This is a genomic window from Nocardiopsis suaedae (assembly GCF_027706745.1).
Taxonomy (GTDB): Bacteria; Actinomycetota; Actinomycetes; order Streptosporangiales; family Streptosporangiaceae; genus Nocardiopsis_A; species Nocardiopsis_A suaedae.
Genome location: NZ_JAQFWP010000006.1, coordinates 56,124 through 149,604, shown reverse-complemented (window position 1 = coordinate 149,604; position 93,481 = coordinate 56,124). Strand labels below are relative to the sequence as shown.

Below are 93,481 nucleotides of genomic sequence, written 5' to 3'. Positions count from 1 at the left end.
CCGCCTGAAAGGCACCCGCGACACCGTGCGTCCCACAGACAACGGCGACCGCCCCCGCCGCCTGACCGCCGGCACCAACACCCGCCACCCCGCCGGAATCCGCATCGTCGCCGCCGTCCTGGCCGTGGCCGCCCTGGTTCTGGGCCCATTCGGCTACGTCAACGGCGTATCGGCCGACACCGACTCGGCCTCGGAGTGGTACACCCTGGGCTTCGCCGCCTCGGCCGGACTGCCCCTGCTGGCCGCCGCCATCACCACCGTGGCCGGCGACCGCCGCGCCGCCCTGTGGTGCCTGGCCCTGCTGGCCTGGCCGCCCGTCTTCATCGCCGCCGTCCACCTGGCACCCGGCGCCTGAGCGCCCGGCCACCGCCTAGGCTGGGCGCCGACCCGCACACGACCACCGGCACCCGGGGGAGGGGACGTGTCGCCCAAGAAGAAGCACAAGAACAAACGCAATACGGCCGCCGCCCCCGCCGCGCCCGGCCCCGCCCCGGCGGGCGGCACCCGCACGGCCGAGGCCCCCTCGCGCCGCCGCACCCCGGTCCGCCTCGACGAGCCCAAGCCCCGCTGGCCCATCGCCCTGTGGACCCTGCTCACCCTGGCCTGGCTCGGCGGCACCGCCCTGTTCTTCCTGCTCATCCTGGCCGAAGGCCTGGCCATGATGGACCCCCAGCGGTCCGCCGAACCCTCCCTGCGCGCCACCGCCTGGTACCTGGTCGGCATGGTCACCTGCGCCCTGGCCGTCCCCGCCGCCGGCGCCGCCACCGCCGCCCTGCTGCGCCGCAAGATCGCCGCGGGCCTGTTCACCCTGGCCACCGCCGCCTCGGCCATCGCCGTGTTCACCCTCGCCGGCCCCGCCCAGATCATCGACGCCCTGCGCGGCGGCCTGTCCGCCTGACCCCCGCCCCCGCGGCGCGCCCGTACCGCCCGCCGCCCCGAATACGCCATCATGGACCACCGTGGGCGCAACGACACCAGACCACCACCGGCACACGGACCCCGCCCCCGGCGGCGGCCCCGGCCCCACCGGCCCGGCCGGCCCCGACGACGGCACCGGCCGCCCCGAGGACGAACACACCGAACACCCCGACGCCGCCGACGCGCTCCCCGTCCCCGCCGAGGTCCGCGCCCGCCTCCGCCACGTCGACCACAGCGTCCTGGTCGACGAACGCGCCCTGGACCAGGTCCGCCGCCGCTTCGACGCCGACCAGGCCGGCGCCCTGGCCCGCTACCTCACCTCCGCCCAATCGCCCAACACCCTGCGCGCCTACCGCACCGACTGGGTCGCCTTCACCGCCTGGTGCCTGGCCGAACACCGCACCAGCCTGCCCGCCGACCCCGTCGACGTCGCCGTCTACCTCGCCGCCGCCGCCGACACCGTCCGCGCCGACGACCCCGACCGCTGGGCCCTGTCCCCCTCCACCCTGGAGCGCAAGGCCGCCGCCATCGCCGCCGTCCACGGCGCCCACGGCCTGCCCTCGCCCACCCGCGCCGACGTCGTACGCCTCACCCTGCGCGGCATCCGCCGACGGCGCCGCACCGCCCCCCGCCGCAAACGCCCCGTCCTCCTGCACACCCTGACCACCCTGCTCGACCACCGCCCCGAACCCGGCCACCCCACCGGCGCCGCCCGCGCCCGCGACACCCTCCTGCTGCTCACCGGATTCGCCGGCGCCCTGCGCCGCAGCGAACTGGCCGCCCTCACCTTCGACGACACCGCCGTGGGCACCGACCCCCGCACCGGCGACCCCCTGCTCGTGCTTCGCCTGCACGCCACCAAGACCGACCAGGAGGCCCGCCACGACCACCAGGTCGCCCTGCCCCGCGGCCGCCACCGCCCCACCTGCCCGGTGTGCGCCTTCGCCGACTGGGCCGACCTGCGCACCGCCCTGCGCGACGGCGGAACCCGCGCCCTGCGCACCGCCCTGGCCGAATCCGCCGAACGCGAACACGACCCCCGCACCCCCCACCGCTGCCACACCTGGACCGGCACCGACTTGGCCGACGGCACCGCCCGCCCCCTCTTCCCGCCCGTCGACCGGCACGGCCGCATCGGCGACCGCCCCGTCTCCGGACGCGCCGTCGCCGAACTCGTCAAGCGCTACGCCCACCGCGCCGGACTCGACCCCGACGCCTTCGGCGGCCACTCCCTGCGCGCCGGATTCGCCACCCAGGCCGCCCTGTCCGGCGCCGCCGACCGCGAGATCATGCGCCAGGGCCGCTGGACCAACCCCCGCACCGTCCACACCTACATCCGCACCGCGAATCCGCTGGAAGACAACGCCGTGACCCGCCTCGGGCTGTGATCCGACCGTGTCCGATATGTGCGACCATTTGCGGGTGATCGATGAGTTTCGCGCGGCATTCCAGGAGCTGATCGACGCTTCCGTCGCCTCGGACACCGAACGCTTCCCCGAAGCGGTGCACCGCGTCTACAACCTGGCCCACCACGTCCCCGCCGAAGAGCGGGAACTGGCGCTGGAGGCCCTGGGCACCCTGCTGTCCGGCGGCCACACCGGACCCGGGATCACCGCCGACCTGTGCGTGGTGGCCGGAGCGCTGGTGGAGTCGGGCGCCATACCCGGGGAGACCGGCACCACCGTCGTGCGCCTGCTGCGCACCATGGGCCAGGGCGCCGCCGTCTTCCTGCACGCCTGGAACGCCGCAGGCGCCGGAGACGTCCCCGACCCCGACGAGGTCACCGCCCAGGCCGAACAGACCGTCGCCGAGGACCTGGGCGAGACCGCCGCCACCGCCACCATCTGCTGGTGGACCATCCGCCGCCACGCCCTGGCCGCGGCCACCATGCTCGCCGACCACCGCGTACGCGCCGCCGTGCGCGCCGACACCGCCCTGGGCGCCGAGCTGATCGCCATCTCCAACCAGCTCTCCGCCGCCTTGGAGGAGTTCACCGAGATGCGCGCCCTGCTGCGCATGACCGGCGCCACCTCCGCACTGGTCCTGGACCGGGCCACCGGCCGCGCCTTCCGCGTGTTCTTCGAGGGCATCGGCGACAACTTCCAGCTGCACACCCTGCTCGCCGACGCCCTGGTGGGCGAGCAGGGCCAGGGCCTGCCCGGGCACCGCCCCGACGAGCGCTGGACCGCCGCCTTCCGCGACGCCGAGCCCGACCCGGCGGCCGGCCCGGTCAAGGGCTGGTGGAACCTGGTGGCGCTGGACGGCTCGTGGGTGTGGAACGAGGGCGTGCCCGCCGACATCCCCACCCACGACGGCGAGCACGTGCTGGTACTGGACGCCCAGCCCTTCCCGCGCTCGTGGAGCGCCCGCAGGCGCCACCCCCAGGTGAACGGCTGGCTGGAGGTCGACACCGAGCTCGGCACCGAGGAGGCCGAGCAGTGGTGGGCCCGCGCGTCCGCGCCCGCCGACACCGCCTCGGGCACCTTCTCGGCCTTCGAGCGCCCGGCGGCCGCGGCGGCACCCCCGCCGCCCGCCCCCTCCGCGGGCGGGGAGGGCGCCGCGGCCCCCGGGTGGGACCGCGCCCCCGAACCCGCCGCCGGGCTCACGGCCGCCGCCGAACCCGCCGCCGACACCGCCGGACCGGCCGCGGCCGGCCAGGGCAGTGCCGATCCGCCCGTGGAAACGCCCCCGGCCCCCGCCGCCGACGCCCCTGCCGACGGCGGCGCCCGCTCCGATGCCGACTCCGGCCCCTGGCCCTCCGCCGAGGTCACGCTGCCGGGGAGCGGCCCCATCGAGTCGGGGCTGGGCCCCTGGCCCGGCTACGGCCATGGCCCGCGGGAGGATCCGGCGGCCCCCGAGTGGGACCGCGCCCCCGACCCGGTGCCGGTGCCCTCCCTGTCCGGCCACGCCGATGCCCGCGAGGACGAGGGCGGGGAGCCGCCGGAGGAGCCGGACGCACCGGCCCCCGAGTCCGAACCCGATCCTGAGTCCGCTCCCGAGCCCCAGGCCGCGGCGACCGAGCAGATCCCTGTGCTGACCGAGGAGATGCTGCGCGCCTACGACCAGGAGCGCGCCTCCCAGGCCGAGGAGGAGCCCGACCAGGGGCCGCCCGGCAAACGCATCCTGCCGCCGCTGCCGCCGGGGGTCTCCAAGAGGTCCGGCTGGGGCCCCACCTGGCGGTGAGGTTCCGGCCGACGGGGATCCACGGCGCGGTGTCCGGCCTGTGAGGTGTGGGGGCGGGCCCACGCCCGTCCCCACACCTCGCAGGCCGGTGGAGGCGCTGTGCCTTGCCGTCGGGCGTCGGCCGCCGGGGCGGGGTCCCGGTCTCTGGGCACACGGGCCGCCGGGCGGTCTTGGAGCAGGTCCAGGCGTACCGGGGCGCCGCAGGCGCCCCGGAGGCATCGTGCCCGACCCCCGCACCCGGGCCGTGTCGCCCGGACCAGGGCCGTCGCGAACGGCGTCCAGGCGCCTCCCTCGCACGGCCGCTGCGTCTCCCGGAGGTGGGGGGCGGCGCGCCCGCGCCGCCGAGCGGCGAGAACGCGGCGTGGGGCACGCGATGCCCCCCGGAGCACCCACGGACGGCGGCAGGGGCCAGGGGCGGCGCCGGAGCGCGGCGCCCGCTCCCCACAACGGCGCGGGCAGACCGCTCCGCCGAACCGTCCCGGCCCACACGGTCCGGGGGAGCGGTGCGGGCCGGCCGGTGCCCCACGCGATCCCGCACGGCTCCCGTCGCCCGGGCAGGCGTCCCGGACGGACAGGGACGGGCCTCACCCGCCCGTCGGCCCGGCCTGCGCCGGCTCCGGGGCGCGGCACCGCACCGCCGCCGCCCGTCCTTCTCAGGCCGCGTGGCGGCGCCGGGAGCGGGGCGAGTCCCCGTCGTCCCCGTCGTCCTCGTAGTCCTCGTCGTAGAGCCCGTCGAAGTACTCGTCCGGGCTCACGCCGCCCGGCTCCTCGCGCACCCAGCGCGAGGGCACCAGCATGGGCGCCACCATCAGCACCGCCAGCGGCAGGAACACCCCCAGCCCCAGCAGCTGCACCGCCCCCTCCTGGCCCGGCACCCACGCGGGGACCCGGTCGGCCAGCCCCGGCCGCAGGACCGCCACGGCGCTGGCGGCCATCAGGGTCAGCCCGGCGATCCCGGGCAGCATGGGCGTCAGCCGGGGCCCGACCAGCGTCACCGCGACGACCAGGGCCACGCCCCCCAGACCGGCGACGGTGACCGCGCCCGCGGTGTCGGCGAAGGTCCCCCCGGCCCCGTTGAGCGCGGCCAGGCGGGGCTGGGCCCACCCGACGCCGAGCACGACCACGGGGGCGAGGAGGAGACCGACGAAGAATCCGACGACGTGTCGCACCGAACAGCTCCTCTCGAAGTCGAGCCTGCACCATAGCGACAATTGCCGCCACCTGGGCATCTCGGACACCCGGAGTGATCGGCGCACCCGGCCTCCGCGCCCCCGCGCCCACCCCCGATCGCCCGCTGGGCCGCCGCTGACGCCCACGGCCCCACCCCCGGGAAAAACACGCACAGTAGCCGCCGCCGGGGGTCCGGCCCCCTGGAGCGAACGCACGCCCTCCGCACCCCGCGACCACCGCACCACCCGCCCGCGCACGAAAGAATCCCAGCTCACAACAGGGGAGGGCGGCCGGTCCGCGCCGCGCCCGCCACCCGGCCCACGCACGGCGGCCGGACCGGGGCCACAAGTCCCCACTTCGGCCGCCGAAGGTCCCGACCCGGACGCCGGTGCCCCCGGGACCGGCCCGACCACCCCGCGCGCGCCCAGGCGCCGTCTCGGCGGCGCCTGGGCCGTGCCATAACTCCCGCCCCACCGGGAGTGACCCGACGACGCCGCCCCTGACCGATCTCCGCACGCCGCACACGACCGAGTGCGCGTCGTCGCGGCCGACGGGAATGCCGCCGGCCGACCACGGCCCGGACACGCCGGGGGACCCCGCACGCCGCACGCGGCCGGCGCCCGCGCCCGGATGCGCATCGCGGTCGCCGAACGAGAAGACCGCCGAAGCGCCCCACCGCAACACCCGCCTCCGGGCGGCACCGCCCTGCACCACCCGACACGGCCGACCCGCTCCCGGCCGCGCCCACCAGGCACCCGCCCCCGGCGCCTTTAGGCTGGTGGGCGTGAGCGACGACCAGCAGCGGACCGGCCCGGACCCCGCCGAGGACCCTGACGTGATCGAACTGGCCACCCGCGTGTTCAACTTCGCGCGCACCGGCGACAGCGGAGCCCTGTGCGCCTACCTGGACGCGGGCGTACCGGTGGACCTGACCAACGACAAGGGCGACACCCTGGTGATGCTGGCCGCCTACCACGGCCACCCTGAGGCGGTGCAGGCCCTGTGCGAGAGGGGCGCCGACCCTGACAGCCTCAACGACCGCGGCCAGTCGCCCCTGGCCGGAGCGGTCTTCAAGGGCGAGGACCAGGTCGTGCGGATCCTGGTCCGCCACGGCGCCGACCCCGCCGCGGGCACCCCCTCGGCCGTCGAGGCGGCGCGCATGTTCGACAAGCAGGAGTTCCTGGACCTGTTCGGCAAGGGCGCCCAGGACTAGGGCGAGTTCCTCCGATCGTTTTCGGCCCGCGACCACGCCAGCGCTCGCCGCTCACCGGCCGGCGCGCGGCCCTGTCGGCGCGCACCGCCCCGAACACCCGGCGCACGAACGCGCGCACGCGCTCGTCATGGCGCACCCGCACCATCCGGATCCCGGAGAACGCGCTGTCCAGCCCCCGGTGCCCGCCCCGGCTCAACCGCACCCGCCCACGCCGACGCCGCGCCGCGGGCGAACGGCGAAGGGGAGGTGCGGAGACCGCCCCCGCCGGACGCGGCTCCCGGCGGGGGAGAGGGGCCCCGACGGCCCACCCTCCCTCCCGAAACGACGAACGGGGGCGGCGCCCGGCGCCGCCCCCGCGAACCCGGCCAGGTGGCCGGCAGGCTCCTCTACTCGGCCGACCGGCCGCCCGGCGCCTCCTCGCCGCCCCGGCCACCGTCACCGACCCCGTCACCGGGCGCGCCGCCGCCACCGGAGGCCGCGCCGCGCCCGTCGGCCCGGGTGTACAGCGGCTCCGAACTCACCGGAGCCGCCCCCCACCTCCGGCGCGCCTCGTAGGCCACCAGCACCACCGCCACCGACACCAGCGTCGCCACCAGGGGAGTGCGCTGGTCCGGCAGCACCGCCATCGCCCCCAGCACCGCCACCAGCGCCACCAGCACCGCCCACGACAGGTACGGGAACCCCCACATGCGGAAACGCAGCCGCTCGGGCTCCTCACGCCGCAGCCGCGCCCCCATCACCAGCTGGGAGGCCACGATCACCAGGAACAGCACCAGCAGGATCGCGCCGATCGAGGCCACCAGGAACCCGAACACCGCATCGCCCCACAGGTAGTTGCCCACCACCGAGGCGTACCCCACGCACGTGCCCAGCAGGATCGCCCGCGCCGGGACCCCGCGCCGCGTCACCGACGCCAGCGCCCGCGGGGCGTCCCCCTGCCGGGTCAGAACGTGCAGCATCCGCGAGGAGGTGTACAGCGCGGCGTTCAGCACGCTCAGCACCGCGATGAAGACCACCACCTCCATCACCAGCGGCGCCGCGGGCACCCCCACCGTCTCCATCACCGACACGAAGGGGCTCTTGAGCAGCTCGGCGGTGTCCCAGGGCACCACCGCCACCACCACCAGGATCGAGGCGATGTAGAACAGCGCGATCCGCCACAGCACGTTCGTCGTGGCCCGCGCCACCCCCTGCTCGGGCTCGTCGCTCTCCCCGGCGGCGATCGTCACGATCTCCACGCCCCCGAAGGAGAACAGCACCACCACCACGGCGGCCAGCACCGCCGCCCACCCGTTGGGCGCGAAACCGCCGTGCGCCCACAGGTTGGACAGCGTCATCCCCGCGCCGCCGGGCCACAGCCCCAGCGCGTACAGCCCGCCCAGCACCAGGAACCCGACGATCGTGGCCACCTTCACCAGGGAGAACAGCGACTCGGTCTCGCCGAACACCCGCACCGAGATCAGGTTGGCCCCGGTCATCACCACCAGCAGCAGCAGCGACAGCAGCCACCCCTGCAAGGGGATCCACCCCGAGAGCATCGCCGCGCCGGCCACCGCCTCGGCCGCCACCAGCACCGAGTACATCCACCAGTACAGCCACCCGATGGCGAACCCGGCGCGCGGCCCCAGGGCCAGGCGCGCGTAGTCGGAGAAGGAGCCCGAGGCCGGCCGCGCCACCACCATCTCGCCCAGCGCGCGCAGCGTCAGCAGCACCAGCGCACCGGCGATGGCATAGGAGACCACGGCCGCCGGCCCGGCGGCGTGGATCACCGCGCCCGAGCCGATGAACAGGCCCGCGCCCACCGAACCGCCGATGGCGATCATCGCCATGTGGCGGCGGCGCAGCGTGTGCGCCAGGCCCGGCCTGCCCTTGCCGTCAGCGGAAGAGGTCGTCGTCGCCCCCCGGTCGGGGGATTCATCGTGCGAGGTCACAGCCCACGAGGCTACGCCGTGCAGCCGCCCGGGCACCGCACCGGGGCCCCGAAGCGGCCGCGCCCGCCCCCGGAAGTGAGCAAGGTCATCCCCGGGAGCCGCCCCGCGGTGGGCCCGCCCTCACCCCGCCGCGCCCTCGGCCCCCTCGCCGTCCGGCCGCAGCGGCCGCAGCGCGTGCTCGGCCTCCTCCTCGGTCAGCAGCCCGCTGCGCGCCGCCGTGCGCAGCGTCTCCTTGGCCAGCAGGATGTGCTGGCGCGACCTGCCGCCCGGCCGCGTGATGCGCCCGTCCCGCCACAGCGGCTTGAGCGCCAGGTAGGCGTGGGCGTCGCTCAACCACCCCTGGTCCAAAGCCGACAGAAGATCCTCGCGTGCGCTCAAGGCCTCATCACCGCCCCGTCGTCACCGACAGCGTCCCGGCGGAGCGCGGACGCACCGTGCCCCCGCCAGAACCGAAAGTAGCGACCCTGGGCCCCTCTCCGGGGCCGTTTCGGCCAATCCCGGCGACTTTTCCACGCCCGGGACCTCAGGGTTCACCCCCGTGACGCCCGAGCGTCCCCGGCCGGGCACCCCCGCAGCGGCCCCTCGCGCGAAAGGACGGGGCCGGAGAGCGCCCTCTCCGGCCCCACCTCGCCCCCCGGCCCCTGGTCGCCGGGCGCCGCCCGCTAGGGCACCACCTCGATCGGGGTACCGGGCAGCCGCGTCTTCCACGCCTCGGCCCCATGGGACACCACCACCGGCCACCCCTCGTAGCCGGCACTCGCCCAGATCACATGGGCATCGGCGGTGGACAACCGCTCACGCTCCCAACGGGCGGTCAGGCGCGCGACCCCCTCGGCCACGCCGCGCCCCACCTCGCCGAAGGTGAACACCGGCGCGTCCAGACGCGCCGCGACCGCCTCCAAGCGCCGCTCCGACAGCGCGTCCAGCGCCTGGACCAGCGCCAGCGTGGGCACGTGCAGGGGGATCACCTTGCGCTTGGCCACGCCCACGAGCGCCGCCATGTACACCGAGCCGTCGAACCACGACGACAGCGCCGAGGCCGTCAGGATCTTGCCTCCGATCACGCCGCCGCCTCGCCGTCCGCGCCCTCGCCCTCGCGCTCGGGCAGGGGACCGCCGGTGACCTCCAGCGCCCACTCCATGGCGCGCTCGAACTCCTCGGGGTCGCGCCGACGCGCCTCCTGCATGTCCTCCTCGATGAGGATGCCCGCGTTCGCCTGCCTGCGCACCTTGTCGGCCATCGCATCGTTGACCACGGCCGACACCGACCGCGCCTCTCCCGACTCCACGAGCCGCTCGGCCCACGCCAGCAGCTCGGGGTCCAACGTCACCGTCACGCGCTTCTTCACCTCGCTCATACTTTCATCATACTCACGGGTCCGCCCAGCACAGGGGGAATCCAGCAGGACGGACGACGTGAAACTACAGCCCCGCCCCCTCCGCCACAGGAAAACCACCGACACCACCGCCAAGGCACCAAAAAAGAGGCGGCCCGAAAGCCGCCCCTCACCACGCGAACACCCCGCGCACCTCACCCCGGCGCAGGCCCCTCCAGCACACGCGCCTGCTCCCCACCGCCCTCCACCGCACGGCGCGCCTCCCGCACATCCACCACATCGGCCGCATCGGCCACCAGCCGCGAGAAGTTCACCGGCTGGTCCAGACTCACCATGTGCCCCGCCCGCGGCACGTTCACCAGCCGCCCCTCCGCACACGCGTCCATGAACCGCTTCTCATGGATCCGGAAATGGTCCCGCGCACCGTTCACCAACCACACCGGCCCCGGATACGCCCCCAGCGCCCCCAGCACGTCCATGTCCGCGATCTCATCGATCACCGACCGCGCCGCCTCCATCGCCAGACCGCCGTCCAACACCGCATCGGCCCCCTCATCGGGCAGCGTCAACCGGTGGAACCGCTCGTTCACCGACAACCCCTTGTCCGGCAGCACCTCCAACAACGCCGCCGGAATCCGGTACACCTGCGCCAACGACTGCGCCGGACGCGCCGTACAGCTCGCCGCCACCAGCCCGGCCACCCGCCCCGGACTCGCCGCCGCCGCCGCGATCGACACGAACCCGCCCAGGCTCAACCCCACCAGCAGGCAACGCCCGCCGACCCCGTCGACCGCGTCCAGCACCGCGTCCACCGCACGCCCCAGCGAGAAGTCCTCACCCCGCCGCTCACCGTGCCCCGGCAGATCCGGCGCCACCACCTCGCGCCCCTGCTCCCGCAGGAACTCCACCTGCGCACGCCACATGCTCCCCGACACCCGCAACCCGTGCACCAGCACGACCGGAACACCCATGACCGACAACCCACCCCTTCACACGGCCCGAACCGACACCAGCACCATCACGAATACGCCACCGTCACCGGCGCATGGTCCGACCAGCGCCCATCATGCGAGGCCGCCCGCTCCACACGCGCCGACACCGCCCGCGCCGCCAGCCCCGGAGTGGCCACCTGGTAGTCGATCCGCCACCCCGCATCGTTGTCGAAGGCCCGGCCCCGGTAGGACCACCACGAATACGGACCCGCCTGATCCGGATGCAAAGCCCTCACCACATCCACATACCCCGCCTCGTCGAACACCCGCGACAACCACGCCCGCTCCTCGGGAAGGAACCCCGAACTGCGCCGGTTGCCCCGCCAGTTCTTCAGATCCCCCTCCCGGTGCGCGATGTTCCAGTCCCCGCACACCACCAGGTCCCGACCGGCCGCCTCCACCTCGGCCCGCCGCCGCACCAGATAGGGCAGGAACGCCCCCATGAACCGCTCCTTCTCCTCCTGCCGCGCCGTGCCCACCTCACCCGAGGGCAGGTACAGGCTCGCCACCGTCACCGCCCCCAGGTCCACCTCCACATACCGGCCCGACCCCGCGAACTCCTCGGCGCCGAACCCCACCCGCACCCCGTCCGGGTCCGCACGCGAATACACCGCCACCCCCGCACGCCCCTTCACAGCGCCCGGGACCACCACCGCATGCCACCCCGGCGGCGCGGCCACCTCCCGCGGCAGCTGCTCGGGCACCGCCCGCACCTCCTGCAGGCACACCGCATCGGCCCCCGTGGACGCCAACCACTCCACGAACCCCTTGCGCGCCGCCGCCCGCAACCCGTTCACGTTCACCGTCGAGATCTCCATAGGCACAGGCCCACACCCTAGTGCGCCCCCGCCCCGCCGCCGCCGACACCCGCCCCGGCCTCCGGGCCCGGCACCGCCCCGCCACCGCCCCCGTCCTCCCCGGACCCCTCCGACAGCCGGCGCAGCACCCCATAGGTCCGGTTCGACCGCGCCGCCTCCCGCTGCGCCGACGCCGTCACATCGATGTAGGACTGCGACGACGTCAACGACGTATGCCCCAGCAGCCGCATGATCTCGGTGACCGACGCCCCGTCCTCGGCCAGCCGCGTGGCGAAGGTGTGCCGCAGCGCGTGCACCAGCGTCCCCCGCGCCACCCGGTCGTGCACCCCCGCGTGCTTGTAGCACTGCCGCACCAGGTACTGCAGACCGCCCCGCCGCAGCCCCTCGCCCCGGTTGTCCACCAGCAGCGGGTCCCCGCCCCGCACCCGCACCCCGAACCGCGCCTCCCGCGACCGCAGATACGCCTCCACCAGCGCCTCCAACGGCGGCTCGATCGGCAGCGACCGCGTCCGGCCCCCCTTGCCGACCACCCGCACCCGCCGCTCACCCGGCCGACCGCTCACCGAGTCCACCCGCAGCCCCAGCATCTCCGCCGACCGCAGCCCCGTCAGCAGCGCCAGCGCCATCACCGCCAGATCCCGCTCGGGCCAGGGGTCCCGCGCCCGCCGGCACCCCGCCGCCAACGCCTCCAGCAGCCGCTCCGGCGTGTCCTCGCCCATCAACGGCTTGGGCTCGCCCTGCCGCAGCCGCGGACGCCCCACCGCCTGCATCGGATTGCCCGCCAGAGCCCCCTCGGCCACCCAGAACCCGAAGAACCCGTTCCACGTCGACCAGGCCCGCAGCACACTGGACGGCGCCCGCTCGGCCGCGAAGTCCGCGAACGCCCGGCGCATCACCTGCGCGTCCAGCTCGGCCAGCCCCACCCGGCCCGGCTCCCGGCCCAGCGGCCGCGCCGCGCACGCCACGACCCCGCGCAGGTCGCGCCGGTAGGCCGCCACCGTGTGCGGCGACGGCTTGGCCGCCATCCGCGCCACCAGGTAGTCCTCCACCGCGTCCAGGGCCCGGCGCCCCTCCGGGGCCCCCTCCCGCGCCCCGCCGCCGGGGGAGGGGACCGGATCCGGACCGGGGCCCGGGGCGGCCGACCGCACGGAACCTCCATCGAACTCCGCAGTGCTCATGCCCCCAACCCTCCCCGATCCCGCCCCCTGCCACCACATCGGCCCCGGGCGTTTTCGAACAACCCGCCCACCGCTGTTCGACCGCCCCCGCACAACCGCTCCACCGCACCCCGCAGGCCGGGGCAGGGGAGCGGGGCGCACCCGCCCACGACGCACGAGGGGCGGGACGCCACGCGCCCCGCCCCGCCGCCCACGACCACCGGCCCGGCCGCGCACCTCACGGAATACGCTTGGCCGCCCACATCGACACCACGTGCAGCGGCCCCTCCAGCGGACCGCGCCGCACCAGCAGCCGCCACACCGTCGCGAACACCAGCGCCCCCACCAGCACCGTCAGGTCCAGCCGGTCCGAGACGAACCCCAGCGGCGTCCCGTCCACCAGCCCCGACTCGGCCAGCCGGATCACCAGCACATGCCCCACGTACGTGGTCAGCGCCAGCGCCCCCACCGCCGCCAGCGGGTACACCGCCCACCGCAGGTAGGGGGCCACGATCAGGCACAGCCCCAGCACCGCGATCGCGATCCCCCCGGCACCGAACACCTCGAACGGCGTCCCGCTGTGCCCCGCCGACACCAGCAGCCACGCCCAGTCGTTCACCGGCACCGTCCCCGGGAACCCCACCCGCAGCGCCTCGGCCACGCTGGAGGCCCCGCCGTGGCCCGCCACGGCCTCCGCGTCGAACGACGCCTCCAGCCGCGCGCGCCCGCCCAGCGCCAGCGCCGCCCAGGACGCCGTGTAGGCCACCGCCGCAAGCCCCGCGCCAACGCCCACCAGCGACCACTGCACGGCCCGGCGGCGCAGCCGCAGCCGCCCGATCGCCATCCCGGCGAACACGAACGGCATCCAGGTGATGGCCGGGTAGGCGCCGGTCAGCAGGAAGTTCACCACCCCGTCGTCGGCCAGCGCCACCAGCGGGTCATAGGAGTTCACCGCCGCCACCGGCCCCCGCAGCGGTCCGCCCTCGGCCATCAGCCCCCGCACGTAGAACGAGACGACCGGGCCCAGCACGCCCAGCACCGCCGCCGTGCCGGCCACGATCTTCCACCGCTCGCTCATCAGCGGCGCCGCCAGCACGAAGAACACCGCGTAGTAGGCCAGGATCACCGACACCGGGGTGCCGGTCATCGTCAGCAGGGTGCCCACCGGCAGCATGATGAGCCCGCGGATGACCACCCGCCACAGCGCCACCCCCATGTCGTGGCCGGCCCTGGGGGTGGGCCCACCCGACAGCAGCGCGATCGACACCCCGGCCAGCAGGGCGAACAGTGCGGCCGAGCGGCCCGACACCAGCCCGTACAGGGCGTTGCTGCCGTCGGCCAGCGTCCAGCCCACCCCCACGTGCACCACGAACATGCCCAGCACGGCCAGGCCGCGGGCCACGTCGATGCCCACCAGGCGGTCGGCGGCCTTCTTCGCGGCCCCCGCGCCCTCGGAGCGCTCGCCGGGGCCCGGGCCGCCGGAGCGCTCGGCGGCGGGGGAGGGCTGCGCGTCCGCCCGCCCGGACGGGGCGGCGGGCGCGGACGGGGCGGTCCCGGCGGCGGAGGCGCCGCGGGCGCTGTCGATCGGGTCGGCGGCGGTCTCGGCCGCGCCGTCGCGAGGGGAGGGGCTGATGCTGTTCGACACCCTTCGAGCATCGCGCGCCGGGGAGCGGAATGCAGGGGGATGGGCGGGTTGTGACCGCTTGTGGCCGGGAGGCACCGCAGCGGCGCCGCGGGGACAACGCGGAGGCGGGGCGGCGCGTCCTACCGCTGGCGGTGGGCCCGGCCGGACGGCCGACGTGCCGGATTTGAGCCCTTTAGGCACTAAGTCAAGATTGCCCCAGTTTCGTGCATAACGCACTTTATGCATGAAACACGGATCACTCCCCGACGGGACGGAACCGGGGCACCGGCGGCGATCCCGGCCCTTGGAGCCCTGTTTACCCGCGCACACGGCGCCCGTCGGCACCCTCGGAGGGGAGTTCGGCCGAGGCGGCAGCCCGCAGGGCGGGGGCGTGCGACCGGGACGGAGCCCCGGGGAGGCCGAACAGGCGGGAACCGGCAGGTGAGCCGGGAGCACAGAACCGCCGTGACCTGCACAGACATCACCCCGAAGGCGTCGCGCCCACTCTGCGGCGATCTCGGCGAAGGCGCCTCGACGCCGAGGGCCGCCGACCGGCCCGGACGGTCCACCCGGGACGCGGCCATCCGGCCGCGTCCTCCGCCGAGCGCCCGAGCGCCCGCAGTCTCAGGGGCGCGTCCGCTGGACGGGCCGACCTGGCCCGCTGCAAGCGCCCTGGCGCCGGCCCGCCCGTCGACGGACGGCCAGAGGCCGAAGCGGGACGGCGGCCACAGCCGACAGCACACCCGCGCACAGGCCGCCGGCCGCCCGGGAAACCCCTCTTCCGGCCCGGCCCCCGAAGCGCCGATAATCAGCATTATGTCAAGTAGAGTTCTGGAGCCCCCTCCCCGCGCCGACGGCGCCCACTCGTCACACGAGCGCACGCGCCCCTCTCCGCCCCGCCCCCACACGCGGCCACGGTCACCTCGTCCCCGCACCCCGCCCACGACCGCGACATCACTCGGACGCGTCCCAGCGCTACGGCCCGTCCCCGGTGTGAACATCGGACAGACAGGCACCCACGGCCCGCACCCGCGTACGGACGATGAACAGCACGCTCACCGAGCACGCCCACTGCCTGTACGGCGACGAGTACCGCCCCACACCCCCCTGCACGCTGGAACACCGCGAGCACTACCTCGTCGAGCGGATGGCCTTCGCCGACGCCCTCCTGTCCCCGGTGCGCGAGCCGTGCCCGAACATCGCCGACGGGCACCTGCCGGTGCGCATCCGGAACCTGGCCTACCGTCTCGCCCTCCCCAGCGCCCCGACGACCCCGCACTGATGCGCGAGGCCGCCGACCTCGACCGGCGCGCCGACGCCCTCGAGACCACGAGCGCCTGACCGCCCTCAGCGGCCGAGCACGCACCTACCCGCCCGCCCCGGTGGGCGCCGTCGGCGCCTGTAGGACGAAGAAGAGGAAGCCGATCCGGGCCACCACGTCGCCGACCCCCGCGGGCAACAGCTCATGGTCTGTCGGGTCGGGCCGTTGCTCGCTGATCGCGGTGATGCCGAACCCCGCGGCGGTGAAGGCGTCGGTCATCGCGTGCAGCGGCCTGCGCCAGAACCTCATCGGGACCTTCCGCCCGCCCACCGTGAACTCGTCGTCGTAGCTGCTCGTCGCGAAGTAGTCGGGCCGGGGCTCCTGCAGCAGGTAGTCCACGAGCGGGTGGTGCACCGAGGTGATCAGTCGGCCGCCGGGCCTGAGCACGCGCCGCATCTCGGCCAGTGTCGGCCCCCAGTCCCGCAGGTAGTGCAGCACCAGTGAGGCGACGACGTCGTCGAAGGAGCCGTCGTCGAACGGCAGCGGGTCGCTCAGGTCGGCCAGGCGCAGATCCGTGCCGGTGCCGAGGCGCCGCCGGGCCAGGGCCAGCATCCCGGCGCTGGCGTCGATGCCGGTGACGTGGGCGCCGCGGTCGCGAAGGGCGGCGGCCAGAGGGCCCGCGCCGCAGCCGGCGTCCAGGATCCGGCGTCCGGCGACATCCCCGGCAAGGGCGAGCACCGCGGGCCGCTCGTAGCGCGCGTTCATCAGGTTGTTCTCGTTCTCGGCCGCGTAGGCCTCGGCGAAACCGTCGTAGTCGTTGACCCGGGCGGAGGTCTCGGGGGTCTCGGTTCGGCGTTCCATCGCCCGAGCCTAGTGTTGACGCGCCCCCTGGCCGCCGCGCTCGGTCGGCTTCGGCCGCCCCCGAGCCCGCCATGACACTGTCGGCCTCCCGCGGATCATGGCCCCGGCGTCGTTCGCCCGGGCGACGGACGCAATCAGCCTGAGGCCGCTGAGACACCGCACCGCGCCAGGGGACGCGGCCAGGGCACTCCCCTCCCCTGGCGTGTGTGGAGCGCCGCGCCCGTCGGCTCAGTCAACGATCCGGTGGTGGCGGGCGGCCTGCCCTGTCGCCTCCCCGAGCTGCCGGGCCATCTCCGACACGATCGACTCGGCCGTCCCAGGCTCCGCAGCGCCCTCGATGTGCACGGACCAGACACCGGCGAGCTCCCAGGACGCCGTGACCAGGGCGCCGCTCGCGCGGAACACGTGGTCGCCCTGCGCCCCGCCTCCATCCTCGTCCTCGTCTGGTTCGACTGCCGCGCACTCCAGCGAACGGGGATGGAGGACGGCTTCGAAGTCCCCCCGGTGCACGACCGGCCAGTCGGAGCCGTCCGCCGTGGTGATCATGTATCCAGGCATGACGGCATCCTCGCAGCGCGGCGGCGCCCTGCCCGCACGGCGGCGAATCCGCAGGTCATCGGCAGGGTGATTCCCCTCACTCCTGCCCTGCCCCGTTGGGGCCGCGCCGGTCGCGGAACCGCGGTGGTGCGCCGTGTCCCGACGCCTCTCCCCCGGCGGCCCGGCCCGGTCAGCGCCTTCCCCTCCCCTGCGGGGCCGCCTACCCTTGACGGCGGCATGACGCGCCCTTTGCCGTTTCCGTGCCGTCCGTGCCGCCCTGTCCCGCGCTCCACGGGCCCCGCCCCGCTCCCCGCTCGAACGCCCCGGCCTGCCCCGCACGGCCAGGAAGGCCCGCGCTTGACCACCGCCGTCACCTCCCCCGCCCCTGCCTCGGCCGCTCCCGCATCCGCCCGCAGCGCCGCACCCCGCAGGCTCCACGGGCTCGACCTGGCGCGCGCTCTGGCAGTCCTGGCGATGTTCACCGTCCACCTGGGCGCCCCCTTCACCCCCGAACCCCTCCAAGAGGCCGTACGCGTCGCCTCCCACGGCCGCTCCTCCGCCCTGTTCGCGCTGCTGGCCGGGGTCGCGCTGGCGATGATGAGCGGCCGCGCGCAGATCCCCTCGGGCGCCCCGCTGGCGGCGGCCCGGCGCCGCATCGCCGTGCGCGCCGGGTGCCTGGCCGCCATCGGGCTGGCGCTGATCCGGCTGGACACCCCGGTGGCGATCATCATCGCCCACTACGGCGGTTTCCTGCTGCTGGCGCTGCCCTTCCTCGGCATGGCCCCGCGCCGCCTGTTCACCGTGGCCGCGGTGTGGGCGCTGGCCGGGCCGCAGGTGTCCTACCTGGCCCGCTCGGGCCTGGAAGGGCTCTCCGGCGACGGGTGGGCCCACACGGCGCTGTTCTCCACCGGCGCGGCCCCCTTCCTGCTGACGGGCATGTTCCCCGCGGTGTCGTTCCTGCCCTACGTGCTCGCCGGGGTGGCGCTGGGCCGCCTGGACCTGGCCGACGGGCGGGTGCGGGCGCGCATGGCCGCCTGGGGCGCGGCGCTGGCGGCCGCCGGGTACGGCGGGGCCCAGGCGGCGCTGTGGGCGCTGGCCTCCCCCGGCGTGGCGGCGCGGGTGGGGGCGCACTCCTACTTCCACGGCGCGGTCCCGCTGGAGGGCCCCGCCTGGCTGCTGACGAGCGTCCCGCACAGCGGGACCACCTTCGAGATCGCCGGGTCGGCAGGGGTGGGCATGGCCGTCGTGGCGCTGTGCCTGGAGGCGGCCGACCGGGCCCCGCGCGCGCTGGCACCCATGGCCGCCGTGGGCGCGATGTCGCTGACGGTGTACGTGGCGCACGTCCTGGGCATCTGGGGGGTGCGCGCGGCCGGGTGGGGCCAGGCGCCGCTGCTGGCCGAGGCGTTCGCCGTCGCGGCGGTGGCCGGGGCCTGGGCGTGGCGGCGCCGGTTCGGCAAGGGGCCGCTGGAGCGGGCGGTGGCCGCGGCCGCCCGGAGCGGCGGCGCGCCGGCCCAGGGCCTGGGCGCCCGGCGCGGCCCAGGGTAGGGCGCGGGTTGACGGCCGGGGTTGGCCATTGCCGGTCGCGTGCCGATCGCGGCGGATCCGGTGCGGGCGCGGTCCCCCGCCCCTAGGGTGGGTCCATGGTCTGGCAGCGCGATGTCGATCTGGTGGTGCCGCTGTGGCAGGGCGGCGATGACGTGCGGGTGGCGCCGGGGTCGGCGGCGCTGGCGCGCCAGGTGCCCTCGGGCGGCAGTCGGCTGCACATCTCGGTGACCGACGGCCCCCGTCAGGTGGCCGGCGGTGTGCTGAACCTGGAGACGGTGGCCGAGACACAGCGCCGGATCCGGGACCGGCTGGTGCGGCGGGACCCGGCGCGGATCCTGACGCTGGGGGGCGACTGCGCCTCGGACCTGGCGGCGGTGCAGCACTTGGCGGCCCGGTACCCCGGGATGTCGTGCTACTGGGTGGACGCCCACCCGGATCTGAACACCCCGGAGTCCTCGCCGTCGGGGCGGGCGCACGGGATGGTGCTGCGGGCGCTGCTGGGCGAGGGCCACGAGCGGCTGACGGGCGGCGGTGCGGCGCTGGCGGCGCGGGACGTGACGCTGGTGGGGACGCGCTCCTTCGACCCGGCCGAGGCGCAGGTGGTGCGGGAGCGGGGGCTGGCGGTGGCCGGTACCGAGGCGGTGGTGGCCGACCCGGAGGGTGTGGCGTCCCGGCGCACGGCCGGGAGCCCGGCGTACGTGCACCTGGACGTGGACGTGTGCGACCCGGCGGAGGTCCCGGCGGTGGCGTGCCCGGAGCAGGGCGGGCCGCCGGTGGAGGCGGTGGCCCGGGTGCTGTCGGCGCTGGCGCGGCACCACACGGTGGTGGGGATCGGGGTGTGCGAGTACGTCCCGGTGATCGAGCACGATCCCAAGCGGTTGAACGTGCTGTTGTCGGCTCTGGGGCTGTGCGATCCGGCGGTGTGAGCGGGACGCGCCGGGCCCGCCCCGGCGCCCGGCGCACATCGGGGCGGCCGCGGTCGTCTCCTGCGGTGTCCTGGTCGCCGCCTATGCGCCGGTGCAGTGGTCCGGGCCGCGGGCTATGGGGTGGGGGCGGCGGCCCTGATGGTGTGGTCCTGTATCGCGGGCGTGCAGTACGCGCAGCGCAGGAAGGCTGTGCAGCGCGGCCCCTGGACGAGTGGATCCGATTGACCGCGCTGTAGGTGAAGATCGACGACGAGGTCGGAGAAACCCGATGCCTCGGCAGGCCGCCGCTGCTCAGCGCCTTCCGCTCTGAGGCTCGCTGGCTGCGCTACGCGGACACTTCACCGGGTCGGCATGCCTCCGTGCGGACTATTGACCACCAACGGCACAGACCCTTCCGCGAGGTAGAAGTGCCCGGGGTGGTAGTCGATGTGGAGGTGGCCTCCGCCCTCGGCTGAGGCCATGTCGCGTACATTGTCCGCGAGCACCGCCCTTCCTGCGGCGTCACCGCTGATCACAAGGATGTGCCGCTCGGAATCAAGGTGGATGAGGACCCCGGGGCCGGGCGTCTTCTTGACCTCGACCCCCGCGAGGGCGTCAGCGGCCGGCGCCGTGGAGCTGAGCAGCCCTTCACCCTTGGCCACCGCATCTGCCAGACGGTTCAGCTCTTCCGCCGACGCCGTGATGCCCACTTCGACGCACACGGTGTCACAACAGTTGAGTATCACTGGCAGTTCTCCCTCAAGGTTGGACTCCCATGATGCCTGCCAGCTGGCGAACCCATCGGGCACTTCGGATCTACGCGTCTTGCGGCTCGTGGTCCTGCTAGCGCCCCACCGCCCGACAGGCTCCGGTGTCACTCGGGCAGGTCCAGCCACCCCGTGCGCACATGCCAGTGCCCCCCGGCCGCCACATGGTCGGCGGTGACGCGGTGCAGCCGGGTGGCGCGGCAGGCGCGCCCGGGGTCGGTGTCAGGGCGGTTGTGCACGAAGCGGAACACGTCCGCATCACCGGGGGCAGGCGCCTCCACCAGCGTGAACAGCTCCTGGAACCGGGCGATGTTGCCGCCGCCCAGCTCCTGCAGCAGCTGCGGGTCCAGCAGCCACGACGAGCACGTGGCCACCGGGTAGTCCTCCCCCAGAACACCCCGGAAGAAGGGGCGGGCGCGCTTGAGCGAGCCCCGCACCGCCTCGGCCTCCAAAGGCGGCCCCGTCGGGATGTGGATGCGCAGGCACGGCCGCCCCGGGTACAGGTCCGCGCGCCCCAGCGCGCGGGCGTGGTCATCGTCGAACCAGCGCACCGAGGCCTGGTTGGCCAGCCGGTTGGGCTCGTACTGGAGCCGCCCCAGCTCGTACAGGCCCGACCGGAACTGCACGCCCACCCACCCGGCGGCCTCCAGGCCGACGCCGCCGAACATGCGGCGGTTGGCCGCCACCTGGCGCCCCACGTCGCGCAGGGTGGCGAAGGTGACCTCGTCGGGCACCCCCAGGGACCGCTGCCGCCGCAGGTACCAGGGCAGCGACACCGCGAAGGCGACGATGGGCGCGCACCGGGCCCGCACGTCCCCGGCGCCCTGCAGCGCCGGCCAGTCCCGCCACTCAGGGGCCGTGCCCGCATCGGCGGCCGCGCGCGCCGCCATGCGCTCGACCAGGTACAGCAGCCCGGGCGGCCAGGCGGCGTCCGGCCAGGCGGCGAGCACCTCGGCGCGGTCGTCGGCGTCGAGGGCGAAGGGCTCCAGCAGCGGCCCGGGGTCGGCGGTCAGGGGGTCGGCGGCGCCCTTGCCCGAGGGGTGCGGCAGACGGGCCGCGGCCTCCAACCACCGGGCGGTGCCGGCGTCCAGGCCGTGGCGTTCGCACAGGGCGCCGGTGTCGGGCGTCGGGTGGTCGTGCATCGGGCCTGTCCCCTCCCCGGGCTCGGGCGTGGGCCCCCGTGGATGAGGGCACCATCACACACCAAGGCATACTCTTATACCGAACGCCACCAACATCCCAATCCCGTAGAAATCGAGGACGCCCACCGATGCCCACCCCGGCGCAGCAGGTACACGACTGGCTGGCCACGTACGACGCCCCGACCGCATCGGTGGCCCACCTGCTCTGCGACCGGCACCCGGGCTCGGCCGTCGCCGTCACCGAGATCGGCGAGGACCTGGAGCCCGCGGTGCACACCTTCGCCGACCTGGCCCGGCGGTCGGGCCGCCTGGCCGCGGGCATGGCGCGTCTGGGCATCGGCCGCGGCGACCGGGTGGCCACCCTGCTGGACCGCGGCTTCGACCTGGCGGCCACCGCCATGGCCGCATGGCGGCTGGGCGCCGTGCACGTCCCGCTGCTCACCGCGCTGGCACCCGCGGCGATCGGCACCCGCCTGGCCGGAGCGCGCGCCCGCCTGGTGGTGTGCGAGGAGCGCGTCCGCCACAAGCTGCAGGACGCGGGCCCCTGGCGGGTGGCCGTGGCCGGCCCCGGCGGCCTGGCCGGGGACCTGACCCTGGACGGGCTCGCCGCGGGCGCCGGGCCCGTGCCCCGGGCCGAGGCCGTGGGGGGATCGGCGCCGTTCCTGCACCTGTACTCCCCCGGCCCCGGCGGCGTGCCCCGCGGGTTCGAGGTGCCGGTGCGGGCCCTGGCCGCCTTCCACTCCCATTTCCGGTACGGCCTGGACGTCGCCGAGGACGACGTGTACTGGAACACCCACGACCCCAGCTGGCACTACGGGCTGTACTTCGGGTTGGTGGCCCCCCTGCTGGCCGGGCACGCCGGGCTGCAGCTGCGCGCCGGCGCCGACCCGGAGCTGGTGCTGGACGTGCTGGCCGAACAGCGGGTCACCAACCTGGTGGCGGCCCCGACCCTGTACCGGACGCTGCGCTCGACCGTCAAGACACTGCCGCCGGAGGTGGCGGTGCGCCGACTGTCGAGCGCGGGCGAACCGCTGCCCGAGGGGGTGGTGGACTGGGCCGGAGACGTGTTCGGCGCGCCGGTGCGCGACCACTACGGGCAGGCCGAGCTGGGGGTGTGCGTGGGCCAGCACCAGCACCCGGACGCGGCCGTGGAGGTGCCGCCGGGGTCCCAGGGCACGAGCCTTCCGGGGTGGTCGGTGGCGGTGCTCGACCCCTTCGACGACGTGGAGGCCGCACCGGGGGTTCTGGGTCGGGTGGCCGTGGACGCCCGGGAGAGCGCGGCGTACTGGTTCGGCGGGTACGCAGGCGACCCCAAGGCGCGCCTGACGCCGGACGGGCGCTGGTTCGTCACCGCGGACACGGCGGTGCGCGACCGGGAGGGGTGCTTCTTCTTCTCCTCGCGCGACGAGGAGGCCATCCTGGCCTCGGGGTACCGGATCGTTCCAGGGGATGTGGAGACGGCGCTGCTGGAGCACCCGGACGTGGTGGAGGCGGCGGTCTACGGCGCCCCGGACGGGACGGGCGGCCAGACGGTGGCGGCCACCGTGGTGCTGGCCGACGGGGCCCAGGCGGGCCCGGAGCTGGCCGAGAAGCTGCGGGAGCTGGTGCGGGGGCGGTTCGCCGAGCACGCCTACCCGCGCACGATCGACTTCGTGGAGGAGCTGCCCAAGTCCCCTTCGGGCAAGATCCGCCGCTCGCGCCTGGGGCCGCGCAGCCGGGGGTAGGGGTGGCCGGGGCGGGTGTGTGGTCGTCCGCGCCCCTCGGCGATGATCTCGACAATGGTGCTGTCAAAACCGCCGGAATGACAGCACTCCTGTCGAGATCATCGCCGAGAAGGGCGCACCGGGGCGGCGGCCGCCACGAGCGCGGGTGACCATGCGCCCACCCGGCGGCCCGGCGCCCGGCCGGGGCCCTGAAGCGGGGTACCCGCTCACCCGCCCGCCCTCGCAGGGAGGGCCCGGAGCTCGAGAACGCCCGCCACGCCCCGGGGTCCCCGCGATCACTGATCCGAGGCGCTCAGCCGCCCTCGGGCCCCTCGCCTCTCCCCCCGCGCGGCTGGGCGTCGGCGATCAGCTCGTCCATCCGGGCCGCCAGCGCGAAGTCCGCCTCCGTCACCCCGCCCGCCGCGTGCGTCGTCTGGTGCAGCGTCAGCCGGTTGTACCGGATGTCCATGTCCGGGTGGTGCCCGGCCTGCTCCGCCGCGTGCGCGATGCCCTCCACCAGATGGACCACCGACATGAAGTCCGGCATCACCACCGTCCGGCGGATCTCGGCGTCCTCGGGGTGCCACTCCCACCCCTCCAGCAGCTCCAGCCCGTCGGTGATCTGCTTCTCGTCCAGTACTGCCATCGCCCATCGCCTCCGAGGCCGCACGGCAGGGCCCTCCCCCGCCGCCCGGCCCGATCTCGTCGCCGCTGCGGTCCTGACTGTCCGGCGCGCTCCCGCGCGCTCGTGGGTGTCCTACCTCGCCGGGCGCCCCGCCAATCAGGGCCCGGCCGCCCGCCGGGCGCGGCCGCGCCCCGCGCGCTCAGGCCGGGTCGCGCCAGCGCGCGAACCCGCCCTCGCTGTTGAGGACCTGCCCGGTGATCCAGCGCGACTCGTCGGTGGCCAGCCACGCGATCAGCCGGGCCGGGTCATCGGGCCGGCCCAGGCGCCCCATGGGCAGCTTGTGCATGAGGGCGCGCTCGGCCTCCCGGGGGATGTACCCCGTCTGCACCGGCCCGGGGTTGACCGTGTTGACGGTGATGCCGCGTTCGGCCAGCTCGTCGGCGACGGTCAGGGTGATGGCCGCCAGCGCGCCCTTGGCGGCGGCGTAGGCGACCTCACCGGGCATGGGGCCCTGCCCCTGCCCGGAGGTCATGAACACGATCCTGCCCCCGGGGCGGCCGTCGTGCGCGGTGGCGAAAGCCTGGGCCAGCAGCAGCGGCGAACGCGCGTCCACGGCCCAGTGGCCGTCAAGCATGGCCTCGCTGACCCCGGCCAGGTCGGCGTCGCCGCCCGAGCGGGCGTGGTTGCACACCAGGACGTCGACGTGCCCCAGCGACGCGTGTGCGGCCTCGAACAGCTCATGCGGGGCCCCGGGGGCGGCCAGGTCGGCTCCGGCGCCCTCGACGCGGGCCTGGGGGTCGGTGCGGGCGTCGCGCACCCCTTGCAGGACGGCGTCGGTGTCGTCGGAGCCCCAGGGCTGCTCGGTGTCGTGGGGGCGGTGGTGGTGGCAGAAGACCGAGGCGCCGTAGGAGGCGAGGCGGCGGGCGACGGCGTATCCGATGCCGTCGTGCCTGCTGACTCCGGTGACCAGGGCGGTGCGGCCCTGCAGGGGGCGCACCGGGCGTTCGGGGACGGGGTCGTGGGGGTGGGTGGGGTGTTCGTCCACGGTGCGCTCCTGCCTGCTGTGCGTCTTGTCCGCCCGGTGGTGTGCGCGGGCGGTCGGGGACGCTACCGGCGGGAGCGGCAGTGCTCCACCGGTTTTTCGGGTCGCCCCGTCGAGGCGCCTCTGGGGCGCTGTGGGGTGGTCCGTGCGGACACGGGCACGCCGTCGGCGGATGGTCGGAGACCGCCCGCCGACGGGCGGCTCAGAGTTCGGCGATGCGGCGGCGGAGCTCCTCGCGGATCGAATCGGCGTCGCTGTCCATGCCCACCGTGCGGTCCATGAACAGGAGCTGCTGGACCGTCTTCTCCTGCTGCCGCTCCCACTCGGCCACCGCGTCGAGGCGGCCCGAGGACTCCAGTTCCTTGGCGCGGGTCGCCATCAGGTCGATCATCTCGCCGCGTTTCTCCTGCCACTTGGCCATGGAGCGTTCGTCCTCGCGCGCCTTCTCGGCATCGCGGCGCTCGGTCTGGGCGCGGTCGAGGGCCTCGCGCGCCTTCTGCTTGGCGTCGTGGGCGCGGCCGTCCTCGATGAGGCCCAGAAGGTCGCCGCGCAGCGTCTCAAGGGCGGTGGACTGCCCGGTGCGGGCGTCGACCTCGACCAGGTCCAGTAGCAGGCCGTCGTGTTGCTCGGACCAGTCCACGCCCAGGCGCCCGGCCCGGTGGGCGATGGTCTTGACGAGTTCGGCCCGCTCGTATTCGGCCTCGGCCAGCAGGCAGCGCAGGTCGGTGCCTCCGTTCTGCCGGGCTTCGGCCGCGCGTTGGCGGTGGCGGTGCAACTCCGGTTGCAGGGAGGCCAGACGGGACTCGAAGTCGCGCGGTCGCCCCCACGCCGCAGGGTTCAGCCACTTTCCCAGACTCATGGGACGCAGATCCTTCCATAGCGGGTAACGCACCCGCCCTCTTTGCACTGGATGATCTTTGGACGGTTGGTGCGGCGAAGCCGCTCCGCTGTGTTTGTGAAGCGGTGGAACACGACACTCCTGGCTTTATGACGTAGATCTATGGCAGGGGATTCATAGAGCGCTGACGGGACCCGCCGCACCTTCGCCGCAAGCGCGCTGGGACGCAGACGCCGCGCCCCCCCTCAAGGGAGCTACCGCACCGCTTCCCTGGGCTCACTCCTCCGCGCCCCCGGTGCCCTCCCCACGGCCGCCGCGGCCGCAAGGACCACCGCCCCCACCGCCCCGGTCGCCAACCCCACCGCGGGCTCGGCCCACTCCCCCGCCGACCGCAGCACCACATCGCACACCAGGACCGTGCACGCCCCCACCGGCACGGCCGCCGCCACCGACCGCGCCGGGCGCCCCCGGCCGATCCAGGCCCCCGCCACGGCCCCAGGCAGCCCCGCCAGCAGCAGCGGTCCCGCCAGCGCCGTCCCCAGCCCGCACAGCACCGCCGCCGGCACCACGGCCGCCCACGGCCCGCCACCCGGCCCGCCCGGGGCCGACAGCACCAGCACCGCCGCCACCGCCCCCGCGCACAGCACCCCCAGCACCAGCACCTGCTCCAAAGCCCCCGACAGCGTCCCGACCGCCACCCAGGCAAGACCCGGCCAGGCCGCCTCCCACCCCCCGGCCGCGCGCACCGCGGCCGCCACCGCGGCAGCGGTCAGCACCGCATCCGCCGACGCGCCCGCCACCGCCCGCCGCCCCGGGCCCCACCCGGCGCCCGCACGCCGCAGCACCACCGTCACCAGGGCCCCGGCCGCCAGCGCCCCCGCCACCGCCGCGGCCGCGCGCTCCCCGGGACCCGCCTGCCCCACCGGCCCGGCCAGCACCGCCCCCAGCACCGCTCCCCCGCCCATGCCCAGCAGGCGCACGTCCAGGGCGCGGCTCCCCCAGGCCCCCTGCAGCAGCACCGCCGCCGCGGCGAAAACCGCCCCCGCGGCCGCCCCGGCCACCAGGCGCGGCACCCGCAGCTCCCACACGATGAACCCCACCGACCCCGGCTGCCCGCCCGGGGCGGCCAGCGCCCGCGCCAGCTCGCGCCAGGCGACCGGGTACTCGCCCACCATCAGGGCCGCCGCCGACGACGCGGCCAGCAGCGCGGCGGTCGCACCTGCGGCGGCCGCCCGGGCCGGGGAACGGCCGCCGAGCATCACGCCCCCTTCCCCACCGAACGGGGCCCAGCCGCCCACGGCCGGGTGCGCGCCCCGCGGATGCGGCAGACGCTAGCCCGGCGCCCCCGGCGCGGAAAGGGCCCCTGGCCGCGCACGGACCAAGGTCCCCGGAACGGCGGGGGCGCAGTGCCCGGTCAGGTCAGGGTCTGGGGGTCCTGCGGCAGGGTGGACAGGTCGTCGTCGTCCAGCGGCGCCTCGGGCACGTCCGAGGAGGGGTCCTCCGACGGCGAGGAGGTGGGCCCCTCGCTCGGCCCGTCCCCCTCCCCCGACTCCGACGGCGAGGGGGACGGCGACGGCGAAGGGGACCCGCTCGGGCTGGACGAGGGCGAGGGCGACGGCTCGGCCTGCGCCCCGGCCTGCTGGGACAGCAGCGACAGCCAGAAGTACAGCAGCACCGCCAACAGCACGGCCAGCAGCAGCAACAGCACCATGCCCACCACCACCGCACGGTTGGCGCGCGGGGCCGCCGCCTGCCCGCCGCCGCCCGGCAGCGGCCAGAACCACCGCCCCGACGCCGGGGCCGTGCGCGCCGACCAGTGCGGCTGCAGCGACGGCGCGGCGCCCGAGCGCACCCGCCCCGCACCGCCCGAGACCGTCTCCAGCAGCGCGCCCGCTCCGCCCCCGCCCGGGGCCACCGCGGCCCACGCCGCCGCCGAGGCGCGCGTGCTGGAGGACAGCACCCGGGGCCCATCCCCCTTCCGCCCGCCGGCCACCGCCGCGCGGAACCGCTCGCGCGCCTGCCCGTCGCCCGCGGCCCCCTCGCTGAGCAGCACCACCTCGACCGGGTCGCCGCGGGAGTCCACGGCCGCGTACACCGTGCCCTCGGGCGAGGACGACAGGCGTGCGCGCAGACGGTACCCGCCCAGCTGGCGCGGGTCGCCCTCGTGCAGTCCGCCTCCCGCGTCCACGCGCACCCCCGAACCTCATCCGACCCCGCCGCGCCCGGTCCAGGGCGCCCCGAACCGCCCGCGCGGCGGTAGCATCGCCGATGTGTGAGCATTCCCGACTCTCCGTGCGGAATCCAACCGCCGCACGGAGGGGAAGTCAGGGAACGCGGGCCCAATGCTATGCGGCCGCCCGGCCGGCGCGACAGCGGCCCGACACGCCGGGCGGCGAGGACGGCACCGGCGCCCCCCGGGGGGCGCCGACGGAAAGGCTGGACGAATGCAGGACGACGACACCGCGGGCCGCGCCGCCCCCGACGCGGGCCAGGGCGGCGAGGGCGAGCAGGCCCCCGGCGACTCCACCCGGCTGCTGCGGGCGGCCCTGCAGGAGGTCTCCTCGGTCATCGTCGGCCAGGACGCCATGGTCGAGCGCACCATGGTGGCGCTGATCGCGCGCGGGCACTGCCTGCTGGAAGGGGTGCCCGGCATCGCCAAGACCCTGGCCGTGTCCACCCTGGCCACGGTCGCCGGGGGCTCCTTCTCCCGCATCCAGTTCACCCCCGACCTGGTCCCCTCCGACATCGTGGGCACCCGCATCTACCGGCCCTCGGCCGAGCGCTTCGACGTTGAGCTGGGCCCGGTCTTCGCCAACTTCGTGCTGGCCGACGAGATCAACCGCGCCCCCGCAAAGGTCCAGTCCTCCCTGCTGGAGGTCATGGCCGAGCGGCAGGTGTCGCTGGGCGGGCAGACCCACCCGCTGCCCGACCCCTTCATCGTCGTGGCCACCCAGAACCCGGTGGAGTCCGAGGGCGTGTACCCGCTGCCCGAGGCCCAGCGCGACCGGTTCCTGATGAAGGTGCAGGTGCCCCACCCCCGCGCCCACGAGGAGATGGAGATCCTGCGGCGGATGAGCACCGCCCCGCCCCAGGCCCACCAGGTCCTGGACCCGGTCACCCTGCGCGAGCTGCAGGAGTCCGCCGAGCAGGTGCACGTGCACCGCCTCATCGCCGACTACGTGGTGCGCCTGGTCATGGCCACCCGCGAACCCGACCAGTACGGCATCGGCGACCTGCGCCGCGTCCTGGAGGTGGGCGCCAGCCCCCGCGCCACCCTGGGCCTGGTCGCCTCCGCCCGCGCCCTGGCCCTGGTGCGCGGCCGCGACTACGTGCTGCCCGACGACGTGCGGGTGCTGGCCCGCGACGTCATGGCCCACCGCCTGGTGCTCACCTTCGACGCCCTGGCCGACGGGGTCAGCACCGAACAGGTCGTCGACCGGGTGCTGGCCGCCGTCCCCCCGCCCCGGGTCATCTGGGACGAGCCGCACGGCGACACCGCCTCCGCGGCGATGGCGGCGGGCTGAGCCGTGGCCGCCCCGCCCCGCCGACCGGCGCCCCTGCTGGACCCGCGCGCCCACGAGGCCCTGGGCCACCTGGACCTGCGCATCGTGCGCCGCATGGAGGGCCTACTGCACGGAGAGCACCTGGGGCTGCGCCAGGGGCCGGGCAGCGAGCCCGCCGAGGCCCGCCGCTACCTGCCCGGCGAGGACGACGTGCGGCACATGGACTGGGCGGTCACCGCCCGCACCACCGTGCCGCACGTGCGCGACCAGGTCGCCGACCGCGAACTGGAGACCTGGACCCTGCTGGACCTGTCCCCCAGCATGGACTTCGGCACCGCCGGGTGCGAGAAGCGCGACGTGGCCGTGGGCGCCCTGGCCGCCGTCACCGTGCTCACCCAGAAGGTCGGCGACCGCTTCGGCGCCTACTTCCTGCACCGCGGGCGGGTGCGCCGCTGGCCCGCCCGCTCGGGCCGCTCGGCGCTGACCACCCTGATGGCCACCGTGGCCGCCGCCCCCCGCGGCGACGCCGGGCCGGGCGGGGCCGCCGCCGGCCGCGCCGACCTGGCCGCGGCCGTGGAGGAGCTGGCCCGCTCGCAGATCCGCCGCGGCCTGCGCGTGGTCGTCTCCGACTTCCTCGACACCCCGCCCGGCGGCGCCGAGGCGCCCTGGGAGCGGCCCATGCGGCGGCTGGCCGCCCGCCACCAGGTGCTCGCCGTGGAGGTGCTCGACCCGCGCGAGCTGGACGTGCCCGACGTGGGCTGGGCCGAGCTGGCCGACCCCGAGACCGGGCGCGCCCGCGCCGTCAAGATCACCCCGGCGGTGCGCGAGCGCTACCGCGCCGCCGCCCGCGCCCAGCGCGAGGCGGTGGCCGCGGCGCTGCGCCGCACCGGGGTGCCGCACGTGGTGCTGCGCACCGACCGGGACTGGGTGGTGGACATGGCCCGGTTCGTGGTCTCCCAGCGCACCACCGCCCACCGGCTGGCCCGCCACACCCCGGCCCGGCCCCGCTGAACAGCGACGAAAGGACGATGCCGTGAACCTGCTGTCCCCCGGCTGGATGGCCGCGGCGCTGGTGGTCGTCGCCGTGCTGGCCGCCGCCTATGTCTGGGTCCAGCTGCGGCGCCGCGCCCAGGCGGCGCGCTTCACCAACCTGGCGCTGCTGGACCGGGTGGCCCCGGCGCGGCCGGGCTGGCAGCGGCACGTGGGCGCGGCGCTGTTCCTGGCGACGATGCTGGTGCTGGCGGTGGCCATGGGGCGCCCGGCCATGCCGGTAGAGGTGCCGCGCGAGCGCGCCACCATCATGGTGGCCATCGACGTGTCGCCGTCCATGGTGGCCAACGACGTCGACCCGGACCGGATCAGCGCCGCCAAGGAGTCGGCGGTGGGGTTCGTGGAGTCGCTGCCCGACCGGTTCAACGTGGGGCTGGTGAGCTTCTCGGCGACCGCCGGGGTGGTGGCCTCGCCCACCCAGGACCACCAGGCGGTGGCCGACTCCATCCAGAACCTGCAGATCTCCCCCGGCACCGCCATCGGCGAGGGGGTGTTCGCCTCGCTGCAGTCCATCGAGTCCTTCGACTCCGAATCGGGCGAGGAGCCGCCGCCCTCGGCGATCGTGCTGCTCTCGGACGGGGAGAACACCAGCGGCCGGCCGGTGGCCTCGGCCTCGCGGGCGGCGGCCGAGGCCGAGGTGCCGGTGTCCACGATCGCCTTCGGCAGCGGCACCGCGCTGGTGGAGATCAACGGCGAGCCGGTGGAGGCCAACATCGACAAGGAGGCGCTGGAGCGCCTGGCCGACGACACCGGCGGCTACTTCTACGAGGCCGAGTCCGAGACCGAGCTCAGCAAGGTGTACGAGGACATCGGCTCCTCGCTGGGGAGTGAGATCGAATACCAGGAGAACGTGGTGTGGTGGGTGCGCGCCGCGGTGCTGCTGGGGGCGCTGGCCGCCGCCGCGTCGCTGCTGTGGGGCCAGCGGGTCCCCTGAGCGGTGGCGGCCGCATGCGGCCCGCGGCGCCGGAGCCGTCCCGCAATGCGGTCGCCGGTGGCGCATCGTCCCAGTTCGACCGGTAACGTAGCCCTGTTTGCCGCTGACCGTTGAGCTTTCGCGCGAAAGCCGAGTCACAAGAGAATGGGAACGATGCCGGATACCGCCACCGCGCCCGCGGTGATCTTCTTCGACCTGGACGACACCCTGCTGGACGATAGGGCGGCCAGCGACGCGGGCCTGCGCACCCTGATGGACCGGCTCGGGCACCCCGACTACAACGCCGCCCGCACCCTGTGGGAGGTTCAGACCGAGATCTCCTTCGGCGCCTACATCGACGGGCGGATGGGCCTTCAGGAGCAGCGCCGCGAGCGCGTCCGCGCGCTGGCGGTGCAGGCCGGCCACTCCTCGGTGCCCGACCAGGCCTGCGACGACCTGTACCGCCAGTACCTGGAGGCGCACAGCGGCGCCTGGCAGGCCTTCCCGGACGTGGCCCCGGCCCTGGCCGAGCTGGCCCAGGCCGGCATCGGCCTGGGGGTGATCACCAACGGGGTGGAGGAGCTGCAGCGCCAGAAGCTGGACCGGATGGGCCTGACGGGGCACTTCCGGGCCGTGGTGTGCGCCGACACGGCCGGGGCGGGCAAGCCCGACCCGCGGATCTTCCACGCCGCGGCCCGCCAGATGGGGGTGGACCCGCAGATGTGCTGGCACGTGGGCGACCAGGTGCACGCCGACGCCCTGGGGGCGGCGGCCGGGGGCATGCGCCCGCTGCTGGTGGACCGGCGCGGCGCCCACCGCGACCAGCAGGACGTGCGGGTGATCGGAGGGCTGGGCGACCTGGTGGGCCTGGTCACCGCGCCGGAGCTGCGGTGAGCGGCGGCGCCTTCGGGCGCCCCGGCGCGCGCCGCGTGCGCCGGACCGCGGTGCACGTGGCCGGGGCCGAGCGCGGTGCGCGGCTGCTGTTCGGGCAGGACCCGGTACAGGCGGCGCGGCTCTCGGCCGGGCTGGACGGGCACGCGCGCCTGGAGGCGCTGGACGTGCGCGCCGAGCTGGTGGCGCTGGAGGGACCCGAGGGCCCAGTGGACATGCACGTGGACCGGCTGCTGTTCGCCCCGTATGCGGCGGTCCGCGAAGGCGGCACCGGCCCCGGTGCCGCCTGGCCCCCGGGCGGCCTCCTGCCGTCGGCGGCCGAGCTGGCGGCCGAGGAGCCGCCGCGGCCGGGCCCGTCGCTGCGGCGGCTGGGCGGCTACGGGCTGGTCACCGATCCGGCGGGGCGGTTGCTGCTGTCGCGCATCGCCGAGGGGTTCCCGGGCGAGGGCACCTGGCACCTGCCGGGCGGCGGGGTCGACCACGGTGAGCAGGTGCGCGCCGCGCTGCGCCGCGAGGTGGCCGAGGAGACCGGCCAGGACGCGGGGGTGGGCGCCATGGTGGGCGTGGTGCACCACCACAGCAGCGGGGTGCGCGGGCCCGAGGCCGAGGAGACCGAGATCTACGGGGTGTGGGTGTTCTTCCACGCCCATGTGGCCGAGCCGGGTGAGCCGCGGGTGCTGGAGGTGGGCGGTTCCACGTCCGACTGCGCCTGGTTCCTGCCCGAGGACCTGCCGCACCTGGCGCTGTCGGCGACGGCGCGGCGGGGGCTGGGCCTGCTGTCCCGCTCCCCTGAGGCCCCGGAGGGCGCGAGCGGGGCCTGAGTGGGCCTGTGCGGGCCCTGTGCGCCTTGTTGGGTCCGAGAAATGCCGTGGGCCGGGTGGGGCTCCTGCGGCTTCTGAGAGCGCCCATGGGGCGTCGGCGCAGGTCCGCGGTGTCTTGCCCCGCCGGGGCGCGCCTTCCTGCCCGGTCGGCGTCCTGCCCGCCTTCGGGCGGCGGCAGGCCTGCATGGGACCCGGTGCGGGGTAATCGCGTGCCGCGGAGCGGCGCGATTTTTTTATGTGTGGTGAAGAGTGAAGGATGTCACTCCACCTCTGGCTTTATAACGTAGATTACGGGACCGCCGTTCCCGCGCGCTGGGAGAACGAGCCCGCACATCCTCCCCAGCGCGCGCCGCGGTTCTCCTTTCCGCCCTCCTAACGGCGCGCCCCCGGTGGCCCCCATAGGGCGCCCCCGCGGTCCCCCCTCCCCTCGCCCGAAGGCGCCGCCCGCAGTGGTGCGCGGGGCGCCGGAACCACGGCGCAACACGTCGTCCGTCAGCGCACGCCCCGCACTCCCTCCAGGGCCTGGGACGCGTCCGCGCCGCCGCTCCCCTCCCCCGGCTCGGCCTGCCCCTCAGGGGCCGTTCGCCCCTTCGGGAGCCACCGCAGCGCCAGCGCCCCCAGCCCCGCGTGCAATAGCCCCGCCACGACCGCCACCGCGTGCGGCCCGGCCATGAACGCCGACTCGGCCTGGGCCGGCGCCGCCGCGCCCACCCCGGGCAGCTCCGCGGTCTCGTTCAGCGTGGGCGCCAGGTCCGGGCCCAGCGACCGGAAGATCAGCGCCGCCAGGGACCCCAGCAGGGCGATCCCCAGGACGTTGCCGATCTCGTTGGAGGTCTCGGCCATCGCCGCGGCCGAACCGGCCCACTCGCCGCGCGCCGTCGCCGCCATCCCCGGTGACCACGCGCACGCCGCACGGCCGACAATGCAGCGCCTCTGGCCGCCGACCTGCGCCGTCGCCGCCCCGCGTCAGGGCCGTTCCCCCGGCATGCCGGGCACCGCCCGCGCCGTCATTCGGTGTGCTGCTTCTCCCCGAGCACCCCGGCGGCGGTGTTCAGATGGAGCCTGGCCAGCCACACCGCCGCGGCCGAACCGACCGCCGCCAGCGCCATCACCACGGTCGGCAGCGGCAGGCTGAGCCCCAGCACCACGCACCCGGCCAGGCCTCCCAGGGCCACCAGCAGCGGCGGGCGGTCCTCATCGGCGCCCAGGCGCAGAGCCGAGGCATTGGCCAGCAGGTGGTAGGCGAGCAGGGCGAAGGCGGCGATGCCCACCGCCGTCGCGGGCTCCAGCACCGCGACCGCCGCCCCCGCGGCCACCGCCGTGGCCGCCCAGGAGCGCGTCGGCCCCTCCAGCACCGCGGGCAGGGCCCGCTCCTGGGCCAGGACCCCGGCCGCGCGGGCCGCTGAGGAGAGCAGCACCGCCCCGGCGCCCAGGCTCGCCACGGCCGCCGCGGCGGCGACGGCGGCCGCCCCCAGGGCCGGTCGGCCCGAGGCCGCGACGGCGTCGACCACGGGGGCGCCGAAGCCCGCCCGGTAGGGGCCCAGCACGGCGACGGCCCAGGCCCCGAGGGTCAGGTACAGCAACGCCACCCCTGCCAGGGCGAACGCGGGCACGACGGGGACGGCGCCCTGCCGGGGCCGTGGGGCGGCCTCGGCGATGCGCACCGTCCCGGCGAAGGCCAGGAAGAGCGTCCCGGCCGCTCCCAGGGCGCCGAAGGAGCCGGGCCAGGCGCCGTCGAGCTGCAGCCGGTCGGGGTCGGCCGTGCCCGCGGTCCAGGCGGCGGCGACCAGGGCGGCCACGGCCAGGACCCCCGTGGCCAGGGCCAGGCGCCCGGCCCAGCGGCGCGCCCGCGGCCCGGCCCATGCCAGGGCGGCGGCCACGGCCAGGGCGGCCATGGCGGCCGAGCGCCCCCGCTCGGGCGCCAGGTTTTCGGCCAGGGCCAGCGCCGCGGCGGCGGCCGCGGCGGTGGTGCCCACGGCCCAGGCCCAGGCGGCGATGGCCCCCCAGGGGTCGCCGAGCCGTTCGCGGGCGTAGACGCGCGCGCCGCCGGTGCCCGGGTGGGCGGAGGCCAGGCGGGCGGTCGACACCGCGGTGCACAGGGCGACGGCGGCGGCCAGGGGCACCGCGGCCGTCAGCCAGGTCCCCGCCTCGTCCGCGGCGGGTGCGAGCACGGCGAAGACCCCGGCGCCGGCCAGTGCGGCGGCGCCGGTGAGGACCGTGGAGGCACCCTGCGTTCCGGTTCGGGTGGTCATGAGCGCTGAGTCTGCATCAGGTTGGTCACGGTGCGGTGGAGAAGTCGGTGACAGAGGGCGTCCACATCCGGCCGCGCGGTCGCCGCCGCGGCCCGTCGGGGCAGGGGCGGGCGGCCGGGGCGGTCGGGCGTCCGGCGGTGCAGGGCCGGGGTTTCCGGGCCGGTCGGGGCGGCGGACGGAGGCCGCCCGGGGCCGTTCGGCGGGGTGCGGGGGCCGCACACCGCCGGGGGGTTCCGGTGGCGAAGGCCACAGGCGTTCGCGCCTGGGCGGGGCCGTGTTCCGTGCCGCGCGGACGGCGGCGGCATGAAGGCGCCCGGCGCCATGGGGCCGGGCGCTGGTCGGTGCGGTCTCACGGGCGCCAGGGGGCCCCGGTGTTGTCGGAGATGTCCTCGGCGGCGACCTGCCTGAGCTGGCGGGCCAAGTCGGCGAGCGCGCGCGAGACGGCGAGCTCCTCGCCGATCTCCGGGGCGTCGGAGTCGGCCGGGTGCTTGCGCGCCATCCCCCGGCCGTGCAGGTCGGTGCCGTCCTCGGCGTGCAGTCCGGCGTCGGCCCAGGTGCGGGCCTGCTCGCCCTCGCTCTCCTCGGAGAGCATGATCTCGATGTTCCAGCGCTTCATGGTGTGCATGAAGGCCACCCCCCAGTGTCCTTCCCCGTGTCCTTGCTCGCCCCCGGCGGGGCCCACCGTCAGCCTGTGGGCCCCCCGTCCTCGCGGGCGCCCTCGATGTGGGCGTCGGGGCCGGGGTAGACGAGCACGTCCTGGTCCTCGTCCACCCACCGGACCTGGTAGGGCGGAGCCCCCTCCGCCCCTCGGACCTCGGTGACGACCCCCGTCTTGCGGCCGGTGTCCTCGCGCCGGCCCTCAACGACCAGCAGGTCTCCGACACGTGCTCTCATCGGGCCTCCCTGATTGCGAGATGTCCGATTAACCCCATCTTCCTTGGACGGGCGCGCTATTGCAATGCCCGGTCCGGCACCGGGTCGGCCGGTGCGACCTGCGGGGACTCCCGTGGGCACGGGGGCGTGGGCGCCTCGGCGCGCGGGCGGGGTGGCGGACGCCTCGCCGCGGCCCCGCCCCCGCGGTGCGGGCGGGGGCCGCGGTGCGGTCACGGGGCGGCCGGGGCGCCTGCGGGGGCGGTGCTCACTCCACTCCGGCGCCCAGGGTGCGGCCGCCGTCCAGGGTGATGGTCTGGCCGGTCACCCAGGAGGCGTCCTCGGAGGCCAGGAAGGCGATGGCGGCGCCCACGTCGGCGGGCACCCCCAGGCGGCCCAGCGGGTAGCCCTTGGTGACCTCGTCCTCGTTGTCGGCGAAGAGGGCCTGGGCGAAGTCGGTCTTGACCACCGCGGGCGCCACCGCGTTCACCCGCACGGCCGGGGCCAGCTCGTAGGCGAACTGGCGGGTGAGGTTGATCAGCGCCGCCTTGCTGGCGCCGTAGGCGGCGATGCCGGGCGAGGGGTGCTGTCCGGCCAGGGAGGCGACGTTGACCACCGCGCCGCCGTGCTCCTTCATCCAGGCCGCGTGCGCGGCGGCCGTCCAGGAGGCGGCCGCGGTGACGTTGACCTCGAAGATCTTGGCCATGGTGGCGGGTTCGACGTTGACCAGGGCGTCGAAGACCGGGTTGATGCCGGTGTTGTTGACCAGGACGTCCAGCGACCCGAAGGCCTCCAGGGCGCGGGCCACCGCCTGGTCGCGGTGCCCGGGGTCGTGGGCCTTGCCGGGCACGGCCAGGGCGTGCTCGGGGCCGCCGAGCTCGGCCGCGGCCTTCTCCAGCGGTTCGGGGGTGCGGGCGGTGATGACCACGCGGCCGCCCTCGTCGACGATGCGGCGGGCGGCGGCCAGCCCGATGCCGCGGCTGGCGCCGGTGACGACGGCGGTCTTGCCGGTGAATCGCTGCACGTGGGGGTCCTTTCGCACGGTGGGGCCGCGGGGCGCGGCCGGGTCCGCCCCAACACTACCGACCGCTCGGTTTGTGATACGCCCCTCCCCCGCCCCGCGCCGCCCGGCGGGGCCGTGTCCGCCCTGGTGGTAGCGTCGTCGCGTGTCAGAGCACTACTTCGCCCCCTCCCCGGGCGCGGCGAGCCGCCCCGGAAGCGTCGACCTGGTCCTGCCCGACCTGCACCTGCGGCTGGACACCGACAGCGGGGTCTTCTCCCCCGGCAAGGTCGACCTGGGCACCCGGGTGCTGCTGGAGTCGGTGCCCGCCCCGCCCGGCGCCGGGCGCCTGCTCGACCTGGGCTGCGGGTACGGGCCGGTGGCGCTGGCCATGGCCGCCCGGGCGCCGGGCGCCCGCGTGCTGGGGGTGGACGTGAACGCGCGCGCCGTCGAGCTGGCCGCGCGCAACGCCCGCACCGCCGGGCTGGACAACGCCGAGTTCCTGCAGGTCGCGGCGGCCGGCGCAGCCGCCTCCCCCGGCCCTGGGCCGGGCCCCGAGCAGGGTCCGTTCGACGCCCTGTGGTCCAACCCGCCCATCCGCATCGGCAAGCCCGCCCTGCACGCCCTGCTGGGGTGCTGGCTGCCCCGCCTGGCCCCCGGCGCCTCGGCCCACCTGGTGGTCCAGCGCAACCTGGGCGCCGACTCGCTGCACCGCTGGCTGGAGGAGCAGGGCTGGCCCACCGCCCGCGCCGCCTCCCGGGCCGGGTACCGGGTGCTGCGCGTCGCCCGCCCCTGAGGGCGCCGCCCGCTCCGCCCCACCCCGCCCGGCGCAGCCGACCGGCGCCGGACGCCGACGGGCGGCTATCCTTGCGCCTACCGCACCTGCGGGGGGCCGACCGGCCGCCCCGGACCGCACGACTTCGACGAGGAAACCCGAGCACAGGTGAGCAGACAGCTCCGCCCCACCGACGTCAAGCGCCTCAACCGCCTCTGGCGCCGCCGCACCGAGGGCCGCCTGGCCCTGATCGCCGAGTCCGTCACCCAGCCCTTCAACCTGGGCTCGATCCTGCGCACCGCCGCCGTGTTCGGCGTGGAGGCGGCCTGGCTGGCCGGCAACACCGCCGACCCCTCCCACCCCCAGGTCGGCAAGACCGCCCTGGGCTCGGAGGCCAAGCTGCGCCTGGAGCGCACCCGCACCGGAGCCGAGGCGGCGCGCGCCGCCCGCGAGGCCGGGTTCCGCGTGGTGGCCCTGGAGCTGGCCGAGGGCGCCATGGCGCTGCACGAGGCCCCCCTGGAGGGCGACGTGTGCATCGCCCTGGGCGCCGAGGACCACGGCTGCTCCCCCACCCTGCTGGCCGCCGCCGACGCCACCGCCTACATCCCGCAGGTGGGCCGGGTGGGCTCGCTCAACGTGGCGGTCGCCGCCTCCATCGCCCTGGCCGAGGCCCGGCGCCGGGAGTGGGCCGCCTCCGGCCCCGAGGCCCCTGGGGCCCACGAGGCGCCCGGTGCGCCCGGCGCCGGGGCGCCCGCCACCCGCGACTGAGGGCCCGATCCGCGCGTCCGCGCAGGTGGGGCCGCCACGAAATTCGGCCGCCCCGGTCGGATTCAACCGCCGGCGCCAGGGAATTTCTCCGACCCGCTGTTCGTATCCTCGTAGTACCCGCACCGATCTGAGAGAGGACACGTGGACCCGTCCCGAAGTACCGGCAGCGCCCTCCCGCTGACAGGGCGCTGCACCCCCGAACCCGAGGAACCGCCATCACCATCGGGCGCGCGCACCGGGAGTGAGAGCTCCGAGGCCGTGCGCCGCGCCCTGCCCGGCCGCCTCCCCCGCACGCCCATGGAGCGTGCCCGGTGAGCATCCTGCTGAGCATCCTCCTCGGAGTGCTGGTGATCATGCTGATCACCCTGGCGACCGGCTACTTCGTCGCCCAAGAGTTCGGCTACATGGCCGTGGACCGCTCCCGCCTCAAGGCGCGCGCCTCCCAGGGCGACACCGGTGCCAAGCGGGCCCTGAACATCACCGGCCGCACCTCCTTCATGCTCTCCGGGGCGCAGCTGGGCATCACCGTCACCGGCCTGCTGGTCGGGTCGGTGGCCGAGCCCCTGCTCGGCGCCGGCCTCGGGGACCTGCTGGGGGTGGCGGGCGTCCCGGCCGGGACCGGCCTGGCGATCGGCACGGCCCTGGCCCTGCTGTTCTCCACCGTGGTGCAGATGGTCTTCGGTGAGCTGTTCCCCAAGAACCTGGCGATCGCCCGGCCCGAGCCGGTGGCCCGCTGGCTGGCCCTGTCCACCGGCATCTACCTGCGCCTGTTCGGGTGGATCATCCGCCTGTTCGACCAGGCGGCGGTGCTGCTGCTCAAGGCGGTGCGCATCGAGCCGGTCGAGGACGTCCAGCACGCGGCCACCCCGGCCGACCTGGAGAAGATCGTGGAGGAGTCCCGCGAGAGCGGCGACCTGACCGCCGAGCTGTCCACCCTGCTGGACCGCACGCTGGACTTCCACGACCGCACCGCCGAGCACGCCATGATCCCGCGCCCGCACGTGAGCACCGTGCAGGCCGCCGACCCGGTCAGCCGGGTGGTGGAGCTGATGGCCGTGGGCCACTCCCGCTTCCCGGTGATGGGCGACGACGTCGACGACGTCACCGGCGTGGTGTGCCTGCGCGACGTGCTCGCCCTGGGCGACGCCGACCTGGACACGGTCCTGGTCAAGGACGTGCAGCGCCAGGCGGTGCTGGTCCCGGCCTCGCTGGCGCTGCCCGAGGTGCTCGACCGGCTGCGCGACGCGGGCGAGGAGTTCGCCTGCGTGGTCGACGAGTACGGCGGCCTGGCCGGGGTCGTCACCACCGAGGACCTGGCCGAGGAGCTGGTGGGCGAGATCGCCGACGAGCACGACCCCGAGGACGAGGGCGACGCGCGTGTGGGCGAGGACGGCAGCTGGCTGCTGCCGGGCGCCGCGCACGTCGACGAGGTCGAGCGCCTGCTCGGCCACGACCTGCCCGACGGGGACTACGAGACCATCGGCGGACTGGTCATCGCCGAGCTGCGGCGCCTGCCCGAGTCCGGCGACGCGGTCACCGTGGAGCTGCCCCGCCACCCCGGTGCCGAGGACGACGAGCCCGAGCGCTCGGTCCGGCTCACCGTGGAGGGCGTGGACCGGCACGTGCCCGAGACCGTCCGCCTGGAGCTGGCCGAGGGCGCCCCGGCCGGTGACGGCCACCAGCGGGAGGTGAGCGCATGAGCGACATGAACCCCGTCCTGGCCCTGTCCCTGACGGTCGTCATCATCGCCCTCAGCGCGTTCTTCGTGGCCATCGAGTTCGCCTTGGTGGCCGCGCGCCGCTACCGCCTGGAGGAGGCGGCCGAGAAGAGCGTGTCGGCGCGGGCCGCGCTGCGCAGCGCCCGGGACCTGTCCCTGCTGCTGGCCGGGTCCCAGCTGGGCATCACCCTGTGCACGCTGGCCCTGGGCGCCATCTCCAAGCCCGCGGTCAAGCACCTGATGGAGCCGCTGTTCCACGGGTGGATGCCCGACGCGGTGGCCTACACCCTGGCCTACGTGCTCTCCCTGGTCGTGGTGACCTTCCTGCACCTGGTGGTGGGCGAGATGGCGCCCAAGTCCTGGGCGATCTCGCACCCGGAGAAGTCGGCGACGCTGCTGGCGGTCCCGATGCGGGCGTTCATGTGGCTCACCCGCCCGGCGCTGGTGCTGCTCAACGGGATGGCCAACAAGTGCCTGCACCTGGTGGGGGTCTCGGCGGTGGACGAGGTCGCCGGCGGGCACGGCCCCGACGACCTGCGCGAGCTGGTCGACCACTCGGCCAAGGCCGGGGCGCTGGACGAGGAGCGCCGCGAGCAGCTGGCCACCGCCCTGGAGGTCAACGCCCGGCCGCTGGCCGAGGTGATGACCCCGCTGGCGGAGATGGCCGCAGTGGGGCCGAAGGCCGACCTCGAGGAGGTCAAGCGGGTCTCCCGGGAGTCGGGGCACCTGCGCCTGGTGGTGCTGGACGGCGGCCGCCCGCTGGGCGTGGCGCACGTGCGCGACGCGCTGACCAGCCCGCGGGGCACCACCGCGGCCGACCTGATGCGGCCGGTGCCCACGCTGGCGGCGGCCACGCCGATCTACGCGGCGCTGGGCATCATGCGCGAGACCCGCAGCCACCTGGTGCTGGTCGAGGGCACCGAGGCCGCACCGGGCTCGGCCGAGGCCAAGCGGTCGCGTCCGCGCCTGCTGGGGCTGGTGACCATGCAGGACATGCTGGACCGGCTGCTGCTGCTGGAGCCGCGCGCCTGACCGGGGCGCGGTGAGGCGGCAGGACGAGGGCGGCCGGGGCGCAGAGCCCCGGCCGCCCTTCGCCGTGTCGAGGGTCAGGTGTCCTCGGTGGTCACCTGGGCCTCTGCAGACCGCTCGGCCCGGTCCCCTGCCTCCTCGCCCCCGATACAGCGCCTCCAGGGGCCGTCGGCAGTGAGCCAGCGGGGGACGAGGCGGACGGGGAAGGGCACCTCAGTCTCGAACACGTCGGTGTCGGGGACCTCCTGGACGTCCCGGTAGGCGCCGTGATCAAGGCGCATCTCGAAAACGGCGGTCTTCTCGATCGAGGGGACGACGATCCAGTAGGACTCGATGCCGAACTCGGCGTACTCGACGCGCTTGCGGTGCGTGTCGCGCAGGACGCTTTCGGGAGAGAGCACCTCCACCGCCAGCACCGGCGGGCGAGTGAGGTTAGGGTCGCGTCTCCTCCCCTTCCCGGATCACGACGAGGTCGGGGCGCCGGTGGCGGCTCCGGTCGCCGTGGAGGTTCATCCCTGGATCGGGAAGGACCTCGAATCCATCGGGGGCAAGATTCCCCAGGAATGTCTGCAGACGCCCTTCGACACGCGAGTGGTCGAAAACAGGAGCGGGAGTCACTTCAAGCCGCCCGTCGACCAGCTCGTACTTGCTGCCGTCGTCCGGCATCCGCGCCAGGTCGTCCACGGTGAGCCGACCGGTCCCCGTCTCCCGAGTGCTCATGACAGTCATACTGCCTCCTCTCGTTCAGGGAGACCAGTATTCGCACGCGCGTACGACCGCCTGGCGTCTTCCCCGAATTCGCCGGCCTTTGCGCGCGCCCACCGCCCCGTCGATGGGAGGATTCACCCGGATTTCCGACTCTGAGGGAGGAACCGGACGTGATTTCGGCACGGCACGGGGACCGGATGTGGGCGGTGGCCATCGCCGCCGGGCTGTGGGGCACCTCGGCGCTGATGCGCGAACCGCTCTCGGCCGTGCTGCCCGCGCCCACCATCGTCTTCTACGAGCACGCGATCATCGCGCTGTGCCTGAGCCCCTGGATCCTCCCCGCCTTCCGCGCGCTGGCCGCCGCCGGGCGGCGCACCGTGCTGGCCATGGCGGTGGTCGGCGGCGGGTCCTCGGCGGGCGCCACCACCCTGTTCACGCTCGCGTTCACCACCGGCGACCCCATCACCCCGCAGGTGCTGCAGAAGATGCAGCCGCTGTTCGCCATCGTGCTGGCGGTGCTGGTGCTCGGCGAGCGGCTGCGCCCGCGCTTCGCGCTCTACGCCGTGCCCGCCCTGGCCGGGGCCTGGCTGCTGGCCTTCCCCGACCCCCTGGCGGTGTCGGTGTCCAACGCCAAGGGCGCCGCACTGGCCCTGGGAGCGGCGCTGCTGTGGGCCTGCGGCACCGTGCTGGGCCGACTGGCCGGGGCGGCGCTCTCGCCCGTGCACGTGACCACGGTCCGCTTCACCATCGCCCTGCCGGTCGCCCTGGGCATCTGCGCGGCCACCGGCTCGTCCCTGGCCGTGGGCGCCGCCCAGGTGCCGCTGCTGCTCGCGCTGGCGCTCATCCCCGGCCTGGCCGCCCTGTCGCTGTACTACTGGGGGCTGGGCCGCACCGCCGCCAGCCGGGCCACCCTGGCCGAGCTGTCCTTCCCCCTGGTCTCGGCGGTGGTGGGGGTGGCACTGCTGGGCGCCGCGCCGGCCTGGTCGCAGTGGGCGGGCATGGCCGTCGTCCTGGCCGCGGTCACCGCGATGGCGCTGGCCCGCGGCTCGGCCGCGCCCACAGGGGTCCGGGCCCCCGACCCGGCCCCGGCGCCCGCGGCGCCCTCCGGCCCCTGATCGGCCGGGGACGAGCGGAGGGGCCGGGGCGCGTGCGTTCCCGGCCCCTCCGCCTTCACCGCGCCTCAGGCGCCGGCGGCGGTGACCGTCACCTCGATGTTGCCGCGGGTGGCCTTGGAGTAGGGGCACACCTGGTGGGCGGCGTCGGCCAGCTTCTGCGCACCGGCCTGGTCCTGTCCCGGGATGGTGACCTTCAGCTGCACGGCCAGGCCGAAGCCGTCGTCGCCGCTGCCGATGGCCACCTCCGAGTCGATGGTGGAGCCCTCGACGTCGACCTTGGCCTCGCGGGCGACCTTCTTCAGGGCGCCGTGGAAGCAGGCGGCGTAGCCCACCGCGAAGAGCTGCTCGGGATTGGTGCCCGGGCCGTCGTCGCCGCCCAGGCCCTTGGGCACCGACAGCTCCACGTCCAGGCGGCCGTCGTCGGTCTTCCCGGCGCCCTTGCGGCCCTCGCCGGAGACACTGGCCTTGGCGGTGTACAGCACGTTCATGCTCGATCCTCCTGTGGTGGCGGTTGGCACGCCGACGCCGCGCCCGGGGGCGGCGCGTCGGCGCCGAGCGAGGAGGTGACCCGGTCCAGCAGGGCGCGCAGGGTGCGCGCCTCCTGCCCGTCGAGCCCGGTGGCGCACAGCACCCGCTCGGGGATGCGCTCGGCCCGCTCGCGCATGGCGGCGCCGCGCTCGGTCAGCACGGCGCGGACCACCCGCTCGTCGGAGCCCGAGCGCTCCCTGCCCACCAGGCCGGCCGCCTCCAGGCGGCGCAGCAGCGGCGAGAGGGTGCCCGAGTCCAGGCGCAGGGCCGCGCCCAGCTCCTTGACCGGGACCGGGCCGCGCTCCCACAGCACCAGCATCACCAGGTACTGCGGGTAGGTCAGGCCCAGGTCGGCCAGCAGGTCCCGGTACAGGCCGGTGAGGGCCCGCGACGCCGCGTACACGGTGAAGCAGAGCTGGGCGTCCAGCGAGAGCGGGTCGCGCGGCTGGTCGTCGGGCATGGTCGGGACCGTCCTCCTCGTTCGGATGCGAATCTACCTATTAGGTTGTGTGCAATCAAGTTGTGCGCGCTCTTTTTTCGCGCGCCGCCTCCTCCGCCCCCGGAGGCGGGTAGGCCGCGGCGAACAGGGCCGGGATGCGGTCCACGTGCCGCAGGAAGCGGCTCCCCTCGAACCCGGCGCCGGGCTCGTTGCTCAACTGCATCGACACCATGCCCGCGATCAGCGAGGCCAGCAGGTCCAGCCCCTCCTCCCCGGCGGCCCCGGCGCCCAGCTCGCCGCGCTCCACCGCCGCGCCCGCCCGCGCCGCCCAGTCGCGCCGCAGCTCCAGCGCCGGGGCGTAGGCCTGCTCGGAGGGGGCGAATCCGGGCACCGTGCGCCAGAACATCAGCTGGGCCAGCACCGGGTTCTCGGCCGACCAGCGCGCACCGGCCCGCAGCACCGGGGCGAACCCCGCCAGCCCCGGCGGCGCCTGCTCGGCCGCCCGCCGGGCCGTGCGCAGGTAGCGCCGCTGGCCGATGCCGAACAGCGCGTCGTAGAGGGCCATGCGCGAGTCGAAGTACTTGTACAGCGACGGCGGCTGCACCCCCAGCCGCCGGGCCACCCGGGACATGCTCAGCCCGGCCGCGCCGTGCTCGGCCATCTCCTCCACGGCCAGCCGCAGGATCTCGGCCTTGGTCTCGGCGCGGCGCCGCGAGCGCCGGTCGGTGCCGCCCGCCTCGATGTCGTCGGCGAAGGATGTCACGGCGGGGATTCTACTATCGGTTATAGCATTAGCTATAGCTATTAGCTTTAGCCGAACGACGGAGAGAGGTGCGACCAATGACCACCCGCGCCCAGGACCAGGAGACCGGCGACACCCCGCCCGACTGGGGCCCACACGAGCACCTGCAGGCCGTCCTGGTCGCCGGTGCGCGCCACAACAACCTCAAAGGCGTGCACGCCCGCGTCCCCAAAGGCGCCGTGACCGCCGTCACCGGCGTCTCCGGGTCGGGCAAGTCCTCCCTCGTCCACGGCGTCATCGCGGCCGAGGCCGGGCGCCGCCTCAACGAGACCTTCCCCGGCTTCCTGCGCAACCGCCTGCCCAAGAACACCCGCGCCGCCGCCGACGCCGTGCGCGGACTCCCCCCGGCCGTCGTCGTCGACCAGGGCGCCCCCGCGGCCAACTCCCGCTCCACCGTCGGCACCATGACCGGCGTGCACGCCGCACTTCGGGTGCTCTACTCGCGCTGCGCCGCCCCCTCGGCCGGGGAGTCCACCGCCTACTCCTTCAACGACCCCGCCGGAATGTGCCCCGAATGCCAGGGCCTGGGGCGCACCGTGCGCGTCGACCCCGACCGCGTGCTCGACCCGGCCCTGTCCCTCAACCAGGGCGCCATCCTGGCCCCCATCGCCGCCGTGGGCACCGCCACCTGGCAGATCTACGCCGAATCCGGCCTGTTCGACCCCGACAAGCCGGTCGGCGCCTTCACCGCCGAAGAGCGCGAACTCCTGCTCAACGGAGGCGGGTTCCGCGTGACGCGCCGCGGCCCCAACGGCACCTACCGCAACGCCTACGAGGGCCTGGTGCCCGTGCTGGAGCGCCGCTGGCTCAACCGCGACCAGTCCCGCCTGCGCGGACGCGACCGCCGGGCCGCCCTCGCCGCCGTGCACGAGGGCCGGTGCCCCCAGTGCCGGGGCGCCCGCCTCAACGCCGCCGCCCGCGCCTCCCGCCTGGCCGGCATGGGCATCGCCGACATGTGCGCCCTGGAGGTGCCCGACCTGGCCGGTGTACTGGCCGGGCTGACCGACCCGGTGGCCGCCGCCGTGGCCGGCGAGGCCCTGGCCGCCCTGCGCCGCATCGAACGCGTGGGCCTGGGCTACCTGCGCCTGGACCGGGAGTCGGGCACCCTGTCGGGCGGCGAGGCCCAGCGCCTCAAGGTCGTGCGCCACCTGGGCACGGGGCTGGCCGGGATGGCCTACGTGTTCGACGAGCCCTCCCGCGGGCTGCACCCGCGCGACGTGCACCGGCTCATCGGGCTCCTCCACGAGCTGCGCGAGGAGGGCAACACCGTGCTGGTGGTCGAACACGACCGGCAGGTGGTGCGCGCCGCCGACCACGTCATCGACATGGGCCCCGGCGCCGGGGCCGCGGGCGGGCGCGTGGTGTTCGCCGGACCCCCGTCGGCCCTGGAGGGCGCCGCCACCGCCACCGGGGAGGCGCTGCGCGCGCCCGCGCCGCTCAAGAAGGACGTGCGTTCACCGTCGGGGGCCTACCGCATCGAGGACGCGCGCCTGAACAACCTGGACGGGGTGAGCGCCGATGTGCCCGCGGGGGTGCTGACCGCCGTCACCGGCGTGGCCGGGTCGGGCAAGTCGTCACTGGTGCGCGAGCTGGAGCGGCGCCACCCCGGGGCCGTGGTGGTCGACCAGTCCCCCATCCCCGCCTCGCCCCGCGCGACCGTGGCCACCCACCTGCGGGTGATGGACCGCATCCGCCGCCTGTTCGCCGACGCATCGGGGGCCGCCCCCTCCCTGTTCAGCGCCAACTCCGCGGGCGCCTGCACGCGCTGCAAGGGGCGCGGCACCGTCACCACGGACCTGGCGTTCATGGACCCGGTGGTGTCGGAGTGCGAGGCGTGCGGAGGCCTGCGGTTCCGCCCCGAGGCGCTGGAGCACCGGCTGGCCGGGCGCACCGTCGCGCAGATGCTCGACGCCACGGCGGCCGAGGCCGCGGCGCTCCTGGAGGACGCGGGCATCGGGCGGCGCCTGGCGCGGCTGGAGGAGGTCGGGCTGGACCACCTGACGCTGGGCCGGGAGCTGGCGAGCCTGTCCGGGGGCGAGCGCCAGCGCCTCAAACTGGCCCGGCACCTGGGCGAGTCGGGGGCGCTGTACGTGTTCGACGAGCCGACCGCCGGGCTGCACCCGGCCGATGTGGAGGGGCTGGCCGCTTTGCTGGACCGGCTGGTGGACGCGGGCAACACGGTCGTCGTGGTCGAACACGACCTGGACCTGGTGCGCCGCGCGGACCACGTGATCGACATGGGCCCCGGCGGCGGCCGCCACGGGGGCCGTGTGGTGTTCGAAGGCTCCCCCGCCGACCTCGCCGAGGCGGAGGGGTCCTCCACCGCCGCGTTCCTGCGCAGGGAGGAGAAGGAGGCGGGGGCGGCCTAGTACTCCGGCTGCAGGGTCAGGTTTCACGCGTTGAGCAGCTGAGGTGGGGCCGGTGAACAGGATCGAGTTCGTAGTCGAAGCCGCCGATGCTCCTGAGTCTGAGGGACCAAGGGCACCGCGGTTGGCAATCTCGATCGATGGGGTGCGGCCGCAGGGGTTGGCGCGTCCAATCGAGCGTCCGTTGGCATTGGCGGAGGTCGACGGTGACGAGGATGAGGCGCCTTCCCCCCGGGGGTTACGTCGGCCTGGACTCGTTGGATGGGGTCTTCTGGCCGAGCCTGTACTTTCTCGGGGGAGCCGGAGCTGTCTTACTACGACGACGGTGACACGGTGCTGCTCGGCTGCCCATGCGGGCTATGGGGCTGCTGGCCGCTTTCCGCGCGTGTCGATGTGACCGATACGAGCGTGACCTGGTCGGGGTTCTTCAACGGAATGCGGGAATCCTGGGCTCCTTGGGGGATTGGGTCCGTTCGTTTTCGACCGGCGACAATATGAGGCGTCACTGCGAAGCACTGCGCCGCCTTCGACAACGCCATTATCCGGTCTGCGGTGATCGCCACCGGGGTATTTGCAGCTGCAGGTTCGGGCCTTCATGCGGCAAGGGCGAGTCGTCGCCGGTAGTGCAGCCGCTTGGCGGTGGCCTGGGGGCGTCGTCGCCAGATCGACCGGCGGAGGCGATGTCCCCACCCGGTGTCCTGGGTGGTGCGGGTGATGGCGGGGAAAGCGTAGGCGAGCATGGCGAGGGTGGCCCACCGGCGCCAGGAGGTCCAAGTGCGGCCCCGGTGTTCGTCGAGCGCGGCGAGTTCCTTCGCGCCCTGGAACGATTCTTCGATCCTCCAGCGCATTCCGGCGACGGTGACCAGGGGCTGGAGCGGGACCGGGGCCGGGGCCGGCGCCCAGTTCAGGTGGTAGGCGATCTCGCCGGTCCGCCGATTGCGGCGAGCCACCAGATACGCGCGGCCGTCGCTACCGCCGATCAGGCCGATCCAAGCGCGGCCCGCCGAGGCGCGCCGACGCCGCAGGCCGCCTACCCCTCGGTCTGGGCCTTCAGCAGCTTGTCGGCCAGGCCGCGCAGGGTGACCAGCTCCTCCTTGGTCAGTACGCCGCCCAGGGACTCGGCGATCGCGGCGGCGTGCCTGGGGCCGATACGGCGCAGCACCGCCCGGCCCGCCTCCGTCAGGCGCACCCGGGTGCCCCGCCGGTCATCGGGGTCGGGGCCGCGCTCGACCAGCCCGTCGCCGTCCATGCGCTCCACCAGGCGGCTGATGGAGGACTGGTCCAGCAGCACCCTGTCGTTCAGCTCGCACAGCCGCGCCCCGCCGTAGGGGCAGCGGGCCAGGGTCAGCAGGACGTCGTACTCCCGCATGCTGACCTCGGCGCCGCGGAAATCGACCTGGAAGCGCCGCATGAGCGCCACGTGAGCCCGTGCCAGCGACTCCCAGGCCTGCTCGGCGGTCCTGTCTGCGGCCACGCCCTCCACCTTCCTGCTCCAGCGGGCCGGTACGCCCGTGCGCTCGCGCCCCCTCGATCCTCCCACCACCGTGCGGGAGGGGAGAAACCACGCGGCCCGGCCTCCGGGCGGCCTGCCACCATCGGGAATGAAAACGGTTATCATTCGCTTATAACGACCGCAGACACCCCGAGGAGGCCCGCCATGGCGCGCAGCGACGCCCGGCCCATCGTCAAGCTCCGCTCGACGGCCGGGACCGGCTACACCTACGTCACCCGCAAGAACCGCCGCAACACGCCCGACCGCCTCGTGCTGCGCAAGTACGACCCGGTCATCAGGCGGCACACCGAGTTCCGCGAGGACCGCTGAGCGGCCCCGGACCCGGACCGCCCCGGACAGCCCCGGCGCCCCGCGGCGCCGACGCCACGAGAGAAGGACACCAGTGAAACCCGGAATCCACCCCGAGTACCGGCCCGTCGTCTTCCGCGACAAGGCGGGGGACATGGCCTTCCTGACCCGCTCGACCGTCACCTCCGACCAGGTCGTCACCTGGGAGGACGGCAACACCTACCCGGTCGTCGACGTGGAGATCTCCAGCGCGAGCCACCCCTTCTACACCGGCAGGGGGCGCGTGGTCGACACCGCCGGACGGGTCGAGCGCTTCAAGCAGCGCTACGGCCGCTCCTGACACGGGCCCAAGCACCCGCACCCGATCCGATCGCCCCGCCCCGGCACCGGGCCGACCCGTGCCGCCCGGCGGGGCCCGAACGAAAGGCCGACCGCCACCCATGGCCGTGCCCAAGCGCAAGATGTCCCGCTCCAACACCCGCAAGCGCCGCTCACAGTGGCGGGCCGCCGTGCCGGACCTGATCGAGGTCACCGTCGGCGGCCGTACCGCCCTGGTCCCGCGGCGCCAGGCCGCGGCCTACCGGCGCGGGCTGATCCCCCTGCCGTGACCGCGGACGCCTCCGGGCCCGGACCGGGCCGCGGGGGCGGCGGCAGACCGCTCCTTTGAGGGCGCCGACAGTGGGCCCGCACAGGCCGAGCCCCCGCTGTCGGCGCCCGCCGTTCGCCGAGCGGGTCCGCACCGGCGGAACGCCTGTCGGGGGACGGCCGAAGGCCGTAGGCGGTCGGCGGCCGCGGCCGCCGAATGCTCCATCACTCCAGAGGACACGGCCCGCCGAGGTCCGCCCCCTTGCGGGGGCCGGTGTGGGAGGTCAGTGCGGCGGAGCCGCTCCGCTGTGGTCTTGGGGTGTGAAGCGCCACCACTCCCGGCTTTATGGCGTAGATCTATGGCATCCCCGTTGCAGAGCGCTGGCAGAGCACATCATGCGTCCGCCCCAAGCGCGCTCGAAGGCGGCCCGTCCCTCCGCACGCACTCCCCCGCACACGGCGCAGCCCCGCGGGAACGGTGTGATGCGCCCCTCACCTCGGCCTGCCTCAGATCGCCTTCCACCTCTGCAGCAGGTGGAAGGCCCCCCACCCGGGCAGGACCGGGAACCAGAACGTCAGCACCCGGAACAGCAGCACCGCCGGCAGCCCGACCGCCACCGGCAGCCCCGCCACCGTCGACAGCCCCGTCAGCAGGGCCGCCTCCACCGCGCCCAGCCCGCCCGGCGTCGGGGCGGCCGAGCCCAGCGCGTTCCCGGCCAGGAACACCACCGCCACCGCCGCCAGGTCGGCCTGCCCGCCGAAGGCCAGCACGGAGAAGTACAGGCTCCCCACGAACCCCGCCGTCAGCAGCAGCGTGCCGCCCACCCCCATGGCCAGCCGCCGGGGCCGCTGCAGCAGGTCGAGCAGCTGGGGCACCACGCCCTGGAAGTAGGGCCGCACCCGCTCGACCACCAGCCCGCGCAGCCGCGGGACCAGCAGCACCGCCGCCACCCCGGCGGCCGGCACCAGCACCACGGCCACCAGCGTCGGCGACGGCGAGAAGTCGGTGAACCGGTCGGTGCCGGTACCGGTCAGGTAGGCGCTGACCAGCAGCAGCGGCACATGCGTGAGCAGCCCCACCGCCTGGGACAGGCCCACCGCCGAGATCGCCAGCCCCGCCGAGGCGCCCTGGCAGGTGACGTAGCGGGTGTTGATCGCCAGCGACCCCAGCCCCGCGGGGGCGGCGATGCGGATGAAGGACCCGGCGTACTGCACCAGCACGGTGGTCCACAGGTTCAGCCGGATCGGCACGAAGCCCATCAGCGCCAGGGCGGCCGCGACCATGCAGGCCGTCGCGGCCGCGAAGGCGGCCGCCGCCCACCCGGCGTCGGCCGCCGCGACGGTGGTCAGGTCGACCCCGGCCAGCTGGTTGGCCAGCACCAGCGCCACCACGGTGGCCACGGCGGCGCTGACCACGGTGCGCGGGCGCATGCGCTCCAGCCGGGCGGGGCGGGCCGGGGCCTCGGGGGCCAGGCCGGTGATGCGCGCGCGCACCTCCCCGAGCACCCCGGGGTGCCCGCGCAGGCGTCTTCGCAGGCCGAGCGGCATCCCGGCGGGCTGCAGCAGGGGCAGGGCGCCCGCCACCGCCTCCAGCCCCAGCACCGCGACCGCGGCCCGTACCGACCGCTCGGCGCCCGTGCGCAGCGCCACCGCGGTCAGCAGCGCCGCGGTGTCCAGAGAGGCCTTGAGCGGCGCGGCGGCCACCGATCCCCCGGACAGCCCGGTGAAGGCGGGGCGGCCGCCGGTCCTCCAGCCCACGGTGTCCCCGCCGATCGAGCCGTGGGCGATGCGGTTGCGGTGCAGCAGCGCCAGCTCCCGCCACAGCCCCTCCAGGGCCGCGTCGGTCAGCTCCTCCTCCCGCACCTCCTCCAGGGTCCGCACGGGCGCGTACTCGCGGATCAGCACCGCCGACCCGGCGCCCACGTCGCCGATGCCCAGCACGTCGGGGACGCACGCCCCGGCCGCGCGGGCGGCCCACCCCATCACCGCGGCGTGCTCCAGCCGGCGCGACAGGCCCAGGCGCACGGGCGGGGCGACCGGGCCGCGCAGCAGCACCATCCCGCCCAGCCGCTTGAGGGCCTGCACGGTGTCGTCGGCGCGCATCAGCACCAGGTCCAGGCGCCGGGAGGGGGTATCGGCGGTGAAGCGGCGGTTGCCCTCCCCGTCGGTCCCGGCCGGGGCCAGGGTGAGCGGCTCCAGGCCGAAGCGCCGCAGCTCCTCCACCATCGGCCCGGTCAGCGACTCCGGGCGCGCCGCGCCCACGGCGAACCCCGCCAGGGCGGCGCCGGTGGCGCCCAGCAGCGCGGTCAGGGCCAGCGCGGGGACCGTGGCCACCCCGGCCAGCAGCACGGCGGCGGCGGTGGCGGCGATCCCGGCCCACAGCCCGCCGCGCACCCGGGCCAGGCGCACCGGGCCCACCGCGGCGGTGTAGGCCATGGCGGCGGCCAGGTAGGCGTGCGCGGGGCCGCCGAGCAGCCACGTGTGCGCTCCGGCCGACAGCGCCTCGGGCGGCCCCGTGGGGCCGGACAGGGCCAGCACGGCCGCGTTGACGGCCTCGGTGGCGCCGTAGGAGAACGCGGCGGCGGCCAGGCCGCGCACCAGGTCGCGCCCGGCGCGGCGGATCAGCCGCTCCACGGCGGCCACCGCGGCCAGCACCAGCACCGCGATGTTGGCGGCCGCGGCCACCAGGGCCAGCAGCGAGGGCGGGAGCAGGGAGCGCAGCTCGTCCGGGGCCGCGCCCTGCCCGTCGCCGGCCAGGGAGACCAGCCCGAGCACCGCCGCGACCGCCACCGCCCCGGCCGTGCCCACCAGCAGGTCGGTGGGGCGCCGCACGGGCGGCGGAATGGGTCCCAGTACCTCGTCTGCGCCCCGGTCGGGGCGATCGGCTGCCGTTCTCACGCCCCCAAGACTGCCCCACCCGGCCCCGGTCCCGTGCCAGGGGACCGGCGTGTCCGGCGAATGCGCACGGCCGATGCCCGCGCATATTCGCATTCACCTGCAATTGCAGATGCCGTATTCCCGGGGCGGGCCCTTCGGCCCGGTATTCCCCCGGGGATGCGTTCGTGTACCCGGCCGTGGCCGGCTCGGGACCGCCCGCACGGCCGGGCCGCAGGTCAATGCCCATAATGCCGCCGCGGAGGCCGCGGTAATCCCTGGTGGCAGATTTCGGCCGGTTCTCCCGACCGGCTTTCGGGGCACACTCACCACCCCGGGGAGCAGCACCCGAAGGAGGTAGGGTGGAGCTGAGAGTCCTGGGCCCGGTCCGGCTGGTGCGCGACGGCCGCGACTTCCCACTGGGGTCGGGAAAACAACTCGAAATCGCCGTCCTGCTGGCATTGGAAGAAGGGCGGCCGCTCTCTAGAGAATCGATCGTCGAACTCGTTTGGAATGGCGGGATCGGCGCCCTCTCCACTCTCGACAGCTACATGTCCCGCACGCGGCGCCACCTGGAGGCCGCCGGGGCCGACCGCGCCGCCCTGGTGTGCGAAAGCGGCCACTACCGCCTGGACCTGGGCGCCGACGCCGTCGACTGGCCGCGGTTCCGGCGGCTGTGCCGCGCGGCGCGCGCCCGCGAACGGGCCGGTGAGCGGGAGCCGGCCCTGGAGCTTCTGGAAGAGGCGCTGGGGCTGTGGCGGGGCACGCCCCTCACCGGCCTCTCGGGCGACTGGGCGCTCCGGCGCCGCGAGGCCATGGTGCTGGCGCGCCGCGACGCCGCGGCCGACCACGGGCGGCTGCTGCTGGAGAGCGGCCGCGACCCGCGCGACCTGCTCGACGCGCTGCACGCCGAGGCCGGCCTCCACCCCGGCAGCGAGCCCGTCGCCCTCAACCTGGCCACCGCCCTGCTGCGGGCCGGGCACCGCGCCGAGGCGGCGGGGGTGTGCCGCCGCCTGGCCGAGCACCTGCACGAGCAGGGGGTCGCCCCGGGAGCGGCCCTGCGGCACCTGCTGTGCGAGGCCGAGGGCGGCCGGGGCCGGGACGGCGGGAACGCCCAGGGGGCGCCCGCGGCGCCGCCGACCGGCGCACCGCCCTCCGGGGCGGCGCCCGCCCCTCCCCCGGACACCCTCCCCCGGGACCTGCACGACTTCCACGGGCGCGCGGCCGAGCTGGAGCGCATCGCCGCCGACCTGCGCGCGGGCGCGGCGGCCGTGGTCGTGTCGGGCATGCCCGGGGTGGGCAAGACCGCCCTGGTGTGCCGCGCCGCGCACGGCCTGAGCCCCGAGTTCCCCGACGGGCGCCTCCTGGTCGACCTGCACGGCTCCGGGACCGACCGGCCGCCCCGCGACCCCGCCGAGGCGCTGCACGAGATGCTCGGGCAGCTCGGCGTGCCCGCCGCCGATCTCCCCGAGGGGACCGAGGCGCGGGCGCGGCTGTGGCGCACCCTGACCGCGCCGCTGCGGCTCCTGGCCGTGCTCGACGACGCCGCCGACCCCGAGCAGGTGCGCCCGCTGCTGCCCGGGGGGCGGCACAGCGCCGCCCTGGTGACCTCCCGCATCCGCATGGCGTCGCTGGAGGGTTCGCGCGCGCTGGGGCTGGTCGCGCCCGCCCCGGAGGAGGCCGTGGGGCTGGTGGCCGCGATCACCGGGTGCGACCCGCGCGCCGACGGGCCGGGGCTGTCGGCGCTGGCGCGCAGGATGGACCGGCTGCCGCACCCGCTGCGGCTGCTGGCGTCCTGGTGGCGGCACGCGCACCCGGCGTGGCCGCTGGCGCACCTGGTCGAGCGGCTCGACGAGGCGGCGCCCCGGTTCACCGGCCCGGTCGCCGCGGCCCTGGCCGCGAGCGCACAGGGCCTGCCCCCGCCGGCGCGGGCCGCGTTCGTCCGGCTCGGCCTTCTTCCGTCCACCGCGTTCGGCACCCACGCCGCCGCAGCGGCGATCGGTGCGACGGCGCGGGAGGCCGAGCCGGTCCTGGAGCTGCTGTCGGAGCGCTCGCTGGTGGAGGAGCCGGGGCCGCCGGGGCGCTGGCGCCTGCACGCGCTGACCGCGGACTTCGCCCGGCGCACGGCGCAGGAGGAGCTGGGGGCGCTGGAGGAGCACGCGGTGCTCTCGCGCGTGTTCGACCAGTGGCTCGCGGCGGCCGACGCCGCCGACCGGGCGCGGTTCCCGCACCGCCACCGCCGCCCGGCCCGCCCGGGGGCGCCGGTGGAGGCGCCGGGGTTCGCCGGGCCGGACGAGGCCGACGCGTGGTTCGCGGCCGAGCGGGGAACCCTGCTGGACCTGCTGCCGGGCTCCGGGGGCGCCCACCCGGCATCGGAGGGCGAGGCGTTCGCCTGGCACCGGGCGGAGCTGGCCCTGCGCCTGGCGGGGTTCCTGTCCACCTCGGGCGCACCCGACCGCGAGGCCACGGCCTTCCAGGGAGCGGCCCGAACCTTCCGCGACCGAGGGGACGCGGTGGGGTACGCGCACGCGTTGAACGAGCTCGTCGCGGCCCATTTGAGGGCCGAGCGTCTGAGCCGGGTCGCCGCCACTTCGCTGGCGGCCATAGATCAGGCATCGACCTGCGGGGACGAGGTCACCCGGGCCCAGGCCCTGAGCGCCCAGGGCCTCGCGCTCAGCCTCGCCGGGCACGCGGACGCCGCACTTCCCTGCATCGAAGAGGCGCTGGCGGTGGCCCGACACGAGGGGCACGTACCGACGGTCGCCCAGTCACTCCATTTCGCGGCGATCGGCCACAGCGTACGCGGCGCACCGGCGCAGGCGCTCGGTTCGTTCCACGAAGCCCTCACCCTCTACGAGGCCGTCGGCGACCAGGCCTCGATCATGATGGTGACGGGGAACATGGCCCGAGTGATGGCCCAGATCGGGAAGCCGGCCGAGGCCCTGCGTCTCGGAGAGGAGGCCCTCAGGCTCGCGGAGGAGGCCGGGCGGCGCGGTGACGCCATGCGGATGCGCTGCAACATCGGCGAACTCCATGCCGACCGGGGCGAGCTTTCACTGGCCCTCGAGTGCTTCCAGGATGCCCTGGAGACGGCGCGGGCGATCGGCGACACCACCACTGAGATCGCCGCACTGGCGCATTCGGCGCACACCCGCCTGCGCCTGGGACAGCCCACGACCGCCTTGAGCGCTTTCGCCAAGGCTCAGGACCTCGCGTCGGCGACAGACGCCCCTGCCGACATGCCCGCCATCCTCATGGGGCTGGGCGAGGCGTACGCGGCCCTTCGTGACTTCGAGGAGGCGGAGGTCCACATGCAGCAGGCGCTTCATCGGTCGCCCACGTCCGAAGCGCGTGCACACGCTCTGACCGCCCTCGGACACGTGGCGCACCGGCGCGGTGACGCGGAGCGCTCCCAAGCACTGTTCGACGCCGCCGCCCGGGCCCGAGAGCGGTCGGGAACGGCTCGAGGGAAGGGGGACTGCGGCGCGCCCGTCGCAGCGCTGAACGTGCCACTCCCCCGCACAGGGGACAGCACCCCCCAGGAGGAGATCGTGTAGCGTTGACCTGGGCAGATCCCCCTATAGGGACAGATCTCATCGTTTCTGCCCATGAGCCGACCCGCCGCCGGTAGGGTTTCGCCGCGAAGATCATCTCGATCTCGCCGCCCCCTGAGGGGGGAACCGACCCGACACCGGAAATGGGGCACAACGTCGTGCTGATGATCGCTGTGATGCTCGCCTACCACGCCACGGCAGCGGCCGCTTCCACGCAGTGGGTGTGGCTGCACGTGATCGAACGGCTCTGACCGTCCGCTCGAGCGCACAGGAGCGCCCCGCAAGGCCGCAAGCGGGAATCATCCGGACGCACGACGCCCCTTCCCCGTGAGCACATCCGCAGGCCCCACCCTCCGCCTGCCCTCCCCCGCTTCCGCTCTCCGACGACCTGGGCCCCGCCGCCCCCGACGAAGGCGAGGGTCCGCCCCCGGCGATCCCGGAGGCGGACCCCTGCGCCGGTCCGCACCCCGGAGGTTCCGGGGACGGGCACCGGCGCCCTGTCGGCCGCGACAGGTCAGGCGTTCTCGAAGATGAACATCTGGCGGTTCTCCCCGCGCCACGGCTGCAGGACGAACTGGGTGCCCTCCCGGTCCTCGGGCAGGGTCACCACGGCGTCGATGTACAGGAAGTGGATCCGGTACTTGCCCTCGCCCACCGGCTCGACCGACCAGGCCTCGGGGAAGGACTGGGCCGCGATGAGCGGCGGGAAGACCTTCAGGCCGCTCAGCCCGAAGAACGCCTCGCCCACCATGCTGCGGATGGTGAACACGTTGAGGCTCTTCTGCTGCACGTCCCACCGCTGGTTGGTGCCCTTGTGGAGGTGCCAGCCGATGATCGGCGTCTCCGGGTCGGCGCTGCCGCCGCTCAGGTCGATGTACAGGTCGTTCGCGGCGCACCTGATCAGGTACTCGCCCTGCTGGATCAGTGCCATGATTCCTCCGGTCGCTCGGAAACGACGCCGCCCACCGCATTCATATCCGCCTGCGAACACCATGCAATGGGCCCCCTGGACCACCGATTCCAAAACGGCAGGGCGGGACGCTGTCCGCAATAGGCCAGCACTTTTCCTACCGCTTCCACCAGCAGGAATACCACCAGTCTCCCCCCAGGGTCCCGAAAATCAGAGACGAGCGGAATCACCTCTCACCGCACGTTCATCGAGAAAGGAATCGAGCAACGAGGAGCGGCGGGCGGATCTCTGCAGACCTATCGGGAAAGCGACCGGTATTGCGGTTCTCCCCTTCCGGGGCCCACCCGCCGACCCTTCGCGCGGGATTCAGGCCCCCACGGCGTCCGAGGCCCGCGTGAGCGCGGCCGCCTCGTCCTCGCTCAGCGACACCCGTGCCGCGTCCATGAGCGCGGGGAGCTGCTCGGTGGTGCGGGCGCTGGCGAGCACGCCCGCCATCCCCGGACGTCCCAGCACCCACGCCAGCGCGACCGTCGCCGGGGCGACGCCGTGGGCGTCGGCGATCTCCACGAGCCGGTCCACGACCGCCAGCCCTTCGGGCCCCATGTACCGGCCGACGCTCCCTGCGCGCGCCCGCCCCTCCAGATCGGCCTCGGTGCGGTACTTGCCGGTCAGGAACCCGGCCGCCAGCGCCCAGTAGGGCAGCATGCCCATCCCGGCACCAAGGGCGATGTCGCGCAGCTCGGGCTCGACGGTCTTCCGGTGGACCAGGCTGTAGTGCGGCTGCAGGGCCACCGGCAGGGCGGCTCCGATCCCCTCGGCGATCTCCAGCCAGCGGCGAAGGCGGTCCGGGCCGTAGTTGGAGACGCCGACGTACCGGACCTTGCCCTCCTTCACCAGAGCGTCGAAGGCCCCGACGGTGTCCTCCAGCGGAGTGCCGGCGTCATCGAAATGCGCATAGTAGATGTCGATGCAGTCGGTCCCGAGGCGCTTGAGCGAGGCCTCGGCGGCGGCCTTGACGTTGGAAGCGGCCAATCCTCGGAATTCGGGGTGCTGGCTTACTTTTGTTGCGATGAGCACGTCGTCACGGCGGCCACGACCGGCCAGCCAGGAGCCGATGACGTGCTCGGACTCCCCTCCCTCGTTCCCCTCGACCCAGGCGGAGTACGAATCGGCGGTGTCGACGAGGGTCCCGCCCGCGTCCAGGAACGCGTCCAGGACGCGGTGGGACTCCTTCTCGTCGCTGGTCCAGCCGAAGGTGTTGCCGCCCAGGACGACGGGGTGGATCTCCAAGCCGGAGTTTCCCAGCGTGGTCATGTGGTGGTCTCCTCGCGAACGTTGTGAAAGGTGCGCCCGGCGGCGCCCGCGCGCTGCGGCGCCCCGGCAACCTAACCCGCTCCGCCCGTGCCGATCCAGCGCATTACCGGGCACCGCGAGTCCCCGCACCACCCCGCGCCGGGATCGCCGCCGCCCCCGGACGACGCCGCCCCGACCCTCTCACCACGCCAAGGGCTCGTCCGCCATGTACGGCGGGGCGGGCTCGTACTGCATGTACCGGCGCACCTGTCGCGCGTGGTCGCGGCCGTGCAGGCGGCCCACCAGCCACAGCGCCATGTCGATCCCCGCCGAGACCCCCTGGCTCGTCACCAGGTTCCCGTCGACCACATAGCGGGCGTCGCGCACCACCGTCACTCCCCCGCGCGCCTCCAGCCCCTCCTCGAAGGACCAGTGCGTGGCCACCCGCTTCCCCTTCGCCGGGCCGGCCTCGTGCAGCAGAAGCGACCCCGTACACACGCTCACCACCCACTCCGCGCGCCCGGCCTCCTCGGCCAGCCAGCGGATCAGCCGGTCGTTTCCGACCTCGGTGCGCGTCCCGTTCCCGCCGGGCACCAGCAGCACGTCCAGCCCCTCCGGCCGACCGCCCCCGGAGTCGCCGAACACCCGGTCCGGCACCACCCGCAGGCCCTTGTTGCAGCGAATGGGCCCCTCCCGCTCGGCGATCAGCTCCAGCGAGTCCGCCCCGTCCCGGAGCATCGACGAAACTCCGAACACTTCCCACGGGCCGACGAAGTCCAATTCCTCCGCACGGTCGAACACCAGCAGGCCGTAAGCCGTCATGCGTCCTCCTTCATCTGTCCGAATCGGCTTCTGTACTCCGAGGGCGCCACGCCCACCCGGCGCTGGAACGCGCGGCGCAGCGTCTCGGCGCTGCCGAACCCGCACCTGCGGGCCACCGCCTCCACCGGGTCCCCGCCCTCGGCCAGCACGCGCTGCGCCGCCTCCACCCGCACCCGCTCCACGAACTCGGCCGGCCCCACCCCGATCTCGGCGGCGAAGCGCCGCTGGAAGTGGCGCGGGCTCAGCCCCGCCCTCTCCGCCAGCGACTCCACCGTGTGCCGCGCGTCCAGGCGGGAGTGGACCGCCCGCACCGCCTCGCGCACCGGGTCGGTGGAGGGCTGGCGCGACCACAGGGGCACACTGAACTGCGACTGGCTGCCCGGGCGGCGCAGGAACAGCACCAGCTCCCGGGCGACCTCGTGCGCGACGTCCCGCCCGTGGTCCTCTTCCACCAGCGCGAGCGCCAGGTCCATGCCCGCCGTCACACCGGCCGAGGTCCAGATCCGCCCGTCCCTGATGAACACCGGGTCGGCGTCGACCCGCACCTCCGGGTGGGCGCGGGCCAACTGCGCGGCGCGGCGCCAGTGCGTGGTCACCCGCCGACCGTCCAACAGGCCGGCGGCGGCCAGCAGGAACGCCCCGCTGCACACCGAGACGACCCGCCGGGCGCGCGCCCCGGCCTCGGCCGTCCACCGCACCAGGGCCTCGTCCCGGCAGGCCGCGTCGACGCCGTTCCCGCCGACGACCACCAGGGTGTCCGCGTCGGCGGGGTCCGCGGCGCCCGGCCCCGCCACCCCGCGGGCGGCGTGCACGGGCAGCCCGCTGCCGGAGGCGACCGCGCCCGCGGTGCGGGCCACGGTGCGGCAGGCGTAGGCGCCGTCGCGGTGCCCGGCGCAGCGGAAGACCTCCCAGGGGCCGGTCAGGTCCAGGGTCTGGAAGCCCTCGAAGAGGAGGAAGACGACACGGTGCTCGTTCACGCGGTCAAAGGTGCCCGGGGCCGCCGGATGGCGTCAACGACAGGTACCCCACCGATCGCGCCATCGACGCCAATCCGGCCCCAACGGGTACGCCGAATGCGCCGGGCTCCGGTCGGCGGCTCCGCGCCGCCCCTCCCTCACCCCCGGGAGAGCGCGGCGATCACGTCGCCCACCGCCACCACGCCCACCGCCTGGCCGAAGGCGTTCACCGCCACCAGGTCGTCGTGGACGCGCTCGCCCGAGGCGCCCGCGGCGCGCAGGGCCTCCATGGCGGTGGTGTGCAGCGGCACCGTCTTGGGCGGGTCGGCCAGCCGCCGCGCGGGGCGGGCGGCGTGCAGCGCGTGCCCGTAGGGGCCCGACACCGACAGCAGGAACCGCGACCGGTCCAGCAGGGCGACCGGGCGCTCCCGGTGGTCCAGCAGGATGATCGAGTTGAGCACCGGGTCGTTGGTGAAGGCGTCCAGCACCTCCGCCGCCGTCGCGTCCTGTTCCAGGGCGACCGGCGGCCCGATGAAGGTCGACACCGGCGGCCCCTCCTGCCCGCCGCCGCCCCGGCCGGGAGGGATCTCGGGCAGCGGGCGCACCTTGGCCCCCGGCGTCCAGGAGTCGTCGGCGAAGAGCGGGCCGTACCCCAGGCGCACCCCGGCCTCGCGCAGCGCCGCGAGCTGGTCGACCGAGGAGATGCCCGGCGCCATCGGGTACACCCCGGCACTGCGGGCGATGCGGGCCATGCCCTCGACCACGGCCGCGCTGCGCTCGTCGCCCGGCAGTCCGGAGACGAGGTTGCGCGGCAGGCGCATCAGGAACGGGGCCTGGTCCAGGATGACGTCCACGGGGACCGCGGCGGTGGCGAAGGCGCACCGGAAGCCGGAGTCGCGCACGTGCGAGGCGGCCCGCACCGCGGCGGCGCGGGGCAGCTCGGCCAGGTCGGGGCCGAGCATGACGGTGATGTCGCGCGGGCGGCGTCCGGTGCGCCGCAGCACCAGTTCGAGCTGCCCGGTCACGTCGGGGGAGGCGGCCGCCGCGGCGGCGGGCACGGGCAGGATCAGCGGCAGCAGCGCCTCGTCGGAGGCGACCCGGCGCGCGAGCCGGATGAGCCGCTCGGCATGGGCGGCGGAGTCGTCGGACGGCGCCGTCGCCGATGCGGCCTCCGCCTCCACGGCCAGGACCACCCCGGACTCGAGGTCGACGACGGGACGGTAGACGGGAGGGGCCTCGGGACGGGCGACGGCCTGTTGGGGGCCGGTGGTGCGAGCCGAAGTCGGAGAAGGCACAGGTTCATCCTGAGCCCCGGGCGGACCGCAGTCAGCCGCCCCGGCCGAGAATTCAGCGGGACTTCGCGCCCAGATCTCCTCGGATTAATGGGGCGGTCGGGCGCCCGACCCCGGGTCGGCCCGGGAACGGGGGAGGACACAAGGGATTCGCCTACACCGAGTACGCCAATCGGACGCGGAAGGTTAGCACACGTGTGCGGAGGGGCGGAATACGCGCACGGCGGGTCATAGGGGTTCTCACCGGCCCGGAAGTGGGCCGGTGAGGCGGGGTGGCCGGACCGGCTCCGTCACCCTCGTGGCCTTGTGGTGCATCGCAGTGTTGAACCGGGGAACGCGGCTCTGGTCGAAGCGGGGCGATTTGCAGGGGATTGAGTTGATACAAACCATCCCGGTGCTTTATGGCGTAGATCTATGGCATCGCCCGGCAAGCGCGCTGGCAGAGGTCCCCGGCCTTCCGCCCCAAGCGCGCTCCGGCGGCTGTCGCATCACTCTCGGGGCGCTCGGCCCTACGCGCCCCGGTCCTGCCCGGAGTCGGGCGAAGCTCCGCCGAAATGGAGAGGCCAGGCGGGCGGACTCCATGACAGGCCCTCAGGCCCCCTATCGGCCGCAGCCCCGCTCTCCCCTGGCCGGATCGGGACACTCCGCAAGCCCCTCCGCCTGCGCGTACACGCTGCCGTCCACCTCCCTGCAAGCCCTCTGCAAGGTCCTCCCCTGCGCCCTGCAGGCGCCGCGTCAAGGGCGCCCCCGCATGCTGGGGCGGTCATCGGATCTGCAGAGAAGCTCGGAGGCCCCATGACGCTCCCCTCTCCGGCCCCTGCTCCCGGACCGTACGCCGCCGACGGCCCCTTCCTGATCAACCAGGCCGACCGCGCCACCTGGTCCCCCCAGCGCTCCGTCCTCGTCCTGGTGCACCACGCCACCGCGGGGAACCGCCTGGCCGACGTCCTGCCCCTGATCGAGACCGACCACCGGGTCCAGGTCTTCTACACCTGCCCGCCGACCTCCCCCTACGCCGCGACCGGCGCCGAGCACATCCGGCACCTCGACGGCATCGCCGTGCCCTGGGACGAGGTCCGCAAGCACCGCTTCGACCTGGCGCTGTCGGCCAACCTCGGCGGACTCCAGGACGTCGCCGCCCCCGTCCTCGCCCTCCCGCACGGCTCGGGTCCCGGCCGCCTGATGCCCCGGGTCGGCGGCCACGGCCCCGCCGCGCCCCGGCCCGCCAGCGGCTCGCCCGCCGGGGGCCTGATCACCCACGGGCGCGTCCTGCCCAGCGTCCTGGGGGTCGCCCACGAGCGCCTGCGGAACCTGTTCGCCTCGGCGGCCCCGGCCGCCGCCGAGGTCGTGCGCGTCGTCGGCGACCCCTGCCACGACCGCATCACCGCCGGGCGCGCCCTGCGCGAGCGCTACCGGCGCGCCCTGGGGGCCTCCCCCGGCGACCTGCTGGTGGTGCTGTCGTCCACGCACGGCCCGCACTCCCTGCTCGGCGCCCACCCGCGCCTGCCCGAGCGGCTGGCCGCCGAGGCCGCCGGGGCCGGGGTGCGCACGGCCGCCGTCACCCACCCCGCCGTCTTCGCCTGGCACGGGCGCCGCCAGGTCCGCTCCTGGCTGTCGGGGGCCCAGCGGCGCGGCATGGTCCTGCTCCCTCCCGAACAGGGGTGGCAGGCCGCCGTCATCGCCGCCGACGCGGTCGTGGGCGACTACGGCTCGGTCACCTACTACGCCGCCGCCCAGGGGCGCCCGGTCCTGGTGGCCTCCTACTCCGGGGACGAGGTCCTCCCCGGCTCGCACACCGACCTGCTCGGGTGCGCGGCCCCGCGCCTCGCCCCGGAGCGGCCGCTGCTGCCGCAGGTGCGGGCGGCGCTCGACGCCCACGCCCCCGAGCGCGGCGGCTGGTACGCCTCCCAGCTCACGTCCGCGCCGGGCCGGGCAGCGGCCCGGCTGCGCGCCGCCATGTACCGGTTGCTGGGCCTGGACGAACCGGACTGCCCGCCATCGGCCGCGCCGCCGCCGGTCCCGGTGCCGATGCCGCCGCTGGACGGCCCGCACCCGGCCGGGGGCCCACGGTGAGCGGGCGGCCGACCGCCGAGCCGGCGGCCGAGCCGGCGGCCGAGCCGGCGGCCGAGCTGCGCCGGGTGCGCGGGGTCCTGCTGCCCGCCCCGGCGGCGTCCTCCCCGCGCCCGGCCCCCTTCGTCGACGACCACGTGTGGGTGCACGCCGACCGGGTCGGCCCCGGGCTCCCGCTGGGGCCGGGCGACGTGCTCACCTTCACCGAGGGTGGGGCGGGACGGGGATGCGGGCCCGATCCCTGCGGCGTGCTCGACCGTTGGCCCGGGGCCGCCGTGGCCGCCGCCCCTGCGGACGGCGGGTGGCACGTGGCGCTGCGCGGACGCCCGCCCGTGCGCATCGAGGGCCGCCTCCGCCCCGACGAGGCCGCTCCCCTGCTGTCCCTGCTGCACACCTGGCTCGCCGCAGGGCTCGATCCGGCAGCGCTGGCGTGGGCGGCGCCGCCGGGCGGCGGCCTCACGCCGTGGACGTTCCGCCCTGTTCCTCCCCTTCCTCCCCTGGGCCGGAGCGTTCCCCGCCCTCGTCCTCCTGTCCGAGCTCGGCCAGTCGGCGCTCGATCCCTTCGGACTCCACCGCCCCGAGCCGCCTATAGGTGGTCAGTGCTTCGGTCAGGTGCCGCACCGCCAGTCCCCGTCGGCCGCGCAGGGCCTCCAGCCCGCCCCTGAGGGCGAGCACCCGGGCCGTCTCCATGTCGGCCCGGGCCTCCTGTGCCGCGCCGAGCGCCGCGTCGAGCACCCGCTCGGCCTCGTCGAGGTCCCCGGTCTTGAGGTGGACCGTGGCCAGCCCCACCAGCGCGCGCGTCTGCAGGTACCGGTCGCCCGCCTCGCGGAAGTGGCCCAGTGCCCAGGTGAGGTGGCCTACGGCCTCTTCCGGCCGCCCGGCGTCGCGCAGGGCCTCGCCCAGGCGCCGCCGCATCAGGGCGATGCCGCGGTCCCTGCCCAGGGCGGTGTGCACGGTGAGTGCGCCTTCGAAGTGGCGTACGGCCCGGTGCGACGCTCCGCGGACCAGTTCCACGACGCCGAGTCCTTCCAGAGCCGACGCCCGCCCCAGTTCGTGGTCGGCCTCCTCCCACGCGCGCAGCGCCTCCCGGTGGTGGTGCTCGGCCTCGTCGGTCCGGTGCAGGCTCACGTGGGCGGCGGCCAGGGCTCCGTGCATGCGGCCGCGCGCGGCGGCATCGCCCAGCTCCTCGGCGGCGGCCAGCCCGGCCTCGTGGGTGCGGAACCAGGAGTCGTGGTGGCGGCGCCTCAGGAACAGGTCCCACAGCGCCTCGCAGAGCTGCCACGCCTCGGCCGGGTGGCCGTCGCGGGCGGCCCACACCACCAGTTCCTCCAGGGTGGGCAGCTCCTCGTCCAGCCAGTGCAGCGCCGCGTCGGCGTCGGGGAAGGCGGGGACGGCCGGGTCGCCGACGCGCTCGTACAGCGGTCCCACGTGCCAACGGCCGGGGTTGAGCGCGGTGTCGGCGGCGACGGCGGTGCGCAGGTACCCGTGCAGCAGCCGCTCCATCGCCGCCCGCCGCTCGTGTTCGGGCTCCTCGGCTTCGGCGCGTTCGCGGGCGTGCAGGCGCACCAGGTCGTGGAAGGCGAAGCGGCCGTGGTGCTCGTGCAGCAGGCTCGCGGCGACGAGCCGCTCGGCGCCGGCCTCGGCGGCGTACCGGTCGGCGCCGGTGAGCAGGGCCGCCGCCTCCGGGGAGGCGTCCGGTCCGGGGTGCAGGCCCAGCAGCCGGTACAGGCGGGCCGTCGACGGCTCCAGTCCGGCGTAGGACACGTCCAGGGCCGAGCGCACGGACACCTCCTCGTCACCGCTCAGGGCCGACAGGCGCCGCCGCTCGCCTTCGAGCTCCTCGACCATGCGCGCGGCGGGCCGGTCGGGCCGGAGCACCAGGCGCCCGGCGACCGCGCACAGCGCCAGGGGCAGGTGACCGCACAGCTCGGCCAGGCGCTCGGCCTCCTCGGGCCCGCCGAGCGGCGCCGCCGCTCGGCCGCCGGTGGAGCCGCCGGGCGTTCCGGCCAGTCCCCCGCCCACCAGCCCGCGCAGCAGCCCTGCGGCGTGGTCGCGGGGCAGCGGGCGCACCCGGGTGATGCGGGCCCCGCGGGCGAGCAGCGCGGCCGGGTGCAGGCGGGTGGTGACGACGGTCAGGTGGGCGCCGCCCCCGGGCAGGAGCGCGGCGGCCTGGGCGGCGCTCGCGGCGTCGTCGAGCAGCAGCGCCAGGCTTCGGCCCTCGGTGCGGGCCTGGAAGAGCCGGGCGCGCCCGGGAAGGTCGGCGGGCACCTCCTCGGGGCGCACGCCCAGGGCGCGCAGGAGGTGGGCGAGGACGGCGGCGGGGTCGGCGGGCCCGGTGTGCGCGAAGGCGGCCAGGTCGGCGGTGAGGCGGCCGTCCGTGAAGCGCTCCCCGTCGGTGTCCAGGAAGCGGGCGGCGACGGCGGTCTTGCCCACGCCGCCGGTTCCGGTCAGGACGACGATGCGGGGCCTGCGGGAGGCCAGCGCCTCGTGGGCCTCGTGGCGCAGGAGGGCGAGCTCGCGGAGGCGGTCGGCCATGTGGGCGGGGGCGCGGGGCGCCCGGAGCGGACCGGCGGGGGCGGGCCCGGGGACGGCGCCCAGGTGGATGCCGCCGTGGACGGTTCCGGCCTGGACCACCACGCCGTGGCCGCCGCCCGCCGCCACGTTGCCCGGGGTGTCCGGTGTGCCCGCTTCGCGTGAGGTCATCGCCCACCCGTGATCATCAGGCTACTTTGGGTATTTTCGTCACGCTAACACTCCGACCCGAAACCTCGGTCTGGGCCCGGGCCCGGATCCCCGATGATCTCGGGAGAAACGACGCTACAAGCGCGCTTGTAGCGTCGTTTCTCCCGAGATCAACAACTAAGAGCCCGCGCGGATAGGCGGGCGTGCCGCAGGGGGCCGAGCCTCGCGCCCCCGGCGCCGATCTCTGCCCCTGTGCCGTTGATCTCGGGGAAGTCGGGCTTATGGTGTCCGTTTTTACCCCGACTTCCCCGAGATCGACACGGGCTCCGCCTGCCTATCCGCGCGACCTCTAAATCACGACCGACGGCGGGTCCCGTACGGCGGAAAAACCGCTCGCCCCGGCGCGACGGCCGCCTGTACCGTGCACCGCGCGGACACGCGCGAGCGGCCCCTGTCGACGCCTCATGGACGGAGCGGACATGCAGGTCTTCCTGACCACCGACCGGATGGCCCTGCGCCGGATCACCCCCGACGACGCCCCGCTCCTCCTCGGGCTCGACTCCGACCCCGAGGTGATGCGCTTCCTCACCGGCGGGCGCCCCTCCACCCCCGAGGAGATCGACCGCAACATCCGCCGCTACCAGGAGTGGTACCGCTCCTCCCCGGACCGCGGGTACTGGATCGCCCAGGACACCGACGGCGCCTTCCTCGGCTGGTTCCACCTGCGCCACCCGCGCGGCGGCGCCCCCGCCGAACCCGAGCTGGGCTACCGGCTCGCCCGCGCCCACTGGGGCCGGGGCCTGGCCACCGAGGGCTCGCGCGCCCTGCTCAGTGCCGCGTTCGCCGACCCGTCCGTGCGCCGCGTGTTCGCCCGGACCATGGCCGTGAACACCGGCTCCCGCCGGGTCATGGAGAAGGTCGGCATGCGGCCGGTGCGCACCTTCGCCCTCGACGCCCCGCCCATCCCCGGCTCCGAGCACGGCGAGGTCGAGTACGCCCTCACCCGCGAGGACCGGGACCGGGTGGAGGCCGAGCGGCCGAGGCGGTCGGCCCCTGAAGCCTGACAGCACCTGTCAGGAACCGGGCCCCATACTGGTCCCATGCGCGCCGACCGCCTGCTCTCCCTGCTCCTGCTGCTGCAGAACCGCGGCCGGATGACCGCCGCCGAGCTCGCCGAGGAGCTGGAGTGCTCCGAGCGCACCGTCTACCGGGACGCCGAGTCCCTCAGCGCCGCCGGCGTGCCCATCTACGCCGAGCGCGGCACGGGAGGCGGCTACCGCCTGATGGAGGGCTACCGCACCCGCCTGACCGGGCTCACCGAGGGCCAGGCGCACTCCCTGGCCTTCACCGGCATGCCCGGCCCCGCGGGCGATCTGGGGCTCGGCTCGGACCTGGCGCTGGCCCGGCTCAAACTGAGCGCGGCCATGCCCGACACGCTGCGCGAGCGCGCCGAGCGGGTGGCCGCGCGGTTCCACCTGGACACCACCGCCTGGTGGCGCCGCCCCGCCGCGACCCCGTTCCTGGCGCCGCTGGCCGAGGCGGTCTGGGAGTCGCGCACCGTGCGGGTGTCCTACCGGCGCTTCGACGACACCCGCGTCGAGCGTGCCCTGGACCCGCTGGGGCTGGTGCTCAAGGGCGACACTTGGTACGTCGTGGCCCGCCCGGCCCCGGAGCCCGGCGGAGCGGAGAAACCCCCGCGCACCTACCGGGTCGAGCGCATCGGCGCGCTGGAGGACACCGGGCGCCCCTTCACCCGCCCCGAGGGGTTCGACCTGCCCGCCGCCTGGCGCGCCTGGGCCGAGGAGTTCGAGAGCTCCCGGTTCACCCTGCACACGCGCGTGCTGCTCACCGACCAGGGCGCCGAGCTGGTGCCGGTGCTGTGCTCGCCCCGCACCGCCGCCCAGGCCGAGTACGGGCCGGTCCGCGCCGACGGCCGCCGGGAGGCCCGTCTGACCACCGAGTCGGTGCCCGTCGCGGTGCACGAGTTCTCCCGCTTCGGCCCCCACATCGAGGTCCTCGACCCCCCGGAGCTGCGGCGCGCCATGGCCCGCCACCTGGAGGAGGCGGCCGCGCTGTACCGCGGCGGCTGCGGGGACTGATCCTGCCCCGGGTCGGTCACCGCCGAGGCGGAGGTCTCGCCACCCCGGCTGCGCGCCGCCCTCCCATGCCCGGAACGGACCGGGAACGCCGCACGGAGGGCGGGGAGCGCCGCTCCCCGCCCTGTGCCGTCACCGCCGCGCTGTACCGCGCACCGGCGGGGTAGCCCCGGGCAGCCCCGGTCAGAACGCGCCGAAGAACCCGAAGGAGGCCAGCGCCACGTTGGTCGCCACCAGCGCCACCGCCGACAGCAGGATGCCCGCCACGAAGCCGCTGCGCAGCGACCGCACCAGGTACTCCAGCGACACCACGTTGTTCAGCAGGAAGTAGCCGAGCTGCATCGCCAGCACGAACCCGTCGTAGTTGAACCCGCTGAGCAGGGACTCGCCCCACATGCCCTGGTAGTACCACGGCTGCCCCGACCAGACGTCGGTGGAGGTGATCCACTGCCAGGCGTGCGCGGCGCCCCACCCCAGCGGGATCTGCAGGATCGGGATGATCAGCAGCGGCACCAGCTTGATGAAGCTCCACAGGCCGGGCTGGGAGGCCTTGCGCGCCTGGTCCTGGGCGCGCCGGGCGGCGCGCTCCTCGGCGCGCACCCGTTCCTGGTGGGCCCGCTCGGCCTCCTGGCGGCGGCGCTGCTCCTCCTGGCGCTGCTGCTCCTGCCTGCGGCGCTCCTCCTGCATCTGCTGGGCCTGCTGCGCGCGCTGCGCCTCGCGCTGCCGCCCGGCGGCCGAGTCCCGGTACAGGTCGCCGTAGGCGTCGCCGCCGTGCTGCGCGGTGGGCGGCACGGCCGCGGCCGCCCCGGGCCCCTCGGGGTGGTACGGCGGCGGCTGGGTGCCGGGCACCTGCCCGTACTGCGCGGTCTGCCGGTAACCCGCGGTCTGACCGAACTGGGCGGTCCTCTCCGGGGCGGCCGGGTACTGCGCCGTGGCCGGGTCGGCCCCGTAGGCCCCCGCCTGCTGCCCCTGCGTCCCCTGCGTGCCCTGCGGGAAGCGGGCGGTGGCGTCCGCGCCCCCGTCCGGCTCGTACCGGGCGGTCGCGCCGTCGGCCGCCGCGTACCCGGCGGCGGCCCCGCCGAGCGCCCCTGCCTCGGCCCCCGCGGCGGCGGCCCCCATGACCGAGGTCCGGCCGTCGGCGCCGGTCTGCCCCGCCCCCGGGGAGGTGGCCCCCGAGACGGTGTCCGGCGCCGCGCCCAGCGCCGCGTTCACCTTGTCCACCTGCTCGCGCACGCCCTGCTGGAAGGAGGGCGGCAGCCAGGAGCCCCCGGCGGGAACGTCGCCCAGGTGGTCCAGCAGCCGGCCGGTCCCGGGGCGGTTGCGCGGGTCCTTCTCCAGGCAGGCGGCGACCACCCGCTGCAGCGACGGCGGGACGGCGGCGATGTCGGGCCGCTCCTGGATGATGCGCATCACCATGGTGGGCATGGCGCCCTCGCCGAAGGGGCCGGTACCCGAGGCGGCATAGACCAGCACCGCGCCGTAGGCGAACAGGTCGCTGGCCGGGGTCATGTGCTCGCCCTGCACCTGCTCGGGCGACATGAACCCGGGGGTGCCGATGATCGACTGGGTGGCGGCGGCGCCCTCGGCGGCGCGCGCGATGCCGAAGTCGATCACCCGCGGCCCGTCCTCGGCCAGCAGCACGTTTCCGGGCTTGAGGTCGCGGTGGATCAGCCCCACCCGGTGGATCTCGGCCAGCGCCTCGGCCAGCCCGGTGGCCAGCACCCGCAGCGAGGCCTCGGGCAGCGGGCCGTGCGCCCGCACGCCCTCGTCCAGCGGCAGCGACGGGACGTAGGAGGTCACCAGCCAGGGCACCTCCCCCTCGGGGTCGGCGTCGATCACCGGGGCGGTGAAGGCGCCGCTGACCTGGCGGGCGGCGGTGACCTCGCGGGCGAAGCGCTCACGGAAGGAGGGGTCGGCGGCCAGGTGCGGGTGGATCCGCTTGACGGCCACGGCCCGGCCCCCGGAGGAGCGCCCGAAGTAGACCTGGCCCATGCCTCCCGCGCCCAGGCGCCCGATGAGGCGGTAGCGCCCGATGCGGTCCGGGTCGCCGTGCTCCAGTGGGCCCACGTTTCCAACCTCCGTCGCTCGCCGCTGCGCCGGTGCCGCCGCCGCGGGCGACACCGTTCCGTGACTCTTGGAAGACGCCCAGTCTAGGCGCTGGGAGCACCGGCCGACCCCGCGCGCGTGCGCCGCCTTCCGGCGGACCCCGGCCCACCGCGCGCACCCCGCGCGTCTAGCCTTGGGCACATGTCACTCCAGCTTCCGCCAGAGCAGTGGTTCGCCTCCCTCGCGACCTCCTACCTCGCCTCGTCCGGGCTGATCACCGACCCCGAGGGGCGGGTGCTGCTGGTCGACCCCAACTACCGCGAGCACTGGACCCTGCCCGGCGGAGTCGTCGAGCAGGACGAGCCCCCGCACGTGGCCTGCGAGCGCGAGGTCGCCGAGGAGGTGGGGCTGAAGGTGGACCCCGGCCTCCTGCTGGCGGTGCAGTGGAGCGCGCCCCGCGGGGAGCGGCCGCGCCCCTTCTGCACGTTCGTCTTCGACTGCGGCGAGGTGCCCGCGGACACGCCCATCACCCTGCAGGTCGAGGAGCTCGACGACTACGCCTTCCTCGACCCGGACGCCGCGCTCGCGCGGATGCACCCGGCGATCGCCCCGCGCCTGAAGGCGGCCCTGGAGGGCAGGGCGCAGGGGCGGGCGGTGTACGTGGCCTCGTGAGGCGCCCGGCGGTGTGCTCCCGGCGGGCCGTGCTCACCCCGCCAGGACCATCAGCGGCATGAGCACGAGCATGAGCAGCGCGAACGCGAAGGCCGCGCAGATCATGACGACCGCGATGCGCGGAACCGGTTCCCGGCGGGGCGCCGGGTCCCGCCGCCCGGCGAGGCGGCGGGCGCGGGCGTCGAACCGTTCGGCGTAGGAGGGGTCCTCGGCGCGCAGCCGCTTCTCCAGGGCCCACAGCTCGCTCTCGTCCCCGCCGGAGCCCATGGCGCCCTCCCGGTGTTCCCGTTCGCCCGGGGTCCGGCGCCGTGTGCCGCAGGCCCCCGGTGGACCACGGTTACCCGCCCCGCTCGGGGCGCAAACCGTTCCGGGTCAGCAGGCCTGGACCTCCCCGCCCGTGGGGGCCAGGGTCTCGCCGGTGTAGGAGGAGGACAGGCGGCCGGAGGCGAAGAACACGTAGGAGGGCGCGATCTCGTCGGGGTCGGCGGGGCGCCCCATGGGGGCCTGCCCGCCGAAGCCCTCCACGGCCTCCTCCGGCAGGGTGGCCGGGATGAGCGGCGTCCACACCGGCCCCGGCGCCACGCGGTTCACCCGGATGCCCCGGCCGGTGTAGTGCCGGGCCAGGCAGGCCGACAGGTTCATCACCGCCGCCTTGGAGGCGGAGTAGTCGATGAGCGAGGCGTTGCCGCGCAGGCCGTTGACCGACCCGGTGATGACCACGGCGCCGCCGCCGGGCAGGTGGCGCGCGGCCGCGCGCAGCACTCAGAACACGCTGAAGACGTTGACCTGGAAGGTCCGGGTGAGCTGCTCGGTGGTCAGGTCGGCGACGTCCTCCACCGGGGTCTGGGTGGCGTGGTGGGGCACGGCGACGTCCAGGCCGCCCAGCTCCTCCACGGTGCGCAGGACCACGTCCTCGCAGTGGTGCTCGCCGCCGAGGTCGCCCGGCAGCAGGACGCAGGTGCGCCCGGCCTCCTCCACGAGCCCGGCGGTGTGCCGGGCGTCGTCGTGCTCGTCCAGGTAGGCGACGGCGACGTCGGCCCCCTCCTTGGCGAAGGCCGCCGAGACGGCGCGCCCGATGCCCGAGTCGCCCCCGGTGACCAGCGCGCGCTTGCCCTCCAGCAGGCCGCGCCCCTCGTATCCGCGCATCTCGTCGCGCGGGGGCGGGTCCATGGGCGCCGTCCTCCCGGCGTAGGGCCGGGTCTGGCCTCGCGGCGTGCTCATCGCGCCTCCTCGGTGCACGCGGGGAGCGGGTCGGCCCTCCGCTGACCGGGCCGCCCACCGGTGAACGCGTCGCTCACGCGGAACGGTGGGCGCCCGGCGTCCGAGGCGGCGCTCAGTCGGCGACCGCCAGGTCCGCCCGCAGCTCCTTGAGCGTGGTGCTCAGCAGCCGGGAGACGTGCATCTGGGAGAGTCCGACCGCGTCGGCGATCTGCGTCTGCGTGCGGTTGCCGTAGAACCGCATCTGCACGATGCGCCGCTCGCGCTCGGGCAGGCGGGCCAGCGCCTCCCGGACGGCCTCGTGGTCCTCGATGCCCTCCGCGGCACCGTCGCCTTCGCCGATGGTGTCCCCCAGGCTCGGCGCGTCCTCCTCCCCGGTCCCGCAGGGGGCGTCCAGGGACAGCGCCGAGTAGGCCCGCGAGGCGCTCAGCAGGTCGTCGGTGGTGTGCTCGTCCAGGTCCAGGGCCGTGGCGATCTCGGACGTGGTGGGCCCGCGCCCGTGCTCCTGGGCGAACTCCCCGGTGAACCGGTTGAGCTCGCCCCGCTTCTCCTGGTGCTTGCGCGGGACCCGCACGTCCCAGGTGTTGTCCCGGAAGTGCCGCTTCAGCTCGCCGGTGACGGTCGGCAGCAGGTAGGACAGGAACGGCTTGCCGTAGTCGGGGTCGTAGTAGGCCACGGCGCGCGTGAGTCCGAGCATGGCGACCTGTTCGAGGTCGTCCATGGATTCGCCGCGGCCCCGGTACCGGCGCGCCTCCCGCCGCGCGACCGGGGCGTACATCCGCACCACCGTCTCGCCGAGCTCCTCGGCCGCCGCGGACCGCGGCGGCAGGGCGGCGCGGGCCCTCAGCAGCTCCTCGGCGGTCGTGCCGTCCCGGCCGCGGCGGCGGTCCGATTCGGCGCCGCTCACTACCTCGTTCGTGCTCGGAGCGGCCATCTCGCGTTTCCTCCCCTGCGTGGTCGGCCGTTCGCCTGCACGGGGAGCCGGCGGCCGCCATGCCTCCTGCCCCCGCGGGGGTGGCGGCCGCAGCGTCGACCCGTCGGGCGTGTGCCCCCGTTCCCCCCGGGGGGCGCCCTCTGAGGGGCACCGTGCCCGGGTCACGGAACGATAAACGCACACATCGGGGTCACCCGGAACCGGGCCGGAATTCCTGCACCTTGGAGCGGACGCCGCGCGCCAGCACCGACCACGCCTCCGGGTCGCCCTTGGCCAGCGCGGCGGTCATCGACTCCATCTGGTCCCAGGTGGCGGACGGTGGGATCGGCGGCACCGACGGGTCGGTGACGAACTCCACGACCACGGGCCCCTGCGCGGCCAGCGCCTCATCCCAGGCCGAGGCCACCCGCGCGGGGTCGTCCACACGGATACCGGTCAGCCCCAGGCACCGGGCGTACTCGGCGACGGAGGCCTCCGGGAGCCGCTGCGAGGGCACGAACTGCGGCGCGGCGCCCATCGCGCGCAGCTCCCAGGTCACCTGGTTGAGGTCGCCGTTGCTGAACACCGCCACCACCAGGCGCGGGTCGCTCCACTCCCGGGCGTAGTGCGCCGCGGTGATCAGCTCGTTCATCCCGTTCATCTGCATGGCGCCGTCGCCCGCCAGCGCCACCACCGGGCGGTCGGGATGGGCGAACTTGGCACCGACCGCATAGGGCATGGCGCACCCCATGGAGGCCAGGCCGCCCGAGACCGAGCCGCGCATGGTGCCGCGGAAGCGCAGGTGCCGGGCGTACCAGTTGGTGGCCGACCCGGAGTCGGCCGTGACGATCGCGTCGTCGGGCAGCCGGGGCGACAGCTCGTGCGCCACCCATTCGGGGTTGACCGGGTCGGCGGGCACCTCGGCGCGGCGGCGCTGCACCTGCCACCACCGCTCGACGCCCTTCTCGATCGTCTGCCGCCAGCCGCGGTCCTCCTTGCGCTGGAGCAGCGGGAGCAGCTCGCGCAGCGTCTCCCGCGCGTCGCCCAGCAGCGGCACCTCGAAGGGGTAGCGCAGGCCGAGCATGGACGGGTCGGTGTCGATCTGCACCCCGCGCGCCTGCCCGTACTCGGGCAGGTACTGGCTGTAGGGGAACCCGGAGCCGACCATGAGCAGGGTGTCGCAGTCGCGCATCATCTCCCATGAGGGCCGGGTGCCCAGCAGTCCCGCCGCGCCGGTGACGTAGGGCTCCTCGTCGGAGAGCACGTCCTTGCCCAGCAGCGCCTTGGCCACGCCGGCCCCGAGCACGTCGGCGGCCTCGGCGACCTGCTCCCCCGCGCCGCGCGCCCCCTGGCCGACCATGATGGCCACCCGGTACCCGGAGTTGAGGACCTCGGCGGCCCGGTTCAGTTCGGCGCGGTCGGGCACGGTCGCCGACTTCGGCGCGCCCAGGGTGCCGGGGACCGCCTTGAACGCGTGCGCGGGCGGCTCGTAGTCCAGCTCCTGGACGTCGGCGGGGATGATCACCGCGGTGACCGTGCGCCGGGAGACCGCGATGCGCATGGCGCGGTCGAGCACGTTCGGGAGCTGCTCGGGGACGTTGACCTCGGCCAGGTAATGGGCGGCCACGTCTTTGAACAGCGCGTGCAGGTCGACCTCCTGCTGCATGGAGCCGCCCATGGACTCCCGGTGCGTCTGGCCGACCACCGCCACCATGGGGACGTGGTCGAGCTTGGCGTCGTAGAGGCCGTTGAGCAGGTGGACCGCCCCCGGTCCGGAGGTGGCGGCGCACACCCCCACGCGGTCGGAGAACTTGGCGTACCCGGCCGCCTCGAACGCGGCCAGCTCCTCGTGCCGCGCCTGGACGAACCGGGGGCGGTCGTCGGCCCGGTCCCAGGCCGCGAGCAGCCCGTTGATGCCGTCGCCGGGGTAGCCGAAGACGCGTTCGACCCCCCACTCGCGCAGGCGTTTCAGGAGGTAGTCGGAGACCTTCTCTGCCATCGTGCACAACTCCTCGGTGTGTTCGGGGTCGTCGGAGAGCGGGCGTGTGGACCCCGCCCCGCCTCAGCCCTCGTCGGCGCTCGCGCGCATGCGGTCGCGCACCCGGTCCACCAGCCCTGCCCCGGGGTCGAGCACCCGGTTGGCCGGCGGGGTATCGGGCAGGCCCGGGTGCGGCCGGGTGGGCGCGGTGCGCTTGGCCGCGTCGGCCTTCTCGCCCAGCTCGATCAGCTCCTGTCCGGAGCAGGCCTCGCGCAGCCGCGCCAGCGGCTCGCGCTCCTCGTGTTCGGCGTGGCGCCGGAAGCTGGTGGTCAGTGCGCGCAGCAGCTCCTCGAACCGGGTGTCGGCCGTGTCCGCGCCCTCCAGCTCCTTCATGACCTCTTCGATCTCGGCGTGCTCGCGCAGATGGTCCTCGGCCTGGGCCTCGCCGTCGATCAGCCGCGCGCGCACCACCGGGTACATGTGGTGCTCCTCGGCCACGGCGTGCCCGACGAGCTCGGTGATCAGGTGTTCGACCAGGCGGCGCCGGTCGTCCCGGTCCTGGGCGTCCTCCTCCAACCGGCTGAAGACCGCCTCCAGGCGGCGATGGTCCTCGGTGACGACGTCGGTCAGATCGCGTGTTCCGTGCGCCATGGGCGCCCCCTCGCCTCGGTGCTCCGGTCCACCGGCGGGGTCGGCCGGTGTCCGGCCCCGCTACCCCGCTTCGCGGCGAAGATGCCCGCTCGGCGTTCACCGCCCGCCCCGGGTCCCTCCGCCCGGCCTGTGGTCGCCCTTGGGGCGCGCCGGCTGGGCGGGATCCCCGTGCGGGGGCGGGTTGGACGCGGGGGCGGCCGACGCCGGTCCGACGGGCGAGCCTCCGGCGGGCGGGGGCGCGGCCTCGGGCTGGAAGCCCTGGTCGCCCTCGGAGGGCTCCGCCCCTTGCCGCACGGCGTCGAGCCGCGCGGTCAGCACCTCCAGGACCCCGGTGCGCGCGGCGTGCTCCCGCTCGTAGGCCATCAACCGGTGCAGGTCCTCCTCCCCCAGGGAGCGGATGCGGTGGCGCAGCATGGCCAGCGGCATGCCCTCGTACCCGGGCAGCGGAGGCGTGTTCTCCTCGGACATCGGCCCCTCCTTCCATCCGTGTCGCCCACCGCGGCTACCCGGGCCCCGGCCCACCATGCGCGCGTCCGGCCCGGTCTTCCCAGGTCGGAGCAGGTGGTGGACGCCGAAGCGGGGGCCGCCCGGCCGGGCGGCCCCCGCTCATTCGCTCTCCCCGCCGCCTGTGCGGCGGGCGGTCAGCTCTCCCGCGCCTGGCGGGTCCGGGTCCTGCTCTCCTTCTCCAGCGCGGCGACCAGCTCGTCCTTGTCCATCGTGGAGCGGCCCTCGACGTTGAGCTTCTGGGCACGCTCGTAGAGGTCGCGTTTGGTGGCCGATGCGTCGACTCCGCCCGCGGTCCCCGCGCTTCCCTGCTTGCGCTTGGCCCTGGGGTCGGCGGCGCGCTCGTCCGAGGGCCCGCTGCCGCTCTTCTTGCGCTCCCAGTGGTCGCCCACCTTCTCGTACTTGTGCTTGAGCGCGGCGAAGGCCACACGGTGCGCCCGTTCCCCCTCGCCGTACTCTTCCACCGCCGAGTCGTGCGCCTTGATCCAGGTGTCCTGGGCCTTGCGCGGCGAGCGCTGGATGGTGCTGGGCAGCTCCTGGCGTCCCGGCATGAGGGCCTCCTCTCCGGTCGGCTCCCCTCTTAGGCTCACTACCTGGAAGTACACCGGGTAAACCCCGCGCCCGGGACGCCCCCGCGGCCTCGGACGCCGGTGATTCCAGGGGCCCAGCCCGCGCTCGGCTGCGGGCTGGGCCCTGGCGTCCTCCGCGTCGTCCCCTCATCCGTCCCGGGAGGCCGGGGCACCCCCCGATTCCCCTGGCGCACTCCGGCGGGACGGTGGCACCCGGGCGGAGGTCCGGGTGCCGGCGCGACGGCGTCGGGTCGTCGCCCTCGCGCCTTCGTCCGTGCGCTAACCGCCTCCGGGCGGACTATGCACGCGCCGCAGGGGAGAATCCCCGCCCCGTGCTACTCGGCCTCATCGGGTTCGGTGTCCGGGTCGCCGTCGAGGAGCGCGGCGAGCGCGTCGGGCAGCACGTCCAGGGCGTAGTGCAGGCTCAGGACGGAGCCGAACGACAGGGCGCCGTTCAGGCGGCTCATCTCGGGCATCTCCAGGACGCGCCCCTCCTTGGCGGAGTCGAGCTCCTTGAACACGTCCATCCCGGTGATCGAGGCCTCCGGGTCGCCGTAGACGCCGACCAGCAGGGCGTCGGCCTCGAGCAGTTCGAGCTCCTCGAGGCTGACCTCCTTGGGGGCGCGCTCCTCGTCGGTGAACAGCGCCTCGGCCTGCTCCGGCATCCCCATGCCGAGCTGGGTCAGGAAGCCCGGGGCGGGCCCCTCGGCATAGGCCCAGGCGGCGCCGTCGATGGACGAGGCGAGGAGCGCGGTGGCCCCGGCGAACTCGGGGTGGTCGTCCCGGGCGTCCTTGAACCGCTCCTCGATGTCGGCGATGAGCGCCTCGGCGTCGTCCTCGCGGTCCAGGGCGGTGCCGACCACCCGGGCGATCTCCTGCCACGGCACCCCGAAGTCGGGGTGGTCCGGGTGCTGGGCGATGGTGGGCGCGATGCCGTCGAGGGTGTCGTACTCGTCCTGGGTGAGGCCGGAGTTGACGCCCAGGACGAGGTCGGGGGCCAGCGCGCCGATCTGCTCGAAGTCGAGCTCGTCGACGGGCAGGACCTCCGGCAGGTCGGCGTCGCCGAGGGCCTCCTTCGCCCAGGGCCAGAGCGCGCCGGGGTGCTCGCCGAACCATTCGCGCACCCCGACCGGGGCGACGTTCAGGGCCAGGACGTAGTCCTGCTCGGTGAGGCCGACGGTGACGATCCGCTCGGGGGTCCCGGAGATCTCGGCGGTGCCGTACTTGTGCTCGATCGTGCGCACGGGGCCGTCCGCGGAGCCGCGGCCGTTCCCGCCGCCGCAGCCGGCGGCGCCGAGGGCCGCCAGGCCGCCCATCCCGAGCAGGGCCCCGCGGCGGGTGAGGGCGGGGCCGCGCCCCGCACCGGCGCCGCGTCCGCCCGCGCCGCGCACCCGAAGTCTGCTGCTGTCCACCGTGCCGTTCTCCTGACGTGTCCCGACTGCGGCCGTACCACGGCCCTGCACGGCGACTTAGGGTAGCCTAGCCTAGGCCGTTGGCGCACGGGGGAGAACACAACATTTCGGACAGCCCCGCATCGGCCGCGGGGCGGGCGGCCCGCCCGCCCGGCTCGGCGCGTCAGGCCTCCTCGTGCGCCCGGGCCGCCGCGAGGGCGCCCCGCCGCTCCGGAACCGGCTCCGGCTCGCGCCCGCGCGCCCGGAGCACGCGCTGGTAGCACCGCTCGGTGCGGGCCGCGATCGTCTCCCAGCCGAACCGGGCCGCGACCCGGTCGGCCGCGGCGAACCCGTAGCCCTCACGGGTGACCGGGTCGGCCAGCAGCTTGCGCATCCGGAAGGCCAGGGCCCGCGACCGCGCCGGGGGCAGCAGCCGCCCGGTGACATCGTTGACCACCGTGTCCAGATGGCCCCCGACCGCAGAGGCGATCACCGGCGCCCCGCACCCCATCGCCTCGACCGTGGTGATCCCGAACGGCTCGTACCACGGCACGTTCACCACGAGGTCGGCCGCGCGGAAGTGCGCCGGGACCTCCTCGCGCGGGACCGCGCCCAGGAAGCGGACCCGGTCCTCCACCCCCGCCTCCTCGGCGATCCCGCGCAGACGGGCGGCCTCGCCGTCGGCCGAGGCGTCGGCGTCGGAGCCGTCCGGCCCCGGGCCTCCGGCCACGACCAGCTCGGCCTCGGGGACCCCGGCCATGGCCCGCACGACGGTGTCGACGCCCTTGCGGCGGACCAGCCGCCCCAGGAAGAGGACCCGGGGGGCGTCGCCCTTCGGCGCCGTGGGCCCCTCGGAGTGGAAGCGCTCCAGGTCGACCCCGGAGGGCACGACCGCGACGCGGTCCGGCGCGACGCCGCGCTCCCGGAGGACGCGCTGCTCCTGGGTGGAGGTGGCGACCACCAGGTCCGCCCGGCGGGCGACCATGGTCTCCACACGGCCGCGTTCGGGGGGACCGGGGTCGGGCGCCCCGTCGCGCAGGCGCTTGAGCGCCAGCAGGGCGTGGAAGGTCTGCACGACCGGCAGGCCGGCGGCCGCGGCCGCTCCGAGCGCCGCCCGGCCGCTCGTCCAGTGGTGCGCGTGGACCAGGTCGGGAGGGTCCTGCACCCACCGGCGGGCCAGGTTCTCGGCGAACGCGTCGGTGTGCGGCGACGACTCCTCCCCGAGGGGCTCGGGCGGCCCGGCGTCCACATGGCGGACGTAGGCGCCCGGGCGGAGTTCGACCTCCTCGGGCAGGTCCGGAGACGTACGGCGCGTGTGGACGACGACACTGTGCCCCCGCGCCGCCAGCGCCTGGGACAGCTCCGCCACGTGCACGTTCCGGCCGCTCGCGTCGGCCCCCTGCACCACCGCCAGCGGCGATACGTGCTCGGAGACCATGTCTATCCTCATCGCGCGTCCTCCTTACTCAGCCGGGCCCGCCGCCGCGCGGGGCGGGAGGGCGCCGGACCAGGGCCGCCTGCCCGGCGGCCCGCACTGCCTCCTGTGCTCATTCCAGCTCCGGGCCTGACCCCGGATCTCCTCATACCGCCGCCTGAGGGGCGGCACGACGGCCGAAAGGCCCAGCAGGGTCCACCGGACCGGGGCGCCGCGGCCCCTGGCCCGAGGGGCACCCCGTCGCAGTGGAGGGGGATTCGTGTCCGGTCGCGAGGTTTCCCAGGCCGGGCCGGACGTCCGGCCGTGGGGCGCGGGCACGAGGGACCGGCGGGGCGGTGCGGTGTGCGCCCTGGAGGAATGCCGTGGTCGAAGGTGCGTGGACGTCCCACGTCACGATCTCGGTTCCATACGCCGTCATGCCCTCTCCCTATGGAGCCTTCCCGCTCAGGGCCGCCGCTCCCCTACCGTCCACTCGTTCTTGGCGCGGGCGGGGCATCGGAGCGCCGGAGAGGCCGGTTCGGCGCATCTCCGGCGCGGCGGGCGGCGGGGCGGATGGTTTGCATACAGACCGGCTACCAGCGCTCCGCCCTGACAAACACTCACGCAACCGGAGCCTTGCCTTCCCGTCCGCGCCGAGGGCGAATCCGACCAGGGCACGGCCGTTCACAGGTTCCTTGAATCGTCTAAGGGAAGGGAACTCCATCGCCGGGCACTCCGCGCATGCGCCGGGCGCACCACAGAGCCGAGACCGCTGGTGTCCGCTTCCGCTGGAGTGGTGTGGCTCTCGGCGGCCGTGACCGCCGTCCGCCTACGGCCTTCGCTCGTCCACCGACAGGCGCCCCGCAGGTGCGCACACCTCCGGCCCGCCCCCGAGCTCGGGGCGCAGTTGCACTCACCACTTGACATCGCCCGCGTGTTTGCGTCGTTTCCCCCGGGATCAACAACCGAAGGGGGCGGGCCGCCCGTGCTGGACCGGTCCAAGGGAAATGACACCGCTCCAGCGGACACGACCCGGCGGAATGGGGCGCGCCCCCTCCGCTCCGGTCAGTCGCCCCGTTGGGACAGGAAGTCGCGGACCCGGTCGGCCACTCCGATCCACGGTGTGACCAGGGCCTTCAGCGGCGGGGCGTCGGGGACGCCGGGGTGCGGGCGGGTGGGGGCGAGCGCCTGGGCCGCCGGCACCCGCTCGCCGATCCGCAGCCGCTCCTCCTGGGTGGTGTCGCGGGCGAAGCGGGGGAACAGGCCGGACTCCTGCTCGGCGGCGTGCCGGCGCACCCCGTCGGCCAGCAGCCGCAGCAGGTGGCCGAAGCCGGGGTCGGAACCGGTCAAGCGCTCCAGGTCCCGCATCCACGCCTCCAGCTCCCGGTGCCGGATCGAGGCCCGCTCGGCCCCGCCCGGGAACGCTCCCCGCAGCCGGGGGTAGAGAAGCTGCTCCTCGGTCGACAGGTGGCGCACCAGCGCCGCCACCGCCCGCTCGGCCTGCGGGCGCACCCGGGGGTCGTGCGGACCGTCCTCGGACGCGGCCGCGCACAGGTGGGCGAAGGCGGTGCACAGGTCGCGGTGCTCGGCGGTGAGCAGGTCGAGCACGTCTCCCCCGAGGGCGCCGCCGCCGTGGTCGGAAGGGATCATGCTTTCAGGTGGCTCCATGCCCCTCCGCTACCGCCGTGCGCGGCCGACGATCTCACCTGAGGGTGACATTGACCTTACCTCGCGGCGCGCGGCCGGGACGGTCCCGGCGCCGACCGAGCGCACGCGGTGGGGAAGGGGCCGCCGCGGCACCCTGGCCACTCGGCGTTGACCAGCGTGTTTCACGCGGCCGAGGGCTGGTAGCGGACCGGAGAACGCACGACGCACCAGGGAAGGAGACCACCATGGCCGAGACCGTGCGCGAGGTCATGACGACCCCGCCCTACACCGTCACTCCTGGGACCCCGCTGCGCGACGTCGCCCGGATCATGCGCGACAAGGAGGTCGGGGACGTCCTCATCGCCGAGGACGGCCGGCTGCGCGGGCTGGTCACCGACCGGGACATCACGGTGCGCTGCGTCGCCGAGGGGGCGGACTGCTCGACCGAGACGGTCGACCGGTCCTTCACCGAGCAGACGGTGACCATCGGCCCGGAGACGCATGTGACCGAGGCGGTACGGCTCATGCGCGAGCACAGCATCCGCCGCCTTCCCGTCGTCGAGGAGGGCCGCCCGCTGGGCGTGGTGTCCCTGGGCGACCTCGCCCTGGAACGGGACCCGCGCTCGGCCCTCGCCGACATCAGCGCGGCCGAGGGGAACAACCTGTGACGGAGGCGTCCCCGGCCGCCGACCGGCCGACGAAGGACACGGGGCCGCCCTGAAGAGGGCGGCCCCGATCACGTCCGGGCTCCCGGGCACGCTCCCAGGCAGGGCGGCCCTTCCCGCCGGGCCGCTGTGGGCCCGGCGGGAAGGGCCGCCGGTCGGTCCTCCGGGGCGGCCCGCCGGTCACCCGATGCGCGCCATCAGCCGCGTGCAGGCGTCCTCGCACAGCATGCAGGTGTCGGCGCACAGGGCGCAGTGCTCGTGCCGGTCGCCGTGGCGGCGGCACTCCTCGGCGCAGGCCCTGCAGTACTCGGCGCACACCGACAGCAGACCGCGCTGCAGCAGCGGGTCGACCGCGGTGCGCCGGGACAGCACCCGCAGGGCCGCCTCGCACACGTCCGCGCAGTCCTGGTTCAGCCGCACGCACGGCACCAGGTCCGCGGCGTCGCGCTCGCCCAGGCACGCGTCGGCACAGGCCACGCAGGCCTGCGCACAGGCGGCCAGGCGCTCGATGGCGGTGGAGAGGAGTTCGGTGTCGCCGATGACGTCGCGCGGGTGGGTCCGCAGGAACTCCTGGGTCTGGGTGGGCATCGGTCCTCCTCGGCTCGGTTGCCCGTCACCCACCCGCTACCTGCGACGACCTCGGGTAAACACCGGTCCGGACCGCGCGCGGACGGCCGACGCGGGCGGCCGGGCACGGCGCGGCGCCGCCCGGCACGGTCCTCTCGTCCCCGTTCCGGGCGGCGCCTCCGTCCCGGGTGCCCGGCCCGCCGCTCGAACGGGCCGGACACCGGCCGTCCCCCGCTTGTTCCCCCCTCGACCACCTCGGGGGCACCGGGGCACCCCCCAGAACCCCGGCGCCGCGTCCGAGGCGGTGTACACCCGGGCGGAGGTCCGGGTGGAGGCGGGGGGCGCCGGGTCATCGCCCCCTCGCGCCTCATCCCGGGCCCTAACCCCGTGCCGTCGGGAGCATGCACACCCCCCGGAAGAAATCCGGGCGCCCCGGAAACCGGAGGGAGGCCGCAGGGACGGTCGACGCAGCGCCGTCAGCCGCGCAGGCGCAGCGCCAGGAACAGGTCGACCCGGTGGTCCAGGCGGCTCAGGTCGCGCCCGGTCAGCTCCTCCACCCTGCCGATGCGGTAGCGCAGCGTGTTGACGTGCACGTGCATCGCCGACGCGCACCGCTGCCAGGACCCCGAGTGCTCCAGGAACCGCTCCAGCGTCTCCACCAGGTCCGAGCGGTGGTCCCGGTCGTAGGCCAGCAGCGGCCCCAGCAGCCGCTCCCGGTAGGAGGCCCGCACCTCCTCGGGGACCGAGGCCAGCAGCAGCTCGTGCGAGTCGATCTCGGCCCCGGCGATCACCTGGGCCCGGCCCCGGCGCAGCCCCGCCAGCCTGCGCGCGTGCCGCGCCTCGGCCGCCGCTCCGCGCAGGTCGCCCAGCTCGCGCGGGGTCGACCCGATCCCCACCGCCAGGCGGTAGTCCACCAGCCCCGGCTCCAGGGCCCACGCCCCGCGCTCCAGTTCGGCGCGCAGCCCCTCGGCGGCGCGGGCGCCCTCCTCGGCCGCGTCGGGCACCGGCACCACCGCCAGCACGTCGCCCTCCCCGGTGACCACCGCCCCGGGCCGCTCGGCCAGCAGCTCGGACAGCACCCGGCGGGCCAGGTCGGGCAGGCGCGGGTCGGGCGCCAGGGCGGCGCTGACCACCACGTGCCCGCGGCCGGGCCCCGGACCGGCGCCGGCGGCGCGCAACAGCGCCTCCACCTCCTCCAGGCGCTGCTCCTCGACCAGCCGGGGAAGCGCCTCGGCGTGCCGGGCGTCGTTGAGCGCCCGCTCCTCCTCCCGGCTGCGGGCCAGCACCGCGATCGAGGCCAGCTCGGCGACGGCCTCGTGGACCTCCTCCTCCCAGTCCTCGTGGCGGCCCTCGCACACCAGCAGCCACCCCGCCAGCGGGTGGGAGTGGCGGGTCTGCACCGGCATCACGGTCAGCTCGCGCCCGGCCCCCTCCCCGCCGGGCAGCGCGGTGCTGCGCGGGAACGACGGCCAGGACAGGGCGCGGGCGGCCAGCTCGGCGCGGGCCCGCTCGTCCAGCCCGGGCCCGGCGGAGGCGACCGCGCGGCCGGTGCTGGAGAGCACCCAGGCGCGCACCCGGGCCTGCTCGGCGGCCGTGGCGAACACGGCGGGGAAGTCGGCCCCGGCGGCGACCTCGGCCATCATCCGGCGGTGCCGGTCCCGGTTCTCGGCGATGGTGGTGAAGCGGCGCCGGTTGATCAGCCGCAGCACCTCCTCGGTGACCGCGCCGAAGGAGGTCTCGGCGGGCACCTCCAGCAGCGGCATGCCGTGCCGGACGCAGGCCTCGACCAGGTCGTGCGGGACCTCGCCCAGGGCGGTCCCGGCGCCCACGGCCGCCGCGCCCGCCTCGGCGGCCGAGGACACGAACACCTCCGAGTCCGCGGGGCCGGTCCGCCACATCATGCCGGTGAGCACCAGCTCTCCGCCGGTCAGGTAGCGGGCGGGCCGCAGCAGGTCGGTGGTGTAGGCCCAGCGGATGGAGCGGTGGGCCTGGTCGGCTCCGCTGAGGAAGCGCAGCTTCAGCCGGGGGATGGAGAGCAGTTCGCCGAGCCGCATGGGGTCCCTTCGTCTCGCGTCGCGGCGGGGCCGCGCAGCGCCACGTTAACCCACGACGGGTTGTTGGAGGAAACAACAAAGCACCGCCCGCGACCAGCGCTCCGGTTCATGGGTTCACCGGGTGGTCGCGCGCTGTTCCCCAGTGTTGTACTTCACATACACACCCGGCGTAGACCACACGGCGAACGGCGCGACCGTCCGCCCGCGCAACGACGAGGACGAGTATGGACTTCCTGCGCCCTTCCACGTTGGAGGAAGCGCTTGCCGCCAAGAGCGCGCATCCCGACGCGGTGCCGATCATGGGCGGTACCGACGTCATGGTCGAGCTGAACTTCGACAAGCACCGGCCCGGGGCCCTGATCGACCTGACCCGCGTGCCCGAGCTGGCCGCGTGGGGGCCCGAGGGCGACGGGGTCCGCCTCGGCGCGGGCGTGCCCTACACCCGGATCATCGCCGAGCTGGGCGAGCGCGCCCCGGCGCTGGCGCAGGCCTCCCGGTCGGTGGCCTCGCCGCAGATCCGCAACCGCGGCACCGTCGGCGGCAACCTGGGCGGGGCCTCCCCCGCCGGGGAGTCGCACCCGGTGCTGCTGGCCACCGACGCGGTCATCGAGCTGGCGTCGGTGCGCGGCACCCGGCGGGTCCCGGCGCGCGAGTTCTACCTGGGGCTGCGCCGCACCGCCCGGCAGGACGACGAGCTGATCACCGCGGTACTGCTGCCCCGCCCGGCCGGGCCGCAGCACTTCTCCAAGATCGGCACCCGCAACGCCATGGTGATCGCGGTCGCCAACTTCAGCCTGGCGCTGGACGCCGGCACGCGCACCGTGGGCACCGGCCTGGGGTCGGTGGCGCCGACCCCGGTCCGCGCCGAGGAGGCCGAGGAGTTCCTGGCCGGGGAGTTCGACTGGGACGGCGGCGCGGTGCTGGACGAGGCCGTGGTGCGCCGCTTCGGCGAGCTGGTGTCCTCGGTCGCCCGCCCCATCGACGACCAGCGCGGCTCGGCCGACTACCGCCGCCACGCCGTGGGCGTGATGGCGCGCCGCGCCCTTTCCTGGTCGGTCACCGACTACCGCAAGAGCCTGCAGGACCCGAGGGGAGACGCCCGATGCGCGTGACGTTCACCGTGAACGGAGAGCAGGTCAGCGCCGACGACGTGTGGGCCGGAGAGAGCCTGCTGTACGTGCTGCGCGAGCGCCTGGGCCTGCCGGGCAGCAAGAACGCCTGCGAGCAGGGCGAGTGCGGGTCGTGCACCGTCTACCTGGACGGGGTGACCGCCTGCTCGTGCATGGTCGCCGCCGGGCAGGCCGAGGGGTGCGAGGTGCGCACCGTCGAGGGCCTGGCCGACAAGCAGGGCGAGGGCGACGAGAAGCGCCTGGGCGCGGTCCAGGAGGCGTTCGTGGAGATGGGCGCGGTGCAGTGCGGCTTCTGCACCCCCGGCCTGCTGGTGCAGACCGACGACCTCATCTCCCGCACCGTGGGCGCCGGCAAGGGCGTGCCCGAGGACGCCGAGATCCGCGAGGCGCTGGCCGGGAACCTGTGCCGGTGCACCGGCTACGAGAAGATCATCGACGCGGTGCGCGTGGCCGCCGAGCGCGAGTCCGCCAAGGCGGGCGGTGCCGCATGACCGGCGCGACCAGCGGCGCGTCCGGCACGGAGGCCGGGACCGTCGTCATCGACGGCGCCTACATCGCCACGGTCGGCGGCGCCGAGTACGCCGCCGGGCACATCGTGGCCGAGAACGGGCGCATCACCCGCGTCGGGTCGGGCGCGGCCCCGGACGTCCCCGGGGCGCGGCGCATCGACGGCCGCGGCTGCGTGGCCACGCCCGGCCTGGTGAACACGCACAACCACCTGTACCAGTGGGCCACCCAGGGGCTGTTCGCCGACGGCACCCTGTTCGAGTGGCTGGTGGGCTCCTACGAGATCTGGCACCGGCTGGACGCCGAGGTGGTCTCCGGTACCACCACCGCGGGCACCGCCTGGCTGGCGCTGTCGGGCTGCACCACCGCCTCGGACCACCACTACATCTACCCGGCCGGGCGCGGCGACATCGCCGCCGCCGAGGTGGAGGCGGCCCGCCGGGTCGGCGTCCGCCTGGACCTGGCCCGCGGGTCGATGGACCGGGGGCACTCCCAGGGCGGGCTGCCGCCGGACACGGTGGTCGAGACCCTCCAGGGGGCCCTGGAGGGCACCGCCGCGGCCATCGACGCCCACCACGACCCCGCGCCGGAGTCGATGACCCGGGTGGCGGTGGCGCCCTGCTCACCGTTCTCGGTCAGCAGCGAGCTGATGCGCGGCGCCGCCGAGCTGGCCCGCGCCAAGGGCGTGCGGCTGCACACCCACCTCGCCGAGACCCTCGACGAGGAGGAGAAGTGCGCCGCCGAGTTCGGCTGCACCCCGGTGGAGTACGCCGAGAAGCTGGGCTGGCTGGGCGAGGACGTGTGGTTCGCCCACGCGGTGCACCTGTCCGACGCGGCCATCGCGCGCATCGCCGAGACCGGCACCGGTGTGGCCCACTGCCCCACCTCCAACGCCCGGCTGGGCGCGGGCATCTGCCGCACCACCGAGCTGCTGGCCGCCGGGGCCCCGGTGGGCCTGGGCGTGGACGGCCCCGCCTCCAGCGAGCTGACCCCGCTGGCCGGCGAGATGCACCAGGCGCTGCTGATGGCGCGCGCCCGCAAGGGGCCCCAGGCGCTCACCGCCCGGCAGGCCCTGCACATGGCCACCCTGGGCGGCGCCCGGGTGCTCGGCCGCCAGGACGAGCTGGGCTCCCTGGAGCAGGGCAAGCTCGCCGACATCGCGCTGTGGCGCATCGACGGCTTCGGCTACGACGTGATCGACGACCCGGTGGTGGCCCTGACGTTCGGCCCGGTCCCGCCGCTGGAGCGGCTGCTGGTCGGCGGCCGCACCGTGGTCGAGCGCGGGGAGCTGCGCACCGTCTCCCACGGCGAGGCCGCCGAGGCCGGCCGCGCCGCCCACCGACGACTGACCCAGGAGGTGAGCCGGTGATGTCCGGCACGACGACCCGGGCCCCGGGCGACCTGTCCAGCACCACCCGGGACGGTGTGGGGGCCAGCCCCCGCCGCCCCGACGGCACGCTCAAGGTCACCGGCGAGTTCGCCTACTCCTCCGACATGTGGATGGAGGACATGCTCTGGGGGATGACGCTGCGCAGCCCCCACCCGCACGCCCGCATCCGGGGCATCGACATCACCGGGGCGCTCAAGCTCCCGGGGGTGCACGCGGTCCTCACCCACGAGGACGTGCCCGGGGAGAAGCGCTACGGGCTGGAGTACGAGGACCAGCCGGTGCTCGCCTTCGACAAGGTGCGCTACAAGGGCGAGGCGGTGGCGATCGTGGCCGCCGACCACCCCGAGACCGCGCGCCGCGCCCTGGAGCGCATCGAGGTCGACTACGAGGTGCTGGAGCCGGTCAGCGACTCGCGGCGGGCCGCCTTCGACCCCGAGTGCCCCCTGGTGCACGAGGACGGCACCCTGCCGGTGCACGAGGAGTACAACCAGCACGGCAACGTGGTGCGCCACCAGCCCATCCGCACCGGCGCCTTCACCGGCGGCGAGGCCCTGGAGGAGCTGCGCTCCCGGGCGGCCGCGGTGGTGTCCACCGAGTACGAGGTGGGCATGCAGGACCAGGCCTTCCTCGGCCCCGAGTCGGGCATGGCCGTGCCCGCCGAGGACGGGGGCGTGGACCTGTACATCGCCACCCAGTGGCTGCACGTCGACCAGCGCCAGATCGCCCCGGCCCTGGGCCTGCCCCAGGACAAGGTGCGGCTGACCCTGGCCGGGGTGGGCGGGGCGTTCGGCGCCCGCGAGGACCTGTCCATGCAGATCCACGCGTGCATGCTGGCGCTGCACACCGGCCGCCCGGTGAAGATCGTGTACAACCGCGAGGAGTCGTTCTACGGCCACGTGCACCGGCACCCGGCCAAGATGCGCTTCGAGCACGGGGCCGAGGCGGACGGCACGCTGCTGTACGCCACCCTGGAGATCGTCGTCGACGGCGGGGCCTACGCCTCGGCGACCCCGGCGGTGGTGGGCGTGGCCTCCTCGCTGGGCATCGGCCCCTACGAGGTGCCCAACGTCAAGGTGGACGCCTACGGCGTGTACACCACCAACCCGCCGTGCGGGGCGATGCGCGGCTTCGGCGCGGTGCAGGCGTGCTTCGGCTACGAGTCGCAGATGGACAAGCTCGCCGCCGAGCTGGGCATGCACCCGGTGGACCTGCGCATCAAGAACGCCATGAAGCAGGGCTCGCGGATCATCACCGGCCAGCTCATGGACACGCCGCTGCCGATGGCCGAGATGCTGCAACGCTCCAAGGACATGCCGCTGCCGCCGGCCCGCGAGCAGCTCCCCGACCCGTCCGACCTGCGCACCCTGCCCGGCGGGGTGGCCAACACCACCCACGGCGAGGGCGTGGTGCGCGGCGTCGGCTACGGGGTGGGCCTGAAGAACCTCTGCTTCTCGGAGGGGTTCGACGACTACTCCACCGCCCGGGTGCGCCTGGAGCTGATCGGCGGCGAGCCGGTGGCGCTGGTGCACACCGCCGCGGCCGAGGTCGGCCAGGGCCTGGTCACCGTCAAGGGCCAGATCGCCCGCACCGAGCTGGGCGTGGAGCGGGTGACCATCCACCCCTCCGACACCCAGGTCGGCTCGGCCGGGTCGTCGTCGGCCTCCCGCCAGTCGTACATGACCGGCGGCGCCGTCAAGACGGCCTGCGAGGCGGTGCGGGCCCGCGTGTTCGAGATCGCCCGCGAGCGCGGCCTGGTCTCCCCCGGCCACCCGGACGCGGTGCTGTCGCTGCAGGGCGGCAAGCTCGTCTCGGAGACCGACGGGGTGCTGGCGCCGCTGGCCGACGTGCTGGAGGGCGGCGCGGTCGAAGAGACCCGCGAGTTCCACCACCGGCCCACGCACATGCTCGACCCCACGTTCGGCCAGGGCGACTCGCACACCCAGTTCGGGATGTGCGTGCACCGCGCGGTGGTCGACGTGGACGTGGAGCTGGGCCTGGTCAAGGTGGTGGCGCTGGACGCGGTGCAGGACGTCGGCAAGGTCATGCACCCCCAGCAGCTGGCCGGGCAGATCCAGGGCGGCTCCACCCAGGGGCTGGGCCTGGCGCTGATGGAGGAGATCCAGGTCAAGGACAGCCAGATCCGCAACCCGTCCTTCACCGACTACCTGATCCCCACCATCCTGGACACCCCGCCGATGCGGATCGACGTGCTGGAGCACGCCGACCCCAACGCGCCCTACGGGCTGCGCGGCGCGGGCGAGCCGCCGACGCTGTCGTCGACCCCGGCGATCGTGGCGGCGGTGCGGGACGCCACCGGGCGCGCGCTCACGCACGCCCCGGTGCGCCCTGAGGACATCGTGGGCATCGAGCTGTAGCGCCCCCGATCCTGCCCGTCCCGGTCCGCCGGCGCCCTCGGTGCCGGGACGGGCAGCCTCCGGACCCAGGAGGCACGCGAGAAGAAGGAGACACGGGCTCTCGGCCCGCACGGCGGTAACGTGGCCGCCCGGCGGTGCTGGGCCCCGCACCGGCCCCCCGTGGACGCGCCTCGTCCGGGCGCACCCACGGTTGGTCACAGAACGTAATCGACCCCCCGCACGCGGTACCGGGCAGGGCAGGCCCGGACCCGACTCCCTCCAGGAGGGGACATGACTCGACTCGACGCGAAGGGGCCCACCCCCGAACCGGCGGCGGCCTCCACGACCGATCGATCCTGGCTCGACCGGTTCTTCTTCGTGACCGAACGCGGCTCCACCTACGGGCGCGAGATCCGCGGAGGCCTGACCACCTTCATGGCCATGGCCTACATCATCGTCCTGAACCCGATCGTGCTCAGCGGGGCCCAGGACATCAACGGATACGCTCCCACCTTCGAGCAGCTCACCACGATGACCGCGCTGTCGGCGGGCATCGTCACCATCCTGATGGGCGTGCTGGGCCGGGCGCCCATCGCGCTGGCCGCCGCCCTGGGCGTCATGGCGGTGGTGGCCTACCAGGCGGTCCCCCAGATGACCTGGCCGCAGGCGATGGGCCTGGTGGTCTGGCAGGGCATCGCCATCATCCTGATGGTGGTCACCGGGGTGCGCACCGCGGTGATGAACGCGCTGCCGCACAACCTCAAGCTCGCCATCGGTGTGGGCATCGGCATGTTCGTCGCGCTGATCGGGCTGGCCAACGCCGGGTTCGTCAGCGCGGGCGAGGGCAGCCTGCTGCAGCTGGGCACCACCGGCCACCTGGCCGGGTGGCCGGTGGTGGTGTTCATCATCGGGCTGCTGGTCTCGGCGATCCTGCTGGCCCGCAACGTGCCCGGGGCGATCTTCTACGGGATCGTCACGGCCACCGCCATCGCCGTCGTCGTCACCTACGTCTTCCAGCTCGGCGACGACACCTGGGGCGGGTCCGCGCCGCGGCTTCCCGAGACGCTGTTCACCGCCCCCGACTTCAGCCTGCTCTTCCAGGTCGACCTGTTCGGGGCCTGGGTCCAGGCGGGTCCGGCCAGCGCGGCGGTCATCCTGTTCACGCTGATCCTGGCCGGGTTCTTCGACGCGCTGGGCACCGTGCTGGCGGTGGGCAACAAGGCGGGGCTGACCGACGAGAACGGGCAGATGCCGCGCACCAACCAGATCCTGGGCACCGACGGCGCCGGGGCCGTGGTCGGCGGCGTGACCAGCTCCTCGGCCACCCTGGTGTTCGTGGAGTCCACCGCGGGCGTCAGCGAGGGCGCCCGCACCGGGCTGGCGAGCCTGGTCACCGGCGGGCTGTTCCTGCTGGCGATCCTGTTCTCCCCGGTGTTCGGGATGGTCCCGGGCCAGGCGGCCTCGTGCGCCCTGGTCCTCGTGGGGGCCATGATGATGATGGGCGTGGGCGCCATCGAGTGGAGCGACATCTCCATCGCGATCCCGGCGTTCCTGACCATCGCCCTGATGCCGTTCACCTACGACATCGCCACCGGCATCGGGGCGGGCATCGTGGCCTACACCATCATCAAGACCGCCGTGGGCAAGTACCGCGAGGTGGGCTGGCTGATGTGGATCCTGACCGCGGTGTTCGCCGCCGACTTCGGCCTGGCCGGCATCGAGCACCTGCTGGGCCTGTAGCCCCCGGACCCTCTCCCACCCCCCAGCGGCGCCCGGGCCCGGAGTCCCCTCCGGGCACGGGCGCCGTCGCCGTTCGGGGCCCGTGCCCGGCCCCGACACCGGCCGGGGCCGCCCCGACCTCGGAACTTAATCGAGGATCGAAAGAGTTTGCCGCCGGGCGGGCGACGACACTACCGTGCCGTTCGCCCTCTGCCCGTTCGGACGGCACGGCGGGCGGCCTCCCGCCCGGCAGGAAGCCCGTGGGCCGGAGGGCGCCCGATCCGACGCGATGATCCCCCACGCACGATCCCCCACGACCGCGAACCCGGCCCCCGTTCGCCCCTCCCCCCCCGATGGGTCCCGCCCCGACGGCTGCCACGGACCACCCGCAGGGAGCTGGGCCCCGGGCGTCCCGGGCCCCGCCCCTCCGATCCCGACCGGGATCCCGCGGACCGTCTCCGCCGTCGAGCGGGGCCCATCACCGCAAGGACGCTCCGCATGCCCTGGTCCCTCCCGTGGGAACGCTCCCACTCGTCTCCTCGTCCCCACGGCGCGGTCTCCCCGCTCGGCCCGCCCCGAGGCGCGACCATCACGGACGTCCATGTCCGCGAAGGACGGAGCAGGGTGTGCGGACCGCCGCACAACAGAAACGGACAGGGACACACGAGTGCAGACCCACCCCTGCTCGCCCTACGCAGGCCCGCCGCTCTGCCCCGAAGCGGTCGAGGACCTGACCGGACGCGAGCTCCAAGTCCTGCTGCTGGTCGCCTCCGGGTACTCCAACCGGGAGATCAGCAGGCGGATGACCGTGACCGAGCGGACGGTCAAGGCCCATATCACCCGGATCTTCGAGAAGCTCGGCGTGGAATCGCGCGTCCAGGCCGCCCTCACCTTCGTCGCGAGCAGGTGCCCGGCCTGCTCCGCCCTCGTCGCCCACGACAGGGCCGCGGCCGACACGGCGCGGGAGGCCTGATCCCCGATGCGCGTCTCCCTCCTCCTCCCCCACACCCCGCTGGACGCCGACGAGATCCGCCCCTTCGCCGACCTGGTCCGACTCCGCGACGCCCACCGGCTCTGGATGGGGACCTCGCCGCAGGGCGGCCCCCTGCCGGCGCTGGCCTACCTCGCCGGGGCCGGGTACCGGATCCCCGTGGGGACATCGGTACAGCTCACGCCGTTGCGCCACCCGTTCCAGGCGGCGGCGGACGCCCGAGCGCTGGCCCTGCTGACCGGACGCCCGGTCGTGGCGGGGTTCGGCGCGGGCACCCCCGAGGTCATCGCCCGCCTTCTCGGCCACCGCTACGACCGCCCGGCGTCGGCGGTGCGCGACTACATCGCCGAGGTGCGCCGCCACCTGGAAGGCGGCGACGACCTCCTCCCGAAGATCGACCACCCGCGCGTCGAGCTGGCCGCGGGGGTCCTGCGGCCCGGCATGGCGCGGGCCGCCGCCGAGGTCGCCGACGCGGCCGTGACCTGGTTGGCCCCGCCGGACTACCTCCGCGATGCCGTCGTCCCGGCCCTGGGCGGCGGCGCGGGGCGGCCGCCCAGACTCGTGGCCGTCGTGCACGCGGCCGTCCGGAGGCCGGGCCGCGACGCCCGTGCGCTGGCCTTCGCGGCGGCGCAGGGGCACCTGTCCGCCGGGCAGTACGTCGACATGCTGAACCGGGCGGGCCTACGCGTCAGTGCCGCCGACCCGTGGGAGGGGGCCGGGCGGCTCGTCGACGGCGGCGTCTTCCTCTACGGCTCCGCTTCGGAGGTGGCCGAGGGGCTGAAGTGCTATGCCGCCGCCGGCGCCGACGAGGTCGTCGTCAATCCCGCCGGTGTCGCGGTCACCGAGAACGTCCGCGCCGGAACCGAGGACGCGACCGAAATCCTCGCCGAATTCAGAGACGAGCGGTGACACTCCGCGGACACCCCGTCACCTGCGACGGCTCCGCCTTTCCCTGAAGTACACCACCCGAAAGTACAGGTCCCCAAAGTCCACTGGAACCCGCATTCCGGCTCCGACAGAATCTTTTCCGTCGGAGCCGGGAGCAAAGGGC

83 protein-coding genes and 3 pseudogenes are annotated in these 93,481 nt (G+C 75.2%); 37 read left to right on the top strand and 49 right to left on the bottom strand.

Features of this window, described 5'->3' with window-relative positions:
- Window positions 1–25: 25 nt before the first annotated feature.
- The 4 genes from O4U47_RS05390 to O4U47_RS05375 all read left to right on the top strand — a co-directional run bounded on the left by O4U47_RS05390 (window position 26) and on the right by O4U47_RS05375 (window position 4,101).
- Entirely contained in the window at window positions 26–355 is a 330-nt protein-coding gene (locus tag O4U47_RS05390; protein ID WP_270676425.1) for a hypothetical protein, read from the top strand.
- Between the two features lie 66 nt (window positions 356–421).
- Complete coding sequence (locus O4U47_RS05385; RefSeq protein WP_270676419.1) at window positions 422–898, top strand: hypothetical protein; 477 nt, start codon at window positions 422–424, stop codon at window positions 896–898.
- Window positions 899–959: 61 nt separating this feature from the next.
- Window positions 960–2,306, top strand: a complete 1,347-nt coding sequence (locus O4U47_RS05380) for a site-specific integrase (protein WP_270676418.1) — start codon at window positions 960–962, stop codon at window positions 2,304–2,306.
- A 34-nt stretch (window positions 2,307–2,340) separates the two neighbouring features.
- Complete coding sequence (locus O4U47_RS05375; RefSeq protein WP_270676417.1) at window positions 2,341–4,101, top strand: hypothetical protein; 1,761 nt, start codon at window positions 2,341–2,343, stop codon at window positions 4,099–4,101.
- Window positions 4,102–4,754: 653 nt separating this feature from the next.
- Here O4U47_RS05375 and O4U47_RS05370 read toward each other — a convergent pair.
- On the bottom strand, window positions 4,755–5,270 hold the full coding sequence (locus O4U47_RS05370) for a hypothetical protein (protein ID WP_270676416.1): 516 nt from the start codon (window positions 5,268–5,270) through the stop codon (window positions 4,755–4,757).
- A gap of 779 nt (window positions 5,271–6,049) precedes the next feature.
- Here O4U47_RS05370 and O4U47_RS05365 point away from each other — a divergent pair.
- Entirely contained in the window at window positions 6,050–6,484 is a 435-nt protein-coding gene (locus O4U47_RS05365) for an ankyrin repeat domain-containing protein (RefSeq protein WP_270676415.1), read from the top strand.
- Between the two features lie 386 nt (window positions 6,485–6,870).
- On the opposite strand, the gene O4U47_RS05360 is transcribed toward O4U47_RS05365, so the two are convergent.
- The 8 genes from O4U47_RS05360 to O4U47_RS05325 form a co-directional block, all read right to left on the bottom strand.
- Entirely contained in the window at window positions 6,871–8,313 is a 1,443-nt protein-coding gene (locus tag O4U47_RS05360) for an amino acid permease (RefSeq protein WP_270676424.1), read from the bottom strand.
- Between the two features lie 222 nt (window positions 8,314–8,535).
- Entirely contained in the window at window positions 8,536–8,793 is a 258-nt protein-coding gene (locus O4U47_RS05355; protein WP_270676414.1) for a hypothetical protein, read from the bottom strand.
- 284 nt (window positions 8,794–9,077) lie between these two features.
- A complete protein-coding gene (locus O4U47_RS05350; RefSeq protein ID WP_270676413.1) occupies window positions 9,078–9,479 on the bottom strand; it encodes a hypothetical protein in 402 nt (133 codons plus the stop codon).
- Window positions 9,476–9,772 (bottom strand): ribbon-helix-helix domain-containing protein, encoded by a 297-nt coding sequence (locus O4U47_RS05345; RefSeq protein ID WP_270676412.1) that lies wholly within the window; start codon window positions 9,770–9,772, stop codon window positions 9,476–9,478. The genes O4U47_RS05350 and O4U47_RS05345 overlap by 4 nt, the downstream gene beginning before the upstream one ends.
- Window positions 9,773–9,945: 173 nt before the next feature.
- Entirely contained in the window at window positions 9,946–10,722 is a 777-nt protein-coding gene (locus O4U47_RS05340; RefSeq protein WP_270676411.1) for an alpha/beta fold hydrolase, read from the bottom strand.
- A 47-nt stretch (window positions 10,723–10,769) separates the two neighbouring features.
- Window positions 10,770–11,561: an exodeoxyribonuclease III gene (locus O4U47_RS05335; protein WP_270676423.1), complete on the bottom strand. Its 792-nt coding sequence runs from the start codon at window positions 11,559–11,561 to the stop codon at window positions 10,770–10,772.
- Window positions 11,562–11,578: 17 nt separating this feature from the next.
- Window positions 11,579–12,586, bottom strand: a complete 1,008-nt coding sequence (locus tag O4U47_RS05330; protein ID WP_270676422.1) for a tyrosine-type recombinase/integrase — start codon at window positions 12,584–12,586, stop codon at window positions 11,579–11,581.
- 370 nt (window positions 12,587–12,956) lie between these two features.
- Window positions 12,957–14,363: a DUF418 domain-containing protein gene (locus O4U47_RS05325; RefSeq protein WP_270676410.1), complete on the bottom strand. Its 1,407-nt coding sequence runs from the start codon at window positions 14,361–14,363 to the stop codon at window positions 12,957–12,959.
- A 1,021-nt stretch (window positions 14,364–15,384) separates the two neighbouring features.
- Between O4U47_RS05325 and O4U47_RS05320 the strand changes: the two genes are divergently transcribed.
- Window positions 15,385–15,624, top strand: a complete 240-nt coding sequence (locus O4U47_RS05320) for a hypothetical protein (protein ID WP_270676409.1) — start codon at window positions 15,385–15,387, stop codon at window positions 15,622–15,624.
- Between the two features lie 84 nt (window positions 15,625–15,708).
- On the opposite strand, the gene O4U47_RS05315 is transcribed toward O4U47_RS05320, so the two are convergent.
- Complete coding sequence (locus O4U47_RS05315) at window positions 15,709–16,464, bottom strand: class I SAM-dependent methyltransferase (RefSeq protein ID WP_270676408.1); 756 nt, start codon at window positions 16,462–16,464, stop codon at window positions 15,709–15,711.
- Window positions 16,465–16,692: 228 nt separating this feature from the next.
- The gene (locus O4U47_RS05310) at window positions 16,693–17,022 is read right to left on the bottom strand and encodes a hypothetical protein (protein WP_270676407.1); all 330 of its coding nucleotides are present in this window, start codon (window positions 17,020–17,022) and stop codon (window positions 16,693–16,695) included.
- A 336-nt stretch (window positions 17,023–17,358) separates the two neighbouring features.
- Between O4U47_RS05310 and O4U47_RS05305 the strand changes: the two genes are divergently transcribed.
- The 3 genes and pseudogenes from O4U47_RS05305 to O4U47_RS31365 all read left to right on the top strand — a co-directional run.
- Complete coding sequence (locus O4U47_RS05305; protein ID WP_270676406.1) at window positions 17,359–18,546, top strand: heparan-alpha-glucosaminide N-acetyltransferase domain-containing protein; 1,188 nt, start codon at window positions 17,359–17,361, stop codon at window positions 18,544–18,546.
- A gap of 95 nt (window positions 18,547–18,641) precedes the next feature.
- Window positions 18,642–19,472 carry an arginase family protein gene (locus O4U47_RS05300; protein WP_270676405.1) on the top strand — a complete coding sequence of 277 codons (831 nt, stop codon included), beginning with the start codon at window positions 18,642–18,644 and terminating at the stop codon, window positions 19,470–19,472.
- Between the two features lie 236 nt (window positions 19,473–19,708).
- A pseudogene (locus O4U47_RS31365) lies at window positions 19,709–19,804 on the top strand (IS982 family transposase); the annotation flags it as partial.
- A 6-nt stretch (window positions 19,805–19,810) separates the two neighbouring features.
- On the opposite strand, the gene O4U47_RS05295 reads toward O4U47_RS31365, so the two are convergent.
- Together O4U47_RS05295 and O4U47_RS05290 are read right to left on the bottom strand one after the other, a co-directional pair.
- Window positions 19,811–20,161: an Imm32 family immunity protein gene (locus tag O4U47_RS05295; protein WP_270676404.1), complete on the bottom strand. Its 351-nt coding sequence runs from the start codon at window positions 20,159–20,161 to the stop codon at window positions 19,811–19,813.
- A gap of 164 nt (window positions 20,162–20,325) precedes the next feature.
- A complete protein-coding gene (locus tag O4U47_RS05290) occupies window positions 20,326–21,360 on the bottom strand; it encodes an acyltransferase domain-containing protein (protein ID WP_270676403.1) in 1,035 nt (344 codons plus the stop codon).
- A 128-nt stretch (window positions 21,361–21,488) separates the two neighbouring features.
- Between O4U47_RS05290 and O4U47_RS05285 the strand changes: the two genes are divergently transcribed.
- Complete coding sequence (locus O4U47_RS05285; RefSeq protein WP_270676402.1) at window positions 21,489–23,084, top strand: AMP-binding protein; 1,596 nt, start codon at window positions 21,489–21,491, stop codon at window positions 23,082–23,084.
- 292 nt (window positions 23,085–23,376) lie between these two features.
- On the opposite strand, the gene O4U47_RS05280 is transcribed toward O4U47_RS05285, so the two are convergent.
- The 5 genes from O4U47_RS05280 to O4U47_RS05260 form a co-directional block, all read right to left on the bottom strand.
- Complete coding sequence (locus tag O4U47_RS05280) at window positions 23,377–23,709, bottom strand: 4a-hydroxytetrahydrobiopterin dehydratase (protein WP_270676401.1); 333 nt, start codon at window positions 23,707–23,709, stop codon at window positions 23,377–23,379.
- A gap of 178 nt (window positions 23,710–23,887) precedes the next feature.
- Complete coding sequence (locus tag O4U47_RS05275; protein WP_270676400.1) at window positions 23,888–24,733, bottom strand: SDR family oxidoreductase; 846 nt, start codon at window positions 24,731–24,733, stop codon at window positions 23,888–23,890.
- A 199-nt stretch (window positions 24,734–24,932) separates the two neighbouring features.
- Window positions 24,933–25,589, bottom strand: coding sequence for a coiled-coil domain-containing protein (locus O4U47_RS05270; RefSeq protein WP_270676399.1), 657 nt, complete (start codon window positions 25,587–25,589; stop codon window positions 24,933–24,935).
- A 233-nt stretch (window positions 25,590–25,822) separates the two neighbouring features.
- A complete protein-coding gene (locus tag O4U47_RS05265) occupies window positions 25,823–26,827 on the bottom strand; it encodes an iron chelate uptake ABC transporter family permease subunit (protein ID WP_270676398.1) in 1,005 nt (334 codons plus the stop codon).
- A 155-nt stretch (window positions 26,828–26,982) separates the two neighbouring features.
- A complete protein-coding gene (locus O4U47_RS05260; protein ID WP_270676397.1) occupies window positions 26,983–27,762 on the bottom strand; it encodes a hypothetical protein in 780 nt (259 codons plus the stop codon).
- Window positions 27,763–28,012: 250 nt separating this feature from the next.
- Between O4U47_RS05260 and O4U47_RS05255 the strand changes: the two genes are divergently transcribed.
- The 5 genes from O4U47_RS05255 to O4U47_RS05235 all read left to right on the top strand — a co-directional run bounded on the left by O4U47_RS05255 (window position 28,013) and on the right by O4U47_RS05235 (window position 32,746).
- Window positions 28,013–29,092: an AAA family ATPase gene (locus O4U47_RS05255; protein ID WP_270676396.1), complete on the top strand. Its 1,080-nt coding sequence runs from the start codon at window positions 28,013–28,015 to the stop codon at window positions 29,090–29,092.
- A gap of 3 nt (window positions 29,093–29,095) precedes the next feature.
- Entirely contained in the window at window positions 29,096–30,082 is a 987-nt protein-coding gene (locus O4U47_RS05250) for a DUF58 domain-containing protein (protein ID WP_270676395.1), read from the top strand.
- 46 nt (window positions 30,083–30,128) lie between these two features.
- Window positions 30,129–31,055, top strand: a complete 927-nt coding sequence (locus tag O4U47_RS05245; RefSeq protein ID WP_270676421.1) for a VWA domain-containing protein — start codon at window positions 30,129–30,131, stop codon at window positions 31,053–31,055.
- Window positions 31,056–31,208: 153 nt separating this feature from the next.
- Window positions 31,209–31,928: an HAD family hydrolase gene (locus O4U47_RS05240; RefSeq protein WP_270676394.1), complete on the top strand. Its 720-nt coding sequence runs from the start codon at window positions 31,209–31,211 to the stop codon at window positions 31,926–31,928.
- The gene (locus tag O4U47_RS05235; protein WP_270676393.1) at window positions 31,925–32,746 is read left to right on the top strand and encodes an NUDIX hydrolase; all 822 of its coding nucleotides are present in this window, start codon (window positions 31,925–31,927) and stop codon (window positions 32,744–32,746) included. The genes O4U47_RS05240 and O4U47_RS05235 overlap by 4 nt, the downstream gene beginning before the upstream one ends.
- Window positions 32,747–33,238: 492 nt before the next feature.
- Here the strand turns inward: O4U47_RS05235 and O4U47_RS05230 are convergent, their stop codons facing one another.
- The 5 genes from O4U47_RS05230 to O4U47_RS05210 form a co-directional block, all read right to left on the bottom strand.
- Window positions 33,239–33,634, bottom strand: a complete 396-nt coding sequence (locus O4U47_RS05230; protein ID WP_270676392.1) for a hypothetical protein — start codon at window positions 33,632–33,634, stop codon at window positions 33,239–33,241.
- Between the two features lie 119 nt (window positions 33,635–33,753).
- Window positions 33,754–34,998, bottom strand: coding sequence for an amino acid permease (locus O4U47_RS05225; RefSeq protein WP_270676391.1), 1,245 nt, complete (start codon window positions 34,996–34,998; stop codon window positions 33,754–33,756).
- A 349-nt stretch (window positions 34,999–35,347) separates the two neighbouring features.
- A complete protein-coding gene (locus O4U47_RS05220; protein WP_270676390.1) occupies window positions 35,348–35,623 on the bottom strand; it encodes a DUF1876 domain-containing protein in 276 nt (91 codons plus the stop codon).
- A 59-nt stretch (window positions 35,624–35,682) separates the two neighbouring features.
- Window positions 35,683–35,892, bottom strand: coding sequence for a DUF1918 domain-containing protein (locus O4U47_RS05215; protein WP_270676389.1), 210 nt, complete (start codon window positions 35,890–35,892; stop codon window positions 35,683–35,685).
- Between the two features lie 244 nt (window positions 35,893–36,136).
- Window positions 36,137–36,892 carry an SDR family oxidoreductase gene (locus tag O4U47_RS05210; RefSeq protein WP_270676388.1) on the bottom strand — a complete coding sequence of 252 codons (756 nt, stop codon included), beginning with the start codon at window positions 36,890–36,892 and terminating at the stop codon, window positions 36,137–36,139.
- A gap of 142 nt (window positions 36,893–37,034) precedes the next feature.
- Here O4U47_RS05210 and O4U47_RS05205 point away from each other — a divergent pair, with 142 nt between their 5' ends.
- From O4U47_RS05205 to O4U47_RS05190, 4 genes are all read left to right on the top strand, one after another.
- On the top strand, window positions 37,035–37,664 hold the full coding sequence (locus O4U47_RS05205) for a class I SAM-dependent methyltransferase (RefSeq protein ID WP_270676387.1): 630 nt from the start codon (window positions 37,035–37,037) through the stop codon (window positions 37,662–37,664).
- Window positions 37,665–37,811: 147 nt separating this feature from the next.
- Window positions 37,812–38,411: a TrmH family RNA methyltransferase gene (locus O4U47_RS05200; RefSeq protein WP_270676386.1), complete on the top strand. Its 600-nt coding sequence runs from the start codon at window positions 37,812–37,814 to the stop codon at window positions 38,409–38,411.
- 311 nt (window positions 38,412–38,722) lie between these two features.
- Window positions 38,723–40,111, top strand: a complete 1,389-nt coding sequence (locus O4U47_RS05195; protein ID WP_270676385.1) for a hemolysin family protein — start codon at window positions 38,723–38,725, stop codon at window positions 40,109–40,111.
- A complete protein-coding gene (locus O4U47_RS05190) occupies window positions 40,108–41,160 on the top strand; it encodes a hemolysin family protein (RefSeq protein WP_270676384.1) in 1,053 nt (350 codons plus the stop codon). The genes O4U47_RS05195 and O4U47_RS05190 overlap by 4 nt, the downstream gene beginning before the upstream one ends.
- Window positions 41,161–41,234: 74 nt before the next feature.
- Here the strand turns inward: O4U47_RS05190 and O4U47_RS05185 are convergent.
- Window positions 41,235–41,886: pseudogene (locus tag O4U47_RS05185) on the bottom strand (Uma2 family endonuclease).
- A gap of 149 nt (window positions 41,887–42,035) precedes the next feature.
- On the opposite strand from O4U47_RS05185, the gene O4U47_RS05180 reads away from it, so the two are divergent.
- On the top strand, window positions 42,036–42,980 hold the full coding sequence (locus O4U47_RS05180; RefSeq protein ID WP_270676383.1) for a DMT family transporter: 945 nt from the start codon (window positions 42,036–42,038) through the stop codon (window positions 42,978–42,980).
- Window positions 42,981–43,045: 65 nt separating this feature from the next.
- Here the strand turns inward: O4U47_RS05180 and O4U47_RS05175 are convergent, their stop codons facing one another.
- The 3 genes from O4U47_RS05175 to O4U47_RS05165 are packed head-to-tail and all read right to left on the bottom strand — an operon-like array spanning window position 43,046 to window position 44,710.
- The gene (locus O4U47_RS05175) at window positions 43,046–43,468 is read right to left on the bottom strand and encodes an organic hydroperoxide resistance protein (RefSeq protein ID WP_270676382.1); all 423 of its coding nucleotides are present in this window, start codon (window positions 43,466–43,468) and stop codon (window positions 43,046–43,048) included.
- Window positions 43,465–43,968 carry a MarR family winged helix-turn-helix transcriptional regulator gene (locus O4U47_RS05170; protein ID WP_270676381.1) on the bottom strand — a complete coding sequence of 168 codons (504 nt, stop codon included), beginning with the start codon at window positions 43,966–43,968 and terminating at the stop codon, window positions 43,465–43,467. Before O4U47_RS05170 ends, O4U47_RS05175 begins: the two co-directional genes overlap by 4 nt.
- Before the next feature lie 55 nt (window positions 43,969–44,023).
- Window positions 44,024–44,710 carry a TetR/AcrR family transcriptional regulator gene (locus O4U47_RS05165; protein WP_270676380.1) on the bottom strand — a complete coding sequence of 229 codons (687 nt, stop codon included), beginning with the start codon at window positions 44,708–44,710 and terminating at the stop codon, window positions 44,024–44,026.
- A 77-nt stretch (window positions 44,711–44,787) separates the two neighbouring features.
- On the opposite strand from O4U47_RS05165, the gene O4U47_RS05160 reads away from it, so the two are divergent.
- On the top strand, window positions 44,788–47,118 hold the full coding sequence (locus O4U47_RS05160) for an ATP-binding cassette domain-containing protein (RefSeq protein ID WP_270676379.1): 2,331 nt from the start codon (window positions 44,788–44,790) through the stop codon (window positions 47,116–47,118).
- A gap of 590 nt (window positions 47,119–47,708) precedes the next feature.
- Here O4U47_RS05160 and O4U47_RS05155 read toward each other — a convergent pair.
- Window positions 47,709–48,065 (bottom strand): hypothetical protein, encoded by a 357-nt coding sequence (locus tag O4U47_RS05155; RefSeq protein WP_270676378.1) that lies wholly within the window; start codon window positions 48,063–48,065, stop codon window positions 47,709–47,711.
- 80 nt (window positions 48,066–48,145) lie between these two features.
- Entirely contained in the window at window positions 48,146–48,589 is a 444-nt protein-coding gene (locus O4U47_RS05150) for a MarR family winged helix-turn-helix transcriptional regulator (protein ID WP_270676377.1), read from the bottom strand.
- Window positions 48,590–48,772: 183 nt separating this feature from the next.
- On the opposite strand from O4U47_RS05150, the gene rpmG reads away from it, so the two are divergent.
- The 3 genes from rpmG to rpmF all read left to right on the top strand — a co-directional run bounded on the left by rpmG (window position 48,773) and on the right by rpmF (window position 49,524).
- Entirely contained in the window at window positions 48,773–48,937 is a 165-nt protein-coding gene (gene rpmG / locus O4U47_RS05145) for a 50S ribosomal protein L33 (RefSeq protein WP_270676376.1), read from the top strand.
- 73 nt (window positions 48,938–49,010) lie between these two features.
- Entirely contained in the window at window positions 49,011–49,256 is a 246-nt protein-coding gene (locus O4U47_RS05140) for a type B 50S ribosomal protein L31 (protein WP_017627734.1), read from the top strand.
- Window positions 49,257–49,356: 100 nt separating this feature from the next.
- Window positions 49,357–49,524, top strand: a complete 168-nt coding sequence (rpmF, locus tag O4U47_RS05135; protein ID WP_270676375.1) for a 50S ribosomal protein L32 — start codon at window positions 49,357–49,359, stop codon at window positions 49,522–49,524.
- Between the two features lie 484 nt (window positions 49,525–50,008).
- On the opposite strand, the gene O4U47_RS05130 is transcribed toward rpmF, so the two are convergent.
- A complete protein-coding gene (locus tag O4U47_RS05130) occupies window positions 50,009–52,291 on the bottom strand; it encodes a lysylphosphatidylglycerol synthase domain-containing protein (RefSeq protein WP_408638933.1) in 2,283 nt (760 codons plus the stop codon).
- 446 nt (window positions 52,292–52,737) lie between these two features.
- On the opposite strand from O4U47_RS05130, the gene O4U47_RS05125 reads away from it, so the two are divergent.
- Complete coding sequence (locus O4U47_RS05125) at window positions 52,738–55,932, top strand: AfsR/SARP family transcriptional regulator (protein ID WP_270676373.1); 3,195 nt, start codon at window positions 52,738–52,740, stop codon at window positions 55,930–55,932.
- A gap of 511 nt (window positions 55,933–56,443) precedes the next feature.
- Here the strand turns inward: O4U47_RS05125 and O4U47_RS05120 are convergent.
- The 5 genes from O4U47_RS05120 to O4U47_RS05100 all read right to left on the bottom strand — a co-directional run bounded on the left by O4U47_RS05120 (window position 56,444) and on the right by O4U47_RS05100 (window position 61,205).
- Window positions 56,444–56,860, bottom strand: a complete 417-nt coding sequence (locus tag O4U47_RS05120; protein WP_270676372.1) for an RICIN domain-containing protein — start codon at window positions 56,858–56,860, stop codon at window positions 56,444–56,446.
- 345 nt (window positions 56,861–57,205) lie between these two features.
- Complete coding sequence (locus O4U47_RS05115; protein ID WP_270676371.1) at window positions 57,206–58,153, bottom strand: aldo/keto reductase; 948 nt, start codon at window positions 58,151–58,153, stop codon at window positions 57,206–57,208.
- A gap of 180 nt (window positions 58,154–58,333) precedes the next feature.
- Window positions 58,334–58,954, bottom strand: coding sequence for a DJ-1/PfpI family protein (locus tag O4U47_RS05110; RefSeq protein ID WP_270676370.1), 621 nt, complete (start codon window positions 58,952–58,954; stop codon window positions 58,334–58,336).
- The gene (locus O4U47_RS05105; protein WP_270676369.1) at window positions 58,951–59,931 is read right to left on the bottom strand and encodes a GlxA family transcriptional regulator; all 981 of its coding nucleotides are present in this window, start codon (window positions 59,929–59,931) and stop codon (window positions 58,951–58,953) included. Before O4U47_RS05105 ends, O4U47_RS05110 begins: the two co-directional genes overlap by 4 nt.
- 137 nt (window positions 59,932–60,068) lie before the next feature.
- Complete coding sequence (locus O4U47_RS05100) at window positions 60,069–61,205, bottom strand: EAL domain-containing protein (RefSeq protein WP_270676368.1); 1,137 nt, start codon at window positions 61,203–61,205, stop codon at window positions 60,069–60,071.
- A 792-nt stretch (window positions 61,206–61,997) separates the two neighbouring features.
- Between O4U47_RS05100 and O4U47_RS05095 the strand changes: the two genes are divergently transcribed.
- Window positions 61,998–63,275, top strand: a complete 1,278-nt coding sequence (locus O4U47_RS05095) for a hypothetical protein (RefSeq protein WP_270676367.1) — start codon at window positions 61,998–62,000, stop codon at window positions 63,273–63,275.
- Window positions 63,276–63,728: 453 nt separating this feature from the next.
- Here the strand turns inward: O4U47_RS05095 and O4U47_RS05090 are convergent, their stop codons facing one another.
- Window positions 63,729–65,975: a tetratricopeptide repeat protein gene (locus O4U47_RS05090; protein WP_270676366.1), complete on the bottom strand. Its 2,247-nt coding sequence runs from the start codon at window positions 65,973–65,975 to the stop codon at window positions 63,729–63,731.
- 443 nt (window positions 65,976–66,418) lie between these two features.
- Between O4U47_RS05090 and O4U47_RS05085 the strand changes: the two genes are divergently transcribed.
- Together O4U47_RS05085 and O4U47_RS05080 are read left to right on the top strand one after the other, a co-directional pair.
- Window positions 66,419–67,018, top strand: a complete 600-nt coding sequence (locus O4U47_RS05085) for a GNAT family N-acetyltransferase (protein WP_270676365.1) — start codon at window positions 66,419–66,421, stop codon at window positions 67,016–67,018.
- Window positions 67,019–67,054: 36 nt separating this feature from the next.
- The gene (locus O4U47_RS05080; RefSeq protein WP_270676364.1) at window positions 67,055–68,053 is read left to right on the top strand and encodes a helix-turn-helix transcriptional regulator; all 999 of its coding nucleotides are present in this window, start codon (window positions 67,055–67,057) and stop codon (window positions 68,051–68,053) included.
- A gap of 180 nt (window positions 68,054–68,233) precedes the next feature.
- Here O4U47_RS05080 and O4U47_RS05075 read toward each other — a convergent pair whose 3' ends face one another.
- The gene (locus O4U47_RS05075; protein ID WP_270676363.1) at window positions 68,234–70,117 is read right to left on the bottom strand and encodes a serine/threonine protein kinase; all 1,884 of its coding nucleotides are present in this window, start codon (window positions 70,115–70,117) and stop codon (window positions 68,234–68,236) included.
- Window positions 70,118–70,297: 180 nt separating this feature from the next.
- On the opposite strand from O4U47_RS05075, the gene O4U47_RS05070 reads away from it, so the two are divergent.
- Window positions 70,298–70,768, top strand: coding sequence for an NUDIX domain-containing protein (locus tag O4U47_RS05070; protein ID WP_270676362.1), 471 nt, complete (start codon window positions 70,298–70,300; stop codon window positions 70,766–70,768).
- 33 nt (window positions 70,769–70,801) lie between these two features.
- Here O4U47_RS05070 and O4U47_RS05065 read toward each other — a convergent pair whose 3' ends face one another.
- From O4U47_RS05065 to O4U47_RS05020, 10 genes and pseudogenes are all read right to left on the bottom strand, one after another.
- Window positions 70,802–71,035, bottom strand: a complete 234-nt coding sequence (locus tag O4U47_RS05065) for a DUF3040 domain-containing protein (RefSeq protein WP_270676361.1) — start codon at window positions 71,033–71,035, stop codon at window positions 70,802–70,804.
- Between the two features lie 105 nt (window positions 71,036–71,140).
- A pseudogene (locus O4U47_RS05060) lies at window positions 71,141–71,989 on the bottom strand (SDR family oxidoreductase).
- Between the two features lie 112 nt (window positions 71,990–72,101).
- The gene (locus O4U47_RS05055; protein ID WP_270676360.1) at window positions 72,102–72,920 is read right to left on the bottom strand and encodes a SigB/SigF/SigG family RNA polymerase sigma factor; all 819 of its coding nucleotides are present in this window, start codon (window positions 72,918–72,920) and stop codon (window positions 72,102–72,104) included.
- Window positions 72,921–73,110: 190 nt separating this feature from the next.
- Window positions 73,111–74,898 (bottom strand): thiamine pyrophosphate-requiring protein, encoded by a 1,788-nt coding sequence (locus O4U47_RS05050; RefSeq protein ID WP_270676359.1) that lies wholly within the window; start codon window positions 74,896–74,898, stop codon window positions 73,111–73,113.
- Window positions 74,899–74,961: 63 nt separating this feature from the next.
- A complete protein-coding gene (locus tag O4U47_RS05045; RefSeq protein WP_270676358.1) occupies window positions 74,962–75,528 on the bottom strand; it encodes a hemerythrin domain-containing protein in 567 nt (188 codons plus the stop codon).
- Between the two features lie 96 nt (window positions 75,529–75,624).
- Window positions 75,625–75,996 (bottom strand): hypothetical protein, encoded by a 372-nt coding sequence (locus tag O4U47_RS05040; protein ID WP_270676357.1) that lies wholly within the window; start codon window positions 75,994–75,996, stop codon window positions 75,625–75,627.
- A 173-nt stretch (window positions 75,997–76,169) separates the two neighbouring features.
- Window positions 76,170–76,583 carry a ChaB family protein gene (locus O4U47_RS05035; RefSeq protein ID WP_270676356.1) on the bottom strand — a complete coding sequence of 138 codons (414 nt, stop codon included), beginning with the start codon at window positions 76,581–76,583 and terminating at the stop codon, window positions 76,170–76,172.
- Between the two features lie 353 nt (window positions 76,584–76,936).
- Window positions 76,937–78,013, bottom strand: a complete 1,077-nt coding sequence (locus O4U47_RS05030; RefSeq protein ID WP_270676355.1) for an ABC transporter substrate-binding protein — start codon at window positions 78,011–78,013, stop codon at window positions 76,937–76,939.
- 163 nt (window positions 78,014–78,176) lie between these two features.
- A complete protein-coding gene (locus O4U47_RS05025) occupies window positions 78,177–79,442 on the bottom strand; it encodes a glycosyltransferase (protein WP_270676354.1) in 1,266 nt (421 codons plus the stop codon).
- A 1,029-nt stretch (window positions 79,443–80,471) separates the two neighbouring features.
- Window positions 80,472–81,056, bottom strand: a complete 585-nt coding sequence (locus tag O4U47_RS05020) for a hemerythrin domain-containing protein (protein ID WP_270676353.1) — start codon at window positions 81,054–81,056, stop codon at window positions 80,472–80,474.
- A gap of 242 nt (window positions 81,057–81,298) precedes the next feature.
- Here O4U47_RS05020 and O4U47_RS05015 point away from each other — a divergent pair, with 242 nt between their 5' ends.
- Window positions 81,299–81,721, top strand: a complete 423-nt coding sequence (locus tag O4U47_RS05015) for a CBS domain-containing protein (protein ID WP_270676352.1) — start codon at window positions 81,299–81,301, stop codon at window positions 81,719–81,721.
- 177 nt (window positions 81,722–81,898) lie between these two features.
- On the opposite strand, the gene O4U47_RS05010 is transcribed toward O4U47_RS05015, so the two are convergent.
- Window positions 81,899–82,306 carry a four-helix bundle copper-binding protein gene (locus O4U47_RS05010; RefSeq protein WP_270676351.1) on the bottom strand — a complete coding sequence of 136 codons (408 nt, stop codon included), beginning with the start codon at window positions 82,304–82,306 and terminating at the stop codon, window positions 81,899–81,901.
- Window positions 82,307–82,761: 455 nt separating this feature from the next.
- The gene (locus tag O4U47_RS05005) at window positions 82,762–84,339 is read right to left on the bottom strand and encodes a PucR family transcriptional regulator (protein ID WP_270676350.1); all 1,578 of its coding nucleotides are present in this window, start codon (window positions 84,337–84,339) and stop codon (window positions 82,762–82,764) included.
- A 224-nt stretch (window positions 84,340–84,563) separates the two neighbouring features.
- On the opposite strand from O4U47_RS05005, the gene O4U47_RS05000 reads away from it, so the two are divergent.
- The 7 genes from O4U47_RS05000 (at window position 84,564) to O4U47_RS04970 (ending at window position 93,339) form a co-directional block, all read left to right on the top strand.
- On the top strand, window positions 84,564–85,451 hold the full coding sequence (locus tag O4U47_RS05000; RefSeq protein WP_270676349.1) for an FAD binding domain-containing protein: 888 nt from the start codon (window positions 84,564–84,566) through the stop codon (window positions 85,449–85,451).
- The gene (locus tag O4U47_RS04995) at window positions 85,442–85,960 is read left to right on the top strand and encodes a (2Fe-2S)-binding protein (RefSeq protein WP_270676348.1); all 519 of its coding nucleotides are present in this window, start codon (window positions 85,442–85,444) and stop codon (window positions 85,958–85,960) included. Before O4U47_RS05000 ends, O4U47_RS04995 begins: the two co-directional genes overlap by 10 nt.
- On the top strand, window positions 85,957–87,345 hold the full coding sequence (locus tag O4U47_RS04990) for an 8-oxoguanine deaminase (protein WP_270676347.1): 1,389 nt from the start codon (window positions 85,957–85,959) through the stop codon (window positions 87,343–87,345). The genes O4U47_RS04995 and O4U47_RS04990 overlap by 4 nt, the downstream gene beginning before the upstream one ends.
- Complete coding sequence (pucD, locus tag O4U47_RS04985; protein WP_270676346.1) at window positions 87,345–89,741, top strand: xanthine dehydrogenase subunit D; 2,397 nt, start codon at window positions 87,345–87,347, stop codon at window positions 89,739–89,741. Before O4U47_RS04990 ends, pucD begins: the two co-directional genes overlap by 1 nt.
- A 270-nt stretch (window positions 89,742–90,011) precedes the next feature.
- The gene (locus tag O4U47_RS04980; protein WP_270676345.1) at window positions 90,012–91,460 is read left to right on the top strand and encodes an NCS2 family permease; all 1,449 of its coding nucleotides are present in this window, start codon (window positions 90,012–90,014) and stop codon (window positions 91,458–91,460) included.
- Between the two features lie 646 nt (window positions 91,461–92,106).
- Entirely contained in the window at window positions 92,107–92,412 is a 306-nt protein-coding gene (locus O4U47_RS04975) for a helix-turn-helix domain-containing protein (protein WP_270676344.1), read from the top strand.
- Window positions 92,413–92,418: 6 nt separating this feature from the next.
- Entirely contained in the window at window positions 92,419–93,339 is a 921-nt protein-coding gene (locus tag O4U47_RS04970; protein ID WP_270676343.1) for an LLM class flavin-dependent oxidoreductase, read from the top strand.
- Window positions 93,340–93,481 lie beyond the last annotated feature (142 nt).

Coding starts and splice junctions, on each gene's coding strand:
- O4U47_RS05360 (WP_270676424.1), bottom strand. CDS start 8,313: ATGGCGATGATCGCCATCGGCGGTTCGGTGGGCGCGGGCCTGTTCATC.
- O4U47_RS05345 (WP_270676412.1), bottom strand. CDS start 9,772: ATGAGCGAGGTGAAGAAGCGCGTGACGGTGACGTTGGACCCCGAGCTG.
- O4U47_RS05340 (WP_270676411.1), bottom strand. CDS start 10,722: ATGGGTGTTCCGGTCGTGCTGGTGCACGGGTTGCGGGTGTCGGGGAGC.
- O4U47_RS05335 (WP_270676423.1), bottom strand. CDS start 11,561: ATGGAGATCTCGACGGTGAACGTGAACGGGTTGCGGGCGGCGGCGCGC.
- O4U47_RS05330 (WP_270676422.1), bottom strand. CDS start 12,586: ATGGCGGCCAAGCCGTCGCCGCACACGGTGGCGGCCTACCGGCGCGAC.
- O4U47_RS05320 (WP_270676409.1), top strand. CDS start 15,385: ATGAACAGCACGCTCACCGAGCACGCCCACTGCCTGTACGGCGACGAG.
- O4U47_RS05315 (WP_270676408.1), bottom strand. CDS start 16,464: ATGGAACGCCGAACCGAGACCCCCGAGACCTCCGCCCGGGTCAACGAC.
- O4U47_RS05310 (WP_270676407.1), bottom strand. CDS start 17,022: ATGCCTGGATACATGATCACCACGGCGGACGGCTCCGACTGGCCGGTC.
- O4U47_RS05300 (WP_270676405.1), top strand. CDS start 18,642: ATGGTCTGGCAGCGCGATGTCGATCTGGTGGTGCCGCTGTGGCAGGGC.
- O4U47_RS05290 (WP_270676403.1), bottom strand. CDS start 21,360: ATGCACGACCACCCGACGCCCGACACCGGCGCCCTGTGCGAACGCCAC.
- O4U47_RS05285 (WP_270676402.1), top strand. CDS start 21,489: ATGCCCACCCCGGCGCAGCAGGTACACGACTGGCTGGCCACGTACGAC.
- O4U47_RS05280 (WP_270676401.1), bottom strand. CDS start 23,709: ATGGCAGTACTGGACGAGAAGCAGATCACCGACGGGCTGGAGCTGCTG.
- O4U47_RS05270 (WP_270676399.1), bottom strand. CDS start 25,589: ATGAGTCTGGGAAAGTGGCTGAACCCTGCGGCGTGGGGGCGACCGCGC.
- O4U47_RS05265 (WP_270676398.1), bottom strand. CDS start 26,827: ATGCTCGGCGGCCGTTCCCCGGCCCGGGCGGCCGCCGCAGGTGCGACC.
- O4U47_RS05255 (WP_270676396.1), top strand. CDS start 28,013: ATGCAGGACGACGACACCGCGGGCCGCGCCGCCCCCGACGCGGGCCAG.
- O4U47_RS05245 (WP_270676421.1), top strand. CDS start 30,129: ATGGCCGCGGCGCTGGTGGTCGTCGCCGTGCTGGCCGCCGCCTATGTC.
- O4U47_RS05240 (WP_270676394.1), top strand. CDS start 31,209: ATGCCGGATACCGCCACCGCGCCCGCGGTGATCTTCTTCGACCTGGAC.
- O4U47_RS05230 (WP_270676392.1), bottom strand. CDS start 33,634: ATGGCGGCGACGGCGCGCGGCGAGTGGGCCGGTTCGGCCGCGGCGATG.
- O4U47_RS05225 (WP_270676391.1), bottom strand. CDS start 34,998: ATGACCACCCGAACCGGAACGCAGGGTGCCTCCACGGTCCTCACCGGC.
- O4U47_RS05220 (WP_270676390.1), bottom strand. CDS start 35,623: ATGCACACCATGAAGCGCTGGAACATCGAGATCATGCTCTCCGAGGAG.
- O4U47_RS05215 (WP_270676389.1), bottom strand. CDS start 35,892: ATGAGAGCACGTGTCGGAGACCTGCTGGTCGTTGAGGGCCGGCGCGAG.
- O4U47_RS05190 (WP_270676384.1), top strand. CDS start 40,108: ATGAGCGACATGAACCCCGTCCTGGCCCTGTCCCTGACGGTCGTCATC.
- O4U47_RS05175 (WP_270676382.1), bottom strand. CDS start 43,468: ATGAACGTGCTGTACACCGCCAAGGCCAGTGTCTCCGGCGAGGGCCGC.
- O4U47_RS05170 (WP_270676381.1), bottom strand. CDS start 43,968: ATGCCCGACGACCAGCCGCGCGACCCGCTCTCGCTGGACGCCCAGCTC.
- O4U47_RS05160 (WP_270676379.1), top strand. CDS start 44,788: ATGACCACCCGCGCCCAGGACCAGGAGACCGGCGACACCCCGCCCGAC.
- rpmG (WP_270676376.1), top strand. CDS start 48,773: ATGGCGCGCAGCGACGCCCGGCCCATCGTCAAGCTCCGCTCGACGGCC.
- rpmF (WP_270676375.1), top strand. CDS start 49,357: ATGGCCGTGCCCAAGCGCAAGATGTCCCGCTCCAACACCCGCAAGCGC.
- O4U47_RS05120 (WP_270676372.1), bottom strand. CDS start 56,860: ATGGCACTGATCCAGCAGGGCGAGTACCTGATCAGGTGCGCCGCGAAC.
- O4U47_RS05115 (WP_270676371.1), bottom strand. CDS start 58,153: ATGACCACGCTGGGAAACTCCGGCTTGGAGATCCACCCCGTCGTCCTG.
- O4U47_RS05110 (WP_270676370.1), bottom strand. CDS start 58,954: ATGACGGCTTACGGCCTGCTGGTGTTCGACCGTGCGGAGGAATTGGAC.
- O4U47_RS05095 (WP_270676367.1), top strand. CDS start 61,998: ATGACGCTCCCCTCTCCGGCCCCTGCTCCCGGACCGTACGCCGCCGAC.
- O4U47_RS05090 (WP_270676366.1), bottom strand. CDS start 65,975: ATGACCTCACGCGAAGCGGGCACACCGGACACCCCGGGCAACGTGGCG.
- O4U47_RS05085 (WP_270676365.1), top strand. CDS start 66,419: ATGGACGGAGCGGACATGCAGGTCTTCCTGACCACCGACCGGATGGCC.
- O4U47_RS05080 (WP_270676364.1), top strand. CDS start 67,055: ATGCGCGCCGACCGCCTGCTCTCCCTGCTCCTGCTGCTGCAGAACCGC.
- O4U47_RS05070 (WP_270676362.1), top strand. CDS start 70,298: ATGTCACTCCAGCTTCCGCCAGAGCAGTGGTTCGCCTCCCTCGCGACC.
- O4U47_RS05065 (WP_270676361.1), bottom strand. CDS start 71,035: ATGGGCTCCGGCGGGGACGAGAGCGAGCTGTGGGCCCTGGAGAAGCGG.
- O4U47_RS05055 (WP_270676360.1), bottom strand. CDS start 72,920: ATGGCCGCTCCGAGCACGAACGAGGTAGTGAGCGGCGCCGAATCGGAC.
- O4U47_RS05050 (WP_270676359.1), bottom strand. CDS start 74,898: ATGGCAGAGAAGGTCTCCGACTACCTCCTGAAACGCCTGCGCGAGTGG.
- O4U47_RS05045 (WP_270676358.1), bottom strand. CDS start 75,528: ATGGCGCACGGAACACGCGATCTGACCGACGTCGTCACCGAGGACCAT.
- O4U47_RS05040 (WP_270676357.1), bottom strand. CDS start 75,996: ATGTCCGAGGAGAACACGCCTCCGCTGCCCGGGTACGAGGGCATGCCG.
- O4U47_RS05035 (WP_270676356.1), bottom strand. CDS start 76,583: ATGCCGGGACGCCAGGAGCTGCCCAGCACCATCCAGCGCTCGCCGCGC.
- O4U47_RS05025 (WP_270676354.1), bottom strand. CDS start 79,442: ATGAGGATAGACATGGTCTCCGAGCACGTATCGCCGCTGGCGGTGGTG.
- O4U47_RS05020 (WP_270676353.1), bottom strand. CDS start 81,056: ATGATCCCTTCCGACCACGGCGGCGGCGCCCTCGGGGGAGACGTGCTC.
- O4U47_RS05015 (WP_270676352.1), top strand. CDS start 81,299: ATGGCCGAGACCGTGCGCGAGGTCATGACGACCCCGCCCTACACCGTC.
- O4U47_RS05010 (WP_270676351.1), bottom strand. CDS start 82,306: ATGCCCACCCAGACCCAGGAGTTCCTGCGGACCCACCCGCGCGACGTC.
- O4U47_RS05005 (WP_270676350.1), bottom strand. CDS start 84,339: ATGCGGCTCGGCGAACTGCTCTCCATCCCCCGGCTGAAGCTGCGCTTC.
- O4U47_RS05000 (WP_270676349.1), top strand. CDS start 84,564: ATGGACTTCCTGCGCCCTTCCACGTTGGAGGAAGCGCTTGCCGCCAAG.
- O4U47_RS04995 (WP_270676348.1), top strand. CDS start 85,442: ATGCGCGTGACGTTCACCGTGAACGGAGAGCAGGTCAGCGCCGACGAC.
- O4U47_RS04990 (WP_270676347.1), top strand. CDS start 85,957: ATGACCGGCGCGACCAGCGGCGCGTCCGGCACGGAGGCCGGGACCGTC.
- pucD (WP_270676346.1), top strand. CDS start 87,345: ATGTCCGGCACGACGACCCGGGCCCCGGGCGACCTGTCCAGCACCACC.
- O4U47_RS04980 (WP_270676345.1), top strand. CDS start 90,012: ATGACTCGACTCGACGCGAAGGGGCCCACCCCCGAACCGGCGGCGGCC.
- O4U47_RS04970 (WP_270676343.1), top strand. CDS start 92,419: ATGCGCGTCTCCCTCCTCCTCCCCCACACCCCGCTGGACGCCGACGAG.